The 115,343-nt window shown below is 71.0% G+C and carries 90 protein-coding genes, 1 pseudogene and 1 riboswitch (2 of these 92 only partly in view); of the genes and pseudogenes, 64 read left to right on the top strand and 27 right to left on the bottom strand.

What is annotated here, in order from left to right:
* Positions 1-869: the 3' portion of an ATP-binding protein gene (locus tag ACWD68_RS01175; RefSeq protein WP_451804341.1), read on the top strand. Its footprint begins 538 nt before the window's first position; 869 of the gene's 1,407 nt are visible here — the last part of the coding sequence; its start codon lies beyond the left edge, outside the window; it ends in the stop codon at positions 867-869.
* A 99-nt stretch (positions 870-968) separates the two neighbouring features.
* Here ACWD68_RS01175 and ACWD68_RS01170 read toward each other — a convergent pair whose 3' ends face one another.
* Positions 969-1,967, bottom strand: coding sequence for a TAXI family TRAP transporter solute-binding subunit (locus ACWD68_RS01170; RefSeq protein ID WP_451804339.1), 999 nt, complete (start codon positions 1,965-1,967; stop codon positions 969-971).
* 83 nt (positions 1,968-2,050) lie between these two features.
* Here ACWD68_RS01170 and ACWD68_RS01165 point away from each other — a divergent pair, with 83 nt between their 5' ends.
* The 4 genes from ACWD68_RS01165 (at position 2,051) to ACWD68_RS01150 (ending at position 6,102) form a co-directional block, all read left to right on the top strand.
* Entirely contained in the window at positions 2,051-2,530 is a 480-nt protein-coding gene (locus ACWD68_RS01165) for a pyrophosphohydrolase domain-containing protein (protein WP_451804337.1), read from the top strand.
* Positions 2,531-2,729: 199 nt separating this feature from the next.
* Positions 2,730-3,608 (top strand): alpha/beta hydrolase, encoded by an 879-nt coding sequence (locus ACWD68_RS01160; RefSeq protein ID WP_451804335.1) that lies wholly within the window; start codon positions 2,730-2,732, stop codon positions 3,606-3,608.
* 111 nt (positions 3,609-3,719) lie between these two features.
* On the top strand, positions 3,720-5,246 hold the full coding sequence (gene miaB / locus ACWD68_RS01155) for a tRNA (N6-isopentenyl adenosine(37)-C2)-methylthiotransferase MiaB (protein WP_451804333.1): 1,527 nt from the start codon (positions 3,720-3,722) through the stop codon (positions 5,244-5,246).
* Positions 5,247-5,373: 127 nt separating this feature from the next.
* Entirely contained in the window at positions 5,374-6,102 is a 729-nt protein-coding gene (locus ACWD68_RS01150; RefSeq protein ID WP_451804331.1) for a class III extradiol dioxygenase subunit B-like domain-containing protein, read from the top strand.
* 186 nt (positions 6,103-6,288) lie between these two features.
* On the opposite strand, the gene ACWD68_RS01145 is transcribed toward ACWD68_RS01150, so the two are convergent.
* Both ACWD68_RS01145 and ACWD68_RS01140 read right to left on the bottom strand, forming a co-directional pair.
* Positions 6,289-6,552, bottom strand: coding sequence for an antitoxin (locus ACWD68_RS01145; protein ID WP_451804329.1), 264 nt, complete (start codon positions 6,550-6,552; stop codon positions 6,289-6,291).
* Between the two features lie 24 nt (positions 6,553-6,576).
* Positions 6,577-6,729, bottom strand: coding sequence for a gliding motility protein (locus ACWD68_RS01140; protein WP_451804327.1), 153 nt, complete (start codon positions 6,727-6,729; stop codon positions 6,577-6,579).
* Positions 6,730-7,013: 284 nt separating this feature from the next.
* Here ACWD68_RS01140 and miaA point away from each other — a divergent pair, with 284 nt between their 5' ends.
* The 6 genes from miaA to hflX all read left to right on the top strand — a co-directional run bounded on the left by miaA (position 7,014) and on the right by hflX (position 15,447).
* On the top strand, positions 7,014-7,952 hold the full coding sequence (miaA, locus tag ACWD68_RS01135; RefSeq protein ID WP_451804325.1) for a tRNA (adenosine(37)-N6)-dimethylallyltransferase MiaA: 939 nt from the start codon (positions 7,014-7,016) through the stop codon (positions 7,950-7,952).
* A gap of 107 nt (positions 7,953-8,059) precedes the next feature.
* Entirely contained in the window at positions 8,060-8,599 is a 540-nt protein-coding gene (locus tag ACWD68_RS01130; protein WP_451804408.1) for a hypothetical protein, read from the top strand.
* A gap of 126 nt (positions 8,600-8,725) precedes the next feature.
* Positions 8,726-9,595 (top strand): diaminopimelate epimerase, encoded by an 870-nt coding sequence (gene dapF, locus ACWD68_RS01125; protein ID WP_451804323.1) that lies wholly within the window; start codon positions 8,726-8,728, stop codon positions 9,593-9,595.
* 267 nt (positions 9,596-9,862) lie between these two features.
* Positions 9,863-12,058: a RelA/SpoT family protein gene (locus ACWD68_RS01120; protein WP_451804321.1), complete on the top strand. Its 2,196-nt coding sequence runs from the start codon at positions 9,863-9,865 to the stop codon at positions 12,056-12,058.
* Between the two features lie 129 nt (positions 12,059-12,187).
* Entirely contained in the window at positions 12,188-13,684 is a 1,497-nt protein-coding gene (locus ACWD68_RS01115) for a M1 family metallopeptidase (RefSeq protein ID WP_451804319.1), read from the top strand.
* 266 nt (positions 13,685-13,950) lie between these two features.
* Positions 13,951-15,447, top strand: a complete 1,497-nt coding sequence (hflX, locus tag ACWD68_RS01110; RefSeq protein ID WP_451804317.1) for a GTPase HflX — start codon at positions 13,951-13,953, stop codon at positions 15,445-15,447.
* 174 nt (positions 15,448-15,621) lie between these two features.
* On the opposite strand, the gene ACWD68_RS01105 is transcribed toward hflX, so the two are convergent.
* Complete coding sequence (locus ACWD68_RS01105; protein WP_451804315.1) at positions 15,622-16,806, bottom strand: trypsin-like serine peptidase; 1,185 nt, start codon at positions 16,804-16,806, stop codon at positions 15,622-15,624.
* Between the two features lie 186 nt (positions 16,807-16,992).
* Entirely contained in the window at positions 16,993-18,222 is a 1,230-nt protein-coding gene (locus tag ACWD68_RS01100; protein ID WP_451804313.1) for a trypsin-like serine peptidase, read from the bottom strand.
* Positions 18,223-18,547: 325 nt separating this feature from the next.
* Between ACWD68_RS01100 and ACWD68_RS01095 the strand changes: the two genes are divergently transcribed.
* Positions 18,548-21,451: an AfsR/SARP family transcriptional regulator gene (locus ACWD68_RS01095; protein WP_451804311.1), complete on the top strand. Its 2,904-nt coding sequence runs from the start codon at positions 18,548-18,550 to the stop codon at positions 21,449-21,451.
* A 114-nt stretch (positions 21,452-21,565) separates the two neighbouring features.
* On the opposite strand, the gene ACWD68_RS01090 is transcribed toward ACWD68_RS01095, so the two are convergent.
* The 3 genes from ACWD68_RS01090 to ACWD68_RS01080 all read right to left on the bottom strand — a co-directional run bounded on the left by ACWD68_RS01090 (position 21,566) and on the right by ACWD68_RS01080 (position 24,318).
* The gene (locus ACWD68_RS01090; protein WP_451804309.1) at positions 21,566-22,132 is read right to left on the bottom strand and encodes a sigma-70 family RNA polymerase sigma factor; all 567 of its coding nucleotides are present in this window, start codon (positions 22,130-22,132) and stop codon (positions 21,566-21,568) included.
* A 246-nt stretch (positions 22,133-22,378) separates the two neighbouring features.
* Complete coding sequence (locus ACWD68_RS01085; RefSeq protein WP_451804307.1) at positions 22,379-23,455, bottom strand: hypothetical protein; 1,077 nt, start codon at positions 23,453-23,455, stop codon at positions 22,379-22,381.
* 11 nt (positions 23,456-23,466) lie between these two features.
* Positions 23,467-24,318 (bottom strand): lytic transglycosylase domain-containing protein, encoded by an 852-nt coding sequence (locus ACWD68_RS01080; protein WP_451804305.1) that lies wholly within the window; start codon positions 24,316-24,318, stop codon positions 23,467-23,469.
* Positions 24,319-24,600: 282 nt separating this feature from the next.
* Here ACWD68_RS01080 and ACWD68_RS01075 point away from each other — a divergent pair, with 282 nt between their 5' ends.
* The 8 genes from ACWD68_RS01075 to ACWD68_RS01040 all read left to right on the top strand — a co-directional run bounded on the left by ACWD68_RS01075 (position 24,601) and on the right by ACWD68_RS01040 (position 33,176).
* Complete coding sequence (locus tag ACWD68_RS01075; protein ID WP_451804303.1) at positions 24,601-25,146, top strand: DUF6668 family protein; 546 nt, start codon at positions 24,601-24,603, stop codon at positions 25,144-25,146.
* Complete coding sequence (locus tag ACWD68_RS01070) at positions 25,143-25,430, top strand: hypothetical protein (RefSeq protein WP_451804301.1); 288 nt, start codon at positions 25,143-25,145, stop codon at positions 25,428-25,430. Before ACWD68_RS01075 ends, ACWD68_RS01070 begins: the two co-directional genes overlap by 4 nt.
* Positions 25,431-25,507: 77 nt before the next feature.
* Complete coding sequence (locus tag ACWD68_RS01065; protein WP_451804299.1) at positions 25,508-25,795, top strand: hypothetical protein; 288 nt, start codon at positions 25,508-25,510, stop codon at positions 25,793-25,795.
* Positions 25,792-26,565 (top strand): hypothetical protein, encoded by a 774-nt coding sequence (locus tag ACWD68_RS01060; protein WP_451804297.1) that lies wholly within the window; start codon positions 25,792-25,794, stop codon positions 26,563-26,565. Before ACWD68_RS01065 ends, ACWD68_RS01060 begins: the two co-directional genes overlap by 4 nt.
* Position 26,566: 1 nt before the next feature.
* The gene (locus tag ACWD68_RS01055) at positions 26,567-27,796 is read left to right on the top strand and encodes a hypothetical protein (RefSeq protein ID WP_451804295.1); all 1,230 of its coding nucleotides are present in this window, start codon (positions 26,567-26,569) and stop codon (positions 27,794-27,796) included.
* A 156-nt stretch (positions 27,797-27,952) separates the two neighbouring features.
* On the top strand, positions 27,953-29,446 hold the full coding sequence (locus tag ACWD68_RS01050) for an SCO6880 family protein (protein ID WP_451804293.1): 1,494 nt from the start codon (positions 27,953-27,955) through the stop codon (positions 29,444-29,446).
* Between the two features lie 338 nt (positions 29,447-29,784).
* Positions 29,785-31,374, top strand: coding sequence for an ATP/GTP-binding protein (locus ACWD68_RS01045; RefSeq protein WP_451804407.1), 1,590 nt, complete (start codon positions 29,785-29,787; stop codon positions 31,372-31,374).
* Positions 31,371-33,176 carry a type IV secretory system conjugative DNA transfer family protein gene (locus ACWD68_RS01040; protein WP_451804291.1) on the top strand — a complete coding sequence of 602 codons (1,806 nt, stop codon included), beginning with the start codon at positions 31,371-31,373 and terminating at the stop codon, positions 33,174-33,176. The genes ACWD68_RS01045 and ACWD68_RS01040 overlap by 4 nt, the downstream gene beginning before the upstream one ends.
* On the opposite strand, the gene ACWD68_RS01035 is transcribed toward ACWD68_RS01040, so the two are convergent.
* Both ACWD68_RS01035 and ACWD68_RS01030 read right to left on the bottom strand, forming a co-directional pair.
* Positions 33,085-34,284, bottom strand: a complete 1,200-nt coding sequence (locus tag ACWD68_RS01035; protein WP_451804289.1) for a DUF418 domain-containing protein — start codon at positions 34,282-34,284, stop codon at positions 33,085-33,087. The genes ACWD68_RS01040 and ACWD68_RS01035 overlap by 92 nt on opposite strands.
* Before the next feature lie 35 nt (positions 34,285-34,319).
* Positions 34,320-34,712, bottom strand: a complete 393-nt coding sequence (locus tag ACWD68_RS01030; RefSeq protein WP_451804287.1) for a hypothetical protein — start codon at positions 34,710-34,712, stop codon at positions 34,320-34,322.
* 160 nt (positions 34,713-34,872) lie between these two features.
* Between ACWD68_RS01030 and ACWD68_RS01025 the strand changes: the two genes are divergently transcribed.
* The 3 genes from ACWD68_RS01025 to ACWD68_RS01015 all read left to right on the top strand — a co-directional run bounded on the left by ACWD68_RS01025 (position 34,873) and on the right by ACWD68_RS01015 (position 37,610).
* Positions 34,873-35,910: an NlpC/P60 family protein gene (locus ACWD68_RS01025; protein WP_451804285.1), complete on the top strand. Its 1,038-nt coding sequence runs from the start codon at positions 34,873-34,875 to the stop codon at positions 35,908-35,910.
* 124 nt (positions 35,911-36,034) lie between these two features.
* On the top strand, positions 36,035-36,529 hold the full coding sequence (locus ACWD68_RS01020) for a DUF4913 domain-containing protein (protein WP_451804283.1): 495 nt from the start codon (positions 36,035-36,037) through the stop codon (positions 36,527-36,529).
* Positions 36,530-36,698: 169 nt separating this feature from the next.
* Positions 36,699-37,610: a hypothetical protein gene (locus ACWD68_RS01015; protein WP_451804281.1), complete on the top strand. Its 912-nt coding sequence runs from the start codon at positions 36,699-36,701 to the stop codon at positions 37,608-37,610.
* A 503-nt stretch (positions 37,611-38,113) separates the two neighbouring features.
* Here ACWD68_RS01015 and ACWD68_RS01010 read toward each other — a convergent pair.
* Positions 38,114-40,996 carry an AfsR/SARP family transcriptional regulator gene (locus ACWD68_RS01010; RefSeq protein WP_451804279.1) on the bottom strand — a complete coding sequence of 961 codons (2,883 nt, stop codon included), beginning with the start codon at positions 40,994-40,996 and terminating at the stop codon, positions 38,114-38,116.
* Positions 40,997-41,251: 255 nt separating this feature from the next.
* Here ACWD68_RS01010 and ACWD68_RS01005 point away from each other — a divergent pair, with 255 nt between their 5' ends.
* From ACWD68_RS01005 to ACWD68_RS00980, 6 genes are all read left to right on the top strand, one after another.
* Positions 41,252-43,069: a hypothetical protein gene (locus tag ACWD68_RS01005; protein ID WP_451804277.1), complete on the top strand. Its 1,818-nt coding sequence runs from the start codon at positions 41,252-41,254 to the stop codon at positions 43,067-43,069.
* 326 nt (positions 43,070-43,395) lie between these two features.
* Entirely contained in the window at positions 43,396-44,823 is a 1,428-nt protein-coding gene (locus tag ACWD68_RS01000; protein WP_451804406.1) for a diaminobutyrate--2-oxoglutarate transaminase family protein, read from the top strand.
* 258 nt (positions 44,824-45,081) lie between these two features.
* Positions 45,082-47,085, top strand: coding sequence for an IucA/IucC family protein (locus tag ACWD68_RS00995; protein WP_451804275.1), 2,004 nt, complete (start codon positions 45,082-45,084; stop codon positions 47,083-47,085).
* 39 nt (positions 47,086-47,124) lie between these two features.
* Entirely contained in the window at positions 47,125-47,919 is a 795-nt protein-coding gene (locus ACWD68_RS00990; RefSeq protein WP_451804274.1) for a GNAT family N-acetyltransferase, read from the top strand.
* A gap of 57 nt (positions 47,920-47,976) precedes the next feature.
* Positions 47,977-50,025 (top strand): IucA/IucC family protein, encoded by a 2,049-nt coding sequence (locus ACWD68_RS00985; protein WP_451804272.1) that lies wholly within the window; start codon positions 47,977-47,979, stop codon positions 50,023-50,025.
* 88 nt (positions 50,026-50,113) lie between these two features.
* Entirely contained in the window at positions 50,114-52,132 is a 2,019-nt protein-coding gene (locus tag ACWD68_RS00980) for an ATP-dependent DNA helicase (RefSeq protein WP_451804270.1), read from the top strand.
* A gap of 237 nt (positions 52,133-52,369) precedes the next feature.
* Here the strand turns inward: ACWD68_RS00980 and lexA are convergent, their stop codons facing one another.
* Complete coding sequence (gene lexA / locus ACWD68_RS00975) at positions 52,370-53,146, bottom strand: transcriptional repressor LexA (protein ID WP_366696481.1); 777 nt, start codon at positions 53,144-53,146, stop codon at positions 52,370-52,372.
* A gap of 518 nt (positions 53,147-53,664) precedes the next feature.
* Here lexA and nrdR point away from each other — a divergent pair.
* From nrdR to ACWD68_RS00955, 4 genes and pseudogenes are all read left to right on the top strand, one after another.
* Positions 53,665-54,216 (top strand): transcriptional regulator NrdR, encoded by a 552-nt coding sequence (nrdR, locus tag ACWD68_RS00970; RefSeq protein WP_451804268.1) that lies wholly within the window; start codon positions 53,665-53,667, stop codon positions 54,214-54,216.
* Positions 54,217-54,379: 163 nt separating this feature from the next.
* Positions 54,380-57,277, top strand: coding sequence for a vitamin B12-dependent ribonucleotide reductase (locus ACWD68_RS00965; protein WP_451804266.1), 2,898 nt, complete (start codon positions 54,380-54,382; stop codon positions 57,275-57,277).
* A 40-nt stretch (positions 57,278-57,317) separates the two neighbouring features.
* A pseudogene (locus ACWD68_RS00960) lies at positions 57,318-57,506 on the top strand (hypothetical protein); the annotation flags it as partial.
* Complete coding sequence (locus ACWD68_RS00955) at positions 57,507-57,758, top strand: hypothetical protein (protein WP_451804412.1); 252 nt, start codon at positions 57,507-57,509, stop codon at positions 57,756-57,758.
* Between the two features lie 349 nt (positions 57,759-58,107).
* On the opposite strand, the gene ACWD68_RS00950 is transcribed toward ACWD68_RS00955, so the two are convergent.
* Entirely contained in the window at positions 58,108-58,641 is a 534-nt protein-coding gene (locus ACWD68_RS00950; protein WP_451804264.1) for a TerD family protein, read from the bottom strand.
* A gap of 154 nt (positions 58,642-58,795) precedes the next feature.
* On the opposite strand from ACWD68_RS00950, the gene ACWD68_RS00945 reads away from it, so the two are divergent.
* The 4 genes from ACWD68_RS00945 to ACWD68_RS00930 all read left to right on the top strand — a co-directional run bounded on the left by ACWD68_RS00945 (position 58,796) and on the right by ACWD68_RS00930 (position 63,406).
* On the top strand, positions 58,796-59,401 hold the full coding sequence (locus ACWD68_RS00945; protein ID WP_451804262.1) for a YdbC family protein: 606 nt from the start codon (positions 58,796-58,798) through the stop codon (positions 59,399-59,401).
* 108 nt (positions 59,402-59,509) lie between these two features.
* Positions 59,510-60,169: a histidine phosphatase family protein gene (locus ACWD68_RS00940; RefSeq protein WP_451804260.1), complete on the top strand. Its 660-nt coding sequence runs from the start codon at positions 59,510-59,512 to the stop codon at positions 60,167-60,169.
* Between the two features lie 12 nt (positions 60,170-60,181).
* The gene (locus tag ACWD68_RS00935; RefSeq protein ID WP_451804258.1) at positions 60,182-61,111 is read left to right on the top strand and encodes an ADP-ribosylglycohydrolase family protein; all 930 of its coding nucleotides are present in this window, start codon (positions 60,182-60,184) and stop codon (positions 61,109-61,111) included.
* Between the two features lie 318 nt (positions 61,112-61,429).
* Positions 61,430-63,406 carry a DUF4153 domain-containing protein gene (locus tag ACWD68_RS00930; protein ID WP_451804256.1) on the top strand — a complete coding sequence of 659 codons (1,977 nt, stop codon included), beginning with the start codon at positions 61,430-61,432 and terminating at the stop codon, positions 63,404-63,406.
* Positions 63,407-63,594: 188 nt separating this feature from the next.
* On the opposite strand, the gene ACWD68_RS00925 is transcribed toward ACWD68_RS00930, so the two are convergent.
* Complete coding sequence (locus ACWD68_RS00925; protein WP_451804254.1) at positions 63,595-65,142, bottom strand: MFS transporter; 1,548 nt, start codon at positions 65,140-65,142, stop codon at positions 63,595-63,597.
* 186 nt (positions 65,143-65,328) lie between these two features.
* Here ACWD68_RS00925 and ACWD68_RS00920 point away from each other — a divergent pair, with 186 nt between their 5' ends.
* From ACWD68_RS00920 to ACWD68_RS00910, 3 genes are all read left to right on the top strand, one after another.
* On the top strand, positions 65,329-65,952 hold the full coding sequence (locus tag ACWD68_RS00920) for a TetR/AcrR family transcriptional regulator (RefSeq protein WP_451804252.1): 624 nt from the start codon (positions 65,329-65,331) through the stop codon (positions 65,950-65,952).
* Positions 65,953-66,033: 81 nt separating this feature from the next.
* On the top strand, positions 66,034-66,735 hold the full coding sequence (locus tag ACWD68_RS00915; RefSeq protein ID WP_451804250.1) for a ribonuclease HII: 702 nt from the start codon (positions 66,034-66,036) through the stop codon (positions 66,733-66,735).
* 68 nt (positions 66,736-66,803) lie between these two features.
* Positions 66,804-67,430 (top strand): hypothetical protein, encoded by a 627-nt coding sequence (locus ACWD68_RS00910; RefSeq protein WP_451804248.1) that lies wholly within the window; start codon positions 66,804-66,806, stop codon positions 67,428-67,430.
* 485 nt (positions 67,431-67,915) lie between these two features.
* On the opposite strand, the gene ACWD68_RS00905 is transcribed toward ACWD68_RS00910, so the two are convergent.
* Positions 67,916-68,548, bottom strand: coding sequence for a hypothetical protein (locus tag ACWD68_RS00905; protein WP_451804246.1), 633 nt, complete (start codon positions 68,546-68,548; stop codon positions 67,916-67,918).
* 224 nt (positions 68,549-68,772) lie between these two features.
* Complete coding sequence (locus tag ACWD68_RS00900; protein ID WP_451804244.1) at positions 68,773-70,977, bottom strand: RecQ family ATP-dependent DNA helicase; 2,205 nt, start codon at positions 70,975-70,977, stop codon at positions 68,773-68,775.
* Positions 70,978-71,110: 133 nt separating this feature from the next.
* On the opposite strand from ACWD68_RS00900, the gene ACWD68_RS00895 reads away from it, so the two are divergent.
* The 7 genes from ACWD68_RS00895 (at position 71,111) to ACWD68_RS00865 (ending at position 82,178) form a co-directional block, all read left to right on the top strand.
* Positions 71,111-72,832, top strand: coding sequence for a DUF4192 domain-containing protein (locus tag ACWD68_RS00895; protein WP_451804242.1), 1,722 nt, complete (start codon positions 71,111-71,113; stop codon positions 72,830-72,832).
* Between the two features lie 499 nt (positions 72,833-73,331).
* Positions 73,332-75,464 (top strand): glycogen debranching N-terminal domain-containing protein, encoded by a 2,133-nt coding sequence (locus ACWD68_RS00890; RefSeq protein ID WP_451804240.1) that lies wholly within the window; start codon positions 73,332-73,334, stop codon positions 75,462-75,464.
* A 128-nt stretch (positions 75,465-75,592) separates the two neighbouring features.
* On the top strand, positions 75,593-76,351 hold the full coding sequence (locus ACWD68_RS00885) for an NUDIX hydrolase (protein WP_266763418.1): 759 nt from the start codon (positions 75,593-75,595) through the stop codon (positions 76,349-76,351).
* A gap of 124 nt (positions 76,352-76,475) precedes the next feature.
* Positions 76,476-78,233, top strand: a complete 1,758-nt coding sequence (locus ACWD68_RS00880) for an ABC transporter ATP-binding protein (RefSeq protein ID WP_451804237.1) — start codon at positions 76,476-76,478, stop codon at positions 78,231-78,233.
* 162 nt (positions 78,234-78,395) lie between these two features.
* Entirely contained in the window at positions 78,396-79,283 is an 888-nt protein-coding gene (locus tag ACWD68_RS00875) for a FadR/GntR family transcriptional regulator (protein WP_451804235.1), read from the top strand.
* Between the two features lie 408 nt (positions 79,284-79,691).
* Complete coding sequence (locus ACWD68_RS00870) at positions 79,692-81,227, top strand: RNA polymerase sigma factor (RefSeq protein WP_451804233.1); 1,536 nt, start codon at positions 79,692-79,694, stop codon at positions 81,225-81,227.
* A gap of 132 nt (positions 81,228-81,359) precedes the next feature.
* A complete protein-coding gene (locus ACWD68_RS00865; protein WP_451804231.1) occupies positions 81,360-82,178 on the top strand; it encodes a serine protease in 819 nt (272 codons plus the stop codon).
* A gap of 108 nt (positions 82,179-82,286) precedes the next feature.
* On the opposite strand, the gene ACWD68_RS00860 is transcribed toward ACWD68_RS00865, so the two are convergent.
* Complete coding sequence (locus tag ACWD68_RS00860) at positions 82,287-82,517, bottom strand: DUF7455 domain-containing protein (protein ID WP_266763423.1); 231 nt, start codon at positions 82,515-82,517, stop codon at positions 82,287-82,289.
* Positions 82,518-82,958: 441 nt separating this feature from the next.
* Here ACWD68_RS00860 and ACWD68_RS00855 point away from each other — a divergent pair, with 441 nt between their 5' ends.
* The 6 genes from ACWD68_RS00855 to ACWD68_RS00830 all read left to right on the top strand — a co-directional run bounded on the left by ACWD68_RS00855 (position 82,959) and on the right by ACWD68_RS00830 (position 90,108).
* Positions 82,959-85,082, top strand: coding sequence for a DNA gyrase/topoisomerase IV subunit B (locus tag ACWD68_RS00855; protein WP_451804228.1), 2,124 nt, complete (start codon positions 82,959-82,961; stop codon positions 85,080-85,082).
* Positions 85,083-85,569: 487 nt separating this feature from the next.
* A complete protein-coding gene (locus tag ACWD68_RS00850) occupies positions 85,570-86,097 on the top strand; it encodes a DUF1453 domain-containing protein (RefSeq protein WP_451804226.1) in 528 nt (175 codons plus the stop codon).
* On the top strand, positions 86,094-87,242 hold the full coding sequence (locus ACWD68_RS00845) for a sensor histidine kinase (RefSeq protein ID WP_451804224.1): 1,149 nt from the start codon (positions 86,094-86,096) through the stop codon (positions 87,240-87,242). The genes ACWD68_RS00850 and ACWD68_RS00845 overlap by 4 nt, the downstream gene beginning before the upstream one ends.
* The gene (locus ACWD68_RS00840; RefSeq protein WP_451804222.1) at positions 87,239-87,925 is read left to right on the top strand and encodes a response regulator transcription factor; all 687 of its coding nucleotides are present in this window, start codon (positions 87,239-87,241) and stop codon (positions 87,923-87,925) included. The genes ACWD68_RS00845 and ACWD68_RS00840 overlap by 4 nt, the downstream gene beginning before the upstream one ends.
* A gap of 105 nt (positions 87,926-88,030) precedes the next feature.
* A complete protein-coding gene (locus ACWD68_RS00835; RefSeq protein WP_451804220.1) occupies positions 88,031-88,519 on the top strand; it encodes a DUF485 domain-containing protein in 489 nt (162 codons plus the stop codon).
* Positions 88,516-90,108, top strand: a complete 1,593-nt coding sequence (locus ACWD68_RS00830) for a solute symporter family protein (protein ID WP_451804218.1) — start codon at positions 88,516-88,518, stop codon at positions 90,106-90,108. The genes ACWD68_RS00835 and ACWD68_RS00830 overlap by 4 nt, the downstream gene beginning before the upstream one ends.
* A gap of 251 nt (positions 90,109-90,359) precedes the next feature.
* Here the strand turns inward: ACWD68_RS00830 and ACWD68_RS00825 are convergent, their stop codons facing one another.
* Entirely contained in the window at positions 90,360-91,052 is a 693-nt protein-coding gene (locus ACWD68_RS00825) for a response regulator (protein WP_451804216.1), read from the bottom strand.
* Between the two features lie 162 nt (positions 91,053-91,214).
* Between ACWD68_RS00825 and ACWD68_RS00820 the strand changes: the two genes are divergently transcribed.
* The 3 genes from ACWD68_RS00820 to ACWD68_RS00810 all read left to right on the top strand — a co-directional run bounded on the left by ACWD68_RS00820 (position 91,215) and on the right by ACWD68_RS00810 (position 94,099).
* Entirely contained in the window at positions 91,215-92,030 is an 816-nt protein-coding gene (locus ACWD68_RS00820) for an ABC transporter ATP-binding protein (RefSeq protein ID WP_451804214.1), read from the top strand.
* A complete protein-coding gene (locus tag ACWD68_RS00815; protein WP_451804212.1) occupies positions 92,020-92,883 on the top strand; it encodes an ABC transporter permease in 864 nt (287 codons plus the stop codon). The genes ACWD68_RS00820 and ACWD68_RS00815 overlap by 11 nt, the downstream gene beginning before the upstream one ends.
* A 160-nt stretch (positions 92,884-93,043) precedes the next feature.
* Positions 93,044-94,099, top strand: coding sequence for an ABC transporter substrate-binding protein (locus ACWD68_RS00810; RefSeq protein ID WP_451804210.1), 1,056 nt, complete (start codon positions 93,044-93,046; stop codon positions 94,097-94,099).
* A gap of 138 nt (positions 94,100-94,237) precedes the next feature.
* On the opposite strand, the gene ACWD68_RS00805 is transcribed toward ACWD68_RS00810, so the two are convergent.
* The 4 genes from ACWD68_RS00805 to ACWD68_RS00790 form a co-directional block, all read right to left on the bottom strand.
* Positions 94,238-94,918, bottom strand: a complete 681-nt coding sequence (locus tag ACWD68_RS00805) for a response regulator (RefSeq protein ID WP_451804208.1) — start codon at positions 94,916-94,918, stop codon at positions 94,238-94,240.
* Positions 94,915-96,765 carry an ATP-binding protein gene (locus ACWD68_RS00800; RefSeq protein WP_451804206.1) on the bottom strand — a complete coding sequence of 617 codons (1,851 nt, stop codon included), beginning with the start codon at positions 96,763-96,765 and terminating at the stop codon, positions 94,915-94,917. The genes ACWD68_RS00805 and ACWD68_RS00800 overlap by 4 nt, the downstream gene beginning before the upstream one ends.
* 323 nt (positions 96,766-97,088) lie before the next feature.
* On the bottom strand, positions 97,089-98,033 hold the full coding sequence (locus ACWD68_RS00795; protein WP_451804204.1) for a sucrase ferredoxin: 945 nt from the start codon (positions 98,031-98,033) through the stop codon (positions 97,089-97,091).
* A gap of 196 nt (positions 98,034-98,229) precedes the next feature.
* Positions 98,230-99,489, bottom strand: coding sequence for a citrate synthase (locus tag ACWD68_RS00790; RefSeq protein WP_451804202.1), 1,260 nt, complete (start codon positions 99,487-99,489; stop codon positions 98,230-98,232).
* A gap of 97 nt (positions 99,490-99,586) precedes the next feature.
* Between ACWD68_RS00790 and ACWD68_RS00785 the strand changes: the two genes are divergently transcribed.
* Positions 99,587-100,753, top strand: coding sequence for a citrate synthase/methylcitrate synthase (locus tag ACWD68_RS00785; RefSeq protein WP_451804405.1), 1,167 nt, complete (start codon positions 99,587-99,589; stop codon positions 100,751-100,753).
* A gap of 76 nt (positions 100,754-100,829) precedes the next feature.
* On the opposite strand, the gene ACWD68_RS00780 is transcribed toward ACWD68_RS00785, so the two are convergent.
* From ACWD68_RS00780 to ACWD68_RS00770, 3 genes are all read right to left on the bottom strand, one after another.
* Positions 100,830-101,069 (bottom strand): hypothetical protein, encoded by a 240-nt coding sequence (locus tag ACWD68_RS00780; RefSeq protein WP_451804200.1) that lies wholly within the window; start codon positions 101,067-101,069, stop codon positions 100,830-100,832.
* 162 nt (positions 101,070-101,231) lie between these two features.
* On the bottom strand, positions 101,232-101,471 hold the full coding sequence (locus ACWD68_RS00775; RefSeq protein WP_451804198.1) for a hypothetical protein: 240 nt from the start codon (positions 101,469-101,471) through the stop codon (positions 101,232-101,234).
* Between the two features lie 273 nt (positions 101,472-101,744).
* Positions 101,745-102,302 carry a DUF6082 family protein gene (locus tag ACWD68_RS00770; RefSeq protein WP_451804196.1) on the bottom strand — a complete coding sequence of 186 codons (558 nt, stop codon included), beginning with the start codon at positions 102,300-102,302 and terminating at the stop codon, positions 101,745-101,747.
* Between the two features lie 319 nt (positions 102,303-102,621).
* Between ACWD68_RS00770 and ACWD68_RS00765 the strand changes: the two genes are divergently transcribed.
* On the top strand, positions 102,622-103,695 hold the full coding sequence (locus tag ACWD68_RS00765) for a CobW family GTP-binding protein (protein ID WP_451804194.1): 1,074 nt from the start codon (positions 102,622-102,624) through the stop codon (positions 103,693-103,695).
* 7 nt (positions 103,696-103,702) lie between these two features.
* Here the strand turns inward: ACWD68_RS00765 and ACWD68_RS00760 are convergent, their stop codons facing one another.
* On the bottom strand, positions 103,703-106,162 hold the full coding sequence (locus tag ACWD68_RS00760) for a DNA gyrase/topoisomerase IV subunit A (protein WP_451804192.1): 2,460 nt from the start codon (positions 106,160-106,162) through the stop codon (positions 103,703-103,705).
* 354 nt (positions 106,163-106,516) lie between these two features.
* Between ACWD68_RS00760 and ACWD68_RS00755 the strand changes: the two genes are divergently transcribed.
* The 4 genes from ACWD68_RS00755 to ACWD68_RS00740 all read left to right on the top strand — a co-directional run bounded on the left by ACWD68_RS00755 (position 106,517) and on the right by ACWD68_RS00740 (position 111,293).
* A complete protein-coding gene (locus ACWD68_RS00755; protein ID WP_451804404.1) occupies positions 106,517-107,863 on the top strand; it encodes a M16 family metallopeptidase in 1,347 nt (448 codons plus the stop codon).
* Positions 107,860-109,248, top strand: a complete 1,389-nt coding sequence (locus tag ACWD68_RS00750; RefSeq protein ID WP_451804190.1) for a M16 family metallopeptidase — start codon at positions 107,860-107,862, stop codon at positions 109,246-109,248. The genes ACWD68_RS00755 and ACWD68_RS00750 overlap by 4 nt, the downstream gene beginning before the upstream one ends.
* A gap of 214 nt (positions 109,249-109,462) precedes the next feature.
* A riboswitch (cyclic di-AMP (ydaO/yuaA leader) is annotated at positions 109,463-109,623 on the top strand.
* Positions 109,624-109,635: 12 nt separating this feature from the next.
* Positions 109,636-110,400 (top strand): M23 family metallopeptidase, encoded by a 765-nt coding sequence (locus ACWD68_RS00745; RefSeq protein ID WP_451804188.1) that lies wholly within the window; start codon positions 109,636-109,638, stop codon positions 110,398-110,400.
* Positions 110,401-110,597: 197 nt separating this feature from the next.
* Entirely contained in the window at positions 110,598-111,293 is a 696-nt protein-coding gene (locus ACWD68_RS00740; protein ID WP_451804186.1) for a GntR family transcriptional regulator, read from the top strand.
* A gap of 224 nt (positions 111,294-111,517) precedes the next feature.
* Here ACWD68_RS00740 and ACWD68_RS00735 read toward each other — a convergent pair whose 3' ends face one another.
* On the bottom strand, positions 111,518-111,799 hold the full coding sequence (locus tag ACWD68_RS00735) for an HPr family phosphocarrier protein (RefSeq protein ID WP_451804184.1): 282 nt from the start codon (positions 111,797-111,799) through the stop codon (positions 111,518-111,520).
* Positions 111,800-111,973: 174 nt separating this feature from the next.
* Between ACWD68_RS00735 and ACWD68_RS00730 the strand changes: the two genes are divergently transcribed.
* Positions 111,974-114,802: a bifunctional acetate--CoA ligase family protein/GNAT family N-acetyltransferase gene (locus tag ACWD68_RS00730; RefSeq protein ID WP_451804182.1), complete on the top strand. Its 2,829-nt coding sequence runs from the start codon at positions 111,974-111,976 to the stop codon at positions 114,800-114,802.
* A 343-nt stretch (positions 114,803-115,145) separates the two neighbouring features.
* Positions 115,146-115,343, top strand: partial view of a DUF5998 family protein gene (locus ACWD68_RS00725; RefSeq protein ID WP_451804180.1) — the 5' portion only. Its footprint extends 390 nt past the window's final position; only the first 198 of its 588 coding nucleotides appear in the window; the start codon lies at positions 115,146-115,148; the stop codon falls past the right edge of the window.

Genomic DNA, 115,343 nt, shown 5'->3' with positions numbered 1-115,343 from the left:
AGATCGCCGCGATGCTGCTCGCGCTCGGTGCCGCGCTGCGCCTCACCGGCTGGGTGCTCAGACCCGTGCGTGTCCTCGACGCCACCACCCACGACATCGCGACCGGACGCCTGAAGTCCCGGGTCGCGGTAGCCGGCGGCCCGCCGGAACTCCGGCGACTGGCCCGGTCGTTCAACGAGATGGCGGACAACGTCGAGGACGTGCTGGAGCAGCAGCGCGCCTTCGTCGCCGACGCCTCGCACCAGCTGCGCAACCCGCTCTCGGCGCTGCTGCTGCGCATCGAGCTGCTCGCCCTCGAACTCCCCGAGGGCAACGAGGAGATCGCCTCGGTGCGCACCGAGGGCAAGCGCCTCACCCAGGTGCTCGACGACCTGCTCGACCTGGCGCTCGCCGAGCACGCCGAGGCCGATGTGCGCCTCACCGACATCGGCGCGCTGGCCGCCGAGCGCGTGGCGTCCTGGCAGCCGGTCGCCGAGAGCAGGGGCGTACGGCTGGCGGGGAACTGCCCGCCGACCACCGCGTGGGCCGACCCCGTCACGCTGTCCAGCGCCCTGGACGCGGTGATCGACAACGCGGTCAAGTTCACACCCGAGGGGGAGAGCGTCGAGGTGACCGTCGCGTCGAACGGCGAGTCCTCGACCATCGTGGTCACCGACGGCGGCCCCGGCCTCGGCGACGAGGACCTGGCCCGCATCGGCGACCGCTTCTGGCGCAGCGCGGTCCACCAGAACGTCAAGGGCTCGGGCCTCGGCCTCTCCATCTCGCGGGCCCTGCTAGCCGCGGGCGGTGGCTCCATCGCGTACGACCACCACGAGCCGCACGGCCTGCGGGTGACGGTGACGGTGCCGAGGTCGGGGCCGGTGTGCTGAGGGATCTCGCGGGGCGCCGCTCCGCGGGACGGCCCGCGCCGGAACGGGGCGGCTCCGCGGATTCGGCAGGAGGTGGCGCCGGGCTCCCGGCGCCGCGGGTCAGGGCTTGATCGACCGGTAGTAGCGGCTCGCGCCGTCGTGCAGGGGCAGCGGGTCCGTGTAGATCGCCGTGCGCAGGTCCACCAGCTGGGCCGCGTGCACCACGCCGCCGATCCGGTCGCGGCTGGCGATCACCGTGCGGGTGAGCTCCTCGGTGAGCTTCGCGTCCGCGTCCTCACGGGTGATCAGGTAGTTGGCCACGGCCAGGGTCTGCACGGGGGAGCCGCGCTGCGCCTCGGGGTAGGCGTCGGCGGGCATCTGGGCGGACCGGTAGTAGCGGGAGGCGCCGCCCTGCTCATGCAGCTTCTTGACGAGGTCGTCGCCGATCGGCACCAGCCTGATGTCGTCGGCCTTGGATAGGTTCACGACGGCACTCGTCGGCAGGCCGCCCGACCAGAAGAAGGCGTCGATCTTGTGTTCCTTGAGCAGGTCGGGCATGGTCGCGATGCCGTCGTCGAGGGGCTCGATGTCCGTGCCGGGGTCCAGCCCGGCCGCCTGGAGCACATGGTTCGCGATCAGCCGCACCCCGGAACCGCTCGGTCCGAGGGCGACCCTCCGGCCCTTCAGGTCCGCCACGGACCGTACGGACGACGAGCGCGGGACCACCAGGTGCACATAGTCGTCGTAGAGCCGCGAGCAGCCCCGCAGCCGACCCGATCCCGGCTTGTTCTCGAGTATGTACGTCTCCACGGCGTCGGCCGCCGCGATGGTGAAGTCGACCTCGCCCGTGGCCAAGCGCCGGACGTTCTCCTGTGATCCGTCGCTCTTCTTCAGCTGTACGTCCAGGCCTGGCAGGTCCTTGGCGATGGCGCCCTGGAGGAGCTTGCCGTACATCTGGTAGACCCCGGTCGGGGTGCCCGTGCTGAAGGTGATCGTCCCGCTCGGGGACTCCTCGCCCAGCGGCAGCAGCCACCACAGCAGCAGCCCGACGACCGTGAAAGCTGTCGCCGAGCCGAACAGCGCGCCGCGCCGGCCGATACGGGGGAGTGCCTGGAACATGCGCGCGATCCTGCCAGTCCGGGGGCGGTCCTGACCAGGGCGGGACTCACAAGGTGGATCCGGCGGATCGATAGGCTCGCCGGATGCAGCCGTCTTCCCCGTCGCAGGTCGCGCCTTCCGTCACTCCGGCACCTTCCCCGGCCGCCGCCGAGCCCGGCGCCGCCCCTTCGCCCTCCTCCCTGGTCCGCGCGTTCCATCTCGCCTTCGGCCTCGACGTCCGTGGCACCCCGACCGAGGTCTCCCCGAAGCTCGCCGCACACCGCGGCGAACTGCTGGCCGAGGAGGCGGCCGAGGTCGCCGAGGTCGCGGTCGGTGGGCCGCTCGACCGGCTGGCGCACGAGCTCGCCGACGTCGTGTACGTGGCGTACGGCACGGCTCTGGTCCACGGGATCGACCTCGACGCGGTGATCGCCGAGATCCACCGGTCCAACATGACGAAGCTGGGCCCCGACGGCCATGTCGCCCGCAGGGCCGACGGCAAAGTACTCAAGGGCGAGCACTACCGGGCACCGGACGTGTCGGAGGTACTGCGGCGGCAGGGGTGGAGCGCGCCGGACGCGTAGGGCGTGTCCGCGGCACCCGGGGGCGAGGCGCTGCCGCTCTCCCGCCCGTCGGCCGGCCGTCTCGGGCGGCCCGGCCGACCCGCACCCTTCCCCACCGCGGGTCGGCTTGCCGGCTTGCGGCCCGCTTCGGGCCCGGCCACCAGGAACCGCGAGGCCGCCGGTACCCCGGGGCGCCCACCAGCGACGATCAGGAGAGCGCATGAACGAGCCGGCCGAACTCGATCTGCCCGTCGAGGGCGGAACCCTCCGTGTCCTGCGGTTCGGCCGGGGGCCGCGGATCGCCCTCGCGGCGCACGGCATCACCGCGTCCGGGATGGCCTTCCGCGCCATGGCCCGTCGGCTCCCCGACGCGTGGACCCTGTTCGCGCCCGACCTGCGGGGGCGCGGCGGCAGCGCCGGCACTCCCGGCCCGTACGGCCTCGACCGGCACGCCACGGATCTGTGCCGCCTGGCGGAGGTCCTGGGCGGGGGCCGGCCCGTCGCCCTGACCGGGCACTCGATGGGCGCGTACATCGCGCTGCGCGCGGCGGCGCGACGGCCCGAGCTGTTCGACCGGCTGCTGCTCGTCGACGGCGGCCTGCCCCTGCCCGTGCCGCCCGGGGCCGACCCCGACGGAATCCTGGACGTCACCCTCGGCCCCGCGCTGGCGCGCCTCGGCCGGACCTACGAGACCGACCAGGCCTACGTCGACTTCTTCCGCGCGCATCCCGCGCTCGGACCCGACTGGAACGCGGACGTCGAGGCGTATGTGCGCTACGACCTCACCGGGCCCCGGGGCGCTCGGCGTTCCAAGGCGCGCGAGGAGGCCGTACGGCACGACGGGCGGGATCTGCTGGCCTCCGCCGACCTGTTCGGGGCCGACCTCACGCGGCTGTCCGTCCCGGCTCGGCTGCTGCACGCGCCGCTCGGGCTGCTCGGCCAGGAGCCGCCGATGCTGCGGGCGGCCGTCGTCGAGCACTGGACCGGGAGGTCCCCGGGCCTGTCCGCCGAGCTGATCGCGGGCACCAACCACTACACGATCCTGCTGGGAGCCGCCGCGGAGACGGTGGCGGAGCGGCTGGTCGCACCGGGCGAGTGATCACGACTCCGCGAGCCCGGAGGGGCCGGGCGGACCGTGGATCCCCGGCCCGCGCACCGGCCGGCGGCTCCGGCGTCCGGACGTACTCCGGCTACCGCCTACCCTTGTCACATGAGCAGCGGCGACCGGAGTCAGGCAGTGGACGTTCAGGAATCCAAGACGTACGAAGTGCGCACCTACGGGTGTCAGATGAACGTCCATGACTCCGAACGGCTCTCCGGGCTCCTCGAGGACGCCGGATATGTGAAGGCGCCCAAGGGCTCGGACGGCGACGCGGACGTCGTCGTCTTCAACACCTGCGCCGTCCGGGAGAACGCCGACAACAAGCTCTACGGCAACCTCGGCCGCCTCGCCCCCATGAAGACGAAGCGCCCCGGCATGCAGATCGCCGTCGGCGGCTGCCTCGCCCAGAAGGACCGCGACACCATCGTGAAGCGGGCGCCCTGGGTGGACGTCGTCTTCGGAACGCACAACATCGGCAAGCTGCCCGTCCTCCTGGAGCGGGCCCGCGTCCAGGAAGAGGCGCAGGTCGAGATCGCCGAGTCCCTGGAGGCCTTCCCCTCCACCCTGCCGACCCGCCGCGAGAGCGCGTACGCGGCCTGGGTGTCGATCTCCGTCGGCTGCAACAACACCTGCACCTTCTGCATCGTCCCGGCGCTGCGCGGCAAGGAGAAGGACCGCAGGACCGGCGACATCCTGGCCGAGATCGAGGCCCTGGTCGGCGAGGGTGTCTCCGAGATCACCCTGCTCGGCCAGAACGTCAACGCGTACGGCAGCGACATCGGCGACCGTGAGGCCTTCAGCAAGCTGCTGCGCGCCTGCGGGCAGATAGAGGGTCTGGAGCGCGTCCGCTTCACCTCGCCGCACCCGCGCGACTTCACCGACGACGTGATCGCCGCCATGGCCGAGACGCCGAACGTGATGCCGCAGCTGCACATGCCGATGCAGTCCGGATCGGACACCGTCCTGAAGGCGATGCGCCGCTCGTACCGCCAGGACCGCTTCCTGGGGATCATCGAGAAGGTCCGGGCCACCATCCCGGACGCGGCGATCACCACCGACATCATCGTGGGCTTCCCCGGTGAGACGGAGGAGGACTTCGAGCAGACCCTGCACGCGGTCCGCGAGGCCCGCTTCTCGGCGGCCTTCACCTTCCAGTACTCCAAGCGCCCCGGCACCCCGGCGGCCACCATGGAGGGGCAGATCCCCAAGGAGGTCGTCCAGGCGCGCTACGAGCGTCTCGTCGCCCTCCAGGAGGAGATCTCCTGGGACGAGAACAAGAAGCAGGTCGGCCGCACCCTGGAGCTGATGGTCGCCGAGGGCGAGGGCCGCAAGGACGGCGCCACCCACCGACTGTCCGGCCGCGCCCCCGACAACCGCCTGGTCCACTTCACCAAGCCCGACGAAGAGGTCCGCCCCGGCGACGTGGTCACGGTCGAGATCACCTACGCCGCCCCGCACCACCTGCTCGCCGAGGGTGCCGTCCTGGACGTGCGCCGCACGCGCGCGGGGGACGCCTGGGAGAAGCGCAACGCCGCCGAGGCCGCCAAGCCTGCGGGCGTCATGCTCGGCCTGCCGAGGATCGGCGCGCCGGAGCCGCTGCCGGTCGCCGCGGGCAGCGGCTGCGGCTGCGACTGACCAACTGGTCGGGCAGGCTCGGCCGGGAGGGCATTCCGACGGACCCGGGGCGGGCCCGGACGGCAGGCCGGCGGAACCGGAGTGGGCCCGGGGCGGATCGTCGGCCGGCACCGTTACGCTGCGGATCATGCTTGTAGCCGCCGCAGTCTGCCCCTGCCCTCCGCTGCTCGTCCCCGGCGTCGCCGCCGGCGCGGCGTCCGAGCTGGACGCCGCCCGCGCGGCGTGCACGGACGCGCTGGGCCTGCTCGCCGCGTCCCGTCCCGACCTGCTGGTCGTCGTCGGCCCCGCCGAACAGAGCGGTCGCGGACCGCATCCGGAGGGCACTCGCGGATCCTTCGGCGGATTCGGGGTCGATCTCGACGTGTGCCTCGGTCGCCCGGACGCGGCCGCCGCCGGCCCCGAAGCCCCGGAACGCGAACTGCCGCCCTCCCTCGCCGTCGCGGCCTGGCTGCTGGAGCGCACCGGCTGGTCCGACGCCCCGGTGGAGGGGCTCGGAGTGGGGGAACCTCTGGAGGCCGAGCGGTGTATCCGGGCGGGGGAGCAGATCGGCGGGCGGGCCGGGCGGGTGGCACTGCTGGTGATGGGTGACGCCAGCGCGTGCAGGACGCTCAAGGCGCCGGGCTATCTCGACGAGCGCGCGGCGGGCTTCGACGCGGAGGTCGCGCGTGCGCTGGGGACCGCGGACGTCGCGGCCCTCAAGGCGCTGGACACCGCTCTGGCGCAGGAGCTGAAGGCCGCGGGGCGCGCCCCCTGGCAGGTCCTCGCCGGTGCGGCCGAGGGCGCGGGGCTCGGCGGCGCCCTGCTCTACGACGACGCCCCGTACGGGGTGGGATATCTGGTCGCGGCCTGGTCCTAGGCGCCACCCCGGGAGAGCCGTGGCGCCCTGGGCCGTAGGGGCGCGAGAGCGGCCGGGGCACGAACGCGCAGCCCGGGGCTGCCCGCGGCCGCCGTCGCTCATTTTCGTCGTGCCCGCTCCGGGCCGGACACGGCGGACGGCCGGAAGCCTGAGCGCTTCGCGGCCGTCCGCCGATGTGTGGGTCGTTCAGGATGTCTGAGGCGGCGTCGGCACGTCCGGTGGGGGCGTGGCCCCGTCACCGTCCTTGTGCGCGAGGCGGTCCATGGCGTCCTTGGCCTTGCCCGTACCCGTCTGGATCTTGCCGCTGTACTTGTGCTTGGTCTTCTCGTCGACCACCTTCGCGGCCTTGTCGAGGCCGTGCGTGACCTTGTGCCCGTGCTGCTGCGCGAGCCCGGATACCTTGTCCTTGGCGGGCTCCAGCTTGGCTTTCAGATTGTCCATCAGACCCATGGTTCGCCTTCCCTCGCGGGACAGTTATGTGCGGGCGCCCTCGCCGGCGTCGTTGTCGGCGGCCTGTTCGGCGGTCTGCTGCTTGGGGATGTCGACGTCCTCCGCGGTGTCGGTCCCGGCGGTCCCCGCCGTCGCCTCGCCCTCGTTCTCGGACGAACCCTCAGCCTTCGCCGCCACCTCCGCCTCGGTGCAGGCCGGCTGTGAAGCGGCCTCCACCTCGGCGGTCGACGCCTCCTCCGTAGCCTTTGACCTCCGGAGAAGTCGTGCAAAAACGCCCATATCCGCTCCATACGTTACTCGTGAGGGCGAAATTCCGCGTCGCCCGGTGCGTCCCATTGCGTCGCCCGGGTCACCGGTTCTCGAAACCGGCGGCTGGAACCTCGCATCAGGCAACGAACCCGGACCCATGGCGTCACGTAGCTCGTTGGAGGAGAGGGGCAGGGGTTTGCGAGACTGGGACCGTGAGTAGCGCACCCCCCGCCCCCCGGGTCATCGCCGTCGTCGGACCGACCGCCGCAGGAAAGTCCGATCTGGGCGTTTTCCTCGCCAGGCGTCTCGGAGGCGAGGTCGTCAACGCCGACTCGATGCAGTTGTACCGAGGGATGGACATCGGTACCGCCAAGCTGACGCCCGATGAGCGCGGCGGCGTCCCGCACCACCTCCTGGACATCTGGGACGTGACGGTCACCGCCAGCGTCGCCGAGTACCAGCGGCTCGCCCGCGCCCGCATCGACGCGCTGCTCGCCGAGGGGCGCTGGCCGATCCTGGTGGGCGGCTCCGGGCTGTACGTCCGAGGGGCCGTCGACAACCTGGAGTTCCCCGGTACCGACCCCGAGGTGCGCGCCCGGCTGGAGGAGGAGCTCACCCTGCGCGGCTCCGGAGCGCTGCACGCGCGGCTCGCCATGGCCGACCCCGAGGCCGCGCACGCGATCCTGCCCAGCAACGGCCGCCGTATCGTCCGCGCCCTCGAGGTAATCGAGATCACAGGCAAGCCCTTCACCGCCAATCTGCCCGGCCACGACTCCGTGTACGACACCCTCCAGATCGGTGTCGACGTGGCGCGTCCCGAGCTCGACGAGCGCATCGCGCGCCGGGTGGACCGGATGTGGGAGGCCGGGCTCGTGGACGAGGTGCGCACCCTGGAGGCGCACGGCCTGCGCGCGGGGCGCACGGCGTCACGCGCGCTCGGATACCAGCAGGTCCTCGCGGCGCTCGCCGGGGAGCGCACCGATGCCGAGGCCCGCGCCGAGACCGTTCGCGCCACCAAGCGCTTCGCGCGCCGTCAGGATTCGTGGTTCCGGCGCGACCCGCGGGTGCATTGGCTCAGTGGGGCTGCGGCGGATCTCACAGAACTCCCGGAACTCGCACTGGCGTTGGTCGAACGACCGGTCACAGCCTGATCACGTCATGGCATCGGGACGCTCCGGCCGTCATCCGGGCCTCCGGCGCCGTGCCATCATCGAGCTTCGATCGACCAGTGAAGTCCGAGTTGGGAGGGCGCGTGGCGATGGAGGCCGGCCCTCGCGACACTGCACGAGGCACTGAGTACGGTGCTGATCCGGACGGAGTTCGTCTGAGCATCGATCCGGACGCCGATCACGGCGTCGAACCGGAGCTGGGCGGAGAACGCCTGAGCTCCGACGGCCCCGAGGAGACCCCCGGCGGGGTGATCGCCGACGGCCCCGGCCTCGGCGAGATGTCCCCGGAACCGGAGGTCGAGGTCGAGCTGCGCCCGCAGCGCCGGCTGCGCATCTGGCAGCTCGCGCCCATCGTGGCGCTCGCCGCGACCGGTTCGCTGATGTTCGCCTTCCCGCTGGCCTTCGAGTTCGGTGACGGCGGTGCCGTGGTCGCCATGCTCGGCCTGCTCATCTGCTCGTGCGCCGCCGGCTGGGGCATGATGGCGGCCCGCCGGGTCGGCTACGCCCTGCCCGGCTTCCCGCCGCGCGGCTCCGGCCGTCGCCCGGACTGGCGTGTGGTGATCGCGTACGTCGTGGTCGTCGCCGCGGTGGCGGTGCTCGCCGTGTGGCGCGTGGCCCGACTGCGCTGACTCCACGGGCCCGGTCCGCCGGGTCACGGACCCGATCCCGTTCACCCGGCGCCGCGGACACGAGTGGCGTACCGACCCCCGCCCCGTGCCGACCGGACTGCCGTGCCGACCCCGTACGATCGGGGAATGAGCACGCGGATCGCCTTCCTCAAGGGCCACGGGACCGAGAACGACTTCGTGATCATCCCGGACCCGGAGAACGTCATCGACCTGCCCGCGGCCGCTGTCGCCGCGCTGTGCGACCGCCGCGCCGGCATCGGTGGCGACGGTCTGCTGCACGTCGTGCGGTCCGCCGCGCACCCCGAGGCCAGGCAGATGGCGGCCGAGGCGGAGTGGTTCATGGACTACCGCAACGGCGACGGCTCGGTCGCCGAGATGTGCGGCAACGGAGTGCGTGTGTTCGCCCGCTACCTCCAGCGCGCCGGGTATGTGGTCGAAGGTGATACGGCCGTCGCCACGCGCGGGGGTGTGAAGACCGTGCACGTCGCCAAGAACGGAGACGTCACCGTCGGCATGGGCAAGGCCCTCCTCCCCGAGGGAGAAGTGACGGTGAGCGTCGGCGAGCGCCGCTGGCCCGCGCGCAACGTGAACATGGGCAACCCGCACGCCGTCGCCTTCGTGGACGATCTCGCGCACGCCGGCGATCTGTTCACGCCGCCGCCGTTCACCCCGGCGTCGGCGTACCCGGACGGGGTCAATGTCGAGTTCGTGGCCGACCGGGGGCCCGGTCATGTCGCCCTGCGGGTCCACGAGCGCGGCTCCGGAGAGACCCGCTCCTGCGGCACGGGCGCGTGCGCCGTGGCCGTCGCCGCGGCCCGCCGCGACAACGCCGACCCCGCCGTGACCGGCACCCCGGCGACGTACACCGTCGACGTGCCCGGCGGACGACTGGTGATCACCGAGCGCGCGGACGGCGAGATCGAGATGACGGGCCCCGCGGTGATCGTCGCCGAGGGCGAGATCGACGCGGAGTGGCTGGACGGCGCGCGACGCTGAACCGCGCGGCCGGGGGACGGTTGCGATCTGTCCCCCATCGGTTCGACGCCGTACGTCCGTGCCGTCCCTTCCGAAAGTCCGAAACCGTAAACCCCAAAACCTTCGCTCGAAGGGGTGATCCGTTTCACGGTCGGCGAGAGGCGGTCAACCGGGCGTGGTGGGCTCGGTAGCATCAAGCACCGGCCCGGACGGGGGACCGACACGATCCCCTGAGCCGAGTACGCCATGGGGCACCCGTCCGCCGGTCTTACGCAGTCGGAGGTGCCCATGAGTGCGGAGGCGACGAATCCCGCGACGCCAGGCCCTGCAATGCCCGCCCCCGAGCGTTCGCCCTTGCTGGAGCCGGGGGTGACCCCGGCGCACCGCAGGAAGGGGCGTCCCCGGATCGACCTGCGCCGTCTGGGGCGGGCCGCACTGCTGGGGCCCGCGACCAGGGACCGGCTGCCGGACGCCATCGGGCATGTGGCCGAGGCGCACCGCGCCCATCACCCCGACGCCAAACTGGAGCCTCTGCGCCGGGCGTACGTGCTCGCGGAATCCTCGCACCGCGGCCAGATGCGCAAGAGCGGGGAGCCGTACATCACGCACCCGCTCGCCGTGACGCTGATCCTCGCCGAACTCGGCGCCGAGACAACGACGTTGACCGCCTCCCTGCTCCACGACACCGTCGAGGACACGGAAGTGACGCTGGATCAGGTGCGGGAGGAATTCGGCGACGAGGTCTGCTATCTCGTCGACGGCGTCACCAAGTTGGAGAAGGTCGACTACGGCGCCGCCGCCGAACCGGAGACGTTCCGGAAGATGCTGGTCGCGACGGGCAACGACGTCCGGGTGATGTCGATCAAACTCGCGGACCGGCTGCACAACATGCGCACCCTCGGCGTCATGCGCCCCGAGAAACAGGCGCGGATCGCCAAAGTGACCCGGGACGTGCTGATCCCGCTGGCCGAGCGCCTCGGTGTCCAGGCGCTCAAGACCGAACTCGAAGACCTCGTCTTCGCGATCCTGCACCCCGAGGAGTACGAGCACACGCGGGAGCTCATCGCCCAGAACGCCAGTCGTGACGACAACCCCCTCGCGGATATCGCGGAGGAGGTGCGCGTGGTCCTGCGCGACGCCGGCATCCCGGCCGAAGTCCTCATAAGGCCACGGCACTTCGTCTCCGTCCACCGCGTGTCGCGCAAGCGCGGCCCGATGCGCGGCGCCGACTTCGGACGCCTCCTGGTGCTCGTGAACGAGGACGCCGACTGCTACGGCGTCCTCGGCGAACTGCACACCTGCCTCACCCCCGTGGTCTCGGAGTTCAAGGACTTCATCGCCGTCCCCAAGTTCAACCTGTACCAGTCACTGCACACGGCAGTCACCCGTGGCGACGGCCAGGTCGCCGAAGTCCTCATCCGCACGCACCAGATGCACAAGGTGGCCGAGGCCGGAGTCATCGCGCTCGGCAATCCCTACGCTCCGCCGTCGGAGGAGCAGCCGGACGGCGGCGGGGACCGCCCCTTCGACGGCGAGCGCGCCGACCCCACCCGTCCCGGCTGGCTCTCCCGGCTGCTCGACTGGCAGCAGGGGGCCCCGGACCCGGACACCTTCTGGTCGACACTGCGTGAAGACCTCGCCCAGGACCGCGAGATCACCGTGTTCCGCGCCGACGGAGGCTCGCTGGGCCTTCCGGAGGGCGCCAGTTGCGTCGACGCGGCCTACGGGGCGTACGGCGAGGACGCGCACGCCTGCATCGGAGCCCGCGTCAACGGCCGCCTGGCGACGCTGAGTACGGTCCTGACGGACGGTGACACCGTTCAGCTCCTGATGGGCCAGGACCCCGCCTCCGAGCCGTCCAGGGAGTGGCTGGAGCACGCGCACACGGCAGCGGCGCGGATCGCCATCCAGCGGTGGATGGCCACGCATCCCGCACCCGGCGGCGAGGAGGTGTCCGGGACCTCCGCCACGAGCACCAGACCGCCCGTCGAGGCCCCGGCCCGCCCCATCGAGGCGCAGGTCGCCCGCCCCGCGAGTGCCGTCGCCGACCCGCCCGGCGCGTCCGTACGCATGGCCGGCTGTTGTACGCCCGTACCGCCCGACGAGGTGACCGGCTTCACCGTCCGCGGGGGAGTGGTCACCGTGCACCGCGTGGAGTGCGCCGGAGCGGCGCGCATGAAGAGCGCGGGACGCGCGGAGGTCGGTGTGCGCTGGGGGGACACCACCGAGTGCCGCGTCACCCTGGTCGCCGAATCCTTCGGGCGCCCGCATCTGCTCGCCGACCTCACCGAAGCCATCGCGGCGGAGGGGGTCGCCGTCGTCTCGGCGACCGTCGAACCGCCCACCCAGCAGCGGGTGCGCCACACCTACACGCTCCAACTCCCGGACGCGGCGCGCCTCCAGGCCCTGATGCGCGCGATGCGCAATGTGCCCGGCGTCTACGACGTGAGCCGGGCCCAGCATCCGGCGACGGCGGCGCAGTAGGCGCCGGGTGCCGGGTGCCGCACGTCGGCCACCGGACAGCGGCCCCGATGGGCCTCCTTGCGGACCCGTTCGGGTGGGCCGGGCGCGAGTCGCCACCGCGGGACCCACGCGCGCTGGTAGCGGTGGTCCATGCCGCTCAGTCCCGCCCCCACGCCCGTACGCCCGAGGAGCCGCCGTGTCACGTCGGCCCTGCTCGCCTCGGCCGTCTCCGTCTGCCTGATCGCCGCGAGCGCCCCGGACCCGGCCTCGCCCCTGGGGGTGGGTGACCGGCTCTTCCCCACCCTCGGCAACCCCGGCTACGACGTCGAGTCGTACGACCTCGACTTCACCTACCCCGGAACCAACGACAAGCCGCTCAAGGCCGTCACCACGATCGACGCCCTGGCCACCGCTTCGCTCGACCGCGTCAATCTCGACTTCGCGCACGGAACGGTGCGATCGGTCGAGGTCAACGGGGCGCCCGCCGATTTCGTGAGCGCCGGCGACGACCTGGTCGTGACGCCCGCCGAACCGCTGTCCGCCGGAAGCCCGCTGCGGATCACCGTGCGTCACACCAGCGATCCGGTCGGTGCCAAGGGCCAGGACGGCGGCTGGGTGCGGACCGAGGACGGGCTCGCGATGGCCAACCAGGCCGACGCCGCGCACCTGGTCTTCCCGTGCAACGACCACCCCTCCGACAAGGCGATGTTCACCATCCACGTCACGGCGCCCGAGGGATATACGGCCGTGGCCAACGGTCTGCCCGAGGGCACCGACCGGGCCCGCGGGGCCACGACCTGGACGTATCGCACCCAGCACCCCATGGCCACCGAGCTGACGCAGGTGTCCATCGGCCGCTCCCGCGTGTTGCACCGCGCGGGGCCGCACGGCCTGCCCGTACGCGATGTCGTCCCCACCGCCGAGCGCGCGGCGCTCGAACCGTGGCTCCGGAAGACCCCCGGCCAGATCGCCTGGATGGAGAGGAAGGTCGGGCGCTACCCCTTCGAGACCTACGGGCTGCTGATGGCCCAGGCGCAGACCGGCTTCGAGTTGGAGACGCAGACGCTCTCGCTCTTCGAGAAGGACATCTTCACCAAGCCCGTGTATCCGAAGTGGTACGTCGAGTCGATCATGGTGCATGAGCTGTCCCACCAGTGGTTCGGCGACAGCGTCAGCCCCCGCACCTGGTCCGATCTGTGGCTCAACGAAGGACACGCCACCTGGTACGAAGCCCTGTACGCCGAGGAGAAGGCGGACAAGCCGATGAAGGCGCGGATGAAGGCGGCCTACCGGATGTCCGACTCCTGGCGCGCCACCGGCGGGCCGCCCGCGGCGCCCAAGGGACCCGAGCCCGGCCACAAGATCAGCATCTTCCGGCCGAACGTCTACGACGGCGCGGCCCTGGCCCTGTACGCGCTGAGGCAGGAGATCGGGCGCCCGGCCTTCGAGCGCCTGGAGCGGACCTGGGTGAGCGTCAACCGCGACGGCGTGGCCTCGACGGCCGACTTCGTGGACCTCGCCTCCGCCGTCGCGGCACGCGATCTGAGCGGGTTCTTCAAGGCGTGGCTCTACGCGGAGAGGACACCGCCGATGCCGGGGCACCCGGACTGGAAGAGCGACGCCCCCAAGGCGCGCAAGCACGCGTGAGGCGGCGGGGCCCGCGGGCGCGCGCATCGAGGGGACCGGCGCACACCGGCACCCCGCGAGCGCGAGGCCCGCGGGTTCGCGGCGGGGCCCGATAAGTCACGTGACGAGACGGGCCGTACCGTGCGACCATCTTCGAGCCGGCGGCACGGCCCCCTTCGGAGGGTTGGCCCGGCCGGAACCGGGAATCTCCCGGTGGCCTCGGGCGTTGTTCCCTGTGACGGACGGCATTCGTCGGCCCGCGGCTCTCCCAGCTACGTAAGGATCCAATGACCTCCTCTTCTTCCCCTTCCCAGGACGCGCAGAATCCCGCGCAGAACTACCCCGAAGGTCTTCGGGCCGATGCCCTGATGGAAGAGGACGTCGCCTGGAGCCACGAGATCGACGGAGACCGGGACGGCGAGCAGTTCGACCGCTCCGAGCGCGCGGCGCTACGGCGTGTGGCGGGCCTCTCCACCGAACTCGAGGACGTCACCGAGGTCGAGTACCGACAGCTCCGCCTGGAGCGCGTCGTCCTCGTCGGTGTCTGGACCTCGGGGACCATTCAGGACGCGGACAATTCGCTGGCCGAGCTGGCCGCCCTCGCGGAGACCGCGGGAGCGCTCGTGCTCGACGGCGTCGTCCAGCGCCGCGACAAGCCCGACGCGGCCACGTACATCGGTTCCGGCAAGGCCAATGAGCTCCGGGACATCGTGATCGAGACCGGCGCCGACACCGTGATCTGTGACGGTGAGCTGAGCCCCGGCCAGCTGATCCACCTCGAAGACGTCGTCAAGGTCAAGGTCATCGACCGTACGGCCCTGATCCTCGACATCTTCGCCCAGCACGCCAAGTCCCGAGAGGGCAAGGCGCAGGTCGCGCTCGCGCAGATGCAGTACATGCTGCCGAGGCTGCGCGGCTGGGGTCAGTCGCTGTCCCGTCAGATGGGCGGCGGCAAGGGCGGCGGCCTCGCCACCCGTGGTCCCGGTGAGACCAAGATCGAGACGGACCGGCGCCGTATCCGCGAGAAGATGGCGAAGATGCGCCGGGAGATCGCGGACATGAAGACGGGCCGCGAGATCAAGCGCCAGGAGCGCCGCCGCAACAAGGTGCCCTCGGTCGCCATCGCCGGTTACACCAACGCCGGCAAGTCGTCCCTGCTCAACCGCCTCACGGGCGCGGGCGTTCTCGTCGAGAACTCCCTGTTCGCGACCCTCGACCCGACCGTGCGCCGGGCCGAGACCCCGAGCGGGCGGCTGTACACGCTGGTCGACACGGTCGGATTCGTCCGCCACCTGCCGCACCACCTGGTCGAGGCGTTCCGCTCCACGATGGAGGAGGTCGGCGACTCCGACCTGATCCTGCACGTGGTGGACGGTTCGCACCCGGCTCCGGAGGAGCAGCTGGCCGCGGTGCGCGAGGTCATCCGTGACGTCGGCGCGACCAAGGTGCCCGAGATCGTCGTGATCAACAAGGCGGACGCGGCGGACCCGCTCGTGCTCCAGCGGCTGATGCGGAACGAGAAGCGTTCCATCGCGGTCTCGGCCCGTACCGGCCAGGGCATGGACGAGTTGCTCGCACTGATCGACAACGAGCTGCCGCGTCCCAAGGTCGAGATCGAGGCGCTCGTTCCGTACACGCACGGCCAGCTGGTCGCCCGCGCCCACACCGAGGGCGAGGTGATCTCCGAGGAGCACACCCCGGAGGGCACGCTGCTCAAGCTGCGGGTCCACGAGGAGCTGGCGGCGGACCTCGCCCCGTACGTCGCGGCGCCCGCGCTCCGGTAGGAGCATCCGCTCGGCACCTGCATCCGCTCCGGATGTCCGAAGGCCCGCCCCCTGTCGAGGGGGCGGGCCTTCGCCGTGACCGCGCGCCCGTGACCGCGCGCCCCGTGTCCGTGGGCGCGTGTCCGTGGACGGGGCGCCCGTGACATGGGCGCCTGTCCGTGCGGGTGCGGGTGCCTACCGGCCGCCGTACTCCTTGCTCATCCGCTCGTAGAGCGCCTGGGCGCCCTTGCCCAGCTGCGGTCCCGCCAGCCAGGTGTTGCCGGCCGGGCCGATCGAGGTGTTCGAGACGAGCTCGGTCCTGCCGTCGGCGACCCGGAACCAGCCTCCGCCGGACGAACCGCCGGTCATGGTGCAGCCGATGCGGTACATCGTGGGCAGGGCCGGGTCCAGCGAGAGGCGGCCGGGCCTGTCGACACACTTGAACATGGCGAGGCCGTTGTACGGCGGCGCGGCCGGGTAGCCCCAGGCGCCCATCGCGGTGACGTCCTGGGCGGACGGCGCGGAGAAGTCCACGTCCAGCGCGTTGCCGACGGTCTCCTCGAGGGACTTGGTGCCCTGCTCCGGCTTCACGTGCAGCACGGCGTAGTCGTACGGGGCGCCCGCCCCGCCCGTCTCGTCGCCGCCCGAGATCCACTCGTCGGAGGTCGAGGCCCAGTCCGCCCACCACTGGCCGTACGGTGCGATCTCCGAGGCCGTGGCGCTGCCGAGCTGCGCCTCGGACCTGCCCCGGTCGTTGTAGGACGGCACGAAGGCGATGTTGCGGTACCAGCCGCCACCGCCACCGGCGTGCACGCAGTGGCCCGCGGTCCACACGAGGTTGGACTTGCCGGGGTGGTTCACGTCCTTGACGACCGTGCCCGAGCAGACCATCGAGCCCTCGGGGGAGTCGAAGAAGACCTTGCCGACCGGCGCGGCGTGCTCGTGGTACGGGGTCTTCTCGGCCTTGGCGTCGACGGGCTCCGGCTCCGGATCACTGACGCCCTGGTCGGCCGCCGCGTCCTTGGCGGAGATCGTCTTGCCCGGGTCCTCGGCGGACTTCATCCGCTCGGGTTTCCACAGCCCGTCGATCACCGGGTTGACGAAGTCCTCGGCCTCGCTGAGCCACTTGTCCTTGTCCCAGTTCTTCCAGGCGCCGTTCTTCCACTTGTCGACGTCGATGCCGTGCTCTTTGAGCTTGTCCTTGATGCCGTCCGGGATCTCGATCTTGTCGTCGCCGCTCCCGGATCCCCGCGACGCGGAGGCCGTGGACCCGCCGCCCGCCTTGTCGTCACCGGAGTCGCAGGCGGTCGCGGTGAGTGCCAGGGCGGCCACGAGGCCGGTGGCGGCGAGGACCGCGGGACGCCGTCTTGAGGAACGCATGGTGGTGTAACCCCCGTTGAAGCTCAGTGGCTGTGCTTGTCGGGTGTGGGGCGGCTCTGCGGGGATCCCGCCCGGACGCGGCACCCCACTCTGCCCGCCCGGCCGAGGACGAACGGCGGTGGACCGGTGACGCTGTGCGCGAACCGTCCCACCGCCGTCCGTCCGAACCCTGTTACGTCGTCGGCGTCACCGCTTGGCGAACTTCCCGCTCACCGAGTCGTACACGCCCTTGGCCACATCGCCCAGCCGCGGACCCGCCAGCCAGCCGAACTTGACCGGGCCGATCGAGGTGTTGGACACCAGCGCCGGCTTGCCGTCCGAACCCGCGGCCACCCAGCCGCCGCCCGAGGAACCGCCGGTCATGGTGCAGCCGATGCGGTACATCGTCGGGTCGGCCTGCGCGACCGACAGCCGTCCCGGCTTGTCCGTGCACTGGTACAGCTTCTGGCCGTCGAACGGCGCCGCGGCCGGGTAGCCGGTCGCCGTGATGCTCGAGACCTTGGGCACGGCCGGGGCGTTGAAGTTCACCGGCAGCGCCGAACCCACCGTCTCCTCGAGCGACTTGCCGTCGCTGCCCTTCTCCGGCGTCACATGCAGCACGGCGAAGTCGTACGAGGCACCCTGGCCGCCCGTGGTGCCGCCCTGCTCGATCCACTGGTCCGAGGTCTGCGCCCAGTCGCTCCACCAGACGCCGTACGGAGCGACCTCCTGCCGCGGGGCGCTCTCCATCTGCGCCGCCGTCTTGCCGGAGTCGTTGTACGAGGGCACGAAGGCGATGTTGCGGAACCAGCCGCCCTTCTTGCCGGCGTGCACGCAGTGGCCCGCGGTCCACACCAGGTTGGACTTGCCCGGGTGCGCCGGGTCCTCGACCACCGTCGCCGAGCAGACCATCGTGCCCTCGGGGGAGTCGAAGAACACCTTGCCCGCCTCGGGCACGTTGGCGTGGTAGGCCGTCTTCACGGCCTGCGCCGTCACCGGGGCCGGCTCCGGGTCGGTGACGCCCTGGTCACCGGTGAGGTCGGCGTCGTCGACACCCTTGTTCTTGTCCGGGTCGTCGGCGCCGCGCATCCGGTCCGGGTCCCAGAGGTCCTTGATGATCGGGTTGATGAAGTCGTCGGCCTCGCGCAGCCAGTCGTCCTTGTCCCAGTTCTTCCAGGCGCCGTTCTTCCACTTGTCGACGTCGATGCCGTGCTCTTTGAGCTTGTTCTTGATGTCGTCCGGGATCTGGATCTTTCCGTCGCCGCCCTGGGACGCGGAGGCGCTCGCCTGTCCGCTCGCCTTGTCCTCGCCCGAGTTGCAGGCGGTGGCGGTCAGCGTCAGGGCCACGGTCAGGCCGACGGCGGTCAGGACGGGGGACGTTCTGCGGCGCGCGCTCCTGCCTCGACGAGCGGCGAAGGGCGGGCGTATGGATCGCATGGTGTAACTCCCCCTGAGCGTATGGGAACTGTGTGGCGCGTATGCGGGTGCCGAGCGGTTCGTTCGGTAGGACCGAACGGCACCAAAGACTATGCGGTCGCTGTGGGGGACGTCCGACGGAACGGCAACGGTTCAGCTACGGGGGGCCGCTCGGGCAACCCGCCGGGACCTCCCTCCTGCGATGGCGGATCCGGCACGCGCCCGGTGTTCGGGGGCCGGATTTCCGGAGCGTAACGACCTCGAGAACTCCTGGCCGGAAGCGGATGTTCGAGCAGGCGTTCGCCCAAGGTGGCCGTTACTGTCCGAGCCCGTGGAGGAAAGTGGAATGGATTCCGTCCGGTTCATGGTGCTCGGCCCCCTGCGTGCCCGGCGGGGCACCGTGGAACTGGCGCTCGGCTCCCCCCAGCAGCGTGCCGTGCTCGCGATGCTGCTGCTGCGCCGGGGACAGACGGTCGGCACGGCCGATCTCGTCGACGGGATCTGGGGCACGCGGCCACCGGCGGGCGCCGTCGCGGTGGTCCGCACGTACATCTCCCGCCTGCGCAGACTGCTCGAACCCGAGCGGGCGCCGGGGCAGCCGCCCGGGCTCCTGGTGTCCGTCGGGGACGGATACACCCTGCGGACCGACACGGTCACCAGCGACCTGGCCGACTTGGAGGAGGCCGTCGCGCAGGCCGACAGCCGCCGGACCGCGGACGACCGGCACGCGGCCGTCCGCCGGCTGCGCACCGTACTGGCTGCCGGCGGCGGCACGGCACTCGCGGGGGTACCCGGCCCCTTCGCCGAAGCCGCGCGGGTGAGCCTGACCGAACGGCTCCTGAGCGCCTCGGAGTCGGCGCTGCGCATGGAGCTGGAGCTGGGACGGCACGAGGCGGCGGTACCCGAGTTGCTGGCGCTGCGCGACGCCCATCCACTGCGCGAGGCCGTGAGCGAGCTGCTACTGATCGCTCTGTTCCGGTGCGGGCGACAGGCCGAGGCGCTGGAGGTCTACGCGAGGACACGCCGCACTCTCGTCGACGAACTGGGCATCGAACCGGGCCCGTCCCTGCGTGCCGTACACGCACGGCTGATGGCCGGCGACCCCGCGCTCGCTCAGCCGACACCACCCGCGCGGACAGGCGGCGCCCCTGCCCCGGACAGTTCCGGCGCCGCGCCCCGCCCGGAACCGGACGAGCCCGCCCCACACCGCCCCCCAGGCACCGTGCGCCCCTCGCAACTCCCCGCCGACCTGGCCCTTTTCACCGGACGCCGTGCCGAACTCGACCACACCGCCGCCCTGCTGCCGGACGGCGACGGCCCGCCCGGGGCCCCTGTCATCGGCGTCGTCGACGGCATGGCCGGAACCGGCAAGACGACCCTCGCCGTGCACTGGGCCCACCGGATCGCCCACCGCTTCCCCGACGGCAGCCTCTACGTCAACCTGCGCGGCTACGACCCGGGCGGCTCCCGTATGGATCCCGCCGACGCGATCGAGATGTTCCTCGTGGCCCTCGGCGTCGCCCCGCAGACGGTGCCCGAGGGGCTCGACGCACAGGCAGCCCTCTACCGCAGCGTCCTCGCCGGCCGGCGCGTCCTGATCGTGCTGGACAACGCCCGTGACACCGAGCAGGTACGGCCGCTGCTTCCCGGAACGCCCGGCAGTCTCGTCATCGTCACCAGCCGCCGCCGGCTCAGCGGCCTGGTCGCCGGACACGGCGCGCATCCGCTCACCTTGGGCCTGCTGACCGCGGAAGAGTCCCTGGAACTGCTGACCCGGCGGCTGGGCGGCGCCCGCGTCGGCGCCGAACCGGAGGCCGCGGGCGCCATCGTGGACCTCTGCGCCCGGCTGCCGCTGGCGCTGGCCATCGTGGCCGCGCGCGCCGCCCACCATCCCGGCTTCCGGCTCGCCGACATCGCCGAGGAACTCCGGGACGACCGCGGCGGCCTCGACGCGTTCGTCGTCGGCGGCGACGCGGGCACCGACGCCCGCGCCGTCTTCTCCTGGTCCTACCACGCCCTGTCGCCCGACGCGGCCGGACTCTTCCGCTTCCTCGCCCTGCACCCCGGCCCCGACATCAGCACCGCCGTGGCCACCGCGCTGGCGGGCGAACCCCCGCGCCGGGTGCGCGCCCTGCTGACCGAACTCACCGGAGCCAGTCTGCTCATCGAACGCCTCCCCGGCCGGTTCGTCTTCCACGACCTGCTGCGCGCCTACGCCAGTGAACTCGGCACGACGCAGGACAGCGCCGGAGACCGTGACGCGGCACTGCTGAGGATGCACGACCACTACCTCCACACCGCCCACCACGCCTCCGCCGTCCTCGGCCCGTTCCGGGAGACCATTCCCCTGGCACCGAGCACAACGGGCAGCGGACCGCTGCGGTTCAACGACAACAAGCAGGCGACCGCCTGGCTGCGCACCGAACGCCACGTCCTGCGCTCGATCGTCGAGCACGCGGCCGATCACGGCCGCCACGACCACGCCTGGCGCACCGCCTACGCCCTGGACCTGTACTTCGACCGCCTCGGCTTCGGACACGACCTCATGGAGATCAACAAGGCCGCGCTGCGTGCCGCACAGGCCCTCGGCAACCCCGCCGGCCAGGCGCACGCCCTGCGCGGTCTGGGCTTCGGCCACACCCGCTCAGGGCACGAGGACGAGGCGTTACGACTCCTCGGCAGCGCCCTGGAACTGTTCCGAGAGGCCGGCGACGCCTTCGGCCAGGCCCGCACCCACCGTTGCCTCGCCTTCCAGGCCAACAGGTCGGGCCGCCACGACGACGCGCTCGACCACTACGCGCAGGCCACCGCGTCGTACCGGTCCCTCGACCACGGCAGCGGCGAGGCCAGCGTCCTGAACGAGGTCGGCTGGACGTACATCCTGATCGGCGACGCCGCGAGCGCGCTGGTGCACTGCGAGAAGGCCGTCGCGCTCCAGCAGAAGGTCGGCGACCCGAACGGCGAGGCGTCGGCGCAGGACAGCGTGGGCTGCGCACACCACCAGCTCGGCCAGTACGCCGCGGCCGTCGAGCGGTTCGAGCGGGCGGTGGAGCTGTACCGGGAGATCGGCAACGGCTACCTGGAGGCCGACACGCTGCGCCACCTCGGGGACGCACACCGCGCCGCCCACGACGACGCGTCGGCCCGCGCGGCCTGGGCCGCGGCGCTCGCCCTGCTGGAAGAGGGCGGCCACGCGGAGGCTGACGAGGTGCGAAGGGCGCTGCGCGAGCTGAACTCCCCCGCGCCATAAGTCGGTTCGGACGAACGGGAGGCGCGATCGGAACAGGCGCGATCGGAACAGGCGCGATCGGAACAGGCGTGAACGGAACCGGCGTGAACGGAACCGGCGTGACACGGAACGGGATCAGTGGTCCGCCGGGTGCTCCGTCACGCCGCCCCTCTCCTGCAAGGCCAGTTTCAGGCTGCGCAGGGCATAGTACACGCGGGACTTGACGGTGCCGCGCGGGATCCCCAGGTCGTCCGCCGCCTGCTGGGTGGTGCGGTCCGCGAAGAACGTCGCCCGAAGCACCTCACGGTGCGCGGGTGTCAGCGCCTGGAGGGCGTCGTGCAACACCATGGAGGACAGCATCCGTTCGATGTCGTCCACCTCGGCGCACATGTCGCTCAGCCAGCCGGTGCCGCTGAACTCCAGCGGGCGCGCCTTCCGCGTCCGGTGCGTGTCGATGACGAGATTGCGGGCGACGCGGAACATCCAGGGGCGTACGGCCATCCCCTCGTCGTCGGTCAGGTTCTGCTTGTTCCAGCAGCGCAGCAGCGTCTCCTGGATGACGTCCTCCGCGCGGTGCGTGTCCCCGTCCAGCATGCGCAGCACGTACGAGTAGAGGGCCGGACCGTGTTCCAGGTAGAGGTCGCGCAGCGCCCGTTCCTCGGGGGAGACCGCGATCGCCGATTCGATGGCTGTCACGTTCATGGATGTCGCTCCTGATCCTCGGGTCGGCAGGCCCGGCCGGTCACGGACCGGAACCGGGCCTTCAGAGGAACGGAGTGTTCCGAGGCGGGGTCCACGTTCGTTTGACGCCGGTTGTACGAGGCGATGGACGCGCTGGTCAGGGGCGGTGCGCGGGGGATGCGCGGGGTGATGTGCGGACCGGTTCGCGGACGCTGCGAGGTGGCTGCGAGGTGGTGCGCCGAGGCTGCGCGGCTGTGCGCGCGGGGTTCAGACGTAGGCCCCTTCCAGCTCCTCAACCTGCCTGCTGACCTGCCGGGCGAGTGTCGCGTGGCCGGGCGGCAGGGGACCGCGACGGGCCAGCATGGCCCACATGTGCAGCAGTTCGCGTCCGTGGGCGAGGAGGGCCTGGTCGTCGTCGAGCTGCCGCCAGGCCGCCGCCGCCCGCGCCACCTCCGCCGGTCCCCGTCCGTCCTCGGTCCTGCACCGGATCCGGGCCACGGCCAGGGCCAGCACGATGGCCTCGCGATGATCGCCGCACAGATGCGCGAGGTACGCCTCCACCGCCCGCGCCTCCACGGCGTGCGGATGCTCGGCGCCCAGCGAGCCGGTCAGGCTCTCGCGCAGGGCGGTCGCGTCCGCGTACGCCTCGTCGAGTCGGCCGACGGCCGCCAACGCGTTGATACGGAGGATCTGTTGGGCAACTTCGGCGGGGAGGTCGATGGTGGCCACCGGGGCCGGGGCCGGGGCCGGGACTGGAGCTGGGGGCGAAGTCGGCGCCGAGGCCGGGGCAGTGGCCCGGTCAGCGCCTGTGGCCCGCGCGCGGGCACGGGCGACCGCAGTGGCGACGGCGGACGCGGTGCCGGAGGCGGGAGCGGAGTCGATGACGTAGGTGGCGGAGGCGGAAACGGGGGCAGTGGCTGGGGGAGCGGCAGCCGGGGTGACGGCATCCGCTGGGGAAGCGGAGGAGCGAGTGGTGGGTGAGGCGGAGGCAGGGGGAGCGGCTGGGGGAGTGGCGGAGGGGGCCGTCCGTCGTTCCGGGGCCGGTGCTTCCGGTGCTTCCGGTGCTTCCGGTGCTTCCGGTGCTTCCGGTGCTTCCGGTGCTTCCGGTGCTTCCGGGGGTGCGAGGACGCGGCTGGAACCGTCCGGCGACACCTGAAGGACGAAGTGGGTGGCACCGGGGCCGTCGTTCACGGTCGCCTCGACAGCGGCGTCGCGTTCCTGCGCGTACCGCTGCAGCCGGTCGAGCACGGCCTCGTGCACGGACTGGCCCGGCGCGGCGACAAGGGGGTGGCCGTCGATCTCGGCGAATCCTTCGCCGGAGACGCGCACCTCGAAGTGGTCCATGGCTGTTCTCCTCATGCTGCGGGCGTGGCGGAGCCGGCGGCTCCGGCGGCGACCGGATCCGTGGGGTCGGGGGTGACGCCGGGGGTGGCGCCCGAGGGCGGGGCGCCGATGCCCTGGTACTTGGCGAACTGGGCGCGGACGGCGAGGACATAGCCCTGGGCCTCGTTGGTCCGCGGCACCCCCTTGGCCGCGCGGACGGCGTCCATGCCGACGTCGTAGCCGGCCAGGGCGAGGTCCAGAACGCTGTTGGTGGTCCCGTCGTCGCTCGTCTCCGGGATCTCGCCGTTGTCGATCATCGTCTGGGCCTGACCGGCCAGATCACACATGTAGCGGCCCTGCGCCATGATCGAGTCCGCCGCGTCCAGGGCGGAGACCTTGTCGTTGTCGTCGTCGTCCTTGCCGTACTGCTTGAAGATCTCGGGCGGCAGCTGTGAGACGCCCTGCTCGCCGTTCGGGCCGACCAGGGACGCGTTGAAGCCGGACTCCTTCTCGACCTGGGACGCGAGGACGATCGGACCGACGGCGTCACAGAGGGCGCCGGCCTTCTGGAGGGGGTCCACCAGGTCTTCGGGGACCGTGGAGGTGTCGAGCTCGCCCTTGCCGTCCCCCTGGAGGATGGCCAGCATCCGGTCCGCGGTGTCCTGGTTCGAGCCGTCGTCCCCTCCCCCTCCGTGAAAGAGCAGGATCAGCGCGATGAGGGGGGCCAGCAGGACCCCGAACCCGCCGACGACGATCACGACGACCACCGTGCCGACCAGGGCGAGCGGTGACAGCAGACAGCCGCAGCCGGTGCCCGCGACGATGGTGTTCCTGACGGCGTTCGACGAGCCGTCCGCTCCGCTCTCTCCCGTACCTGGGCCCATGGGCGTTCGCCTTCTTCCCCTCACCTTGAACCGCTCTGGCCACACGGCCCGTTGTGCTGTCCGACGGGCTCGACAGATCCAAACGGGCCCTGGAGCAAATAAGTTCAAACCAGTGGAAACCAGATGAACCACAGCAGCGGAAGCGCGAGTGAAGAGGGGGGCGGGGCACACATGGGCACTCCTTCGGCAATGCCGTCGGGTCCGCAGTCATGGGTACGGGGACCCAAGGAGCCACAGCCGACTCCCGCGGAAACGCGGCCCGTCGCACCGCAGCAGGCCCCGGTGCGCCGCGCCGGCTCCTCCGCGGCTCCCGCGCGCCGCGCCGCCCCGGCTTCCGCCGCCGAAGCGCCGTGGAACCGGTCGAAGGGGCCGGGTGCCGCGCGGGGGAGGTCGCGCGACGAGGTCGGGTGGGTCAAGGCGCACGGCGGGTCCGGTGCGACCTCGCTGGCCGAGACCCTCGGCGGCGTCGACGTGGGCGCCCGCTGGCCCGAGCCCGCCCGGGGAGAGCCGCGCCGGATCGTGCTGGTCGGCAGGACCAGCGCGGCCGGACTGCGTTCCGTCTCCCAGGCGTTGGGCGCGCTCGACGAGGGGAACGCCCCGCAGGGGCTCGAGCTGCTGGCCGTGGTGCTCGTCGCCGACGCCCCCGGACGGCTGCCGCTCAGCCTGCTGCGGCGCATCCGGATACTGCGCTCCGTCGCCCGTGTGCACCGCGTGCCGTGGATACCGGCCTGGCGTACGGGCGGCCGCCCGAAGTCCCTGCCCAGGCAACTCGTCACGCTCGCCGGGCTGGTGGGGAGCGAGCTCCACGACGAGGGGGCCGCGACATGACCCAACTCCTGTCCGGCGCCCGGTTCCTGGCCGCCGACGCCTATTCCCCGCCCGTGGGTGCCGACACGATCCTCGGCATCCTCGCCTGGTGTGCCTCGGCCGCGGGCGTCGCCGGACTGATCGTCGTCGGCATCCAGATGGCGCTCCAGTTGCGCCGTGGCGACCCGGGCGAGGGCGGCGAGCACTTCCGCGGCGTCTTCTTCGTCACCCTCGGCTGCCTGGTCGCCACGACGGCCGGTCCGCTCGTCGCGGCCCTCGGCGCACTGTCGCTCCTCGGCCCGTAGTCCAACTCGCCTTCCAGCACAGCCAGACACCCTCTCGCCCACCGCTCGCGCCGGGCGCCGATTCCTCGGAGATCCCCATGTCCTCACTGCTGTACGAAGCCTCCACCGTGCTCGCCGCCGGCGTTCCCCAGCCGGTGAGCAACGCCCCCGGCGAGCTCACCTCCAAGGTCAACACGGTCCTCGGCATAGCCGCCTGGGCCGGTACCGCCGCCGGTGTCGCCGGGGTGCTGATCACCGGCGCGATGATGGCCGTCTCCGTCAAGCGGGGCGAGAGTTCGGAGCACATGAGCCGTCTCGGCATGGTGCTCGGCGGCTGTGTCCTGGTGGCCACCGCGGGCCCGCTGATCAGCTTCGTCTTCGCGTGAGCCGACGGGCGGCCGAGATGTTGAAGCGCAGGGAGCGACGGGCCGAGGAGTCCGGGCCGTACTGGAGGCAGCGCAGCTGGCAGCTGTCGGCGGGGTTCCTCGGCATCGTGCTCGTCCTGGGCGGGATCGTCGCGCTGACGTCCGACCCCGACACCAACGGGGATCGCGTGAACGCCGCGGCGTCCGACGGCCCGCTGTCCGGAGACCCGGTCATGAAGGACGGCCGGCCCGAGGGGTGCCGTACGGACGACAGCGCGGTCGAAAGGCCGGTCAAGACCGCGCCCAAGGACGTCAGTTGGCGCACTCTCGGCGTGGCGCGCGTGCCCGTCTCCGAGGCGGCCGGACCCACCCGGATGGAGGGCGGCCTGTGGTGGTGCTTCGCGCACACGCCCGACGGCGCCGCGCTGGCCGCCCACATCATCCCCTCCCAGATGAGCGGATCCCACTGGCGCGCCATCACCAAGCAGCAGGTCGTCGCGGGGAGGGGACGCGAGATGTTCGTGTTCCAGCGGTCCACCGTCCAGGACACCGACAGCCGCAGCGGTGGCACGTCCGTCGCCTCGTACGCCGGTTTCTCCGTGCCCTCCTACACGAGCCGCGAGGCGACGGTGCGGCTGCTCATCAAGAGCGACCAGGGCTACGCGTCGACCGCCATCGTCCTGCGCTGGAGCGGCGGCGACTGGAAGGTGCTGCCCGACGACAACGGTTCCCTGCACTCGCCGGTGTCGGTCGTCCAGAGCACCGACAGTTTCACTCTTTGGGGGGTGTGACATGGACTGCCCGTCCGGCAATCCGGTCATCGACCTGGTGAAGGGGTTCTTCAGCTTTCTCGGCGACCCCATCGGCACCATCATCGGCCTGGTCGCGAAGACCATCCTCGCGGGCGCGGTCGCGGTGTTCGCGGCGCTGACCACGAGTGTCCCGACCCTGACGGGGACGGACACGTCGAAGGAGATCGGCGGCCAGACGCAGTGGATCGTGGTCTACCTCGCGGTCGGCTCGCTGCTCTTCGCCTCCGCCCGGATGGCCATCGAGCGGAAGGGCGACGCGGGCCGCACCGCACTGAAGGGCATCCTCCGCGTCGTCCTCGTCTCGGGCGCGGCCACCACCGTCGTCACGGCGGCCGCCGCCGTCTCGGACGACTACTCCAACCACCTGTTCAACGCGGGCGTGCAGCAACAGCTGAACAATGTCGGCGCCTGCTCGAACGGCGACGGGATCCAGAACTTCCTGCTGCTGGTCCTCGCCTTCCTGCTGCTGATCGCCGGGATCATCCACACGATCCTGATGTACATCCGGCTCGGCGTCATGATCCTGCTGCTGGGCACCCTGCCGATGGCCGCCGCCGCCTCCATGACCGACTGGGGCGCCGGCTGGTGGCGCAAGCACATCGGCTGGATGATCGCCTGGCTGCTCTACAAACCCGCGGTCGGTCTCGTGCTCTACGCGGGCTCGGTGATGATCACCTCGGGCTCGGACGGCGAGTACGGCGGCAACTCCGTCAACGAACGCATCGCCGGTATCGGCGTGATGCTGCTGTCCGCCGTCGCGCTGCCCGCGCTCCTGAAGCTCATCGTGCCCGCCACCGCAGCCCTCGGCACGGGCAACGGCATGGCCGCCGCGGGGCAGGCGACGAGCAGTCTGGCGACCGGCGCGGTCCAGCTCGGCGGACGCGGCGGCAGTTCCGGCGGACAGCTGGGTCCGAGCGGCGCCTCCGGAGCCTCGGGAGCCACCGGTTCCGGCGGTTCCGGCGGCTCGTCCGGTTCGGGCGGGGAAGCGGGCGCCACCGGTTCGGGCGGCGCGAACGGCGCGGCCGCGAACGCGGGACGTGCCGGCGCCGCGGGTGCCGGAGCGGGCGGTGGCGCGTCGGGAGCGGCGGCCGCGGCCGGAGGCCCGGCCGGTGTCGCCGTCCTCGCGGCGGTGTCCGCGGCCCAGGCCGCCCAGCAGACCGTCTCCGGCGCCGTCGACGGCGCCGACGGCGAGCTGGGCCACAACAAGTGATCCCAGCGGAAGCGGCGACACCAGGGCCGTACGCCCGTACGACCCGTCCTCGCCCTCCCCGATGAACGGCCGCCGGGCTCCCGCCCCCCGGGAGCCCGGCGGTCTTCGCACCGCCCCGCCGCACCCCCACTCACTTCACGAAGGGAATCCGGACTCATGTCCACGGAAGCCGTCACCCATCCGACCTACGGGAACTGGCGCAGGCCGAGGCGGCCGGGGCTCGGACCGCTCGGGCTCCTCGGCACCTTCGGGGCCTTCGGCGGACTCATCGTCACCCTGCTGGCGTCGCTGATCTCGCTGTACGCCGCGCTGGTCGTGTTCGTCCCGGTCGTCGTGTTCCTGGTGCCGCTCGCCGTCCGCACCCAGGACGGACGCAACGTCTACCAGCTGATCACCCTGCGGATCGGGTGGTGGCGCCGGAAGGCGAAGGGCGCGCACCTCTACGTCTCCGGTCCGCTGTCGGCCAGGCCCGGAGGCCGCTTCCGGCCGCCGGGCCTGCTCAACAAGGTCACCGCGACCGAGGGCCGGGACGCCTACGAACGCCCCTTCGGCGTCCTGCACCACCCGGCCCGCAACCTGTACACGATCGTCCTCGGCTGCGACCCCGACGGCGGCTCGCTCATCGACCCGGACCAGGTCGACGTCTGGGTCGCGCTGTGGGGCGAGTGGCTGGCCCGGCTTTCGCACGAACCCGGGCTGCGCGGCGCCTCGGTGATCGTGGAGACCGCCCCCGACCCCGGCACCCGGCTCGCCCACGAGGTGCTGCCCCGCATCCACCCCGACGCGCCGCCCGCCGCCCGTGCCGTCATGGAGGAGGTCGTCGAGCGCTACCCGAGCGCCTCCTCCGAGATGCACACCTACGTCACCCTCACCTATGGCGTCCCGCCGGGCCAGCGACGCAAGAAGGACGACGTGATCACCGACCTCGCCATCCGCATCCCGGGCCTGCTCAGCGGGCTCGTCGCGGCCGGCGGCGGTGCGGCGTATCCGCTGTCGGCCGAGCGGATCGCCGAGGTCGTCCGCGTCGCCTACGACCCCGCCGTCGCCGCCGATGTCCTCAACGCCCGGGCCCAGCAGGGCGGAACGGGCCTGGAGTGGGACGACGCCGGCCCCGCCGCGGCCGTCGAGACGGTGAACAGCTACCAGCACGACTCCGGGGTGTCCCGGACCTGGCTGCTGACCCTGGCGCCGCGCGGCACCATTCGGTCCTCGGTGCTCCGGGGCATGCTGGAGGCGGCCCCCGGCACCCGGCGCAAGCGGGTCGCCCTGGTCTACCGGCCCATCGACCCGGCCACCTCGGCCCGGATCGTCGAGGCGGACCGGCGCAGCGCCCAGTTCATGGCGACGTCCGGCAAGGGCATGGTGCAGGCCCGAGCGGCCTCCGAGGTGAGGGCGGCGGAGCAGACCGCGGCGGAGGAGGCGTCCGGAGCCGGGCTCGTGGAGTTCTCGCTGATGCTGACGGTGACCGTCGACAGCATGGAGGAACTGGCCGACGCGAGCGTCACCGTACGGAACCTGACCGCGGCCTCCCGGGTGCTGATGCGGCCCGCGGACCGGATGCAGGCGGCCGCGTTCAGCTGCACCCTGCCCGCCGGAATCCTCCCGTGGGAGCAGACCCTCGTCCCGCACGAGCTTCAGGAGGCCTTGTGAGCCGGCGGCGCGAAGAGAAGCAGGCCGAGCGGGCCGACCGCCTGGCCGAGGAGCTGGCGTTCAACGCGCCCACTGTGCCGCGGTCCGGGCGTCGAAACTCCGGACAGCCCATGCGGACCGGAGAGTCCATGCCGACCGGGACCTCCGCGCAGTCCATGGAGACCGTGCGGTCCGGGAAGGAGGAGCTCCGGACCGGGACCTCCGCACGGAAGGAGCCCGCCGGGGAGAGCTCGGGCGCGCAGCGGAACGGCAAGCGGAAGACCGGCCCGGCCAGGCCCAGGGAGCTGTATGTCCCGCCCCGCGGCTGGAGCGGTGTGGGTGGTGGACGCGTCGGCTATATGGACCCACCCACCATGTGGCGGGCCACCACCGTGCAGGCCTGCGGCATGTGGCCGTTCGCGGCCGGCTCCGGCTCACCCATGACCGGAGTACCGCTCGGGCAGCACCTGTTCACCGGCGCCACGGTGTGCGGCGACCCTCTGAACTGGTTCACCCGGGCCCGTTACATCTCCAACCCGTCCCTGTTCATGCTCGGCATGCCGGGCCTGGGCAAGTCCACCCTCGTCAACCGGATGCTGATCGGGCTCGCCGCGACCGGCGTCGTCCCGCTGGTCCTCGGCGACCTCAAGCCCGACTACGCCGACACCGTCCGCGCGCTCGGCGGCCAGGTCATCTCGATCGGCCGCGGCCGGGGCGGCATCAACGTCCTCGACCCCGGCGCCATGGGCGCGGCCGCCGCGAAGATCGGCGGCGAGGCGGGCGAGGTCCTGAAGGCCGAGGCCCACGGCCGGGTACTGAACATGGTCGCCGCCCTCGTCACCATCGTGCGCGGCCGTCCCATGGACGACCACGAGCAGTCCGTGCTCTCCGCCGTCCTCCACCACCTGCGCGAACGCACCCCCACCGGCCGCGCCGTGCTGCTCCCCGACGTGCTGCGGGTACTCACCGAGGGCCCCTCCCGGGTACGCGCCGTCACGCTCGACCGGGGAGACGACACCCGCTACCGGGACGCCGTCGACCCACTGCACCGCTCCCTGCTCGGCATCCTCGACGGCCCGCTCGGCGACACCTTCGCGTCCGAGACGTCCACCCGGATCGACCCCGACGCGCCCGCCGTGTGCATCGACATCTCCGGCATCGGCGAGGCGGACACCCAGCTGACCGCCGCCGCGATGCTCGCCGCCTGGTCCGACGGGCTCGGCACGGTGGCCGCCTCGCACGCCCTCGCGGACGCCGGGCTCGCCCCCCGGCGGTGGTTCTTCACCGTGCTCGACGAGCTGTGGCGCCCGCTGCGCGCCGCCTCCGGGATCGTCGACCGCATCGACGCGCTCACCCGCCTCAACCGCTCGCTCGGCCTCGGCGACGCCAAGATCACCCACACCCTCAAGGACGCCGAGGCGCTGGGCACCGACGCCGACCGCGCCAAGGCCCGCGGATTCGTCGAACGGGCCGGGATGGTGGTGTGCGCCGGACTGCCGAAGACGGAGATGGAGGATCTCGGCAAGGTGGTCGGGCTGTCGCGGCGCGAGATCGAACTCGTGTCGTCCTGGTCCTCGCCGCCCGGCTGGGGCGTCAGCGGCGAGAACGAGGAGCCGCCCGGCCGCGGGCGCTTCCTCATCAAGGTCGGCGGCCGACCCGGCATCCCGATCAAGGTCGCCATCACCGACGCGGAGCGCCGTCTGCACAACACCAACACGCGGTGGACGCCCAACGATGAGGCCGTCGAACAGGCCGTGGCCCGCGCCGCCGAGCGGGTCGCACGGGTCGCCCAGGAAGGGCCTCTCGGATTCCCTGGTGCTCCAGGAGCCGCCGGCACCCCAGGAGTCCTTGGCGCGCCCGGAGTCCCTGGCGTTCCCGGAGCCCTTGGCGTTCCCGGAGTCCCTGGCGGTTCCGGCGCGGAGGCGGCGGCCGGGCGGTGGACGGCATGAGCGGCCCCCGCAGCGGCGGCGACCTGCACGACGCGCTGCCGTGGGCGGTCTTCGCCGTCGCCGCCACCGGCCTCCTGATGTTCACCGTCGCCTGGTCGGGCGGCACCCTCGGTGCCGGACTCTCCGGTCACGGCTGGGACGCCCCGCCCTTCGCCCTGTCCACCCTCACCCACCTGGCCACCGACGGCCCGGCCGCGCTGTGGCCCACCACTCCGGCCGCGGCCGTCTACGTGGGCATGCTCGGCCTGCTGGCGCTCATCACGCTCCCCGTCGCGGTCGCCGCGCGCCTCCTCATGGACCGCGCCGCCCGCCCCAAGGGCCTCGCCGGTCAGCGGGAACTCGCCGCCATGTGTCCCAAGGGCATCGAGGCCCGCGCCCGCGAACTGCGCCCGTCCCTGAGCGGCCGCGACCATTTGCACCCGGACGAGACCGGCAACCTTCTGGGCGATCTCGAACCCAAAGGCCCCGAACTGCGCAGCAGTTACGAGGACGTGGAACTCGACCTGATGGCGCCGCGCGCCGGAAAGTCGACCGGCATCGCCGTTCCCCGGGTGCTGCGGGCCCAGGGCGCCGTGCTGCTGACCTCCAACAAGTCCGACGTGTACGCCGTCACCCGCGCCGCCCGTGAAAGAGCGGGCACGGTCTGGACGTTCGACCCGCAGGGCATCGCCCACGCGCCGCGCGCCATGTGGTGGAACATCCTCGGCGAGTGCCACACCATCGAGGGGGCCCGCCGGATGGCCGGCCACTTCGTCGCGTCCGTCAACGACGACACCGCGAAGAAGGACTTCTGGATCTCGGCCGCGCAGAACACCCTCACCGCACTGTTCCTGGCCGCCGCCCGCGGCAGGGTCGCGCTGCACGAACTCCTCGGCTGGCTCGCCGATCCCGCCGACCGCACGCCGATCGACCTGCTCCGCGAGGTCGGACTCGTCGCGATGGCCGAGCAGTTGCAGGGCACGGTCCGGGGCGCGGTGGAGACACGCGACGGCATCTACGAGACCGCCCGGCAGACCGTCTCCTGCCTCCTCGACCCCGAGATCCTTGCCTGGGTCACGCCCGACCCCGAACTCCCCGAGTTCCGCCCCGACCTGCACGTCCTCGGCACCGACACCCTCTACCTCCTCTCCAAGGACGGCGGCGGCTCGGCGGCCGGCGTCATCGCGGGACTCGCCGACGCGACGATGCGGGCGGGCGTCGTCGCCGCCGAGCGCATGGGCGGCCGGCTCGACCCGCCCCTGACAGCGGTGCTCGACGAGGCCGCCAACGTGTGCCGCATCTCCGATCTCCCCGATCTCTACTCGCACTTCGGCTCTCGCGGCATCAACGTCGTGACCCTTCTCCAGAGTTACCGCCAGGGAGCCCGGGTGTGGGGCGAGGTCGGCATGGACGCGCTGTGGAGCGCGGCGACCGTCAAACTCCTCGGCGCGGGCCTGGACGACGCCGACTTCGTGCAGAAGATCTCCACCCTGGTCGGTCAGCACGACGTGCGCACGCCCAGCGTCTCGCGCGGCAGGGAGGGCACATCGCGCTCCTACTCCTACCGCCAGGAGGCCGTCCTGCCCCCCGACCGGATCCGCGCCCTCCCGAAGGGAACCGCTCTCCTCCTGGCGACCGGAGTCAGGCCCGCGCTGATCCGGCTGCGCCCCTGGTACAAGGAGCCCGGCGCGGGCGCCATCTCGGCGGCGGCGAAGGCGGAGACGGCGGCCATCACCGAACGGGCCGCACGGCGTCCGCTGCCCGGCGTGACCCTGCACAAGGCGAACTCGGTGGACGGGCACCGGGACACCGCCCCAGCGTGACCGCGCGCAGCAGCGACTCGACCGGGCCGTACCGGACACGCCTCATCAGCCAGGCGCCGAGGACGAGTTGGCCGGCGTACAGCGGCACGCACCCCGCCAGGACGACGATCGTGCCGGCCCGGTCGTAGAACCCGAATCCATACCCGGTGAACACGCAGGCGAGGACCAGCGACTGGGTGAGGTAGTGGCTGAGCGCCATGCGCCCGGCGGCGGCGAGCAGGTCGGCCGTCGCCGGGCGCACGACGTCGAGCAGCAGGAGCAGTCCGCAGGCGTACGACGCCGTGAGCGCGGGTGCGGTCAGCACCGCCACCGCGTGGCCGACCAGGAACCACCGGCTGTCCAGCGGCCAGTTCGCACAGCACGCGGTGACCACACCGCCGGCGAGCCCCACCGGGAGCCACCGTCCGAAGGTCCGCCGCAGCCACGGCCGGTCCCGCCCGCGCCGCTCCACCAGCCCGACCCGGGCCGCCGCGAGCCCCGCCAGGAACGCGGCCAGCATGTCGGGCGCGTACAGGAGATCCGTGCCGAGCGCGGACGGCAGGTCCCGCAGATGAGCCCCCAGCACCGACAGGGCTCCGCCGCGGTAGGCGGCGACGGTGTCGGCGACGTGGGGCGCGTACCCGGCGGGGGTGAGCGGTTCGGCGAGAGCGGCGGTCAGCAGCCCGTATCCGAACAGCAGAGCCGCCAACGCGAGGACCAGCCCGGCCGCGAGGCGCAGGGCGGTCCGCGGAGCGAGCCCGCGCAGGCCGTAGAGCACCAGGGCCAGGGCGGCGTACGTCATCAGGACGTCGCCGGGAAAGAGCAGCAGGGCATGCGCCGCGCCGATCCCGAACAGCCCTGCCGTACGCCGCAGATGGCGCGGAGCGAAGGCGGCACCCGCCCGCCGGGCGGAACGCTCCTGGAGCACGAAGCTGTAGCCGAACAGGAAGGAGAACAGCAGATAGAACTTGGTGGTGACCAGCGCCGTCACCGCCCAGGCCGCCGCCCGGTCGCCCGCCGAGGCATCCGGACCACCGCCGAACGCCGCGTAAGGCCCCGCCATCAACAGGCAGTTGACCAGCAGGATGCCGAACAGGGCGAACCCGCGCAGCACATCGAGTTCGCGCACGCGCCGGGGGCCCTCGAGCGTGCCCCCTCCCGGCCTCACGAGGTGATCACGACCCCGGTGCCGAAGGCCAGGGTCGACGACAGGAACCACCCGAACGCCGGCGCGAGCAGATGCCGCACCGTCCATACCCGGGCCGCGGCGGGCCGGTCGCGCACGAACACCACCGGCACGCTCCCGCCGACCGGCGGCAGCCCGTACAGCCGCCCGCACCTCCCCGGATCGAGGACGAGTCTGCGCCCGAGGTGGTCGGAGAACAGCACGAGCCCGCCGCCGCGCCGGTCGGCCGCCGCACGGGCCGTCACGACCCCCACCACGCGCAGTCCACGCACCCACAGCCGGACGGCGGCCGTCGTCGACCGTGCGGCGAGCAGCAGAAAGCCGAGGCCGAACCCCGTGCACAGCGCCAGCAACATCAACTCCGCGTCCATGCGAACCCCTTCACCGGCCCTACGCCCTTGGCACGCACAACGGTCCGAGGCCCACGCCGGTTCACACCCTCCTTGAACCACCGGACACCGCAGCCCCGTTGTGCGGACGACCCCCGTATTCCATCCCGACACGGCGCCCATGAAGGGAACTTCGGTCCAGATGAGACGGATTGCGCACACACCCCGCCGGCGCACGGCGGCAGCGGCTGTCGGCCTGGCCCTCGTTCTGACGGCGTCGGCCCAGCAGCCGGCCCGGGCCGAGCCCACCACGCTCACCGAGGTGCGCGCCGAACTCGAGCGCCTGTACCACGACGCAGAGGTCGCCACCGGCAAGTACAACGCCGCCGACGAAAAGGTGACCGGACAGGAGAAGCGCCTCCGCGCCCTCACCGCCCGGGCCGACGTGGCCGAGGCGAAGCTCGGCCGCCTCACCGCCCTGGCCGGGGCGGCGGCCCGCGCCCAGTACCGGGGCGAGGGGCTCCCCGCCGAGATGCAGTTCGCGCTCGCCGACAACCCCGAACACGCCCTGGACAACGCCTCGTCGGCACGCCAGGCGCAGCGGGCCACACAAGGTGTGCTGACGGCCCTGGCAGCGACCCGCAAGACCCTGCGGGCCCGCACCGACGACGCCTCCGGCGAACTGAAGCGTCTTCGGTCGAGCCGCCGCGACAGGAACACCGAGCGCCACACGATCGAGAAGCACATCGCCACGGCGAGGAAGCTGGAGCGGCGGCTCGCGAAGGAGGAGATCGAGCGGATCGCCGCACTCGAGAAGCAGGAGGCCGACGACGCCCAGGCGAAGTGGGTGGACACGGGCATCCTCAAGAGGGTCGGCACCGACGCGACCGCCGCGGGCAGGAAGGCCATCGCCTTCGCCACCCGGCAACTCGGCAAGCCGTACGTGTGGGGTGCCGAGGGCCCCGACTCCTTCGACTGCTCCGGGCTCACCTCCCAGGCCTGGCTGGCGGCGGGCCACTCCGTCCCCCGTACCTCGGAGGAACAGTGGCGGCGGCTGAAGCACGTCCCGATCGAGGAGATGCGGCCCGGCGACCTCATCATCTACTTCGCCGACGCCAGCCATGTCGGGCTCTACATCGGCGACGGCGAGATCATCCAGGCTCCCCGCCCCGGGCGATGGGTGTACGTGTCGCCGGCCGCGTCGATGGAGATCCTCGGGGTGGTCCGGCCGGACGCCTGAACCCCTCTTCGTACAAAACCCGTTGTGCTCCGCACAGCACCCGTCGTGCTCCATGACCGAGCGACACGGAGCACCGACCGAACCGCCCAGGACATACCGAACCGCCCAGGACATCAGGAGGGCCATGACAGCCATGCCGACGGAGAAGCCCGAGGTCTCCGAAGCCGAGCGGGTCACCGCTCCGGTGGAGAAGACCGGCACCGGGACGAAGGACACGGCCACAGAGGAGAAGCAGCCCTCACCACCGCTGTTCATCCTCTACCTGCAAGGGTCCGCCTACGCGCACACGCTGCGTCAACTGACCTTGTGGACCCACCATGTGCTGCTGCCGGTCTACGGCAGGGAGGTCACGTCAGCGGCCCCTTGGTGCCCCCGCTGGTGGGAGCACCCCGAAGCGGTGGCCCAGCTCCACGGCCTGTGGCTCGCCTGGGGCGAACTGACCGGCCCCGGCTCCGGAATGACCGGACCCGCCAGTTGGCACCGCGACCACCTGTCATCGGTCATGGAGACCCTGCGGGACCCCCAGGGCCCCTTCGCCGGATGCAAGCCCGGCATCCACCGCCCGAAGGAGACGCCCACCATCGACGCCGTCGACCCGTTCGCGCCCCCGCCCGCCTGACGCCGCATCGGCCACGCGCCGGGACCGGCGCCGGGGCGGAAGACGGTGAACCGCCCTCCCGGCGGGCGCGTTGTGCTTGCCGAGCGGAGCACGTATCCGGTCGGCGGGGCCAGATCCGCCGCCGCAGGCTCCGCACGGAGCGATCCTCCACCCCAGAAGGAAGGGTGAAATGCCGAAATCAACGCATTCAGACGACAGCGGCAACTCCAATTCCAGCTCCTATTCGGCCGTCCGGGTCAACGACGACGGCAACGGCGGGCTGAGCGTACGCGGCTCGAGTCAGCCGGTCCCGGACGACGCGCCTCAGCTCCTCGAGGGAGCCGGAGCGGGCGTGTATGACCAGAACTCCGGAGACTTCTACGCGGTCAACTCCGACAACTCACGGGTCGCCCATTGGGACAAGGCCAAGCAGACGTGGGCGTGGCTCTCGGAGAACCGGGGGCGTATCGGCAAGGCCCTGCTCGATGTCGCTCCCACCCTCATTCAAGGTGCCTCGGCCTTCGTGCCCGGCAAGGCCGGCACGATCGTGAACGCGACCGGAGTCGCCGCTCAGGCCGGCGTGGGTCTCAACGAGCTTCGGGGCCAGTTCAACCAGTGGCGCGAGGGTGGCCGACTCGACGGGGTCCAACTGGCCACGAGCGCCGCCCGAATAGGGTCCGCGGCGATGAACACGTACGCCGCCGCCTCGGACCCGGAGGCCACGTCCACCAAGATGGTCGGTGGAGCGGGGAACTGGGTGGCCGGAGGAGCGACCATGACCGACGTGGTGCACCACGCCCACACGGATCCGGGCCGCCAGCCGCATCAGGACGCCGAGAACCAGATGTACGCGCTGCACACCAATCCGCAGCTCGGAATGCAGCCCGGTCAGTACCCGCCCGGGTTCGTTCCGCCCACACAGCCCGAGTCCTCGAACTCGTCGTCGTATTCGGCGCGGTCGCCCGTCATCGTGCCGGCCGGGTCCTTCAACCCGCCGAGGAACAGCACGGGTTCCATGCCGACGACCTCGACCGAACCGCCCACGGGCGGCGTGTCGAAGCGGAAGCAGGGCAAGAAGCCCGTCGTCCGCGGCGGTAGTTGACCACATCCGCCGGTCCGACTCACACGGCCGCGCCCTCGGGGCGCGGCCGTTGTGCCGAACCCGGGGGCGTACGCGGTCCGTTGTGCTTCACGAACCGGCGCCGGCCGACGGCCGGCGGATCCCCGCCGACAGATCGGAGAGGTACGGACATGTCCGTCAGCCATGTGTGGCGGCTCGCGTCGCAGGGCCTGCTGGAACGGCGCGGATCCGTGCCGCGGGGGACGGCTGGTATCCGCGCCAGGTCCCGCCGCGGCCCGTCGGCGACGTCCCGCGGCTTCCCGAGTCCCCGCTGCCCGCGGGCCTCCTCCCGCTGCCGGCCGGGTTCGCGTTGCACGGCGCGGAACCCAGCTCGGAGCCCCCGTACGGTCCCGTGCGCGCCGCGGGTTGAACCGCGCACCCCCGGAGGTCCGTTGTCGCTCGTGCTGACACCTCCGCCATGAAAGAGGGGCACCGTGGCGCATGGCACCCCGGCTTCGCCGGGCCGGAATTCCCTGGGCCCGCGCCTAGGGCGTGTCCTCCTCCAGACGGCCGAGCCTCTCGCGGACCTTCTCGGCGTCCGGGTGGTCGAACTCCGCGAAGATGGCCAGTGCTTGCTGCCAGCTGAAGCGAGCGGCCTCAGGTTCGTCGGCGTCCAGATGGACGTCGCCGAGGTTGCCCAGGGTGTGGCCCTCTCCCCAGCGGTTGCCGATGTCCTGGTGCGTCTTCAGCGCCTGGTGGTAGTACTCGACCGCGTCCGCGTAATGGTGGAGTCGGCGGTGGACCGTGCCGAGGATGTCGAGGGTGACGCCTTCGACCCAGCGGTTGCCGCCTGCCCGCAGGACGGTCAGCGCCTGATCCAGGCAGTCGACCGCCTCGTCGAACCGGCCGAGCCGCTGGTAGGCGTCGCCCAGGTTGCTCAGCGCGATTCCCTCGCCCCAGGCTCCGCCGACGGCCCGTTCGACGGCCAGCGTCCGGCGGCTGTACTCGACGGCCTTGCCGAGCCGACCGGTCTGCAGGTAGGCGTCGCCCAGGTTGGCCACGGCCGACACCCTGCCGTCGGTGTCCCCGAGCTCCCGGTAGGCGACCATCGACCGGTGCAGGTGGTCGATGGTCTCGTCGAGCCTGCCCGCACCGCGCAGCGCGGCGGCGGTGTCCGCGAGTGCCTGGGCCTCGCCCCAGAAGTCGTCGGCGGCGCGGGCGGCGGCCAGGCCGGTTCGGGCGGTGTCGAGCCAGTCGTGCGTATGGCTCCGGAGATAGAAGAACCCCCACAGGACGGCGGGCAGTCGCCAGGCGATGACGGGCTGCCCGGACCGTGCGGCCTGGTGCACCGCGGTGACCAGGTTGGCTCGCTCGGTCTCGCACCAGTCCAGGGCCTGGTCGTGCGTGGTGAACTCCAGCGGCCGGCACGAGGCGGGTGGCGGTTCGAGAGGGATCCGGCGGCGCTGCGGCGTGATGTGCGGATAGGCGGCGTCGGCGGTGTGCAGATACCAGGCGAGCAGCCGCTCGACGGCCCGCTCCCGCTCCTGCCGTGTCTCCTCGGCCCGGACGCGTTCCGCGGCGTAGACACGCAGCAGGTCGTGCAGGGTGTAGCGGCCCGGGAAGTGCTCGGTGAGCAGACGGGCGGCGGTGAGCTCGACGAGCAGGCCGCGGGTCTCACGCGGGAGGAGTCCGGCGAGGCCGGCCGCGGCGGGCGCGGAGATGTCGGGCCCCGAGTGCAGACCCAGCAGGCGGAACAGCCGTGCGGCCGGGGCGGACAGCGCCTTGTACGACCAGGAGAAGACGGCCCGTACGTCGACGGTGATGTCGTCGCCCCCGGCGAAGGCGTCGAGGCTGCCGTGACTGTCGCGCAGCTCCTCGGCGATGGCGCTGAGCGGGAAACCGGGGTGAGCGGCGGCATGGGCGGCGACGATGGCCAGTGCCAGCGGCAGCCGCGCGCACCGCGTGATGATCTCGTCGGCCGCGAGCGGTTCCGCCACCAGTCGGCCGATGCCGAGGCGGCGCGCCAGGAGGTCGTGCGCCTCGGCGGGCGTCAGCTGGTCCAGCGTCAGCGGATGGGCGCCCTCACCGGCGACCAGGCCGGTGAGCTGATTGCGGCTCGTGACGATGACCACGCAGCCGGGGGAACCCGGCAGCAGCGGGCGGACCTGCTCGGTGTCGCGGGCGTTGTCGAGGAGGACCAGCACCCGCCGCTGGGCCAGCATGCTGCGGTACAGCGCCGCCTGGGCGTCCAGGCCGGCGGGTATCCGCATCGGAGGGACGCCGAGCGCGTCCAGAAACGTACGGATGGCCTCGTCCGGCGTGACGACCGACCCTGTCGGATCGAAACCGCGCAGATTGATGGCGAGCTGTCCGTCGGGGAATCGGCCGGCGATCTCGTGGGCCCAGTGCACGGCCAGGGTGGTCTTGCCGGTACCGGCCATGCCGCCGATCGCGCTGATCACCACGGTGGACGGGGGGCTCCCGTCCTCGGGCAACAGGGCCCGGGCCCGGTCGAGTTCGCTGCGCCGGCCAGCGAAGGTGGGCAAGTCGGCGGGCAGTTGGGCCGGACGGGTCGCATGCGTGCCGGTCGGGAAGGCCGACTCCGGTGGCGGGTCCGCGGGCGGGTCGGACCGCCGGGGCGGGCCCAGATCCAGGGACTCGTCGGCCGCCAGGATGCGGTCGTGCAGGTCCTGGAGCGGCGCGGCGGGTTCGATGCCCAACTCGGCCACCAGGGTGCTCCGCGTTCCGCGGTAGGCGGCCAGCGCCTCGGCCTGCCGCCCGGACCGGTACAGGGCCAGCATGAGCAGGCGGCTCAGCTGCTCCCGCAGCGGGTGGGTGCCGGTCAGCGAGATCAGTTCGGCGATCACTTCGCCGTGGCGTCCGAGCTCGACGTCGAGGTCCAGCCGGAGCTCCAGCGCGGCCAGCCGCTCCTCGTTCAGCCGGGAACCCTCGGACTCGGCCAAGGGGCCGGGCAGTCCGGCCAGCGCCGATCCCTGCCACCCGCCGAGCGCGGTGTGCAGCGACTCCGAGGCGGCGGCCGGGTCCCCGGCACCCCGCAGCCTCTTCGCCTTGGTGACACGCTGCTCGAATACGGCGAGATCCAGGGCGTCCTCCCGGAAGCGGACCAGATATCCGTCCCCGACCGACACGACGACCCGCGGGGCGTCGGCCGTGTCCCGCTCGGGCTCGAGAACCTTGCGCAGGCGCGACACATAGGTCCGCAGGACGGACACGGCGGCCGCCGGCGTCTCGTCTCCCCAGACCGCGTCGAGGAGTTCGTCGAGCGTGACCGGGCGCCCCCGCCGTAACAGCAGCGCCGCCAGCACCGCGCGCTGCTGCGGCGAACCGAGGTCCAGTTCCTGTGCGCCACGCCACGCGCGGACCGGCCCCAGCACGACGAACCGCAGGGACTCTTCGTAGTCATTCACCCTCGGACTGTACTCAACGCCCCTTCTCGACAGCCGACTTGGTGGCGCGATACCGCCGGAGGGCCGTGCTGCCCCCACGGCGGTCCTGGTGCGCGGGCCGAGGCATTGAACCGTTCCCGGGCGGCGCCCGTTGCGCTACGCGGGAACCGTCGCGACGGACCCGACCCGAAGCCGGATGGCCGGGAACGTCCGGGTCAGGACCTCAGGGCCAGGGCCTCAGGGACTCAGGGCCGGGAACGTCAGGAAGGAAGCGTCATGAGCCGGGGCGAAGAGGCGGACGAGCCGAACACAGGGGGAGAGGACGTCGTGTCCGGTGAATCGCCGGACATCAGCGAGCCGGACCACGCCGGGCGGCCGTCCGAGCCGTCCGCGTCGTCCGAGCCATCCGCGTCGGCCTCGCGCTTCACGGTGGTCATTTCCGGCGACGGCTCGGCCGCCATCGACGGCGTCCCCGTGCCGACGCCGGAAGGCATGACGGTCGACGCGGCGATCCTGGACGCGCTGCACGGATACGCCCGCGACCGGAGCGCCACCGTGACGGCGGCCATCTCCGATCCCTTCGCGGGATATGTGGCGTTCGTCGAGGTCGCCCCCGATGGTTCGAGCAGCCTTCTGGAGCAGCGGGAGCAGGAGCGGGAGCAGTCGCCCGAGCCCGCCGAGCCGACGTCACCGGGACCGGGACCGGGACCGGCCGAGCGGCAGCCGACGCGGGCCGAGGACGCGATCGGTCGGTCCGCACAGGCGAGACCGGTTGACGGACCCGCACCGGAAGTCGCGCCCACGGATCAGGACGCCCACTCCGGGGAGGACCCTGATGAGGGCCTCGACGGGGATCTCGGTTCCGACGACGGTGCCGGCGCCTTCGGCGAAGACGGTGCCCCATACGGCGGCTCCGACATGGACCGCGGTGCCGAAGCCCGCGACGGCCACCTCCGTCACGACGGCGACCTCAGCCGTGACGACGTCCTCATCCGTGGCGACGTCCTCAGTCGCGACACCGACCGCGACGACGAGGGACCCGAGGGCGCGGGCTCCGACGGTGAAGGACCCGACGGCGAGGCGCACACGCCCGAGGGCCCGCGTCGGCACCACGACCAGGGGCACCCGCGGTCCGCAGGGCCACCGCCGCTGTCCGCCGTCGTCCGCCCGAGCCCGGAGATCGTCCGCAGGCGCGGCTCGCGCCAGTCGGACGAGGAGTACGAATCCCCGGGACTGCTCAACAGGCCCTTGGTCGTCGGGTCGGTGGCTCTCGGTGTGGCCGCCCTCGTCGTCGTCCCGCTGGTGGCCATGGGCAGCGGCGGATCGGACGACGGCGGGCGCCGGCAGCAGGCCGCCCGTGCGAGCAGCGGGACGAGCAGGGCGCCGCAGGCCCAGGAACCGGTACCGACCGCCTCCTCCCCCGCGGGCACGCTGTCGCCGACGCCCGGCGCGACCGCCACAGGATCGTCGGCCAGGCCGAAGGACACCAAGGGGGCGAAGAATCGCAAGGGTTCGCAGAGTTCGGAGGGTGCCGAGCACGGTGGAGGGGTCAGCGTCACGGTGACCGCGAGGCCGCCGCAGGCCACCGTGACCAGGAAGCCACCGCAGGACACCGCCGCCACCGCTGTGAACCGTCTGGCCGGGAACGACCCGTCCGGGCGGCACGTCTGCTACCGCGCGTACGTCTCCGGACAGGGCTGGCAGAAGCCCGTGTGCGACGGCACGATGGCCGGGACGTCGGGCCGGAACCGGCCGATCAAGGCCCTCAACATCGCGGTGTCCGGCACTGGCGGCTCGGCCGCCAACGCCTTTGTCGAAGACCCCGGGTCGGCCGACGGCCGGGGCAGGTGGAAGCCGCGGTGGACGGCCGTCATCGGCGACGGCAGGAACAACTACGTCGGCAGTACGAAGAAGGGCGCCCCGAACATGTCGGGCTTCGCCATCAACATCGGCAGCGGCCAGGTGTGCCAGACCACCAAGGTGCACGGATCCGACTGGGGAGGGCAGGACTGCGCCGACGCGCGCCCCGACTACGTCTTCGGCGGCGCCCTGGAGAACGCCCGCTGGCTCGAGGCCGTCAAGTTCACGGTGTGAACGGTTCGAACAGCCGTGAATCGGCTCGGTGACCCGGCGTCCTGAACCTCCCGCCCCTCGTCCTGAACTTCCCGCCCCCGCAGGTGCATACAACGCCCGATGGCGTCGGGCGGACCGGAGACGGACCGCCGGTCCCGGGGGTCGGGCTGGTACGGCAGCGGTTTCGGCACGGCAAGGAACTTCGAATTCACCCGCTTCCCAACGCGAGCAGCGTCGTTGGTACGTACGGGGGGTCTGACGCCTGCGTTCCGAACCCCCTGCCAACTCGCCTCTGGACAGCGGGAGGACCTGAAGTCGTGGCCGTGACCGATTCAGTGGTGGTGCCGGTGGGGGCGCCCGGGGAATCCCGGGGGGCGCGGGGTGATGGTGCAGCGGCGGCCGAGGGGGCGCGCGCGGCACACGAGGGGATCCTGCGGCGCCAGTCGGCGCGCGAATCGGCGGCACGGACCTACGCGCGTGCCCTGCCGATCGTTCCCGTGCGGGCACGCGGGCTGACGATCGAGGGCGCCGACGGACGCCGCTACCTCGACTGCCTCTCCGGCGCGGGGACCCTGGCCCTCGGACACAACCATCCGGTCGTCCTGGAGGCGATCAGAAAGGTCCTCGACTCGGGGGCACCTCTGCAGGTCCTGGACCTCGCGACACCGGTCAAGGACGCCTTCACCACCGAGCTCTTCCGGACGCTTCCCCCGCGATTCGCCGAGCGCGCCCGGGTCCAGTTCTGCGGACCGGCCGGGACGGACGCAGTGGAGGCCGCGTTCAAACTGGTGCGAGCGGCCACCGGCCGTACCGGCATGCTCGCGTTCACCGGCGCCTACCACGGGATGACCGCGGGCGCGCTCGAAGCCTCCGGCGGCGCGACCGACGTACGCGTCACGCGCCTGCCCTATCCGCAGGACTACCGCTGCCCGTTCGGCATCGGTGGCGACCGCGGCGCCGAACTCGCCGCGAGCTGGACGGAATCCCTCCTCGACGACCCCAAGTCGGGCGTAGCGCTGCCCGCGGGGATGATCCTCGAACCCGTCCAGGGCGAGGGCGGGGTCATTCCCGCACCGGACGTCTGGATGCGGCGGATGCGCGAGATCACGGAGGCCCGGTCCGTCCCGCTGATCGTGGACGAGGTCCAGACGGGAGTGGGCCGGACCGGCACCTTCTGGGCAATGGAACACAGCGGGATCACCCCGGACGTGATGGTCCTGTCCAAGGCCATCGGCGGCAGCATGCCGCTGGCCGTCGTCGTCTACCGCGACGACCTCGACGTCTGGCAACCCGGCGCCCACGCCGGCACGTTCCGCGGCAACCAGCTGGCCATGGCCGCCGGCACGGCGACCCTCGCCCACGTCCGCGAGAACGGCCTCGCCGAACGCGCCGCGACCGTCGGGGCCCGCATGCTGACCCAACTCCGGGGCCTCGCACGAGAGTTCTCCTGCATCGGCGACGTACGCGGCCGCGGCCTCATGATCGGTCTCGAACTCGTGGACCCCGAAGGGCCACCAAGCCCCACCCCCGACGGCCCGCGCCCCGCCGCCCCCGAACTCGCCGCGGCCGTCCAACGCGAGTGCCTGCGCCGAGGACTCATCGTCGAACTCGGAGGCCGCCGTTCCAGCGTCGTGCGTCTCCTTCCTCCTCTGACGATCAGCGACGAACAGACGTCCGCCGTGCTCGACCGGCTCGCGGACGCGGTGAAGGCGGTGGCACAGGGAGACCGACGGCTCGGCAGGGACGGCGCACGGGCCACCGGCGGTTCGCCGTGACGGTCTGACCGGCACGGCATCGGCCGTACGACGTCGGGCGGAACGTGCTGGAACCCCGTGGGCAGAGGGCGCGGCCTCGGCGAACGCTCGTCGGCGACGGACCACAACCCCGGCCAACGACCGTCACCGGCGCCCCACCCCCCACCGGCACCCCGCCAGCCCCCACAGCAACCGACCAGGAATGCCACGAGCCCAACGCGACCCAGTGCCGCCCAGGTTCGTCGCCGCACGAGCCCGAACGACCTCCAAGGAACTCTCGTGAACGCCACCCCCGCCCCCGACAGCCCTCCCCCCGCGTACGAGCGAGCGGCCCGCGGCACATCGACCCCGCACCTGTCCGGAGCGGAGTCGGTGCCCCGGCAGAAGGAGGGGGATCAGGCGCCGGAGCGGCGGCGAGAGCCCGGCCTCGACCTGCTGGATCACCCCGACACCCGGACGGCGGCGCAGGCCGCGGCGGTCGAGAACCTGCTGCGCTGCTGGGTACGGGAGAACAATCTCCCCGCCCCCGACGACGACACCCTTCACATCGCCCTGCCGGCCAGCGGCGCGGCCCTGCTCGTTCCCGTCCGGCACTGGTCCGCCTCCGGCTGGCACCGCTTCGGCCTTCCCCGCCTCGCCGACGCTCCCGACGACGCACCGGCCGCCGACGCGGTGACGGTCGCGGCACTCTTCGCACGGCAGACGGCCGCCGGAGCACCGACCGCGGGCGCGACCGTCCCGGCGCCCACCGCCGAGCGGGCGGGAGCCGCGCCGAGCCATCGCGAAGCCCGGCACTCGGACAACCCGGCCGGTGAAGGCGCCGACCTCGTCGGCCGCGTCGCGGACTCGGTCCGCCGCACCGCCGTGTTCATCAGGGACCGCAGGGAACACCCCGCCGACACACCCGACCTGTTCCTCGCCGCTGAGCAGGCCCTCCTCCTCGGCCATCCGCTGCACCCGACACCGAAGGGACGCGACGGCCTCTCCGAGGCCGAAGGACGGCTCTACTCACCCGAGTTGCGCGGCTCCTTCCCCCTGCACTGGATGGCGGTCGCCCCCTCGGTGCTCGCGGCCGACTCGGCGTGGACGGAGCGAGGCCGCCCCGTATCGGCGGAGCAGCTCACGATGCGACTGGCCGGTACCGACCTGGCGCTCCCCGACGGCTACGCCGCCGCACTGCCGCTGCACCCCTGGCAGATGCGCGAGATCCAGCACCGCCGTGAGACCGCGGTCCTGCTGGACGCGGGGCTGCTCCAGGACCTCGGTCCGCAGGGCACCGCTTGGCACCCCACCTCCTCCGTCCGTACCGTCTACCGCACCGGCGCCCCCGCGATGCTGAAGCTGTCGCTGGGCCTGCGCATCACCAACTCCCGTCGTGAGAACCTCCGCAAGGAACTCCACCGGGGCGTCGAGGTCCACCGCCTTTTGCGCGGCGGCCTGTTCAAGCAGTGGCAGGCCGTCCACCCCGGCTTCGACATCGTCCGCGACCCGGCCTGGCTCGCCGTCGACGGCCCGGACGGCAACCCGCTTGCCGGGCTCGACGTGATGATCCGCCACAACCCGTTCGGCCCGTCGGACGACGTCGGCTGCGTCGCGGGACTGGTCTCACCGCGTCCACACGCCCGACCCGGCACGCTCGACCCGGCAGAGCGCGGCCCCCTCATGCGGTCCCGGCTCAGTGAGATCGTCGCAGGGCTCGCCGGCCGCACCGGCCGCCCGCGCGGCGCCGTCGCCACCGAGTGGTTCCTGCGCTACCTCGAACACGTCGTACGCCCCGTGCTCTGGCTGGACAGCGAGGCGGGCATCGCGTTGGAGGCGCACCAGCAGAACACCCTGCTCCTGCTGGACGCGCAAGGCTGGCCGACGGGCGGCCGCTACCGGGACAACCAGGGCTACTACTTCCGTGAGTCCCGGCGCGCGGAACTCGATACCCGGCTGCCCGGCATCGGGGCGCACAGCGACACCTTCGTCTCCGACGAGGTCACCGACGAACGCTTCGCCTACTACCTCGCCATCAACAACGTGCTCGGCCTCATCGGCGCGTTCGGCTCCCAACAGCTCGCCGACGAGAAGCTGTTGCTCGCCGCGTTCCGGCGCTTCCTCACCGACGTCGTCACAGGCCCGTCCCGGCTGCGGACGCCGCTGCCCGCCCTCCTGCTCGACTCACCCGTCCTGCGCTGCAAGGCCAACCTGCTGACCCGGCTGCACGGCCTCGACGAACTCGTCGGTCCCGTCGACACCCAGTCCGTCTACGTCACCATCTCCAACCCCCTTCATTCCTGAGGAACACGACCCACCCCGCCTTCTGAGAGGAGCGTCGTCGTGCCTCCCACCGACGCGAGCACCGACGCCGGCACCGCCCGCGCCACCCGACCCGACCCCGGAGCCGCCCCCGGTCCCGGATCCCGCGCGGGCACCGGTTCGGACCCCGGCGCCGGCACGGACAGCGAGGACACGCTCGACCTGCGCCTCCCCGATGAGCTGATCGCTCTGCTCGCCGGAGACGCCGCGGACGCCGAGGCTCGTGACGGGACGGCGGACGGGGACGATCTTCTCGACCGTGTCGGCGGCTGGGGGCCGACCGCGACACCCGTCGGAGTCCTTCATCTCCTCCCCGCGCGTACCGAGCGCGATCTCCCGCTCATCACCCGCTGGATGAACGACCCCGCCGTGGCGGCGTTCTGGGAACTGGCGGGATCCGAGTCCGTCGTCGAGGAACATCTGCGCCGGCAGCTCGACGGCGACGGACGCAGCGTTCCGTGCCTCGGGACGCTGGACGGCACCCCGATGAGCTACTGGGAGATCTACCGCGCGGATCTCGATCCCCTGGCGCGCCACTACCCCGCCCGACCCCACGACACCGGAATCCACCTCCTCATCGGTGGTGTCGCCAACCGCGGGCGCGGACTCGGCTCCACCCTGCTCAGAGCCGTCGCCGACCACGTACTGGACAAGCGCCCTTCGTGCGCTCGTGTTGTCGCGGAACCCGACCTTCGCAACACCCCCTCCGTATCCGCGTTCCTGAGCGCCGGCTTCCGGTTCTCCGCCGAGGTCGACCTGCCCGGCAAGCGCGCAGCCCTCATGATCCGAGACCGGGCCCTCCGCGATCTGTCGTAGAGCCGTCACTCTTGGTACACCGCTCGTCCCGGATCGGTTCCCTGTCGAGGAGTTCCCGTGTCGAATCCATCCGCCACCCCGGCCGCCGGAGAGACGCCCGCCCTCTACGACCCACCCGAGCTGCGCGCGGACCGCTGGGAGCAGGCCGGCCGCCGCCTGCTCGCGAAGATGATCGGCGAGTTCGCGTACGAGGGGATCATCGAGCCGGAGCCGGAGCCGGAGCCGGAGCCGGAGCCGGACCTGGCCTCGATTCCGGCCTCGACCTCGACCTCGACCTCGGACCAGCCCTCCCCGTCGTCCTCGGTCCCGGTCCCGCCCTCGGTCCCGATCTCCGCCCCGGCTCCGTCCTCGTCCTCGACCGGGCCCCAAGCCGCCCCACCGCACCCGTCCTCCGCCCCGTTCTCCGACCCGCCCTCCATCCCGCGCGCGGCTCCCACCCGCACCCGCAGCGCCCCGTACGCCCTCCGCCTCGACGCGGGCGGCAGTCTGTCCTTCCGCGCCCGCCGTACCGCGTACGGCAGCTGGCGGGTGGACCCCGACACCCTCACCCTCACGGACGGGGACGCGGAACGCCGGCCGTTCGGCGACCCCGTCGGCTTCCTCACGCGCGCCCGCGGCACGCTGAGGCTCGACGGGGCGACGCTCGGGCACGGCATCCGTGAGCTGAGTACGACGCTCGCCGCGGATGCGCGCCTCGACCACGAAGCCCTCACGGCCGCCGAGCTGGCCGACCTGGGATACGCGGAACTGGAGGGCCACCAGACCGGCCACCCGTGGATCGTCCTCAACAAGGGCCGCCTCGGCTTCTCCGCACGGGACGCCGGGCACTGGGCACCGGAGGCCCGCAGGGCGACACCCCTTCCGTGGATCGCTGTGCACACCGGGCTCGCCACCTACCGCGGTGTCGGCGGGCTCGACACGGCGGACCGCCTGTACGCGCGCGAACTGGCCCCCGCCACCCGGGAGTCCTTCGACGGGGTGCTCCGCGCGCGCGGGCTCGCCCCGGAGTCGTACCTCTATCTGCCCGTGCACCCCTGGCAGTGGGACGACGTCGTCCTGCCCCTCTTCGCTCCGCACATCGCCACGGACGCGATCGTGCCGCTGCACTCGGACGGCGATCTGCGACTGGCCCAGCAGTCCGTCCGTACGTTCGTCAACGTGTCGCGCCCGGACCGGCACACCGTGAAACTGCCGCTGTCCGTCCTCAACACCCTGGTGTGGCGCGGCCTTCCGACCCAGCGAACGCTCGCCGCGCCCGCCGTCACCACCTGGATGCACTCCCTGCGCGAGGCCGACCCTTTTCTGCGCGACACCTGCGGGGTGATCCTGCTCGGCGAGGTCGCCTCCGTGGCCGTGGGACATCCGGTGTACGACGCGCTCCCCGAGGTGCCCTATCAGTACAGGGAACTGCTCGGGGCGATCTGGCGCGAGCCCGTCTCCCACCACCTGGCACCCGGCGAACGCGCCCGCACCCTGGCAGCCCTGCTGCACACCGACCTGGCGGGCCGTTCGTTCACCGCCCAGCTGGTGGCCCGCTCCGGACTCGCCCCGAGGGCCTGGCTGCGCCGTCTCTTCGCGGTGCTCCTGCCGCCACTGCTGCACTTCCTGTACCGGTACGGCACCGTCTTCAGCCCACATGGCGAGAACGCGATCGTTGTCTTCGACGGCCATGACGTCCCCGTGCGGCTCGCGGTGAAGGACTTCGTGGACGACATCAACGTGAGTGCGGAACCCCTGCCCGAGCACGCCTCCATGCCGGACGAGGTACGGCGAGTGCTGCTCACCGAGCCGCCGGCCTTCCTGATCCAGTTCATCCACTCCGCGCTCTTCGTAGGAGTGTTCCGCTACCTCGCACCGCTATGCGAGGAGCAACTGGGTGTTCCCGAGGAGGAATTCTGGTCTCTCGTACGAGCGGAGATCGTCCGCCACCAGACGCGTTTCCCCGAGCTCAAGGACCGTCACGAGATGTTCGATCTGCTCACCCCGCGTATCGAGCGGCTGTGCCTGAACCGTAACCGGCTGCATCTGGACGGTTACCGCGATCGCCCGGCACGCCCGCACGCCGCCGTCCACGGCACCGTCCCGAACCCCCTTCACCAGCCGTGACGCCCCGGCCCGCACCCGGCTTGATCACGCCTTCGGTTCCGGCCTTGATCGCTCGGTTGTCAGTGGCGCCCCGTAGGCTGGCAGCGCTATGACGAAGCCCTCACTCCCCGAACTCCTGCATGCTGCCGTCACTGCCGTAGGCGGTACGGAGCGCCCTGGCCAGGTGACCATGGCCGAAGCCGTCGCCGGTGCCATCGACAACAGTTCCCACCTGTTGGTCCAGGCGGGCACCGGTACCGGAAAGTCGCTCGGCTACCTGGTTCCCGCGCTCGCGCACGGGGAGCGGGTGGTCGTGGCGACCGCCACCCTGGCGCTCCAGCGGCAGCTCGTGGAGCGGGACCTGCCGCGCACCGTCGACGCGCTGCACCCCTTGCTGCGCCGCCGCCCCGAGTTCGCGATGCTGAAGGGCCGGTCGAATTACCTGTGCCTGCACCGCCTGCACGAGGGCGTGCCGCAGGACGAGGAGGAGGGCCTCTTCGACCAGTTCGAGGCCGCCGCGCCCACCAGCAAGCTGGGCCAGGACCTGCTGCGGCTGCGCGAATGGTCGGACGAGACCGAGACCGGTGACCGCGACAACCTCACACCCGGTGTCTCCGACCGGGCCTGGGGCCAGGTGTCGGTGTCGTCCCGGGAGTGCCTCGGCGCCACCAAGTGCGCCTATGGAGCCGAGTGCTTCGCCGAGATGGCCCGCGAGCGGGCCAAGCTCGCGGAGGTCGTCGTCACCAATCACGCGCTGCTCGCGATCGACGCCATCGAGGGCGCGCCGGTCCTCCCGCAGCACGAGGTGCTGATCGTCGACGAGGCCCATGAGCTGGTCTCCAGGGTCACCGGCGTCGCCACCGGCGAGCTCACGCCCGGACAGGTCAACCGCGCCGTGCGCCGTGCGGCGAAGCTCGCCAACGAGAAGGCCGCCGACCAGCTCCAGACCGCCGCCGAGGGCTTCGAGCGTGTGATGGAGCTGGCTCTGCCGGGACGCCTGGAGGAGATCCCGGAGGACCTGGGGTACGCCCTGATGGCACTGCGCGACGCCGCCCGCACGGTGATCACGGCCATCGGCTCCACCCGCGACAAGTCCGTCCAGGACGAGGACGCGGTACGCAAGCAGGCCCTGGCCTCCGTGGAGTCCGTGCACGCCGTGGCGGAGCGCATCAGCAACGGCTCCGAATGGGACGTCGTCTGGTACGAGCGGCACGACCGCTTCGGAGCCTCGCTCCGGGTCGCTCCGATGAACGTGTCCGGGCTCCTCAGGGAGAAGCTGTTCGCCGACCGCTCCGTCGTCCTGACGTCCGCGACCCTCAAGCTCGGCGGCGACTTCAACGGCGTGGGAGCGTCGATGGGGCTCGCCCCGGAGGGTACGGAAGGAGAGGACCTTCCCCAGTGGAAGGGCGTCGACGTCGGCTCGCCCTTCGACTACCCCAAGCAGGGCATCCTCTACGTCGCCAAGCATCTCTCGCGCCCCGCCCGGGACGCCGACCGCGGCGACATGCTCGACGAGCTCACCGAGCTGATCCAGGCCGCCGGCGGTCGTACGCTCGGTCTGTTCTCCTCGATGCGCGCGGCTCAGCTCGCGGCCGAGGAGCTGCGGACCCGCCTCCCCGAGTACCCGATCCTGCTCCAGGGCGAGGAGACGCTCGGCGAGCTGATCAAGAACTTCGCGGCCGACCCGAAGACCTGCCTGTTCGGCACGCTCTCGCTCTGGCAGGGCGTGGACGTGCCGGGGACCAGCTGTCAGCTGGTCGTCATGGACAAGATCCCCTTCCCCCGCCCCGACGACCCGCTCATGAGCGCCCGCCAGAAGGCGGTCGAGGAAAACGGGGGCAATGGCTTCATGGCCGTCGCCGCCACCCACGCCGCGCTCCTCATGGCCCAGGGCGCCGGCCGCCTCGTACGGGCTTCCGGGGACCGGGGCGTGGTCGCCGTACTGGACCAGCGTCTGGCCACGGCTCGCTACGGCAGCTATCTGAAGGCCTCACTCCCCGACTTCTGGTACACCACGGACCGCAATCAGGTCCGTAGATCCCTCGCCGCGATCGACGAGAAGGCGAGGACGATCGAGGAGACGGCAGCGAAGGCGGACGAGCCGGCGTCCGAGGCGGAGGACGCGTAGCGCCCTGGGCCCGGTCGGGTGCCGGCGCATGGCGAGAGGGCCTCAGAGGTGCACGTGACCTCTGGGTCCTTCGTCCATGAGGTCCGTTGCGAGGTCCATGGGAACGCTGGGCCACGCGCCCAAGGGGTTCGTGTCCCGGCCGGGCCACCGGCCGGGAAAAGCACAGGACCCCGGAACCGGCGCAGTTGGTTCCGGGGCCCGGTCAGGGGCGGGGGCGGGGGTCCGCCCGTCGCGTTGTCACACCCGACGCAGCACGGCCACGACCTTGCCGAGGATGGTTGCCTCGTCACCGGGGATCGGCTGGTACGCGGAGTTGTGCGGCAGCAGCCACACGTGCCCGTCCTCGCGCTTGAACCGCTTCACCGTGGCTTCGCCGTCGAGCATGGCGGCGACGATGTCGCCGTTCTCGGCGACCGGCTGGCGGCGGACCGTCACCCAGTCCCCGTCACAGATGGCGGCCTCGATCATCGAGTCACCGACGACCTTCAGGACGAACAGCTCTCCGTCGCCGACCAGCTGGCGGGGGAGAGGGAAAACGTCCTCGACCGATTCCTCGGCGAGGATCGGGCCACCGGCGGCGATACGGCCGACGAGCGGCACATAGGACGCGGCCGGCTTGCCCGCCGTGTCCGTGGGCTGCACCGACGACTGGTCGGAGCCCCGCACCTCGTACGCGCGCGGGCGGTGCGGGTCTCGGCGCAGGAACCCCTTGCGCTCCAGTGCCATGAGCTGATGCGCGACCGAGGAGGTGCTGGACAGGCCGACGGCCTGACCGATCTCCCGCATCGACGGCGGGTAGCCGCGCCGCTGCACGGAGTCCCGGATCACCTCGATCACCCGGCGCTGCCGGTCCGTGAGTCCCGAGCTGTCGGCCCGGATGCCTGGAGGTCGGCCAGGCAGGGAGCGCTTGGGCCCCTCATGATTCGCGGATTCGTTCATCGCATGCACCGGCTCGAGTCGGCCCTGGGAGCGCTCCTGGGCAGTGATGGTGGCGCTGTCTGCGGTGGTGGTCACGTCGGCCCCTCTCGATGGTCTCCCTGCTGGACAACGGTAGTTGCTTTCGAAAGGTTGCGCCAAACACACGTTCGAGTGAAAAAACGTGGATTATCTGCCGCGATCATGTGTCTGGGTGTATGGCTGGCCACGCGCCTCGCGGACAAAAGGGCTCATTGCTGTACCCTTCACCGCCGGAGGCGGCCGCCGTGCCGACCGACCTGGGCCGCCGTCCAGTCTGCCATTCGATGGCCGACCGGCCGGGAACCGCCCCCCTTCCGTGCGTCGCCCACGCTATCCCCGCGTGTCCGGGATGGGTATGCCTGTGCGGCACGTGCCCTTACGTGCACGACACGCGGGTCGTGGGCGAATTCACGGGTCAAGCCCCACATCTAGTGGTTGGATTGCGGCGGCGTCCCAGAAGTTGTGGTCCCCCGGGTCTTTGGACCCTCGGCTATCGCCTATGCTTGAGGCTGCTTCGAGGGGCCCGGGAGGTCCCGAGAGGTCTCTGAGTCGTGCTGTGAAGGAGGGTTGGAGCCATGCACTGCCCCTTCTGCAGGCACCCCGACAGCCGCGTCGTCGACAGTCGTACGACCGACGACGGCACGTCGATCCGCAGGCGCCGCCAGTGCCCCGACTGCTCCCGTCGTTTCACGACCGTGGAGACGTGCTCGCTGATGGTGGTGAAGCGCTCCGGTGTGACCGAGCCCTTCAGCCGGATCAAGGTCATCAACGGCGTGCGCAAGGCCTGCCAGGGGCGGCCGGTCACCGAGGACGCGCTCGCCCAGCTCGGCCAGCGGGTCGAAGAGGCCGTGCGAGCCACCGGAAGCGCCGAACTGACCACCCACGACGTGGGGCTGGCCATACTCGGACCCTTGCAGGAACTCGACCTCGTGGCCTACATGAGGTTCGCGTCCGTGTACCGGGCCTTCGACTCGCTCGACGACTTCGAAGCCGCCATCGCGGAACTCAGGCAGGTGAATCAGCGCCCCGCCGCGGACGACGACGACCCGGACGTGGTGCGCAAGGAGACCGATCACGGGCCCGCGGGAACCGCGGAGGTTCCCGTGCCCGCCACCGCCGCCGACTGACCGCGGGCCGGACCCTTCCAGGCGTCCGGCCCCGCCCACGGGCGGCGACCACAGACTTGCTGCGAAAAGGCCGTACCAGCGCCACACGCAGCATCAGACACAGACCGTGCCACGGGAAGTTCGCGGCACTTCAGCGCGTTTTAGCCTGTTACAGGGAGGCGGCATGACAGAGACGGCGAGCGGTCCGGCACGAGGTTCCCGCGCAAAGAGCGGAGCCAAGGCCAGCAAGGGACTGCGCATCGAGCGCATTCACACCACCCCCGGCGTGCACCCGTACGACGAGGTGGAGTGGGAGCGCCGTGACGTCGTCATGACCAACTGGCGCGACGGCTCGGTCAACTTCGAGCAGCGTGGCGTCGAGTTCCCCGGCTTCTGGCCGGTGAACGCGGTCAACATCGTCACCAGCAAGTACTTCCGCGGTGCGGTCGGCACCCCGCAGCGCGAAGTGAGCCTCAAGCAGCTCATCGACCGCATCGTGAAGACGTACCGGAAGGCCGGTGAGGACTACAAGTACTTCGCCTCGCCCGCCGACGCCGAGATCTTCGAGCACGAGCTGGCGTACGCCCTCCTGCACCAGATCTTCAGCTTCAACAGCCCCGTCTGGTTCAACGTCGGGACGCCGCAGCCCCAGCAGGTCTCCGCCTGCTTCATCCTGGCCGTCGACGACTCCATGGAGTCGATCCTCGACTGGTACAAGGAAGAGGGCATGATCTTCAAGGGCGGCTCCGGTGCCGGCCTGAACCTCTCCCGCATCCGCTCCTCCAAGGAGCTCCTCTCCTCGGGCGGCAACGCCTCGGGTCCCGTCTCCTTCATGCGCGGTGCCGACGCCTCCGCAGGAACGATCAAGTCGGGCGGCGCCACCCGCCGCGCGGCCAAGATGGTCATCCTCGACGTCGACCACCCCGACATCGAGGACTTCATCGAGACCAAGGTCAAGGAGGAGGAGAAGATCCGCGCCCTCCGTGACGCGGGCTTCGACATGGACCTGGGCGGCGACGACATCACGTCCGTCCAGTACCAGAACGCCAACAACTCGGTCCGCGTGAACGACACGTTCATGAAGGCGGTCGAGGAGGACGGCAAGTTCGGCCTCACCTCGCGCATGACCGGCGAGGTCATCGAGGAGGTCGACGCCAAGTCGCTCTTCCGCAAGATGGCCGAGGCCGCCTGGGCCTGCGCCGACCCGGGCATCCAGTACGACGACACGATCAACCGCTGGCACACGTGCCCGGAGTCCGGACGTATCAACGGTTCGAACCCGTGCAGCGAGTACATGCACCTGGACAACACGTCCTGCAACCTCGCCTCGCTGAACCTGATGAAGTTCCTCAAGGACGACGGCAAGGGCCGCCAGTCCTTCGAGATCGAGCGCTTCGCCAAGGTCGTCGAGCTGGTCATCACCGCGATGGACATCTCGATCTGCTTCGCCGACTTCCCGACGGAGAAGATCGGCGAGAACACCCGCGCCTTCCGCCAGCTCGGCATCGGCTACGCCAACCTCGGCGCCCTGCTGATGGCGACCGGCCACGCGTACGACTCCGACGGCGGCCGCGCGCTCGCCGGCGCCATCACCTCCCTGATGACGAGTACGTCGTACAGGCGTTCCGCCGAGCTCGCCGCGGTCGTCGGCCCGTACGACGGCTACGCCCGCAACGCGCAGCCCCACCAGCGCGTCATGAAGCAGCACGCCGACGCCAACACCACGGCCGTCCGCGTGGACGACCTGGACACTCCCATCTGGGCCGCCGCCACGGAGGCCTGGCAGGACGTCGTCCGCCTCGGCGAGAAGAACGGCTTCCGCAACGCGCAGGCGTCCGTCATCGCCCCGACCGGCACCATCGGTCTCGCGATGTCCTGCGACACCACCGGTCTTGAGCCCGACCTCGCGCTGGTCAAGTTCAAGAAGCTGGTCGGCGGCGGCTCGATGCAGATCGTCAACGGCACCGTGCCGCAGGCCCTGCGCCGCCTGGGTTACCAGGAGGAGCAGATCGAGGCGGTCGTCGCCCACATCGCCGAGAACGGCAATGTCGTCGACGCCCCGGGCCTCAAGCACGAGCACTACGAGGTCTTCGACTGCGCCATGGGCGAGCGCTCCATCTCCGCGATGGGCCACGTGCGCATGATGGCCGCGATCCAGCCGTGGATCTCCGGCGCGCTCTCCAAGACGGTCAACCTGCCGGAGACGGCGACCGTCGAGGACGTCGAAGAGGTCTACTTCGAGGCGTGGAAGATGGGCGTCAAGGCGCTCGCGATCTACCGCGACAACTGCAAGGTCGGCCAGCCCCTCTCCGCGAAGACCAAGGAGAAGGAGAAGACCGAGGTCACGGCGAAGGCCGAGGAGGCCATCCGTACCGCGGTCGAGAAGGTCGTCGAGTACCGTCCGGTCCGCAAGCGCCTCCCCAAGGGCCGTCCCGGCATCACCACCTCCTTCACGGTGGGTGGCGCCGAGGGCTACATGACCGCCAACTCCTACCCGGACGACGGTCTCGGCGAGGTCTTCCTGAAGATGTCGAAGCAGGGTTCCACCCTCGCGGGCATGATGGACGCCTTCTCGATCGCCGTCTCGGTCGGTCTGCAGTACGGCGTTCCCCTGGAGACGTACGTCTCGAAGTTCACCAACATGCGCTTCGAGCCGGCCGGCATGACGGACGACCCGGACGTGCGGATGGCGCAGTCGATCGTCGACTACATCTTCCGCCGCCTGGCGCTGGACTTCCTGCCCTTCGAGACCCGCTCCGCGCTCGGCATCCACTCCGCCGAGGAGCGCCAGCGTCACCTGGAGACGGGCTCCTACGAGCCCGCCGACGACGAGGTCGACGTCGAGGGTCTGGCCCAGTCCGCGCCCCGCGCGCAGGAGCTGAAGGCTGTCGCCCTTCCCAAGGTCGAGGCCGTGGCGGCCGAGCCCGCCCCGAAGCAGGTCCACACCAGCGCCGAGCTGGTGGAGATGCAGCTGGGCATCCAGGCCGACGCCCCGCTGTGCTTCTCCTGCGGTACGAAGATGCAGCGGGCCGGTTCCTGCTACATCTGCGAGGGTTGCGGTTCGACCAGCGGTTGCAGCTGACACCGAGCGCCTGCCGGGCGTGAAATAGCTGTTCAGGGCGGTGCGGCCGATCATCGGCCGCACCGCCCTCGGCGTTGGCCGACCGGAGGCGTCCGCACCGGGAGGCGGGCCCTTCGTGCGGAGCGGCGCCGGGAGCCGTGCGCGCCGCGGTGCGGCGCGCCGGGCATCCCTCGCCGGTGGCAGCAAGACCGCCGCCCCGGAAGCGAACATCACGCTGAGGACCTACTCCGTGAGGCTCTCGGCTTCCCACGACCGGCTTCCGGTCTCCCGGACGGCCGATCTGCTGGGCGGGTCGGCGGAGCCGAGGGAGATCCTGGGCCACCCGGCGGTCCTCCACTCGGACCGGACCATCGCCCTCACCTCCGGCTCCGGCAAGGCCCACGCCGGCCCCGGAGGCATCGCGCGCAGCCTGCTGGTCGCCAGGGACGTGAAGGACGGGGGAGGCTCGTTCGAGGTCGTCATCTGGTGTCAGGACACGTGACGCCCGATGACACGGCACTGCTCCGCGTCGCCGAGACGGTGCTGCCGACGGTCCTCGGCTGGACCAACGGCTGAGAGGCCGCTGAAGGAGGACGTGACGAAGCGGGGCCGAAGACGGGCGCCTGCCGGGAACGAACGCGCTCCGTCGGGCCCCGCCGGTGTGCGGGGGGCCGGGAAGGGCGGCACAGCCGATGGCCGTGCCGCCCTTCGGCCTTTTCATGGTCCTAGGGAGAGCGCTGTTTCGAAAAGGCGGTACTACGGGGGGCCTGTTTCGCGGAGGTCGTCACAGCGGGGGCCCTGCGAAAGGGCGGTCGCGCGAGGAGCGCGACATGGGCTCCGGGGAGTGCCCTTCACGCCTCCTGCGGGCTGCCCATGATCCTGGCGAAGGTCGCCGGGTCCGTGTCGTATCCGTGGATGCCGGCATGGAACGTCCACTCCCCGGAGTGGTCGCGTACGAACTCCCCGATGGTCGCCGCCGTCGCGCCCAGGACGTCGCCGAAGTCGCCCTCGGTCAGGACGGTGTAGCCCTCACGCAGGCGGAAGCCGGGATTGAGGACGCCGACGAACGTCTTCGACCCGGTGCGCTGCTGGATGAGCACGCCGACCACCACGCGCCCGTAGCGGCTGTCCAGGCGGTCGAGCTCCAGGGTCATGACCTCGTCCCAGCCGAAGCCCTTGCCGTCCTTGCTGTCGCGGTTCAGATAGATGGTGCCGTCCGGCGAGCGGCTGCCGAAATACACCACGTAGTCCGGGTCTCCCTCGGGCGCGGACGCCAGATAGGTCGCCGCGATGATGTCGAGGTCGGTCGCGGGCTCGCCTACGGGACTCGGATCCCACTTCACTGCCAACTCGGCCTTGCGGATGCCCTTGTTGAGACCGTTCACCGGATTTTCCCTCCCCGTTCCTCAGCAATCACCGGCCCAACTGCCCTGCGGGCATGGCCGGTTGTCCATCGTGCCACGCGCGCCTGAGGGCTCGCGCGGATCCACTGTGCCGGAGCGTGACCGGCGCCACGTTCCGTGGCCTTACGATGGCGCGGTGCTGGTCAAGTGGATTCGCTGCACCGTGGTCGATCGCCGCGGTTTCGAACGGGGGCAGCGAAAGTGGGCGGGGCTTCTGGGGGAGCCGGGATTCCGGGGACAGGGCGGAGGATGGAGTGTGGGGCGGTCCGGCGTCGCGCACATCTTCGCCTTCTGGGAGAGTCGTGCCTTCTACGACTCCTTCATGGCCCGGTCCCATGACCGGCTCGCCGCCGCGCAGTCGGGCACCTTCAAGGACTCCCAGGTCAAACTGTTCGACTACCGCTTCGACGTGAAGACCGGCTTCGAGCCGCGCTTCACGGACGCCGACGTGGTGCGGATCGCGCACTGCCGCGTCCACGAGGACCGCGCCGAGCACTTCGCCCTGATGCAGGAGAAGGTCTGGAACCCCGCGATGGCCGGTTCGCCCGGCATGGTGCGAGGCCTGTTCGGCGAGGCGCCCGGCAGCGAGTTCCTGGTCCTGTCCATGTGGAAGTCGGCCGCCGAACACGGCAAGTACCGTGCCGAGCGGGTGGAGAGGCTGGCGCTGCGCGCTCAGATCGAGGCCGACATAGCCGCCCTCGCGGGTGACATCGTGCAGCTGGAATCCGGCTGGATCGTCTGACGGGACGCACGCGCCGAGTCGGCCCTGATGTGCAGGAACGGTGTGACATGCGCCGTATAGGGCCGGTACGACTGCTCGATCCGTGCCGATACGATCTAGGGTCTTGGCATGGCACGACCACGGCGCATCGTCCTTGTCCGGCACGGCGAGTCGGTGGGCAATGCCGATGACACCGTGTACGAACGCGAGCCCGACCACGCTCTGGCGCTCACCGAGACAGGGTGGCAACAGGCGGAGGACACCGGCAAACGGCTGCGCGAAGTCTTCGGCCAGGAGCGCGTAAGCGTTTACGTCTCCCCGTACCGTCGCACCCACGAGACCTTCCGCGCGTTCCACCTCGACCCCGGGCAGGTCCGGGTGCGCGAGGAGCCGCGACTGCGGGAGCAGGACTGGGGCAACTGGCAGGACCGTGACGACGTACGTCTGCAGAAGGCCTATCGCGATGCGTACGGGCACTTCTTCTACCGGTTCGCGCAGGGCGAGTCCGGTGCCGACGTGTACGACCGGGTCGGTGGCTTCCTGGAGAGCCTGTACCGGAGCTTCGAGGCCCCCGACCACCCGCCGAACGTGCTCCTGGTGACCCATGGCCTGGCCATGCGGCTGTTCTGCATGCGCTGGTTCCACTGGACGGTCGCCGAGTTCGAATCGCTCTCGAACCCGGGGAACGGCGAGGTGCGGATGCTCGTTCTGGGGGAGAACGGCCGATACACCCTTGATCGTCCCTTCGAGCAATGGCGTGATCCGGAATCGTACGGAGTCACCGGATAGAGTGGCAGGGCGATGATCGCTGACTCCTCTCCCGACGGGCGCCTCGACCGCGCCCTGGCCAGCCTGCGCGGACTCGCGGTGGGGGACGCGCTGGGCTCGCAGTTCTTCGTGCCCGCGAACTACCCGCTGCTGAAGCGCCGAGAGCTGCCGCCCCGCCCTTGGCAGTGGACCGACGACACCGAGATGACGTGCTCGGTGGTCGCGGTCCTGGCCGCACACCACCGCATCGACCAGGACGAACTGGCTCGCTCCTTCGCCGACCACCACGACTTCGACCGGGGCTACGGTCCCGCGGTCAATCTGCTGCTGCGGCAGATCCGGGAAGGCGGCGACTGGCGCGAGCTGGCGTCCGCCCTCTTCAAGGGCCAGGGCTCCTGGGGCAACGGCGCGGCGATGCGGATCGCCCCCTTGGGGGCCTGGTACGCCGACGACCCGGAGCAGGCGACCCACCAGGCGGAGATCTCCGCCTATCCCACGCACCAGCACCGTGAGGCCGTGGTCGGTGCCATGGCCGTCGCCGCGGCCTCCGCGCTGGCCGCCGACCCGGCGGGCCCGCCGAGCGCCGAGGCCCTGCTCGACGGCGTGATCGCGCTCGTACCGCGCAGCGCCGTGGGCGCCGGGCTGCGGCGCGCCCGGGACATGCTCGACTACGGGGACGCCGCGACGGTCGCCGCGGTACTGGGCTGCGGACGGCGGACGTCGGCCCACGACACCGTTCCCTTCGCCCTCTGGTCGGCCGCCCGCACCCTGGGCGACTACGAAGAGGCCTTCTGGGCCACTGCCCAGGTCGGCGGCGACGTGGACACGACCTGCTCCATCGTGGGCGGCGTGGTCGCCTCCGGTAAGGCGGGAGCGCCACCCGTGGCGTGGCTGGAAGCCACCGAGGCGCTGCCGGAATGGGTGCCGGGGCCCGCGCACGGGCGTACGGCCGGCGACGCGTAGGGCGTACGACTGGGGGGCTCCCCGGGCCATTGAGCTGTGGCCCGTCGCGCTGTGGCGCAGGGACGGTGCCGCGGGCGACCTTCGGGGTGCACTCGGAACGCCGCCACGCCGGCCGCCTCGGGAAGGCCGGCAGCTGGGCTGTGTCACAGGCTTGCTACAGCCCCGCAGCCCCATCGTGAGCCCCCTAGCCCGTGGATACCCTGTGCGCCACGCCGCCCGTTGATCATGGCGGGCGAGTGCCGACGAGACACCGGTCGGCAGCCTCCCTGTCGCGATGGCGTGCTGCGGGCTGCCCGAGACCGGCTGGGAGGGGATCCCGTGCCCGACATACCGTCCACGCCCGAGCCGAGAGACGAGGCGCAGGCGCAGCCGAAGAACCCGGAGGCGAGCAAGGAGCTTCCGGAGGCCGGGAAGAGGCCCCCGGAGGCAGCGGATCCGGAGGATTCCACGGATCCGACCGGACCCGGATCGACGGGTCGGCCCGGACACGAATCCGGCGCCACGGGGAATACGACCGAACCGGGCGCCGGGGAGGAGCCCGCGGACACGGAGGAGCCCGGGGACGAGGAAGAACGCGAGGGCCGTGCCGGCGACGAGACCGACGATGGCGTCGCCGAGGAGCCCGCGGGACGGGTCGCCCGAGAGACCGGCGGGGACGAAGAGTCCGAGGAGCGGGCCCCCCGAGCGGCCGGCGCGGACGTGACGCCCCAGGCGCGGGCGGCCCGAAAGGCCGACGGAGACGTGACGCCCCGGGTGCAGGCCGATCGACGGAGCACCGCAACAACCGACTGGGCGCCCCTGTCGCCCACCCACGGTTCTTGGTCGGCCGATCTTCAGGTCACGCCGCCCGCCCCGGTGCGTACGCCCACGCTATGGGCCGTGCTCGCGACCGGAGTGCTGAGCATGCTGCTCCTCGACGACGGTCTGGCGATCAACCTTCTGCTGGTCGCGATACCCGCCTCGCTCGCCGCGTACTTCGCCGACCGGGCCGTGGGACGCCGCACGCGCGCGTGGACCCTCGTCTGGGGCATCGGCGGCATCGGCCTGCTGATCGTGCCCGCTCTGCGGGACGCGGACTGGCCGTCGTTCCTCGCCGTCGTGACGGCGATCGCGCTCGGTTCGCTCGCGCTGCACGGCGGACGCACCTGGCCCGCCGTGCTGCTGGGTCCCATCGGCGTCTTCAACTCCTTGGTCACCGGCCCCGTCTGGGGCTGGCGCGGGCTGCGGGAACGATTCGGCGGTGCCCGTCGCAGCGTGGGTGTCGGGCTGCGCTCGCTCGTGGTGACCGCGGTCCTGCTGCTGGTCTTCGGAGCGCTGTTCGCCGGGGCCGACGCGGCCTTCGCGAACCTGCTCGGCGACCTGGTGCCGGACACCTCCGTCTCCGGCGGCCCCTGGCGCTTGGTGCTGCTGGTGTTCGGTCTGGTCGGAGCGCTGGCCGCGGCCCACACGGCAGCCGCGCCGACGCAGTGGGACCGGGTCGTGGTGCCCGCCGGGCGTCCTCGCAACCGCGTCGAGTGGGCCCTGCCGCTGATCGTGCTCGTCGTGCTCTTCGCGGCCTTCAACGCCGTCCAGCTCGCCGTGCTCTTCGGCGGTTATGACGCCGTACTGGAGAAGACCGGGCAGACGTACGCCCAGTACGCGCGGCAGGGCTTCTGGCAACTGCTGCTCGTCACGTTGCTGACCCTGCTCGTCGTGGTGTTCGCGCTGCGCTGGGCGCCGCGGGACGACGCGAGCGACAAGAAGCTGGTGCGGGGTGTGCTGGGAACTCTCTGCGGCCTGGCGCTCGTTGTCGTGGCATCCGCTGTGCGACGTATGGACATGTATGTGGAGGCCTATGGGCTGACGCGGTTGCGGTTGTCGGTGGTGGCCGGGGAGCTGTGGCTGGGTCTGGTCATCGCGCTGATCATGGCGGCCGGTGTGTGGGGCGCCCGCTGGCTGCCCCGTGTGGTCGCTGCCAGTGCGGCGGCCGGCGTGCTCGCGTTCGGGTTGCTGTCGCCGGACGGTCTGATCGCCGAGCGCAATGTCCAGCGGTACGAGGACACGGGCAAATTCGACCTCGAGTACGCGCGAGAGCTGTCGGCCGACGCCGTACCCGCGCTCGACAAGCTCAAGGAGCCGATGCGCTCCTGCGCGCTGAGCTCCATCGCCGATGACCTGGGGGAGAACGACACGCCCTGGTACGCGACCAGTTGGGGTGCGGCCCGAGCCCGGGACATCCTCCGCGACCGCCCACCGGCCGCGTCCGCCGACTGGAGTGTCTGCAGCGACCTGGCGAGCGACCTCATGTACCGCTGAGCCGCTTCCGGGGGACTTGTGCCCTGAGCGAGGGGCGGGTTCGTGTGCGCGCCTCGCCGTGCACCCGGTGGGTCGCGGGTGCCTCCGCTTCGGCAGAGGCACCCGCCCTCGGGCTCGTACCGCGGACGGCCGAACCGTGGTCACCCTCGGTCTCCCCGTCCGCGGCGCGGCCGTCCGCGGCTCCGTCCTCAGCCCGCGGCGGGCTCCGCCGTGCCGGCCAAGGCGTCGAGGTCGCTCTTGCGGACCCTGATCACCAGTGCCGCGGTGACCAGGGCGAGCAGGGCCATCGCCACCGCGGGTACGAAGGCGGTCGAGATGCCTTGAGCGAGCACCTCGTGGCCCCAAGGGGCAGGCAGCTGGTGCGTCTTGGCGAACTCCGCCTTCTGCTCGGCCGAGCCGTCCGCCAGGAACTTCGGCATCTGCTTCGCCGCCTCGTCGCGGCCGGCGGAACCGAAGACCGTGGTGAGGATGGCGAGGCCGAGCGAACCGCCCACCTGCTGCGTGACATTGAGCAGACCCGAGGCCGCGCCCGCCTCGTGCTGGGCGACACCGGAGACCGCGGTCACCGTCAGCGTCACGAAGTTCAGGCCCATGCCGAAGCCGAACAGCAGCATCGGACCGAGGACTCCACCGGCGTACGAGCTGTCAGGGCTGATGAAGGTCAGCCAGCCGAGACCGAGGGCGACGAGTGTGGAACCGCTGATCATGAACGGCTTGGGACCCAGCACCGGCAGGAACCGCTGCGAAAGACCCGCGCCGACCGCGATCGCGACTGTCACAGGAAGGAAGGCCACGCCGGCCGAGATCGGGCTGTACCCCAGCACGTTCTGCACGAAGAGCACGATGTAGAAGAACATGCCGAACATCGCGGCCGCGAGGCTCAGCATGATCAGATACGTGCCCGAGCGGTTGCGGTCGGCGAACATCCTCAGCGGGGTGATGGGTTCCTTGGCCCGCGTCTCGATGGCGGTGAAGGCCAGCAACAGGGCGACGGCCGCGACGAACGACCCGATCGTGAGGCTGTCCCGCCAGCCCGCCTCTGCGGCGCGGATGAAGCCGTACACCAGCGACGCCATGCCGGCCGTCGAAGTGAGCGCGCCCGCGATGTCGAAACGTCCTGGGTGGCGTTCGGACTCGTTGATGTACAGCGGCGCGAGGACGGCGATCAGGATGCCGATGGGCACGTTGACGAAGAGGACCCACCGCCAGTCGAGCCACTCCGTGAGCATGCCGCCGGCGAGCAGACCGATGGCGCCGCCACCTGCGGAGACCGTTGCGAAGACCGCGAACGCCCGGTTCCTCTCCGGGCCCTCGGGGAACGTGGTGGTGATCAGTGCCAGCGAAGTCGGTGACGCGATCGCGCCACCGACACCCTGCAGGGCACGCGCCGCCAGCAACTGCCAGGGTTCCTGGGCGAGTCCGCCGAGGAGCGAGGCGAAGGTGAACAGCAGGATGCCGGCCATGAAGACCCGGCGCCGACCCAGGATGTCACCGGCCCGCGCGCCGAGGAGCAGCAGGCCACCGAAGGTGAGGGTGTACGAACTGATCACCCATGTCAGGTCGGTCGTAGTGAAGTCGAGGGCGTCTTGAATGTGCGGGAGTGCGATGTTCACAATCGTCGCGTCGAGTACCACCATGAGTTGGCAGGCCGCGATGACGGTGAGCGCGATGCCGGGATGCCCCTCCCGGCGGGCCGCACCCGGTTTGGTGTCCTGAGTCAACTGAGAGGTCGTCACTATGCTTCCCCCACAAGTGCGTTAGTGAACGCTCGCGTTCACTGTCGCGTCAACGGTAGTGAGTCCCCGACAGTGAACGCAAGCGTTCACTGAAGTCGCTGTCCGAAGACGTCACTTCGATCGCTCCTCCCCTCGACAGCCCGAACCTCCCCGAATTCCGCTCCCTTGTACGACGGAGACACTCTGATGGTTACTTCGCGTTGGACGGCCGCCCCCGCTCAGGCGGCCTCCTCGCGCCGGCGCGGTGCCGTGCTCGAGCGCGCGATCCTGGAAGCCGCGCTGGAACAGCTCGGCACGGTCGGCTGGAACGGCCTCACCATGGAAGGTGTGGCCGCGCGCGCCCAGACCGGCAAGGCCGCGGTCTACCGCCGCTGGCCGTCCAAGGAGGATCTGGTCGCGGACGCGCTCCAGTCCGGACTGCCGAACCAGGCGGAGGCTCCCGACCTCGGCAGCGTCCGGGAGGACCTGCTGGAACTGTGCCGACGTGTGCGCGCGGCGATGTTCTCGCAGACGGGACTCGCGCTTCGCTCGGTTCTTCACGAATGCGATGTGAACCAGGCCGAACGTTTCAACCGGGTGATCCTCGGCGGGGTCGTCGAACCCACCATGGGCCTGCTCCGTGAGGTCATCCACCGAGGTATCGACCGCGGTGAGGTGCGTCCCGACGCCGCGAACCCGTACGTCTTCGACGCCATCCCGGCGATGATGATGTACCGCTCCAAGGTGTGCGCGAGTGAATGGAGCGATCAGGATCTCCAGGAGATGATCGACCAGCTGATGGTCCCGCTGCTGCGCCGGAGGGACGTCTGACCGGCTTCGGCGCGGGCTCCCCGGCCGCTCGGGGAACCTGGGTGTCGCGAGGGGCTCCGGGCGGCGTAGTCTGATGGCGCCATGCCGTACGAACCACCCACCCACACCGTCGAGCGCTCCCTCCGCGCCACGACCGGAGCGAAGGTCATTGCCGGTGTCGACGAGGTGGGGCGCGGTGCCTGGGCCGGTCCCGTCACCGTCTGCGCCGCCGTCACCGGACTGCGCCGCCCGCCCGAAGGCCTCACCGACTCCAAGCTCCTGACCGTCAAGCGCCGGACCGCGCTCGCCGTGGAGTTGGAGAAATGGGTGACGTCGTACGCCCTCGGGCACGCCTCCCCGGAGGAGATCGATCAGCTGGGGATGACGGCCGCCCTGCGCCTCGCGGCCGGACGCGCGCTGGAGGCTTTGCCGGTCCGCCCCGACGCGGTCATCCTCGACGGGAAGCACGACTATCTCGGAGCTCCCTGGCAGGTCCGCACGGTGATCAAGGGCGACCAGTCCTGCATCGCCGTCGCGGCGGCCTCGGTGATCGCCAAGGTCCAGCGCGACAAAATGATGGCCGAACTGGGTGTCGACCATGCAGACTTCGGCTTTGCGGCCAACGCCGGGTACCCGTCGCCGGTCCACAAAGCCGCGCTGGAGGAGCGGGGCCCCACCCCGTACCACCGGTTGTCGTGGGCGTATCTTGATGCGCTGCCCCAGTGGCGGCATCTCAAGAAGGTCCGCAGCTGGGCGGACGGAAGCGTTCCAAAGATCGAGGGCCAGCTCGGCTTCGATTTCTGACGATTCCGTTCGCACTCATGTGCCACCCGCCGAGGCGAGTCGCACCGGCGTTTGATAGATATCAGCTCATGCCTCTCATTCCCGAGGAGCCTCAGATTCACGAGAGTGCCCAGGGTCCCCGCGTCACTCCGGCCAGTGGCCGCACCGCGCAGACCCCCCGCCCCGTACCCGGTCCCCGTCCCGCGGCTCCGCCGCGTCCCGGCCGTCCGGGTCCTGTCCGGCCGACGCCGGCCCAACGCACCCCGCGCGAGCCGCTCGTGGCCACGCCGGGACCGTCCGCCAAGGCGGCCGCACCCGCTGCCGTCACCCCACAGATCCAGCTCATCCCGGCCTCGGCCGAGGGTGCGCTGGACGCCGCTGAAGAAGCCGTCGACCTGCTGCTGGAGTCGGGCCGAGCCCCCGGTGAGGTGCTGGTGATCACCACCGGCGATCCGCACCCGTGGGCCGCGCACGAACTCTCCTTCGGTGAGCCCGCGTACTGGGCGCAGCACGACGCCGGCGACGACGTCTTCTACGCCGGCGCCTCCGCCGCGGGCCGGGCCGTGTCCCGTCCCGTCGTCGTGGTCGCGGCCAACGGCGGCTCCGGCGAGACCCTCGCCACCGCCCTGCCTCTGGCCCGCGGCCTGGCCGGCGCCCTGCTGATCGTCTGCGGCGACCCGCAGCAGATCAACTCGGTTCTGGGCGCGGGCGTCTGAGCGCGTTCCGGACCTGGTCCGGAACGCGTTCGGCGGGACGGTGAGGGTGCCGCCGCGGCGGCACCTGCACGGTGGTCACTTTCGCGTACCCGCAACGCGTCCACGCGCGCGGAGGGGGGCGTCCTGTCCATCGTTGTCAGTGGGGTGCGAGGCGGCCTGGTGCCGAGTTCGGCGCCTGGCTGCGGTACTCCCCGCTCCTGGCGGACGTCACTGGGACAGAGACCGATCTCGTTCCACGTTCATCGCCGGACCGATCTCGTGCCACGTTCATCGCCGGATATGGCATCCGTATGCCAGTCGGCGTGGGCTCCCGTTGCCCGGTGGTTCCGTCGCGCGATCGACGGACCGCGTGCGCCCGACATCCGAGCCGCGCGTCCGTGGCGTACGCACGAGTGAGTGATACGACCCTGGAGCGGGCTCATCGGACGTGTACGGCCCGCCTTCCCCCGAGGGCGGGCCGTTGTCTCCTGCGACTCGCCCGTGTCTCAGCGGGCGGCCGCCCGGCGCATGATCTCCGACGCGACGCCTCCCGTGCGGGGCAGGGGCGGCAGCACCTCGCCCGCGAAGAACTCCGGTGTCGAGTCGGAGTTGGGACGGCGTCCGCCGCGGCCCTCGCCGAGAACCTGCCAGCCGTCACGCGTAAGGGTGATGTACGCCCCGCACCGCAGTCCATGGAGCGTGCAGGCGTCCCGCAGTCCCCACATCCAGGCCCCGTCCTCCTCCGTCCAGCGCGCGTCGCCGTCCCGGCAGTACAGCAGCACGGCCGTACGCACGGGGGAACGGCGCCGCAGGTCGTGCGGGATGACCCGGCGCAGCTGCGCGAGCAGCGAGTTGCGGAACATCCAGCCATCGGCCGGTGCCGAACGCCGGGTGAAGGACGCGCTCGCCAGGAGCCGTTCCTCCGGATCGAGGACTGCCACGATCGCGGTCGACGGTCTGGGCCGGTGCCGGGCGTGCAGTCCGCTGACAACCTCACGGGGATCGCGCAGAAGCGGAATTCCGGCCGAGGCCCATTCGGCGGGTTCGAGCATGCGGGCCAGTGGGTTGGCGGAAGCGGCGGACAGGTCGGGAGACGTCGACATGGATGCCGCCGAGGACGGAGCGAATCCGAAGGTCACGGTCCTCCCTTCGGCTACGTGCCCATACAGCGGGCGGGGTCGGACTTGGGGGAATGGCACGCCGCAGCAGAGCCCTACCGGACCACGGGCGAACCGTGCGGGGAGCGGAGCTCAATTCTTCCTGTCGAACTGGGTTGCGGCAACGAGCAATTGGGGCCACAGACCGTTTTCGGGCGATTAGCGTCCTATATACCTGCCCAGTGTTTCGAATCGCGACACGCGACTCACGCTTGTACGGCGAGGACCAGCGGCAACACCGCCTGAGCGCCCGCTCTGCGAAGCATCCGCGACGCCACCGCCAGCGTCCAGCCCGTCTCCGTGGCATCGTCCACCAGCAGAATCGGACCCCCTGCCTCTGCCAAGGCGTCGGCCAGCTGCGGCGCCACGGACAACGCCCCGTCCAGCGCCTTCAGCCGCTGAGCGCTGTTGCTCCGGGAGATCTGCGAGACCTCGCCGACATACTCCACGGATCCCAGCAGCGGCAGTCGGCCGATTTCCGCGATCCGCGCACCGAGCGACTGGATCAGCTGAGGCCGCGAGCGCGAGGCGATGGTCACCACGCCGACCGGGCGCGGCTGCGCGTCGGACTGTCCGGAAGCCCAGCCGCCCGGGCCCTTCGCCCAGTCGGTCAGGACGCCGACCACGGCCTTGGCGACGTCGTCCGGGACGGGCCCGTCCGGTGCCTGCGGGGCGAGCATCGGCCGCAGCCGGTTGCCCCACCCGATGTCCGAGAGCCGTCCCAGGGCACGTCCCGGAGCGGCCTGTTCGCCGACCGGGATACGCCCCTTCAGGTCGACGCCGACCGCCGGCAGCCCGGTCGGCCACATCTTCCGGGGCTCGACGTCGACGCCCGCCCGGTCGAGCTCGCCGTTCGCCGCGTCCAGCGCGGCGGAGGACACTGACGCCTGGAAACGGCCACCCGCGCAGTTGTCGCAGCGCCCGCACGGTACGGCTTCCTCGTCGTCCAGCTGTCGGCGCAGGAACTCCATTCGGCAGCCGGTCGTCGACACGTAGTCCCGCATCGCCTGCTGCTCCGTCGCCCGCTGCTTGGCGACCCAGGCGTAGCGCTCGGTGTCGTACGTCCAGGGCGAGCCCGTGGAGATCCAGCCGCCCTTGACCCGGTGCACGGCTCCATCCACGTCGAGCACCTTGAGCATGGTCTCCAGACGGGACCTGCGCAGCTCCACGAGCGGTTCGAGCGCGGGCAGCGAGAGCGGCCGCTCGGACCGGGCCAGCACGTCCAGGGTGCGCCGCACCTGCTCCTCCGGAGGGAAGGCGATCGAGGCGAAGTACTCCCAGATCGCCTGGTCCTCCTTGCCCGGCAGGAGCAGCACCTCCGCGTGTTCCACACCGCGTCCCGCGCGTCCCACCTGCTGGTAGTAGGCGATGGGAGAGGAGGGGGAGCCCAGGTGCACCACGAATCCCAGGTCGGGCTTGTCGAAGCCCATACCCAGGGCCGATGTGGCGATCAGTGCCTTGACGCGATTGGCGAGCAGGTCCTCCTCGGCCTGCTGGCGGTCCGCGTTCTCGGTCTTCCCGGTGTACGACGCCACGGTGTACCCGCTCTGCCGCAGGAACGCGGTGACCTCCTCGGCCGCGGCCACGGTGAGTGTGTAGATGATGCCGGAGCCCGGCAGGTCGTTCAGATGCTCGGCGAGCCAGGCCATCCGGTGCGCGGCGTCCGGCAGGCGCAGCACGCCGAGGCTCAGACTCTCCCGGTCCAGCGGCCCGCGCAGGACCAGGGCGTCGGTGCTGGCTCCGGTGCCCAGCTGTTCGGCGACATCGGCCGTCACGCGCGCGTTGGCCGTCGCGGTGGTGGCCAGCACCGGGACGCCGGGCGGGAGGTCGGCGAGCATGGTGCGCAGGCGTCGGTAATCCGGTCGGAAGTCGTGGCCCCAGTCGGAGATGCAATGCGCCTCGTCGACCACCAGGAGGCCGGTGGCCGCGGCCAGCTTGGGCAGCACCTGGTCGCGGAAGTCGGGATTGTTGAGCCGCTCCGGACTCACCAGGAGGACGTCGACCTCGCTCGCCGCCACTTCGGCCTGGATCGTCTCCCAGTCCTCCGTATTCGAGGAGTTGATCGTTCGCGCGCGGATTCCGGCGCGGGCCGCCGCCTCCACCTGGTTGCGCATCAGCGCGAGAAGCGGGGAGACGATCACCGTGGGTCCGGCGCCCCGCTCACGCAGCAGTGCCGTCGCGACGAAATACACCGCGGACTTGCCCCAGCCGGTGCGCTGTACGACCAGCGCCCGGCGCTTGTCGGCCACCAGCGCCTCGATGGCGCGCCACTGGTCCTCGCGCAGCCGGGCCTCGCCCGCCCCGGCCCCGACGAGGCGGGCCAGGACGGCATCGGCCGCGGCCCGCAGGTCTTCGCGGGCTGCGTCGTGTGCGTTGTCGGTGGCTTCGGGTCGCGGGTCTTCGTTGGTCATGGCTCCATGCAACCCGATGGGTCGGACAAAGCGCGAACGAGCCCGTCGAGCTGTGGACAACTTCTGGCGTGATCATGGTGATGGTTATCCACAGGTCGAACCGGAATCTTGTGATCCGCGGGATGGTCACCGCATGACGAATCACGACGAAGCGGCCGGCAGGTCCGGCGAAGAGAACATCGGCGCGGTCGGTGGACGCGACGGGAACCGCGGGCGCGATCGATCCGGTGGCCAAGGCGATCACGGCGGCCCGAGCGGAGCCGGCGGCCACACCGGCGACGGGTGGAACGGCCCGGGCGGCCGATCGGGACCCGAGCGCATGGACCGACCGAGCCGCCAGGTCGGGCCACAGGTCCCTGGCGCTACGGTCCCCGGCGGACTGCGCCACGGGGGTGGGGCGGGCGTGGGCGGCGATGCCCGGCACGCGGGCGTCCCCGGGGCGGAACATCAGGTGACTCTGCGTACCCCGGCAGAGCTGGCCGACGCGCTGCCCTATCTCCTCGGGTACCGCCCTGAGGACAGCATCGTGCTGGTCGCCCTGCACGACCGGGAGCGCCGGGGGCGGTTCGGCGGCCGGGCCCGCCTCGGCATCCCCGCCCACGCGGAGGACTGGCCGTCCGTCTCGGAGCAGCTGGCGCAGGGTCTGGTGAAGGGCAGCGAGCGGCGGAGCTCCCGCCCCGAGAGCATGGTCGCGTACCTCTGCCAGGAACCGGGGAGCGGTGAATCAGGGCGGGACGTCATGGAACGCCTGCGCCCACTCGCGCAGCTGCTGCGGACGGCCTGCGGACGCCTCGACGTTCCGGTGATCGAGGCTCTCTGCATCTCGGACGGCCGCTTCTGGTCGTACACCTGCCCGGGGCAGGGATGCTGTCCGGCCGAAGGCACGCCGATGGGGTTGCCGGGTACGTCTGTCCTCGCCGCCGCCGCGACGTACGCGGGCCTGCAGGTGCGCGGATCCCTGAAGGATCTGACGGCCAGGCTCCTTCCCTGGGAGGGCGGCGCCGCCCTGGGCCAAGAGGTGGCGCTCGACACGGCCAGCATGGCCCTCGTGCCGAGGATCCTGGAGGACGACAGCCGCGCCGAGGTGGCCGAGGAGGCTCTCGCACTGGCCCGGCGGATCAGGGACCGGCTGGCGGACTCTTCCCCCGTGTCCGGAACGCGCCCGGCGGACCTCCGCGACGACGGACTCCTGGAGAACGACGAGGCCGCCACCTTGATCCTCGGCCTCCAGGACCGCACGACCCGTGACCGTGCCGCGCAGTGGATGGAGGGCGACGAGGCAGGCCCGGCGCTGCGGCTGTGGCGGGCGCTGGCCCGCCGCTGTGTCGGCCCCTACCGCGAGCACGCCGCCGCGCCCCTCACCCTCGCGGGATGGGTCGCCTGGTCCATGGGAGACGAGCTCGAGGCACGAGAAGCGCTCGCCATGGCGCTCGGCGCCGATCCCGACTATCTGTTCGCCCGTCTCCTCCACCAGGCGTGCAATGAGGGCTTGGATCCGGAATCCGTCCGACGCTGCCTGCGCGGGGAGCGTACGAGCCGTGGCTCGACGCAAGCGGGGCAGTCGACCGATTCCGGCGCCCCGCTCCGAGCGGGTGACTCGACGTGCGCTTCCCTCTCGCCGGACACACGTCCCTCGACGCCCGCCGCTCGGCGTCGCCGCCGGACCCGCCCGAACGCGAACGGCGGAAGCCGCCCGAGTCGGCGCGGCCCCGGGACGGTGAGCGCCCAAGGACGTCGCCCGGCCCACGATGCCTCGCAGGCAGGCGACGGACAGGGGCGAGAGGCGAAGAGGGCGGACGGTCCGCCGCGCGCGCGGGGCGAGAGTGGTCGGCGTGGTGCGGGGGAGGGCGGGTGAGTGGCTGGGGGCACAGCAAAGGGGGCGGGTCCGGGTGAGGCGAGGCCGGGGTGGACGTGCCCGCCCACTCGGTCGAGGCGGGGTTGGAGATATGCCTCCCACTCGGCCGAGGCCGGGACAGAGGCGGCCTGCCCACTCGGTCGAGGCCGGGACAGGGGCAGGCCTAACCACTCGGCCGAGGCAGGACGTGACGCACGTCGTCCCGAGGCAAGGCGGTGTTCCGGTCCAGCCGCGGCCGGCCGGCGCGTTGCCCGGCGACGGCATCACCCTCGGTGCGGCCGACGTCCGCTCGACGGGTGGTTGTCAGGCCCCGTCGGCCGTCCCACCGCCATTCGGTCGGCTTCCCGGGGCAAGGCGTGACCCCGGACAGGGCTGCCCCGTTCACCTGAGTGGCGGATTCCGTGGCCGGGGTGCGCCGCCGCAACGCGCCCCCGCTCTGCGGGGCCCGCACCAGAAGCCGAACGCGCTCCAGGCGCACCGAGCGCGGAGGAAGCCACCCATGCCCATGCCCCATCCGTCCTCGGCCCCCGACGGCGGCCGTCCGCCCGGGCGCGAGTCCGCCCAGCCCGTCAGGCAGAGGGGCGCCCCGGAGACCCCACGAGCGGGCTGGGACACCGGTGCGCCCTTCATCCCGGCAGGGCGCGGCACCGGCGTTGCCGCATCCCTTTCCGTCCCGGGACCAACGGCGGAACTGCCGCCCGCCCACACCTCCCTGATCTGTGTCGCTCTTCCAGGACTGGTGATCTCCACGGAGGAGGGTCAACTGACCGGCCGCGGGCTGGAGGGCTTCTACCGGGCGGGTCGGCGTGTGCTGTCCCGCTGCCAGGTGCGGGTCGCCGGACGGGAACCGCTCGCCATGCAGGCCCGCATGCTCGCGGCCGACCGGGCCCGCTTCGTGGGTACGCTGCGCGCGTCCCGGGATGTCGGCCCGGATCCGGACGTGGTCGTCGAAAGAACCCGCCATGCGGACGGCATCGAGCGGATCACCCTGCGGAGCTCGGCCCCTCGCACCCTGCGCCTGCCCGTCGAGGTCGCCCTCGGGACGGATCTCGCGGAACTGGGCGCGGTCGCCTCGGGCCGAGCCGGGCCCGAGCTGCCGGCCAGCGTCCATGCCTCCGGCCTGCGGTGGTCCTGCGCCACGGGGCACGCGACCGTCACCGCCGACCCGCCGCCCACCGACGCCCTGGCTTCGGCCGGACTGCTGCGCTGGGAACTCGAGCTGCCGCCGGGCGGCACCCTCAGCGTGGAACTGCGTGTCCGGCCGGACGGCCAGGGACCGATCAGGGCGGTGGGTCGCGGCGCCGCGAGCCCGTTCGCCCAGGCCCGGGCAGCGAGCGACGGGCCCGGGGTCGAGGCGCTCCTGCGGACCTGCGTCGAGGACCTCGGGGCCCTGCTGCTGCGCGACTCCCTGCATCCGGCCGACACGCACCTGGCGGCGGGAGCCCCATGGCGCTGCGGGCTGGCGCCGGCCGAGGCCCTGGCCGCGGCCCGGATGACGTTGCCGCTCGGTACGCGTCTCGCCGCGGGCACTCTGCGGACCCTCGCCCGCACCCAGCTCGCCGGCCCGGGACCGCGCTCCGGACTGATTCCGGGACCGCTCCGGGACGGTGGGCCACACCTGCCGCCGGGCTGCACGGCGACCGAGGCGACGCTGCTCTTCCCCGTACTCCTCGCGGAGGCCCGGCGCTGGGGACTGGCCGAGCAAGAGGTGGAGGAACTGCTGCCCGCGGCCGAGCGGTGTCTGGACTGGTTGCGGATCACGGTCGGCGACGGCACGTATCTGCCCGACCCGCAGCCGGGCGGACCGTTTCGCTGCGAGACGCAGGCACACGCGCACCGTGCGGCGCTGCTTGGCGCCGATCTGCTCGACGCGCACGGCCGGACCGGTGGCACGGGGCTGCGCGTGTGGGCTCAGGCGTTGCGGACGGCGTTCCGTGCCGACTTCTGGGTCGAGGACCGGGGTGGTGGCAGTCCGGCAGCCGCCCGCACCTCGGACGGGCGTCTCGTGCCCCAGCTCGGTTCGAGCACCTCCCATCTCCTCGACACCGGACTGCTGGGCTCCGGAGAGCTGGCCCCCGGTCTGCTCGACAAGGTGCGGATCGAACAGCTCGCGCGGCTGCTCGGCGGCCCGGCCATGGACTCTGGCTGGGGGTTGCGCAGCCTGGGAGCGAAGGAGGCGGGGTACAACCCGTTCGGCCATCGCAGCGGGGCCGTGCGCGTTCATGAGACGGCCGTCGCCGTCACGGGGCTCGCCGCCGCGGGCCACGAGAAGGAGGCCACCTCGCTCCTGCGCGGCGTACTGGCGGCGGCGGAGTCCTTCGGCAACCGGCTGCCCGAGATGTACGCGGGGGAGCAGCGTGCACAGGGGAGCGCCCCGCTTCCCCATCCGGCGGCCTCGCGGCCCGCGGCCATCTCCGCGGCGGCCGGCGTGCTGCTGCTCAGCTCACTGGCCGGGATCCGCCCCGATGCGCCCGCACGGACCGTGATCCTGCGCCCGTTCCGCGATGCGCCACTGGGCGAGATCGCTCTCACGGGCCTGCGGATCTCGGGCGCGCCCTTCTCCGTACGCGTCAGCAGACTCGGTGCCGCCATGGTCGAGGAGGCGGGCGACGGACTGCAGTTGGGGATGTGACGTCGCGGGACGCGTCTCGGAGCGAGTGTTCCCGGTCGTGGAGTGCCGTACCGGACGCGAGTCGATCAACCATGGACCGAGCTGCCGAAGGAGGTGTTTATCGTCAGGCAGACGACTATGATCGCGGCATGCCCTACGACCCGTCAGCCTTTCCGCCCTTCGCCGTGACCGTGGACCTGGTCGTGCTGACCGTACGCCGCCATGCCCTCTGCGCGTTGGCGGTTCGGCGGGGCGAGCAGCCGTTCCAGGGGCGATGGGCACTGCCCGGCGGCTTCGTACGGACCGACGAGGATCTCGCCCAGGCCGCGGCACGTGAGCTGGCCGAGGAGACGGGCCTGCGCGCCCACGACCCCTCCGTGCCCGCACAGGACAACGGCGCGCACCTCGAGCAGCTCGCTACCTACGGCGACCCCAAGCGTGACCCCCGGATGCGGGTGGTCAGCGTCGCGCATCTCGCGCTGGCCCCCGACCTTCCCGCGCCCCGGGCGGGCGGCGACGCGAACAGTGCGCGCTGGGCACCGGTCGAGGAGCTGCTGCAGCAGGGCGGATACGGCCGCGACGGGGAGCAGGCCGCACCCCTCGCCTTCGACCACGCCCAGATCCTCTCGGACGGCGTGGAGCGCGCCCGGTCCAAGATCGAGTACTCGTCCCTGGCGACCGCCTTCTGCCCGACCGAGTTCACGGTGGGCGAGCTGCGCCGTGTCTACGAAGCCGTCTGGGGCGTGGCGCTCGACCCGCGCAACTTCCACCGCAAGGTGACGGGCACACCGGGCTTCCTGGTGCCCACAGGGGGGACGACCACGCGCCAGGGCGGCCGCCCCGCCCAGTTGTTCCGCGCTGGCGGCGCCACACTGCTCAACCCGCCGATGCTGCGCCCCGAGGTCTGACGAGGGCGGCGAACACACTTCTTCGGCCCCGGGGCCTCCGCATGTTCGCGAGAGCCGCGAGGCCCGCCGGAGACGAGTCGCAAGGTGCCCGGAAAATCGGAAATGTCGCGCTATCTTGCTTCGAGTGATCCAGGCCATCGGACTGACCAGCAACACCCGCAAGACGCGTCCGCCCGCCGTCGACGACGTGTCCTTCGAGGCGCGCGCGGGCCACGTCACGGTGCTCCTCGGAGCACCGGGCACGGGCAAGACGACGGCGCTGAGGCTCATGCTCGAACTCCAGCAGGGCCGAGGGGTCACCTACTTCCGCGGTCGGCCGCTGCACCGGATCGCCCACCCCTCACGCGAAGTCGGTGTGCTCCTGGGTGAGGTGCCGGGCCATCCCGCGCGCACGGTCCGCGGTCAACTCCGGATGCTGTGCGCCGCCGCCGGCGTGCCCGCGCGTCGCGCCGACGAAGTGCTCGAGGTGGTCGGGCTCGTCAGCCTCCGCGACGAGCGCCTGGGCACGCTCTCCCGCGGCATGGACCGCCGGCTCGGGCTGGCCTGCGCGCTCCTGTCCGACCCGCACACCCTCGTGCTCGACGACCCGGCCGACGGACTGTGCGCCAGAGAGAGCCGCTGGCTGCACGGGATTCTGCGCGCACACGCGACACAGGGCGGCACGGTGCTGTTCACCACGGACGATCCGAAGGAGGCCGCGCGAACCGCCGACAGGGTCGTCACGCTGGAGCAGGGCCGCCTCGTCGCCGACCAGGAGGCAGCGGACTTCGCCCGCACCCGGCTCCGGCCCCGGGTCGCCGTCCGCAGCCCGCACGCCGCCCGGCTCGGCTCCCTGCTGACCAAGGAGGCCCGCACGGCGCAGCGCTCCGTCGAAGTCGTGCGCGAGGAGGGCAACCGGCTCTCGGTGTACGGCAGCACCTGCGCCGACATCGGAGAGATCGCCTTCCGGCACGGCATCCTCGTACACCAACTCGCCGACGAGACGGGCGACATGGGGCTCGCGCCGACCCCATCCGCCGAGCGGGGCGAGCCTCGGACCGAGGAGCCGCCCTCCGAGACGGCGGCCGAGAACGACCTCACCCCGCTCCCGCCACCCATCTCCGTACGCCAGGCCCCGAGCCCGCTGCGTCCTCTGCGCTACGAACTGCGCAGAGCGGCCGGTGTCGGCACCGGCTACCTCACGGCGGCCGCCGTTCTCGTCACCTCGGCCCTCCTGTCCGTCCTCCTGGCCAGAATCGGTCACACGCCTCAGCCCCGCCTGCTGGCCGCGTGGCCGCGGGAACTCCCGCTGCCGCCCGCCGCGCTCGGCGCCGGACTGCTGGGCGCCGTCGCCTTCGGCGAGGAGTTCCGCCACCCCGCCCTGGCCACGGACCGCGGCACCGTCCCTCGCCGCCTGGGACTGCTGACCGCCAAGCTCCTCGTCGCCTCGGGCACCGCGCTGATGCTGGCGTTCCTCACGGTGGGATGCGACCTCGAAATGCTCTACCTCGTCTACGGACGGGAGCTCACCGGAGTTCCGTCGGACTGGCTTTCGCTGAGCGCGAGTTGGCTCGGCCTCGTGGTGGGCTGTGCGTGGGCGGGCGTGCTGGCGGCGGGCATCTTCCGGTCCACCGCCGCAGGGCTCGCGGCGGTGATCGCCGTACCGATCGTCGTCGTGCCCCTCGTACAAAAGGTCTTGCAGGGGCCGTCTGTGCGGACGGCGGCCGGGTTCCCGGAGCGGCTTCGGGAGCTCGTTCTCATGCAGTGGCCGTTCGGTGGGGAGCGCTACCTGGCGGCCGGTGTGCGGGTGCTCGCCCAACCTGTGGGCGGAGCGCTGATGTTGTCGCTGGCCGCTCTGCTCTGCGCCTATCTGCTCACGACCCTGCGGAGCCGGGTCCGATGACGACTGTCCGCGCCCTTCCGTTCCCCCTGTGCGCACAACTCCCCGAAGAACGCCCATTTCTTTCCGATAAGGCGTCAATTGCGACGGGGTGAGCGATCACCCTTTCGTGTGCTTTTCACCAAAGACCTCAAGGGAGTTGGAGTCGGCGCCGACAAAAGACCCGTGAGTACCCTTGCGCAGACCATGATGACCGCCGCCCGTTCCTCAGACTCCGGCCTGGCCGGACCGGGCGACCTCGACCGTTACCCCTATGTCGACGCCCCCGGTGTCGACCGCGTGGGCGCCCCTGTGTGGGAGAGCGCCGAGCCGGAGCTCGGCCGCGTCGGCCGACGCGCCGCAGGCAGCCGCGGACGCGGGCTGCACGGCCAACTCGTCCAGCAGCTCGGCCAGATGATCGTCTCCGGAGACCTCGGCGCGGACCGTCCGCTCGTTCCCGAGGAGATCGGCCAGCGGTTCGAGGTCTCCCGGACCGTCGTCCGTGAGTCGCTCCGCGTCCTGGAGGCCAAGGGGCTGGTCAGCGCCCGCCCGAACGTCGGCACGCGCGTGCGTCCCGTCAGCGACTGGAACCTTCTCGACCCGGACATCATCGAGTGGCGGGCTTTCGGGCCGCAGCGGGACGACCAGCGGCGTGAGCTGGGCGAGCTCCGCTGGACCATCGAGCCGCTCGCCGCGCGCCTTGCGGCCGGACACGGGCGCGAGGAGATCCAGCAGCGGCTCGGTGACATGGTCGAGATCATGGGCCATGCCATGGCACAGGGTGACTCCCTCACGTTCTCCCGGGCCGACGCCGAGTTCCACTCGCTGCTCATCCAGCTCGCGGGCAACCGGATGCTGGAGCACCTCTCCGGGATCGTCTCGGCGGCCCTCCACGTTTCCGGCAGCCCGGTCACCGGCTGTGACCGGCCGAACGACGCCTCGCTGGGACACCACGCCCGCATCGTCGACGCCCTCGCGGCCGCCGACGGTGCCGCGGCCGAGACGGCCATGCGGCAGCTGCTCACCGCCCACCCCGAGGTGGAGCGTGTCGTGCCCGCGCCGCGCGAGCACTGATCGCGCACCGAGGGTGACGCGGTCCGGAGTGTGTGCGCGTCCGTGGCATCGCCAGGCCGGCGAACCGTCACCCGTCGGGACCCCATCGAATCCTTGGCGGATTCGGCGGGGTCCCGATGGTGCGACCGGGGCGTGGATCATGACCTGACCTGGTCTGACAGGATCTGTCATCTTTTGAATGCTTACGGGGTGTGACTCGGGCCACGCAGATTGGGCGTAACGCTCTTCCGGGCAGCGCGATGACCTAAGAGGTGATAGCCGAGGAGGGAATACAGACGCCGTGTCCGGCGCTGTGCATCTTCCCGGCCCCCGCCCGCGCCGTCGGCCCATCCCCAGTCGGCGGTCGTCGGTTCCTGTCCGTAACGGACGGGGCCGGAAGCCGTTTTCCTACGTTCCGAGAGGTTGTTCGTGTCGGCCAGCACATCCCGTACGCTCCCGCCCGAGATCGCCGAGTCCGTCTCTGTCATGGCGCTCATCGAGCGGGGAAAGGCTGAGGGGCAGATCGCCGGCGATGACGTACGTCGGGCCTTCGAAGCTGACCAGATTCCGGCCACTCAGTGGAAGAACGTACTGCGCAGCCTCAACCAGATCCTCGAGGAAGAGGGTGTGACGCTGATGGTCAGTGCCGCGGAGCCCAAGCGCACCCGAAAGAGCGTCGCAGCGAAGAGTCCGGCCAAGCGCACCGCCACCAAGACCGTGGCGGCCAAGACGGTGACCGCCAAGAAGGCCACCGCCGCCGCGGCCCCGGCTGCCCTCACCGACGATTCGGCCGAGGACGCGTCCGCCGGCAAGGCCGCTGTCGCCAAGAAGACGGTCGCCAAGAAGGCCGTCGCCAAGAAGACGGTCGCCAAGAAGACGGCGGCCAAGAAGACGAGCGCCAAGAAGGACGACGCCGAGGTCGTCGATGACGAGGCGACCGAGGAGACCCCGGGCAAGGCCGGTGCCGAGGAGACCACCGAGGACGGCGCCCAGGGCTTCGTCCTGTCCGACGAGGACGAGGACGACGCGCCCGCGCAGCAGGTCGCCGCGGCCGGTGCCACCGCCGACCCGGTCAAGGACTACCTCAAGCAGATCGGCAAGGTCCCGCTGCTCAACGCCGAGCAGGAGGTCGAGCTCGCCAAGCGCATCGAGGCCGGTCTGTTCGCCGAGGACAAGCTGGCCAACGCCGACAAGCTCGCTCCCAAGCTCAAGCGTGAGCTGGAGATCATCGCCGAGGACGGCCGCCGCGCCAAGAACCACCTCCTGGAGGCCAACCTCCGTCTGGTGGTCTCCCTGGCCAAGCGCTACACCGGTCGCGGCATGCTCTTCCTGGACCTCATCCAGGAGGGCAACCTCGGTCTGATCCGCGCGGTCGAGAAATTCGACTACACCAAGGGCTACAAGTTCTCCACGTACGCCACCTGGTGGATTCGTCAGGCGATCACCCGCGCCATGGCCGACCAGGCCCGCACCATCCGTATCCCGGTGCACATGGTCGAGGTCATCAACAAGCTCGCGCGCGTGCAGCGTCAGATGCTCCAGGACCTGGGCCGTGAGCCCACCCCGGAGGAGCTGGCCAAGGAGCTCGACATGACCCCTGAGAAGGTCATCGAGGTCCAGAAGTACGGCCGCGAGCCCATTTCGCTGCACACCCCGCTGGGCGAGGACGGTGACAGCGAGTTCGGTGACCTCATCGAGGACTCCGAGGCCGTCGTCCCGGCCGACGCGGTCAGCTTCACGCTCCTGCAGGAGCAGCTGCACTCCGTTCTCGACACCCTGTCCGAGCGCGAGGCGGGCGTCGTCTCGATGCGCTTCGGTCTCACCGACGGTCAGCCGAAGACCCTCGACGAGATCGGCAAGGTGTACGGCGTGACCCGTGAGCGGATCCGCCAGATCGAGTCCAAGACGATGTCGAAGCTGCGTCACCCGTCGCGCTCCCAGGTGCTGCGCGACTACCTCGACTAGGCCTCGGCCGCATGTCATTCGAGGGCCCGACTCCCGCTGGGGGGTCGGGCCCTCGACGTATGCGCGGAATGCGTGTTCGCACGCGCTGGATCACTCTGGGTTTCCACGACCGTCCCAGAGTGAGGAGCGCGCATGCGCCGTCCCTACGTTCCGGTGCTGACCCTCGCGGCCGCCGCAGCGGTGATACCGCTGACGCCCCCCGTACCGGCGGCCGCCGACAGCGTTGTCATCGGAAGTCGCCCGGTCGAGATCTCCCAGAGTCCGTGGACGGTGGTGCTGTCCAGCCGTGACCGGTTCGGGGGTACGCGAGGGGGCCAGTTCTGCGGAGGAGTGGTCGTCGGTCCGACCACGGTCCTGACCGCGGCCCACTGCCTGGGTGACGACGTCCTGGGAGCGCCACCGCGCCAGGCGCGCGACCTGAAGGTCATCTCCGGGCGCGGAGACCTAATGTCCAGTGACGGCAAGGAGATCCCTGTCCACGACATCTGGGTCAATCCGCACTACGACGGTGATACGAACGCCGGGGATTTCGGTGTGCTGACGCTCGCCGAGCCGTTGCCCGCCGCCTCCGTGATCCGCATGGCGCCCTCCGGGGACCCGGCGTACGAGCCGGGGACCGCCGCCGTGGTCTACGGCTGGGGTGACATGACGGGCGGCGGCGACTACGCGCGCAGCCTGCGGGCCGCGGACGTCCACGTGCTTCCCGACGCCTCGTGCGAAAGGGCCTATCCCGGCAGTGCGAGCGGGACCTACGACGCGGTGTCGATGGTGTGCGCCGGAGAGCCGACGGGCGGCCGTGACGCCTGCCAGGGGGACAGCGGCGGGCCGCTGGTCGCCCAGGGGCGCCTCATCGGTCTGGTGTCCTGGGGGAGCGGCTGTGGGCGCGCCGACAGCCCGGGTGTCTACACGCGGGTCTCGGAGGTCGTCCAAGCGCTCGATGAGGGCCGCTGACCGCTTCCGAGGATGCGGTACGAGTGTGGGCGGTCACTCCCTGTGCCCAGGGTGTGACCGCCCACTCACCGGCCTGTCGCCGGCACCCGCTCGTCGTTGATGCGAAGGTCAGTGTTCTTCGTCGTTGACGCTTTCCGGAACGGACGTCAGCCGCTCCGTCTCGTCCTGTATCTCAGCGGCGATCTTCTTGAGTTCCGGCTCGAACTTGCGACCGTGGTGGGCGCAGAAGAGCAGTTCTCCGCCGCTCAGGAGGACGACGCGCAGATATGCCTGGGCGCCGCAACGGTCGCAGCGGTCAGCGGCCGTCAGCGGGCTCGCGGGGGTCAGAACAGTAGTCACGTCGCCTCTTCTCTAGCTCGACGAGCTGTCGTACCAGGGTCAACATCCAACCAGGCCGAAAACGTTCCCGCTCGCGGCTTTTCCTCGAAATTTTCTTTCGAGCCGGTTGCTGCTGCCGGTTGGCGGCGAATGAGCCGTATTGCGTGTCTTCGTGTCTGTACGGGTTCGCGCTGTCTGTCGGGTGTCGGTCCTCCCGGCTGGATTGCCGGTTGTTGATGAGGACGTGCCCGGAGCCTAAATGGTTCATGCCTGGAAGGGAACGTGATATGTACTTCACTCAATCGAGGGATCGAACACCCATGCGATCCTGGACTAGTGTGGGTTTAGTGCGAGGGTGGCGTTACAACGGCTCTACCAGGCCTCGGTACCCTCTGAGCGGCGACCGAAGCCGGGCCCTTACCCAAAAGGGTCCCCCCTGAAATTCAGCGAGGAGCGAACCGCGTGACCGCCGAGACGTCCGTGCCGTCCACAGCGCTGCTGACCGGAGCAGACCGGGACGGTTCCAACTACACCGCGCGGCACCTGCTCGTCCTTGAGGGGCTCGAGGCAGTGCGGAAGCGCCCGGGCATGTACATCGGGTCGACCGACAGTCGTGGCCTGATGCACTGCCTCTGGGAGATCATCGACAACTCCGTGGACGAGGCCCTCGGGGGCTACTGCGACCACATCGACGTGACCCTGCACGACGACGGCTCCGTCGAGGTGCGGGACAACGGCCGTGGCATCCCCGTCGACGTGGAGCCCAAGACCGGCCTCTCCGGCGTCGAGGTCGTCATGACCAAGCTGCACGCCGGCGGAAAGTTCGGCGGCGGCTCGTACGCGGCCTCCGGTGGTCTGCACGGCGTGGGCGCCTCCGTGGTGAACGCGCTCTCCGCCCGCCTGGACGTCGAGGTGGACCGCAGTGGGCACACCCACGCCGTGAGTTTCCGCCGAGGCACCCCGGGAGCGTTCAAGGCCGACGGTCCCGATGCCGCCTTCGACGCGGCGAGCGGGCTGCGCAAGCTCAAGCGGATCCCGAAGACCCGTACCGGCACGCGCGTGCGCTACTGGGCCGACCGCCAGATCTTCCTCAAGGACGCCAAGCTCTCCCTGGAGCACCTCCACCAGCGCGCCCGCCAGACGGCCTTCCTGGTGCCGGGCCTCACCATCGTCGTCCGTGACGAATTCGGGCTGGGCGAGGGCGGCAGCAAGGGTGAGGAGTCGTTCCGCTTCGACGGCGGAATCAGCGAGTTCTGCGAGTATCTGGCCGCCGACAAGCCGGTCTGCGACGTCCTCCGCTTCTCCGGGCAGGGGATCTTCAAGGAGACCGTCCCGGTCCTCGACGAGCACGGGCAGATGACTCCGACCGAGGTCACCCGTGAGCTCGGCGTCGATGTCGCGATGCGCTGGGGCACCGGTTACGACACGAACCTGAAGTCATTCGTGAACATCATCGCCACGCCCAAGGGCGGTACCCATGTCGCCGGCTTCGAGCAGGCCGTCGCCAAGACGATGAACGAGGTCCTGCGCGCGAAGAAGCTGCTGCGGGTCGCCGAGGACGACATCGTCAAGGACGACGCGCTGGAGGGCCTCACGGCCGTCGTCACCGTGCGTCTCGCCGAACCGCAGTTCGAGGGGCAGACCAAGGAGGTCCTCGGTACCTCGGCTGCCCGCCGCATCGTGACGAACGTGGTGACCAAGGAGCTCAAGGCGTTTCTGACCTCCACGAAGCGGGACGCCGCCGCGCAGGCGCGTGTCGTCATGGAGAAGGCCGTCGCCGCCGCTCGTACGAGGATCGCGGCCCGTCAGCACAAGGACGCGCAGCGTCGGAAGACGGCTCTGGAGTCCTCCTCGCTGCCCGCCAAGCTCGCCGACTGCCGCAGCGACGACGTCGAGCGCAGCGAGCTCTTCATCGTCGAGGGGGACTCCGCGCTGGGTACGGCGAAGCTGGCCCGGAACTCCGAGTTCCAGGCGCTGCTGCCGATTCGGGGCAAGATCCTCAACGTTCAGAAGGCGTCCGTGACGGACATGCTGAAGAACGCCGAGTGCGGTGCGATCATCCAGGTCATAGGGGCGGGCTCCGGGCGGACCTTCGATATCGACGCGGCGCGCTACGGAAAGATCATTCTTCTCGTCGACGCCGATGTCGACGGCGCGCACATCCGGATTCTGCTGCTGACCCTGTTCCAGCGCTACATGCGGCCCATGGTCGAGGCCGGGCGGGTGTTCGCGGCGGTGCCGCCGCTGCACCGGATCGAGCTCAGTCAGCCCAAGAAGGGGCAGGACAAGTACGTGTACACGTACTCGGACCGTGAGCTGCGGGAGACGGTGCTGGAGCTACAGCGCAAGGGTGTGCGCTACAAGGACTCGATCCAGCGGTACAAGGGCCTCGGCGAGATGGATGCCGATCAGCTGGCCGAGACGACGATGGATCCGCGGTTCCGGACACTGCGCCGGATCAACATCTCCGACCTGGATGCATCCGAGCAGGTGTTTGATCTGCTGATGGGGAACGACGTGGCTCCGCGCAAGGAGTTCATTTCGAGCTCGGCCGCGACATTGGATCGGTCGCGGATCGACGCGTAGCCCTCTGGGCATTTGTGCTTCGGGTGCCGGTGCCGGTGCCGGTGCCGGTGTGGGTCGGGGCCGTGCCGGTACATCCCAGTCCGTCGCCGCTGGATCAGATGTGAGTCTTGACGCGAGCGGCTGCTCGATCCGGACGTAAGCGACGGACATTCGGGATGTACCGGCGCGGCCCCTTCCGTACGCTGCCGACTGCGGTTGCGCTGTGGTGGGTTTCAGCCGCTCCGGCGTTTGAGGAGCGGGGGCTGGGGCGGAGCCCAGGGGCGGGAAGGGTAGGGCGGAGGGGGCGAAAGACGTTTGGCGTGGCCCGCTCGGGGCTCGTGTTTGTCTGCGGGCCGGGGGCTCCACCCCTGGGTGGAGTGGTCGGGTCGTGGGAGATCCACCCACGATCCACCCGGGCTCCGATCTGCAGAGGGCGCGATTTCCGTAGCGTCGTGGGTGTCGGCAGCGCTCGCTGCGGACACCCGCTCCCCGCTGACGGAGGCCGTGCATGTCCGGGCTCATCAATACCGTGGCGATCTGCGCCGTTGTCGTTCTGGTGATCGCGCGCCAGTTCAGGGCGCGCCGGATCGAAACGGACAGGCGCTGGTGGATCGTGCCCGCCGTTCTCGCCTTCATCGCACTGCGCGGTCCCGGAGTGATCGACCCGCTCCACGAGGTCGAGGCGTCGCTCCTGCTGGGCAGCGAGCTGCTGATAGGTCTCGCCGTCGGAGCCGGCTGGGGGTGGACGACCCGGATATGGACGGAGCCGGACGGCGCCGTTTGGAGCAGGAGCACCAAAGCCGCCGGCTCCATCTGGATCGCGGGCATCTGTCTGCGCCTCGGCCTGTTCGGCATCGGTGTTCTTCTCGGCGTGCACCAGGACTCCTCCGCCCTGTTGCTCGGCCTGTCGGCCACCCTGCTGGTCCGTTCCGGGCTGGTGGCCTGGCGGGCGCAGTCCCTGCTGCCGTCGGCGAACGGGCGGGGTCCGGCGTACGGTGACGGCGTGGCTCGGGCCTGGCGGAAGGAGCGCGTGTGACGGACACCGCGTGGACTCGCTGGCCCTCCCGCGAGGCCCTCTCCCGAGTGGGCGTGCACAAGGCCCGCCGCCTGCTCACCCGGGTGTCGCGCGCCATCGCCCTCGCCGTGATCGTCGCGACGACGCTCACGAACACGGAGCTGCATGGTTGGGCCCTCGCCGGAGGAATCGCAGGAATTGTGGTGTGCGGGTTCCTCGCTTGGGGGTTCTGGCGGACCACGCTGGAGCATCGCCTGCTGCCGTCCCTGGGGCTGCTCGCTCTGCTGCTGACGATCGCGGCGGTGGGGCAGGGTGTGGGCTTCCGGATTCCGGCACTCGTCCTGTGGTGCGGGTGTGCCGTCAGCGCCATCGAACGGCTGCCTCTCGCGGCGGCGCTGCCCGCAACTGCAGTGGCGCTGAGCGCGTACGCGGCCGTCAACGACGACGTCTGGCTGACCACCGCGGCCACCACCGTGGGGCTGGCTCTCGCGGGGTATGTGCTGCGTCTCGACGCGGAGGCGCGGGGGAGCGCGCAGCGGCTGCTGGCGCAGGAGCGCGCGGCCAGAGCGGCCGAGGCGGAGTCGGCGGCGCTCGCGGAGCGCACGAGGATCGCGCGGGAGATCCACGATGTGCTGGCGCACAGTCTCTCGGCGCAGCTCGTGCATCTGGAGGCGGCGCGGCTGCTCATCGAGCGGGGAGCGGACCGGGCGACGATCCTCGAACGGGTCGTGGCGGCACGGGGAATGGCCCGTGACGGGCTCGCGGAGACCCGGCAGGCACTCTCCGCGCTCCGGGGCGAGATGTCTCCGCTGGAGGACTTCCTCGGCGAACTCGTCACCACCGACGGCGCCGACGTCACCGTGACGGGTGAGCGTCAGCCGCTTCCGGCGGAGACCTCCCAGGCGGTGCGCAGAGTGGCGCAGGAGGCGCTGACGAACGTACGCAAGCACGCCCCGGGCGCCGACATCCGCATCCGGCTGGACTATGGCCGGCACGAAGTGACGCTGGACGTGCGGGACTCGGGGGGAAAGCCGGGCGAACTCAGCGGCTCGGGTGCCGGGTACGGTCTGCTGGGCATGAGGGAACGTGCCGAGCTGCTGGGCGGCTCACTGGATGCCGGGCCGGGCGAGGAGGGGTTCGTGGTGACGTTGAAGGTGCCGGTATGACCGAGCGGGAGGAAGGCAGGAAGCCGGCGCGCGTTGTGGTCGCGGACGATCAGACGGTCGTGCGCGAGGGCATCGTGATGCTGCTGGGACTGCTGCCGGGGATCGAGGTTGTCGGAGCGGCCGGTGACGGAAACGAGGCGGTGGAGCGGGTGGCCGAGCTCGCCCCGGACGTCGTGTTGATGGACCTTCGCATGCCCCGCTGCGACGGGGTCGAGGCGACCCGGCGCATCCGTGCCGAGTACCCCGGGACGCAGGTCGTCGTGCTCACGACGTTCGCGGACGATGAGTCGCTGTTTCCCGCGCTACGAGCCGGGGCCCGCGGCTATCTGACCAAGGACGCGGGAGGCGATGAGATCGTCCGGGCGGTGGAAAGCGTGCTCTCCGGGGACGCGGGGCTCTCGCCGAGCATCCAGCGGCGGCTGCTGGAGCGGCTGTCGGAACCCGGACCCGAGCCTGGCCGGCCCGCGGAGGCGCCGGACGGCCTCACTTCGCGCGAGACCGAGGTGCTTCTGCTGATCGCCGAGGGCCTCAGTAATCAGGAGATCGCCCGCAGGCTGCATGTGTCCACGGCAACGGTGAAGACCCACATCAACAATCTCTTCGCCAAGACCGGTCTCAAGGACCGTGCTCAGGCAGTCCGCTACGCCTATGGGAAGGGTCTCGTGCGGCCGCCGGCGGGATGAAGTCACCTGATGGGGTGAAGAGCGCGGAGAGAAGAGTCCGGGATCTTCCCGATCTGTCCATCCTTGGGCACGCGGCCGAAACGGGTCGCGGACAAGGAGAGTTCGGTGGACAAGCACGACGGCGGCGGCAATGGGGAGGTCCGGTTCGACGACCCCTGGTACGACGCGCTCGCTTCCGGCTGGGGTGAGTTGGACGGCACGGGTGCGCTCGCTCCCGCCGTACCGGCTGCCCGCTCGGAGCACGACGGACGGACGGGCGGGGCGGCCGACGTCTATCTGGAGGTGCAGCGCAGTGCCGCCTTCCAGGAAGTGCGCGGCCGGTACCGCAGGTTCGTGATTCCGGCCGTCGCCGTCTTCTTCACTTGGTACGTGGGATATGTGGTGACCGCGACGACGGCGCCGGGGTTGATGGCGAGGCCCGTCTTCGGCGTGGTGAACGTGGCGCTGCTCGCGGGGCTCGGGCAGTTCCTCACGACGTTCCTGCTCACGTGGGCGTACGCACGGCACGCGCGGCTGCGCAGGGACCGGGCCGCACTGGATCTGCGCTGGGACACCCAGGAGCTGACGCGGAACGCCAGAGGTGGTGAGCGGTGAGCGGCAACCATCAGACGCTGGCGCTGCTGCTGTTCAGCGCGTTTGTCGCGGTGACGCTGGCGATCACGACGTGGGTGAGTCGCAACCGGCATGGTTCGGCCGAGGAGTTCTACGTCGGCGGGCGGTTGTTCTCGCCGATGGAGAATGGTTTTGCCATTTCCGGGGACTACATGTCGGCAGCTTCCTTCCTCGGTGTGACGGGACTCATCTCGCTGTATGGCTACGACGGGTTGCTGTACGTCGTGGGATTTCTGGTGGCCTGGCTCGTCGTTCTGTTCCTGGTCGCCGAACTGGTGCGCAACTGCGGACGGTTCACGCTCGCCGACGTCGTCGCGGCTCGTATGGACGAGCGGCCGGTGCGGATCGCGGCCGGAACTTCTTCGGTGATGGTGTCCGTTCTCTATCTGGTGGCACAGATGGTGGGTGCGGGCAGCCTGGTCTCGCTGCTGCTGGGCGGCACGAGCGAGGCGGCGCGCAACTGGACGGTGATCGGTGTCGGCGCGCTCATGGTGATCTATGTGTCGATGGGAGGGATGCGGGCGACCACCTGGATCCAGATCGTCAAGGCCGTTCTGCTGCTGAGCGGGGCCGTCGTGCTCACCGTGATGGTCCTGATGCGGTTCCACGGGGATGTCAACGAGCTGCTGCGTTCGGCTGCGGGGCGCAGCGGCCACGGCAAGGCGTTCCTCGCACCGGGGTTGAGGTACGGCGGTGACTGGACGTCGCGCTTCGACTTCATGAGCCTCGGGCTCGCGCTGGTGCTCGGTACCGCCGGACTGCCGCACATCCTGTCGCGCTTCTACACCGTGCCGACGGCGCGCGCCGCGCGGCGGTCGGTGGTGTGGTCGATCGGGCTCATCGGCGGCTTCTACCTGATGACGATCGTGCTGGGCTTCGGAGCGGCCGCCATCGTCGGTCCGGAGGCGGTGCGCGGATCGAACGCCGCGGGGAACACCGCGGTTCCGTTGCTCGCCCTCGACCTGGGCGGCGGCGTCAACTCCACGGGGGGAACGGTGCTGTTCGCGGTCGTCGCCGCCATCGCCTTCGCCACCATCCTCGCGGTCGTCGCCGGAATCACTCTCGCGTCCTCGGCCGCCGTGGCCCACGACCTGTACGCCTCGATGCGCCGCCGCCACGCGAAGCCGCACAGCGAGGTCACGGTGGCGCGCACGGCGTCCGTCGGCATCGGCGTGGTCGCCATCGCTCTGGGCCTCCTCGCCCGCGATCTCAACGTGGCCTTTCTGGTGGGCCTCGCCTTCGCGGTCGCCGCGTCCGCGAACCTGCCGGTGCTGCTGTACTCCCTGTTCTGGAGATCCTTCACGACGCGCGGTGCCGTATGGGCCGTATACGGCGGCCTGGGCCCGGCGCTGTTGCTGGTGCTGCTGTCGCCGGTGGTGTCGGGGAGCCCCGAATCACTGTTCCCGGGCGTGGACTTCCAGTACTTCCCGCTCCAGAACCCGGGCCTCGTCTCGATCCCCCTGGGCTTCATCGCGGGCTGGCTCGGCACCATGACCTCGGCGGAGCCGCCGGACGAGGCCAAGCACGCCGAGATCGAGGTCCGCGCGCTCACGGGCGCCGGGGCCGTCTGAGGGCGTCCTGAGCGGTGTAGGAGGCCACCCTGGACCGTTGCGGGGGTGAGCACCTGGCGCCGTACGCCGCTGTCCAGGACACGGGCCTCGACGGGCCCGTGTCGGCGAGCAACGCAGCGGACGCGCACGCCACGGACGTACGAGCAATGGACGCGTGAGCAAGGGGCGTACGAGCCATGGGTGCGCGAGCAAGGGGCGTACGAGTCATGGACGCGCGAGCACTGCACGTGCGAGCCGTTGGGGGTACCGGCTCAAGGGGCCACCCACGCGTAGCGGTGTTCCGGACGTCCTGTGTCGCCGTACTTGAGAGACAGGCGCAATCGTCCCGCCTGTTCCAGGTGGCGCAGATAGCGCTGGGCGGTGGATCGGCTGAGGCCGGTCTCGGCGGCCACCTCGTGGGCCGACAGCGGGTGACTCGCGTGGTGCAGCACGTCGCAGATCAGGTCCGTCGTCGGCTCGGAGTGGCCGCTGGGCAGGCCGGGGGAGGACGGCGCGGGCCCGGTGCGCAGGGCGCCGAAGATCCGGTCGACCTGCTCCTGGCCCGCCGCGCCGCGGCCGCCGACCCGGTCGACGGTGCGGCGCAGGGCGGCGTAGGAGTCGAGGCGTGTGCGCAGGGCGGTGAAGGTGAAGGGTTTGACCAGGTAGTGCAGGGCACCCAGGCGCATCGCGGCCTGCACGGTGGCCACATCACTGGCCGCGGTGATCATGATGACGTCTGTGCCGTGACCGTGTTCGCGCATCCGGTGGACGAGTTCGAGGCCGGTCCGGTCCGGCAGATAGTGGTCGAGCAGCACCAGGTCGATGGGTGCTCGTTCGACGGCGGCCAGGGCCTGGGCGGCACTGTGCGCGCGGGCGGCCACCCGGAATCCGGGAACCTTCCCCACGTACTTCGCGTTGATCTCGGCGACGCGGAAGTCGTCGTCCACGACCAGGACGTCAATCATCGGGCCTCTTTCCCTCAAGGCCTGGGCGAACGTTGCGCCCGTGTTTCGGCTCCGCTGTTGTAGCGCGAGCAAAACGAGCACAACAGACTCTTGCGAGCAGAAGAATGCCTTGCGCCCAGAAGACTGATGCTGTGGCCCGCGCCACATCTACGGTCCCGGGCCATGAGCACAGACACCAGCCCCGCCATCGAGCTGCGGGGCGCGAGCAAGATCTTCAAGACCCCGTCGGGGGGTTTGCACACGGCTGTCAGGGAGCTTGACCTGACCATCGGCCGGGGTGAGTTCGTGGCCGTCGTCGGACCCACCGGCTGCGGGAAGTCCACCACGCTGACCCTGGTCAGCGGTCTCGAGGAGCCCACCGAGGGTGAGGTCCTGATCGCCGGGGAGCCGGTCGCCGGCGTCGGTGACAAGGTCGGCTTCGTCTTCCAGCAGGACGCCACCTTCCCCTGGCGTACGGTCCTGTCCAATGTGATGGCCGGGCCCCGCTTCCGCGGCGTGCCCAAGGCGGAGGCGAAGCTTCGGGCCCGGGAATGGCTCGCCCGGGTCGGGCTCACGGCCTTCGAGGACCGCTATCCGCACCAGCTCTCCGGTGGCCAGCGCAAGCGCGTCGCCCTCGCCGCGACCTTCGTCAACGACCCCGAGATCCTGCTGATGGACGAGCCCTTCTCGGCGCTCGACGTGCAGACGCGGGCGCTGATGTCCGACGAACTGCTCGAACTGTGGGAAGGCACGGGCGCCTCGGTCGTGTTCGTCACCCACGACCTGGAGGAGTCCATCGCGCTCGCCGACAAGGTCGTCGTGATGACCGCGGGCCCCGCCACCGTGAAGCAGGTCTTCGACATCGATCTGCCGCGCCCTCGCAAGGTCGAGTCGGTGCGCCTGGAGCCGCGGTTCATCGAGATCTACCGCGAGATCTGGGAGTCCCTCGGCGAAGAGGTCCGCATCACCCGCGAGAGGGGTGCCGCTCATGTCGCCTGAGGTTCTCAGCACCCCGGTCGTCGACACGGCCAAGATCCCGGGCCGCGCGCACTCCCGCGCCCGTGCCGCCCGCAAGCGCAAGATCGTGGTGGGCGCCGCCCGGGTGCTGCTCCTGGTCGCCGTGCTCGGTCTGTGGGAGGTGCTCTCGCGGACCAAGGTCATCGACCCGTTCAACTTCTCGATGCCCTCGAAGATCTGGGAACAGATCCACACCTGGGTGATGCACGGGACCGCACTCGGCTCTCTCGGCGAGCAGATCTGGTACACGCTTCACGAAGCGCTGCTCGGCTGGGTCATTGGTGTGGTCGCCGGCGTGATCTTCGGTATCGCGCTGGGGCGGATCGCCTTGCTCGCCGACGTCCTTGGTCCATACATCAAGGTGCTCAACTCCATACCGAGGATCGTCCTCGCACCCATCTTCGTGATCTGGTTCGGGCTCGGACCGGCATCCAAGGTCGCCTCGGCCGTGGTGCTCGTCTTCTTCCCGGTGTTCTTCAACGCCTTCCAGGGCGCCCGGGAGGTCGACCGCAACCTGGTGGCCAACGCCCGGATCCTCGGCGCGAGCGACCGCCGGGTGACCCTTCAGGTCGTCGTCCCCTCCGCCACCTCGTGGATCTTCACCAGCCTCCACGTCAGCTTCGGCTTCGCGCTCATCGGCGCGATCGTCGGCGAGTACATCGGCGCCACCAAGGGCATCGGCCTGCTCGTCGCGCAGTCGCAGGGCACCTTCAACGCGGCCGGTGTGTACGCCGCGATGGTCATCCTCGCCGTCGTCGCCCTGCTCGCCGAAGGACTGCTGACCTTCGCCGAACGACGCATCTTCCGCTGGAAGCCGTCGGAATCCGACCGCTGAGCCCTCCCGTACGCAGGCACGAACCCCTCCGTACGCAGGCGTGAGGCCGCAAGCGCCCACGCACGAACCCGCCCGTACGGGCTCATGGCTCCTGCGCGCTCACGGCCCCGGCGTACGTACGCACTTGCTTCTTCCTCCACTCACAAGGACGTGAACCACCATGCGCAAGACCGCCAGATACTCCGCGCTGGCAGCCGCCGGTCTGCTCGCTCTCACCTCGCTCACCGCCTGCGCCAATGACGCGGCGAGTACGACGGCCGACTCCGGCAGCGGCGGGGGCAAGGGAGAGCACGTCAAGATCATGGTCGGCGGCCTGGACAAGGTCATCTACCTGCCGGCGATGCTCACGCAGCGGCTCGGCTACTTCCAGGACGAGGGCCTGGATGTAGAACTCCTCAGCGAGCCCGCGGGTGTTCAGGCCGAGACGGCCCTCGTGTCGGGACAGGTGCAGGGCGCCGTCGGCTTCTACGACCACACGCTCGACCTGCAGACCAAGGGCAAGGCCGTCGAATCCGTCGTGCAGTTCTCGCACGCCCCGGGTGAGGTCGAGATCGTCTCGAACAAGCGGGCGGGCGACATCACTTCACCCAAGGACTTCAAGGGCAGGAAGCTCGGCGTCACCGGCCTCGGATCGTCGACCGACTTCCTCACGAAGTACCTCGCGGTCAAGAACGGTGTGCGGGTCAGCGAGTTCACGCCGGTCGCCGTCGGTGCCGGACCGACCTTCATCTCGGCCCTCCAGAAGGGGGCCATCGACGGCGGCATGACGACGGACCCCACCGTCGCCACAGTCATGGAGAAGAAGCTCGGCAAGGTGCTCATCGACATGCGGACGCCCAAGGGCTCCCAGGAGGCGCTCGGCGGTCCGTACCCCTCGTCCAGCCTCTACATGCAGACGGACTGGGTCAACGGTCACAAGGAGACGGTCCAGAAGCTGGCGAACGCCTTCGTGAAGACCCTTCAGTGGATGTCCACCCACAGCGCCTCCGACATCGCCGCCAAGATGCCCGCCGACTACTCCCAGGGCAACAAGACGCTGTACGCCGGGGCGATCAAGAGCACGCTGCCGATGTTCACCGACGACGGCGTGATGCCGGAGAACGGTCCCGAGACCGTCGAGAGGGTCCTCAAGGCGTTCAACCCCAACATCAAGAACGCCGATGTGGACCTGAGCAAGACGTACACCACGGAGTTCGTCAGGAAGGCCACCGGCTGACGCTGACCAGCGACAACACGCTGAGCCGTCCCGGCGCGTGTACGGCTGTTCCGTTGTTCCGTCGCGCGTACGACTGTCTTCCCAAGGCAGTCGTACGCGCGACGGGTGCGACCGCCGCCCCGCCCGGTCGGTCTGTCCTCAGGCGCGGGTCGCCCAGACGTAGCGATGCTCCGGGCGGCCCGCGTCGCCGTATTTGAGGGTCAGCCTGGCCCTCCCGGTGCGCTCCAGGAGCTTCAGATAGCGCTGCGCGGTCTGCCGGCTCAGTCCGGTCTCCTCCGCGATCTCCTGGGCCGACAGCGGGCCCTCCGCGCCGAGCAGGGCGCGCCTGACGAGCTCGGCGGTCGGCGGGGAGTGGCCCTTGGGCAGATTGGGCTCGGCACTCGCCGAGAGGGCCCCGAAGATCCGGTCCACCTCGGACTGTTCGGCCTCCCCACCGCCGTCGAGGGTGCGTCGAAGATCCGCGTACGCCTCCAGCTTGGCGCGCAGCCCGGCGAACGCGAACGGCTTGACCAGGTACTGGAGCGCGCCCTGCCGCAGCGCCGCCTGGACGGTCGAGACGTCACGGGCCGCGGTCACCATGATCACATCGGTCTGGTGGCCCCGCCGGCGCATCTCCTGGACGACCGCGAGGCCCGTCTCGTCCGGCAGGTAGTGGTCCATGAGGACCAGGTCCAGGTGCGGCAGGGCCTCCATCAGGCGCAGCGCCTCGGCGGCGCTGTGCGCCTCGCCCGCGGCGTGGAAGCCCGGCACCTTCTCCACGTAGGCGGCGTTGACGCGAGCGACCCGTGCGTCGTCGTCCACGACCAGGACCTCGATCATCGCGCCTCCTCCTTGGTGTGCCCGGCGTGCCTGGCGTCCTCGGCGTTCCTGGTATCTCTGGTGGCGGCGGGGCCGGCATCGGGGGTCTCCGGAGACGGGAGCCGTCGTACGACTCCTCGTTCCTGACCGGGGACGGCGGCGAGCCCGTCCACCGACGCGAGCCCGTCCCGCGCCGCGCCCCCGTCCACCGACGCGAGCCCGTCCCGCGCCGCGCCCCCGTCCTCCGGCGCGAGCGCCGGGTCCGTCAGTGCCTCCGGCAGGACGACGGTGAACTCCGCGCCTCCGCCGTCCGCGTCGGCCACCTCCGCGCTGCCGCCCTGCCGCTCGGCGAGTCGCCGCACCAAGGAGAGACCGATTCCGCGCTTGCCGTGTGCCGGGGGCTTCTTGGTGCTCCAGCCGTCCGTGAAGACCAACTGCCGCCGCTCCTCCGGAATGCCGGGCCCGGTGTCCCGTACCCGCAGGACGGCGGTGCGCCCCTCGGAGCGCAATTCGACCTCCACACGCGCGTGAGGCGTGCCCGCGACGGCGTCCAGTGCGTTGTCGACGAGGTTCCCGACGACCGTGACGAGCCCTCGCGGGTCGATCAACCGATCCGGCAGCAGCGTCCCGTCCGAGATCCACAGCGCCACGCCGCGCTCGGCCGCCACGGTCGCCTTGCCGACCAGCAGGGCGGCGAGCAGCGGATCGTGGATCTTCTCGGTGACCTGTTCCGCGGTGACCCTGTGGTCGCCGACCACCTCTCCGACGAATTCCACGGCATCGTCGTACATCTCCAGTTCGAGAAGTCCCAGGAGCGTGTGCATGCGATTGGCGTGCTCATGGTCCTGCGCGCGCAGGGCGTCGATCAGGCCCCGCGTGGAGTCGAGCTCGCGGCCGAGCTGCTCCAGTTCGGTCCGGTCGCGCAGCGTGGCGACGGCGCCGCCGTCCTCGGTGGGCATCCGGTTGGCGACCAGAACGCGCTGGCCGCGGACGGTGAGCAGGTCCGTACCGGTGACACGTCCGGCCAGTACATCGGTCGTCCGGCCGGGACCCAGCGCGCTGTCGAGGGGCTGTCCGATGGCCTCGGCGCCGACGCCCAGCAGCCGCTGCGCCTCGTCGTTCAGAAGGCGTACGCGACCGTCGCGGTCCAGGGCGACCACGCCCTCCCGGATGCCGTGCAGCATCGCCTCCCGCTCCTCCAGCAGCGCCGAGATGTCGGAGAAGGCCAGGTCACGGGTCTGCCTCTGGACCCTGCGGGAGATCAGGTAGGCGGCCAGCGCGCCCACGGCCATGGCTCCGCCCGCGTACGCGAACAGCCCCGGGATCGCGTCGATCAACCGGGCTCGAACACTGTCGTACTCGATACCCACCGAGACCGCGCCGATGATCCTGCGGTCGGCGTCCCGCAGCGGCACCTTGCCCCGTGCGGAGCGGCCCAGCGTTCCGGTGTCGATCTCCATGACGTCCCTGCCGGCCAGGGCCAGGCGAGGGCTCGTAGAGACCTCTTTGCCGATCTCCGCAGGATCTCTGTGCGACCAGCGGATGCCCCGCATGTCCATCACGACGACGTAGTCGGCCCCGCTCGCCTTCCGAATCCGCTCGGCCTCGACCTGCACGGGGCCGGTCGTGGAGGGGACGGTCCTGCGGAGGTCCACGGCGATCTGCGGCTGCGCGGCCGTGGTCTGCGCGATCGCGAGGGCACGCCGCATGGCCTGGTCGTCCAGCTGCGCGCTCAGCGGTGCCAGGAACAGCCCGGTGGCGAGTACGGCGACTCCCGCCGCGATCGCGATCTGCATCAGCAGCACTTGCGAGAACACCCGCCGCGGCAGACCGAGGCGCAGTCGTCGTGCGGGGGGAGTGGGGCTCATGCCCAAGACGGTACGGGGGCGTGAGCGCGCCCCCGAAGGGAGTGTGGCGTGGATCTCCTGATCAATGGATTGATCAGGAGGCGAGATGCTCGTGGGGCCCAGGGGCAGCGGAGAGGGGATCCATGATCCGGGATACGAGATCTGGGGGATTGCTGTCGGGTCTGTGAGTGTGCGAGGGCCCGTGCGGGGGCGCCGGTGGAAGACGGGTACGGCATGGCGGCACTCATCGGCGGTAGCGGGCGGGCAAGGGCCCCGGACGGGCGCGGGCGGGACTCCGGCGGGCGGCCGCCGGTGATGGTCCGACTTGTGCGAGTGCGGAGCGGTCAGCAGGCCACGGCGACGGCCGTCTTCTCCAGCTGCCGTACGGCCACCACATCCATCCGAGCGGGTGAACCCAGTGCCGAGCCGCAGCTCTCCGGGCGGGGCGGCAGCGAGGCGCCCTGCGCGACGATGACACGCCACAGGCGGCCGTCGGCGTGGGCGACGGTCACCTCCCAGCGCGGCGCGGTGCCGTCCGTGCGGACCACTGTCAGGACGCCGGCGGCGTGTTCTCCCGAGGCCGTCCGTACGGCCAGCTCGGCCGCTTGGCCGGGGCGTTCCCAGGCGGAGTTCCCTCGGCACCCCTCGGTGACGACACGGCCCTCCCGGACGCCCTGGAGGATCTCCTTGACGGCGTGGGCCTCGGCGCGGCCGTACGCGTACCCGTACGGCAGGACGAGCACCGTTGGCGAGAAGCGATGACCGCCCAGATGGGTGACCTCCCAAGCGCCGTTCACGCCGGAGGCGGCCAGTTCAGCCGCCAGGGGGCGTCCGAGCAGCGCGCAGCAGCGGTCGCGCTTGCCGTTGGTGCAGACGAGGGCCAGCGGATCAGCCGTGTGGGGCCGCCCATGGAGAACCTTGTCGAAGGAACGTGGATCACCCGTGCCGAGTGCGGTGAAGTCGAGGTCGAGCACCTGCTCGGGATCACGTGTCATGGCGGCGTGCAGCCATACGTTTCCCGGAGTGGTGTGGGCCGCGTACACGTGCCTCTCGGCGGGCGTACCGCAGTCGGCATGGCGCCCGGGACGGCGGATGAGCGCGACCCGTACCCCTGTGCCCTGGGCGGCCGCTTCGAGGGCGCGGCCGACCGTGGGATCCAGGTGGCTCGAAGTGAGCGCCTGGGCACCCCAGGGTCCCGGCTGCTCGATCAGCAGCCATGTCCTCGCGGTGGCCGCGGTCCCCGCGAGGGGCTCGTCGAGGTGCCGCGACGCGGTCGTGCACGTACTCACAGAGGTGAGCCTAACCTGACTTCGCCCAGGGCGACTTCCTGCCGTGTACCCGGAGGCACCTCAGGGGTGGTCCGGGTGCGCGGCGGAACGTGGAGAAGTGGGGGTCACGACAGGGCGTGGGGGACCGTGCGTGGGGAGTGCGCGCCGGGCGCTCTCCCCACGCACGCCCCTCGTGCTGTCTGCGTGCGGCGTCCACCTAGTGGGGGAGCGGCCGCGGCGGACGCTCGCCCACGTAGTGGCCGCTCGGCCGCATGCGCAAGGGGCGCTCCGCGTACTCCTCCAGGGTGTGGGCGATCCAGCCCGCTGTCCGGGCGACGGCGAAGATCGTCTCTCCCGCGGAGGCCGGCATGCCGGAGGAGACGGTGAAGACGGCCAGAGCGAGGTCGACATTGGCGTGCAGGGGTGCGTGGCGGGCCGTGGTCGTCACCACGTCCTGGGCCGCTGCCAGAGCGGGCGCGGCACTGGGCACCTCCTCCAGGAGGGCGAACAGGGCACGCGCGCGTGGATCTTCGCCGGGGTAGAGCCGATGGCCGAGTCCGGGAACACGACGCCCTGCGCGCAGCTCGTCGGCGACCACCGGAGCGGCGGTTCCCTGGTCCAGTACGTCGAGCAGCAGGCGGTGCGCGAGCCCGCTGGCGGCCCCGTGCAGGGGTCCTTCGAGGACGCCGAGGCCCGCCGATACGGCCGCGTACGCGTGGGCGCGGGCCGACGCCGCGACCCGGACCGCCAGCGTCGAGGCGGCCAGGTCATGGTCCACGAGCAGCCCGAGTGCCGTGTCCAGCACGCGCAGTGACGCGTCGTCGGCCGGGCGTCCGGTGAGCCGTGCCCACAGGCGATGAGCCAGCGGGCCCTCGTCGCGGTGGTCGTGGCGTACGGGGGGAAGCGCGGCGACGAGGGTGGGGATCAGGGTGCGTCCGGTGCCGAGCACGGTGCTCTCGGAGAGGTCGAAGCGCAGGGGGTCGGCCGCCGCGGCGGCGATCGCCGCGACACGCAGCCTGTCGGTCGGGCCACTGTGCTCGGGCAGCGCGTCGACGCTGCGCCGGGCGACGGCCACGGACGCCTCCGGAGCCGTGAACGTGACACCGGGGCGCAGCTCGCCGGTCCACAGCCATTCGGCGATCTCTTCGTAGGAGTACCGCGCGGCCAGTTCCGTCGCGTCGACGCCCCGGAAGTAGTACCGATCCTTGTCGATCAGGGTGATGCGGGTACGGACGGACAGCTCGCCGCCACCGCTCGAACTGCCGCCGCCCTCGCGCCTGTTGCGCCGCGAGAGCGCCTCCACCTCCTTGGTGTCGAACGTGCTCCCGCGCCCTCCCGGTTCCCGCCGGCTGCTGAGCTGGCCGCGGCTCACATACGCGTACACGGTCTCCGGCTTCACGCCGAGCAGTTCGGCGGTCTCCTTGGTGCTGAGCCGTCGGCCCTCGTGCGCTGGCGTTGCCGCCTCTCGATCCCTCATGAGCGCCACCGTATCCGTGGATCAGTATGTTGATTTAATCAATATTGACAGCTATAGAGTCAAGCATGGACAGTCGAATCAAGTCCAGGGAGGAAACATGCCGATCAACCGGGCCGCGTCCACCTCTGTCGACGTACCGCGAGGACTCGCGGGCGTCGTCGTCACCGATACCGAACTGGGTGACGTCAGGGGACTGGAGGGCTTTTACCACTACCGCCAGTACTCGGCCGTCGACCTCGCGCGGACCCGCGACTTCGAGGACGTATGGCATCTGCTGGCACACGGTGAGCTGCCCGATGAGGCTCGCCGGGCCGCCTTCGCCGCGCGGACGGCGGGGCTGCGCCGACTGCCGGACGATGTGCGTGCCGCTCTGCCCGCTGTCGCGGCGGCGGCCGGACTGTCGGGACCGCTCGCCGGGCTGCGCACCGCGTTGTCGCTGCTCGGAGCCTCGCTGGGGTTTCGCCCGGTGTACGACATCGACGCCGAGCGGCGTCGCGACGACGGCCTCGCGGCGACGGCGGCCGTGCCGACGCTGCTCACCGCGCTGTACCGGCTCGGACAGGGGTTGGAGCCGGTGGAGCCTCGCGAGGACCTGGGATACGCCGCCAACTACCTGTACATGTTGACGGGTTCGGAGCCTGACGCGGCCCGTGCCCGTGCGGTTGAGCAATACCTCATCTCAACCATTGACCATGGATTCAATGCATCAACATTCACGGCGCGGGTGATCGCGTCGACCGGCGCCGATGTGGCGGCCTGTCTCGTGGGCGCGGTCGGGGCCCTCTCCGGCCCTCTCCACGGTGGTGCTCCGAGTCGCGCCCTGGACACCCTCGACGCGATCGGGACCTCCGACCGTATCGACCCCTGGATCCGCGAACGTGTCCTCGCCGGCGATCGCATCATGGGCTTCGGACACCCCGTCTACCGGACGGAGGACCCGCGTTCGCGCATGCTCCGCGGTATAGCTCAGGGGTTCGGCGGCCCGCTCGTCGACTTCGCCGTCGAAGTGGAACGGCAGGTGGAGGCGATCCTGGCCGAACTCAAGCCGGGCCGCGAACTGCACACCAACGTGGAGTTCTACGCCGGTGTGGTCATGGAACTCTGCGGGCTGCCCCGCGAGATGTTCACGCCCACGTTCGCTGCCGCCCGGGTGGTCGGCTGGAGCGCCAACATCCTGGAACAGGCGGAGGACTCGAAAATCATCCGCCCGGCGGCCCGGTACGTGGGACCGGTCCCACCGGTGGCGGTGCCCGCTCTCGGCTGACCGGGCAAAAAACTGGCTCGGCACCAGATTGGTGCCGAGCCCGGGGTGTGACGTCAGTTGCTCCGAAACCCTGCCGCTACGCGCGGGGAATGTCTCTCCTGGCCTGGACGAGTGTCTCGCGCGTGATGACCACGATCCGCTCGTGGTCGGCTCGTGCGGCGTCGGGCGGGAGCTCTGGCTCGAGCTCTTCGGTGGCCTCGCGCCCGATGACAGCGAAGTTGCCGTCGCTGAGTTCGAAGATGTCGGGACAGGACTGGCCAGTGGCGCTGCCTCGTGCACGGGGAGAGGCACCGATCCGACGGACGACAGTCGTCATTGTCTCGGCCTTTCGTGCGGTGACCCTGGGGTCACGGTGTGGGTCGTCCCGTGGCTACCCGCCGGACAGGGACGGCGGGCAGATCGGGGCTACCGAGGTCAAAGCGAACGCATAGCGATGTGATGGTGTGCCGTACTCGCGTGAGAGTGCGGCGCTCGGTCCCTATACGTCGGGAATATCCGCCTTCGCGTGGATAAGGGTTTCACGGGACACCACGACGATTCTTTCGTAGTCTGCCCGGGATGCGTCGGGGGGGAGATCGGCGTCGAGCGTCTCGGTGACATCTGTTCCGATCACAGCGAACCTGCCGTCGGACAGTTCGAAAATGTCTGGGCAATTGGCACCGGACGTACTTCCTCGCAAGCTCGGAGGAGTGCCAATCCGACGGATGATCTGGCTCACTGTTCTTGATTCCCTTTGATCTCGAGGTGGGATTGGCTACGCGCTGTTGCTGCGCGGTGCGACGCCGCCCTGTGGGGCCGCGCCCTCGGACCGGGCGGCGTGGAGCGACGGTTCGGTGGGGATCGACCCAAACGTAATAGCGCAGTAGTCAACCCTGATGGCATCTGGAGAAACGCGGCGGTTTACTGGTTCGTTATCGCCCGAAGGTGTGATCCGCCTGCCAGGGTGGCGCGGGTGACCGTGTTTGCGCCGGAGCGTGGCGAGCGAAGGGCGCTACTCGCTCGGCGGTTCACCCACGACCCACCACTCGTCCGTGTCTGTTTCCTCCAGTTGCGCGAGGAGATCTTCGACCATAAGTCCGATTTGGGCCTCTTCTGATGTGCTGATGAGGCTTGCTCGATGAGGGCGTGTTGCATACCAGTACTCGCGGAAGATCGGGTGTTGGAGCCAACCGCGGGCAAAGCCGAAGAATTCCTCGCGGGTCATGTTGCCCATGCGGTAGTAGCAGAGCGCGTTTGTGTACAAGGCGTTGGTGAAGAGGAACTGGCGCTGCTTCCTCGGGGAGACGGTCCCCTCGTACGCGTCCAGCACCTCGGCCAGTTCGGGATCGTCCATGGCCTTGCTCAACAGTTCCCAGTGAAGCCGCTGTTGGTGGGCGAGGTTGGCCTGCCGCTGGGTCTGGGCGGCCTGTTCGAGCAGTTCGATCCGCGAGTGCAACGCGTCGAGCGTCGTTCGCTGCGCGACGAGGGTGACGGCGGCCCCTGTCAGCAGGCCGACCGCTGCCGCGGCAGCGGAACTCAACCCACGTACTTTCAATTTCCGTGTGGTCATGTCAACCCCCGAATCAGGCGACCGTCCGCCGGTCGTCGGTTGTGGGCGACAGGGAGCGGACCGGCGAGCGGTGGGCGGCGCGCTTGCCGCCCCCCAGTGTTGCCGAGCGGCTCTGATCGGCAGGGAGGCGGAGAGGAGGCGCACGGAGGGATGTGCGGGTCGCGTTCACCGGCGCCATGTCCAACGTGTGCCCCGCGAGCGCCGCTAACAATCGTTCACTTCGGGGCGTTTCCTCCCGCTCGTATGCTTGGTCGGCATTCATTCCCCGCATGAGCGCCGGTCCCGTGAGCCGGTGCGCGCACAGGTTCAGAGAGGGCGCATGGTGAGTCAGTCGAGTCTCCGGCAGATCCCGGTCATCGTTCTCGCCGGCTTCCTGGGCTCCGGCAAGACCACGTTGCTCAACCATCTCCTGCACCGCAGTGGCGGCAGCCGCATCGGAGCCGTCGTCAACGACTTCGGGGCGATCGAGATCGACGCGATGGCGGTGGCCGGAGCGCTCGGTGACTCCACCGTGTCGCTCGGCAACGGGTGTCTGTGCTGTGCGGTCGATGTCGGCGAGCTTGATCAATATCTGGATCGACTCGCTCAACCATCCGCCCGAATCGACGTCATCGTCATTGAGGCGAGCGGGCTCGCCGAGCCCCAGGAACTCGTGCGTATGGTCCTCGCCAGCGAGCATCCGGGCATCGTGTACGGAGGGCTCGTCGAGGTCGTCGACGCCGCCGAGTTCGTCGGCACACGGGAGAAGCATCCCGAGATCGACCGCCACCTCGCCCTGGCCGACCTCGTCGTCCTCAACAAGATCGACCGGGCCGACGACGGCGAGGGCGTGCTGCGCGTCGTCCGGGAGCTCGCCAACCGCGCCGCGGTCGTCCCCGCGACCTACGGCCGAGTCGATCCGGAGTTCCTCTTCGACTGCAGGCCGAGCGAGGAGCGCGTCGGACAGCTGTCCTTCGACGATCTCCACGATCACGAGGAGGACGGCCCGGAGGCGAGCGGTCACGGGGAGCGTGGCCACTCCGGTCATCTGCACTCCGCCTACGAATCCCTCTCCTTCACCTCCGAAGTGCCGCTGGGACCGAGGCGGTTGATGGCCTTCCTCGACAGCAGGCCCGAAGGGCTCTACCGGATCAAGGGGTACGTCGACTTCGGCGTCCAGGACTCCCGCAACCGCTACGCCGTGCACGCCGTCGGACGGTTCCTGCGCTTCTATCCCGAGCCATGGGCCGGTACGGACGGGCGGCTCACCCAGCTCGTCCTCATCGGCTCCGGAATCGACACGGTGGCGCTGACCAAAGAGCTCGAGGCATGCGAAGAGGACGCCCCGCACGCCGATGAACACAGCATGTGGGGCGTCCTCCGCTACGTACAGGAGCCGAGCCCGGAGGGCTGACCGCGGACTAGACCGGGCCCGCGACCACCGACACCGGCTTCCCCAGCGACACACCCGAGCCGTCACGGCGCGGGTCGATCTCCGGCAGGTCGACGGGCATGCCGGTCTTCTGCGCCGCGCGTCCCGGCGTCGGACCTGCCCAGGCCAGCGACAGGCAGTCCTCGCCCTTCAGGAAACGCTGGCAGCGCACACCGCCCGTGGCGCGACCCTTGCGCGGGTACTGGTCGAAGGGAGTCAGCTTGGCCGTGGTCTGGACGGAGTCGTCCAGCGTCCCGCGCGAACCCGCCACCGTGAACACCACCGCGTCGACCGCCGGGTCGACGGCCGTGAAGGAGATCACCTTCGCGCCGTCGGTCAGCTTGATGCCGGCCATGCCACCGGCGGCGCGGCCCTGCGGGCGCACCTGCGAGGCCTGGTAGCGCAGCAACTGGGCGTCGTCCGTGATGAAGACCAGGTCCTCCTCACCGGTGCGCAGCTCGACCGCGCCGACGATCCGGTCGCCGTCCTTGAGGGTGATGACCTCCAACTCCTCCTTGTTCGAGGGGTAGTCGGGCACCACACGCTTGACGACACCCTGCTCCGTGCCGATGGCCAGGCCCGGCGATGTCTCGTCGAGCGTCGCCAGACAGATCACCGTCTCGTCCGGCTCCAGGGCGGACAGGAACTCCGAGACCGGAGCACCGCCGGAGAGATTGGGCGCCGACGCCGTCTCGGGGAGCCGCGGGAGGTCGATCACGTTCAGGCGGAGGAGGCGGCCGAGTGACGTGACGGCACCGATCTCGCCGCGTGCCGTCGCGGGCACCGCGGAGACGATCACGTCGTGCTTGGTGCGCTTGCCGTCGGAGTCCTCCCCGAAGGGATCACCGGTGGCCGTACGCGCCAGAAGTCCCGTCGAGGACAGCAGCACCCGGCACGGGTCGTCGGCGACCTGGAGCGAGACCGTCGCCGCGGGGGAGCCGGCGGACTCCAGGAGGACCGTACGCCGGTCGGTGCCGAACTTCTTGGCCACCGCGGCCAGTTCGCCGGAGACCAGCTTGCGCAGCTCCGCGTCCGAGTCCAGGATGCCGGTCAGCTCGTCGATCTCGCCGTTGAGCCGGTCGCGCTCCGACTCCAGCTCGATGCGGTCGAACCGGGTGAGGCGGCGCAGCGGCGTGTCCAGGATGTACTGCGTCTGGATCTCGGAGAGCGAGAAGTGCTCGATCAGGCGTTCCTTGGCCTGCGCCGAGTTGTCGCTGGAGCGGATCAGGCGGATGACCTCGTCGATGTCCAGGAGGGCGACGAGGAGCCCCTCGACCAGGTGCAGCCGGTCGCGCTTCTTGCTGCGGCGGAACTCGCTGCGGCGGCGCACGACCTCGAAGCGGTGGTCGAGGTAGACCTCCAGCAGCTCCTTGAGGCCCAGGGTGAGCGGCTGACCGTCCACCAGCGCCACGTTATTGATGCCGAAGGACTCCTCCATCGGCGTCAGCTTGTAGAGCTGTTCGAGGACCGCCTCCGGCACGAAGCCGTTCTTGATCTCGATGACCAGACGCAGTCCGTGCGCGCGGTCGGTGAGGTCCTTGACGTCGGCGATGCCCTGGAGCCTCTTCGCGCCGACCAGGTCCTTGATCTTGGCGATCACCTTCTCCGGGCCGACGGTGAACGGCAGTTCGGTGACGACGATGCCCTTGCGGCGCGCCGTGACGTCCTCCACCGAAACCGTGGCGCGGATCTTGAAAGTGCCGCGCCCCGTCTCGTACGCGTCCCTGATCCCGGAGAGGCCGACGATCCGGCCGCCGGTGGGCAGGTCGGGGCCCGGGACGTGCTTCATCAGCGTCTCGAGGTCGGCGCCCGGGTACCGGATGAGGTGACGGGCGGCGGCGATGACCTCGCCGAGGTTGTGCGGCGGCATGTTGGTCGCCATGCCGACCGCGATGCCCGACGAGCCGTTGACCAGGAGGTTCGGGAAGGCGGCGGGCAGGGCTACCGGCTCCCGCTCCTGGCCGTCGTAGTTGGGCGAGAAGTCGACCGTGTCCTCGTCGATGGACTCCGTCATCAACGACGTCGCGTCGGCCATCCGGCACTCGGTGTAACGCATCGCGGCCGGCGGGTCGTCGTTGCCGAGCGAGCCGAAGTTGCCGTGGCCGTCGACCAGGGGCAGACGCATGGAGAAGGGCTGCGCCAGACGCACCAGGGCGTCGTAGATGGACGCGTCGCCGTGCGGGTGGAGCTTACCCATGACCTCGCCGACGACGCGGGCACACTTCACATAGCCGCGGTCGGGGCGCAGGCCCATCTCGTTCATCTGGTACACGATGCGGCGGTGCACCGGCTTGAGGCCGTCTCGGGCGTCCGGCAGGGCTCGCGAGTAGATGACCGAGTACGCGTATTCGAGGAAGGAGCCCTGCATCTCGTCCACGACGTCGATGTCGAGGATCTTCTCCTCGTACGAGTCGTCGGGCGGCGGGGTCTTCGTGCTGCGGCGGGCCATCGCTGCTGCGGCTCCTTCACAGTCTCTGCCGGGGCATGAACGGGTTCTGACGCGCACCATTGTGGACCGCCCCACTGACAACCCGGACCGCGACCCGTCCATAGCGCCCCCGCGGGGCCCTCCCCGGACGCCGCCGAGACCGCTTCCGAGCAGCCCCCGGGCCCGGTACCCGGCGGGCCCCAGGCCCCTTCGCGGTGGTTCTCGGGGGATTCTCCGGGGTGTGTCAGGGACACGCGTAAGTCTCGCTCTCGGCGTACGAGGTGCGGGAACTTCGCCAGCCGTCCGCGCGCTTGCATACAGTGGCAGGACCGACAGGAATGACGCAGTTCCGCGATCGAAGGGACGTACATGCCCATGGGTCACACGGCCACAGCTGAGGCAGGCTCCGGCGGCCTGACAGCGACCGAGCACCGCCTGGCCAACGGCCTGCGCGTGGTGCTCTCCGAGGACCATCTGACCCCGGTCGCGGCGGTGTGCCTCTGGTACGACGTCGGCTCGCGCCACGAGGTCAAGGGCCGGACCGGACTCGCCCACCTCTTCGAGCACCTGATGTTCCAGGGCTCCAAGCAGGTCCACGGCAACGGTCACTTCGAACTCGTGCAGGGCGCCGGCGGCTCGCTCAACGGCACGACGAGTTTCGAACGCACCAACTACTTCGAGACCATGCCCACCCACCAGCTGGAGCTCGCCCTCTGGCTGGAGGCCGACCGCATGGGTTCGCTGCTCGCGGCCCTGGACGACGAGTCCATGGAGAACCAGCGCGACGTCGTCAAGAACGAACGCCGGCAGCGCTACGACAACGTTCCGTACGGCACCGCGTTCGAGAAGCTCACCGCGCTCTCGTACCCCGCGGGCCACCCGTACCACCACACCCCGATCGGGTCGATGACGGACCTGGACGCGGCCACCCTGGAGGACGCCCGCGCGTTCTTCCGCACCTACTACGCGCCCAACAACGCGGTTCTGTCGGTCGTCGGGGACATCGACCCGGAGCAGGCGCTCGCCTGGGTCGAGAAGTACTTCGGTTCCATCCCCGGCCACGACGGCAAGGCCGCCCCGCGTGACGGCTCGCTGCCCGACACCATCGGCGAGCAGCTGCGCGAGGTCGTCGAGGAAGAGGTCCCTGCGCGCGCCCTGATGGCCGCCTACCGGCTCCCGGAGGACGGCACGCGCGCGTGCGACGCGGCCGACCTCGCGCTCACCGTTCTCGGCGGCGGCGAGTCCTCCCGGCTCTACAACCGGCTCGTACGCCGTGACCGCACCGCCGTCGCGGCCGGGTTCGGCCTGCTGCGCCTCGCCGGAGCGCCCTCCCTGGGGTGGCTGGACGTGAAGACGTCCGGCGACGTCGAGGTCCCGGTCATCGAGGCCGCCGTCGACGAGGAGCTCGCCCGGTTCGCCGCGGAGGGCCCCACGGCCGAGGAAATGGAGCGCGCGCAGGCCCAGTTGGAGCGCGAGTGGCTGGACCGGCTCGGCACCGTCGCGGGCCGCGCCGACGAACTGTGCCGGTACGCCGTCCTGTTCGGCGACCCGCAGCTCGCCCTGACCGCCGTGCGGCGCGTTCTCGACGTCACCGCGGAGGAGGTCCAGGAGATCGCCAAGGCCCGCCTGCGCCCCGACAACCGCGCGGTGCTCGTCTACGAGCCGACCGCACCCGAAACGACCGACGCCGCTGACGAGACCGACGAGGAGGCGGCGAAGTGACCGAGCTCGCCACCATGGACTTCCATCCGCAGCCCCAGGCCGGCAGCCCCAGGCCGTGGGCCTTTCCCGCCCCCGAGCGCGGCACCCTGGACAACGGCCTGACCGTGCTGCGCTGCCATCGCCCCGGCCAGCAGGTCGTCGCCGTCGAGATCATCCTCGCCGCGCCCCTGGAGGCCGAGCCCGCGGGCCTGGACGGCATCGCCACGATCATGGCGCGCGCCTTCTCCGAGGGCACCGACAAGCACTCGGCCGAGGACTTCGCCGCCGAGCTGGAGCGCTGCGGCGCCACGCTCGACGCGCACGCCGACCACCCCGGCGTACGCCTGTCCCTCGAAGTGCCCGTCTCGCGCCTGGCCAAGGCACTCGGCCTGCTCAGTGACGCCCTGCGGGCACCCGCGTTCGCGGACAGCGAGGTCGAGCGGTTGGTGCGCAACCGGCTGGACGAGATCCCGCACGAGACGGCCAACCCGGCCCGTCGTGCCGCCAAGGAGCTCTCCAAGGAGCTGTTCCCGGCGAGCGCGCGCATGTCGCGCCCGCGCCAGGGCACCGAGGAGACCGTCCAGACGATCGACTCCGCGGCCGTACGCGCCTTCTACGAGAAGCACGTTCGCCCCGCGACGGCCACCGCCGTCGTCGTCGGCGACCTGACCGGCGTCGACCTCGACGAACTGCTCGGCGACACAGTCGGCTCCTGGACCGGTTCGTCGGCCGAGCCGCGTCCCGTGCCGCCGGTGAACGCCGACGACACCGGGCGCGTGATCATCGTCGACCGCCCCGGCGCCGTCCAGACGCAGCTGCTCATCGGCCGTGTCGGCGCCGACCGGCACGACCGTGTGTGGCCGGCCCAGGTGCTCGGCACGTACTGCCTCGGCGGCACCCTCACCTCGCGCCTCGACCGCGTCCTGCGCGAGGAGAAGGGCTACACCTACGGCGTACGGGCGTTCGGTCAGGTCCTGCGCGCCGCGCCGGACGGCACGGGCGTCGCGATGCTCGCCATCAGCGGCTCGGTGGACACCCCGAACACGGGTCCGGCGCTCGACGACCTGTGGAAGGTGCTGCGCACCCTCGCGGCCGAGGGGCTGACCGACGCCGAGCGGGACATCGCCGTGCAGAACCTGGTGGGCGTGGCGCCCCTCAAGTTCGAGACGGCGGCGGCCGTCGCGAGCACGCTCGCCGACCAGGTCGAGCAGTACCTGCCGGACGACTACCAGTCGACGCTCTATCAGCAACTGGCCGCCACCGGCACCGTGGAGGCCACCGCGGCCGCCGTGAGCGCTTTTCCGACGGACCGTCTGGTGACCGTACTGGTGGGCGACGCCGCGCAGATCGAGGAGCCCGTCAAGGCGCTCGGAATCGGTGAAGTCAGCGTGGTGACCGCCGAGTAGAGCCCGCGCGACCGAGGGGGCCCTGGTGACCGAAGAGTCACCAGGGCCCCCTTTTACCCGGAAGCCGTCCCCAAGATGTCCGTATTGGTATGGAGGTTGCCCTTCTGGTCTGTGGGATGCGCTACAAAAACCGTGATCTGTTTGTTGTTCGAATGACACCCCGTTTAGCGTCGGTCCGGCTGTTCGTCAGGCAGTGCGCCGCGCCCGCGGCACCGGACAGTCATCGCCGAGTCCCCGCATGGCGCGAGCCAGGGGAGCCGGGGACCCACACGTAGTCCCTGGGGTGAATCGGACGCCCTCCCAGGAGGGAGTCCGTAGGAGACCTTCCTGCTCCGAACCCGTCAGCTAACCCGGTAGGCGAGAGGGAAGGAAAGGATCAGCCCCTACATGGCGTTCACCTGTGGCACCGGGAAGCATCGTCGTCCGAACCGGGTGCACAGCACGACCACGAGCGCCGTCGGCGTCGCGGCCCTGACCACCACCGGTGTCATCGGAACCCTGGCCGCCCCCGCCTTCGCCGCGGAATCCTCCGTCGAGCAGACCGGGCTGACCCAGGCCGTCATCATCGGCGACTCGGTCGCCGACCAGATCGACGCCCAGGCCTTCGCGCAGCAGCGCGCCGCCGACGAGGCCGCCGCGCGGAAGAAGGCCGAGCAGACCGCCCGCAGGCACGCGGCCGAGCAGGCCGCGAAGGCCCGCGAGGACAAGGAGCGCGCCGCCCGCGAGGCCGAGCGCAAGCGCCTGAACACCTTCGTCATGCCGATCACCGGTTCGTACGTCTCCACCGGCTACCAGGCCAGCAGCAGCCTCTGGTCCTCCGGCAGCCACACCGGCGTCGACTTCCACGCCGCGTCCGGCACCTCGGTTCACGCCGTCGGCTCCGGCACGGTCGTCACGGCCGGCTGGGGCGGTGCCTACGGCAATCAAGTCGTGATCAAGATGCACGACGGCACGTACACCATGTACGGCCACCTCTCGTCCATCGGTGTGTCCGTGGGCCAGACGGTCACTCCGGGGCAGCAGATCGCTCTCTCCGGGGACACCGGCAACACCACCGGTCCGCACCTGCACTTCGAGGCCCGTACGACCGCCGAGTACGGCTCGGACATGAACCCGGTCGCGTACCTGCGTACGCACGGCGTCAACGTCTGACGACCGCTTCGCCGCTTCTCCACCGCTTTCGATGCCCCGGCTCACCGAGCCGGGGCATCATCGTTTCCCGAGGCCGTCTGTCCAAAAAATATCCATGGATTCAGGCCTGCCATCGGAAATTCCGGCTTCCTGCAATAGAGTCACTGAACAAGCGTCAATCGATGGCGTTTCGCGGGGATTAAAGCGGAGGTCCGGTCATGCGTATTCCGGCGCACTCGGTATGCACGGCGATCCGTGACGACATCGTCGCGGGTGTCTACGAGCGTGGCGGCCGGCTGACCGAGGAACTGCTCGCGCGGCGCTACGGCGTCTCGCGCGTCCCCGTGCGCGAGGCCCTGCGCACGCTGGAGGCCGAGGGCTTCGTGGTCACCCGCCGGCACGCGGGCGCGTGCGTCGCGGAACCCACCGAACAGGAGGCGGCGGACCTCCTGGAGATGCGGATGCTGCTGGAGCCGCTGGGTGCCGCGCGGGCCGCCCAGCGGCGCACGGAGGCCCACCTCAAGGTGCTCCGGGGCCTGGTCAGGCTGGGGCAGGAACGTTCCAGGAGAGGCCACAGCGAGGATCTGCGCTCCCTGGGCGGCTGGTTCCACGAGACGCTCGCACAGGCGTCCGGCAGCCCGGCGCTGACCTCCACACTCGCCCAGCTGCGACACAAGATCGCCTGGATGTACTCGGTGGAGGCGCCGGCCAATCCCGCGGAGTCCTGGGCGGAGCACGGCGGCATCGTGGACGCGGTCGCCCGCGGCGACAGCGAGCGGGCCCGCGCGATCACGGCCCTGCACGCCGAGCGTGCGACGACCGCGCACCGGCTCCGCTTTCCCGGCGGCGGAGATCGGCCGGAACGTGTGAGAACTTCGCAACATCCCGTAAACATGACGGGCCCGCGTCATTAACACGGGCGCCGTATACAAAGAGGGATATTCGGCAGGGGCCTATTTCTGATGCCCTTTTGTTCGCGCGCCAGGAATTTCGGCGAGCGCTATTCTCGTGACCGTGCGGCGCGGGTCGCGCGTTCCGCCGGGGAATTCCTGAACGGGGTACGGAAAACGGCTGAGCCGCGCCGCCCGGAGAAGGGGTGGCGCGGCTCAGCCGTAGGTGTCCCGGGTGCCTTGTGGGCTCAGACGGTCTCGGGGAGTTCGTCGAGCCCCTCGGCGACGAGCCTCGCCAGACGGTCGAGAGCGACGTCCGCGCCCTCGGCGTCCGACGCGAGGACGATCTCTTCGCCGCCCTGGGCGCCCAGGCCGAGGACCGCGAGCATGGAGGCCGCGTTGACGGGGTTGCCGTCGGCCTTGGCGATCGTCACGGGGATGCCGGAGGCCGTGGTGGCCCGGACGAAGATGGAGGCGGGGCGGGCGTGGAGGCCCTCGTTCCAGCCGACGTTGACGCGGCGCTCAGCCATGTGATGCTGCCCTTCGGGTGTTCCGGGTTGTCTAGACCAGTGTCCCATATCGTGAGGCGTGCCCGGGCGGTCCTTCGTCCGTCCGCGGTGATGGCGGACCGCGGTCTCGCTCCGGCGTCCGTCTCCACAGACTGCCTCGCGCCGTTGTCCTACGCGAGCCGTACTCTGGGGCCCATGCAGACCTCGTCGGACCGGCACGAGTACCCCGCTCACTGGGAGGCCGACGTGGTGCTGCGCGACGGCGGCACCGCGCGCATCAGGCCCATCACCGTGGACGACGCCGAACGCCTGGTCAGCTTCTACGAGCAGGTGTCCGACGAGTCGAAGTACTACCGCTTCTTCGCGCCGTATCCGCGCCTGTCCGCCAAGGACGTCCACCGGTTCACCCACCACGACTTCGTGGACCGGGTGGGTCTCGCGGCCACGGTGGGCGGCGAGTTCATCGCCACCGTGCGCTACGACCGGATCGACGCCGACGGCCTGCCCGCGTCCTCGCCCGCCGACGAGGCCGAGGTCGCCTTCCTCGTGCAGGACGCCCATCAGGGCCGCGGCGTCGCCTCGGCCCTGCTCGAGCACATCGGGGCCGTGGCCCGTGAACGCGACATCCGCCGCTTCGCCGCCGAGGTGCTGCCCGCCAACAACAAGATGATCAAGGTGTTCACGGACGCCGGGTACACCCAGAAGCGCAGCTTCGAGGACGGCGTCGTACGCCTGGAGTTCGACCTCGAACCCACCGACCGGTCGCTCGCCGTGCAGCGTGCGCGGGAACAGCGCGCCGAGGCCCGGTCCGTGCAGCGGCTGCTCGCCCCCGGCTCGGTCGCCGTCATCGGCGCCGGGCGCACACCCGGTGGTGTCGGCCGCAGCGTCCTCGACAACCTGCGCGAGGCCGGGTTCACCGGACGCCTGTACGCCGTGAACACGGCGCTCCAGGAGAAGGAACTCGACGGAGTCCCGGCCCACCGCTCCGTCCGGGACATCGCCGAGCCCGTCGACCTGGCCGTCGTCGCCGTGCCCGCCGAGCAGGTCCCCGAGGTCGTCACGGAATGCGGCGAACACGGCGTGCAGGGACTCGTGGTGGTCTCCGCCGGGTACGCCGAGAGCGGCGCCGAAGGACGTGAGCGCCAGCGCGAACTCGTACGGCAGGCGCGCACGTACGGGATGCGCATCATCGGGCCCAACGCCTTCGGAGTCATCAACACCTCCCCCGAAGTGCGTCTGAACGCCTCGCTCGCTCCCCAGATGCCCCGCCCGGGCCGGATCGGCCTGTTCGCGCAGTCCGGTGCCATCGGCATCGCCCTGTTGTCCCGGCTGCACCGGCGAGGCGGTGGCGTCACGGGCGTGACCGGCGTGTCGACCTTCATCTCGTCGGGGAACCGGGCGGACGTGTCCGGCAACGACGTCCTTCAGTACTGGTACGACGACCCGGACACCGACGTCGCCCTGATGTACCTCGAATCCATCGGCAACCCGCGCAAGTTCACCCGCCTCGCGCGACGGACGGCGGCGGCGAAACCTCTGGTCGTGGTCCAGGGGGCGCGGCACGGCGGAGCCGCACCCCAGGGGCACGCCGTACGGGCCACCCGGTTGCCGCACACCACCGTGTCCGCGCTCCTGCGCCAGGCCGGAGTGATCCGGGTGGACACGATCACCGAACTCGTCGACGCGGGCCTCCTGCTGGCGCGCCAGCCGCTCCCCAGGGGACCCCGCGTGGCGATCCTCGGGAACTCCGAGTCGCTGGGGCTTCTGACGTACGACGCGTGTCTCGCCGAAGGGCTCAGGCCCCTGCCGCCGCGTGACCTGACCACGGCGGCCTCGGCGGAGGACTTCCACCGGGCGCTGTCCGAGGCCCTCGCCGACGACGGCTGTGACGCCGTGGTCGTGACGGCCATACCGGCGGTGGGGGAGACCCCGGCCGCCGACGCGGCGCTGGCCGAGGCCCTCCGGTCCTCCGCCGCGGCGGCTCCGGCGAAACCCGTGCTCGTGGTGCACGTCGAACTGGGCGGGCTCGCCGAGGCACTGTCCGCCGCCGCGAGCACCGCTCCCCAGCCCGCCGAGACGGCACCCGGTGCGGCGCCCGGCGCCCGGTTCCACCCCGCGGACCGCTCGCCCACCGCGGTGAGCGCCGACGCCGCGTCGGACTCCCGGCTCATCCCCGCCTACCCCGCCGCCGAGCGAGCCGTCCGCGCCCTCGCCGAAGCCGTCAAGTACGCCCAGTGGCGCATGGACGCCGGCGAGCCCGGCAAGGTGCCGGAGTACGAGGACATCGACGAAAAGGGAGCGGCGCAGCTGATCGACGACCTCCTCGCGCGCGGGGAGGGGCTGACGCTCGGAGGCGAGGAGACGGGGGCGCTGCTCGGGCGGTACGGCATCGACGTCCACCGTGCCCTGCCCGCCCCCACACCGGACGACGCCGTGGCGGCCGCGCGCTCCCTCGGTTACCCCGTGGCCCTCAAGACCACCGCCCCGCACCTGCGGCACCGCGCCGACCTGGGCGGCGTACGGCTGGACCTGGCGGACGAGGAACAACTGCGCCGGGCGTACACGGAGTTGACCGAGCTGTTCGGGACACCGACGGTGCTGCGCCCGGTCGTGCAGGGGATGGCGCCGCGCGGCGTCGACACGGTCGTCCGCGCGGTGATCGACCCGGCGGCCGGGGCGGTGCTCTCCTTCGGGCTCGCCGGAGCCGCCTCCGAGTTGCTCGGGGACACGGCGCACCGGCTGATTCCGGTCACCGACCGGGACGCGACCTCACTGGTCCGGTCGATCCGGACGGCACCGCTGCTGTTCGGCTGGCGGGGCTCCGCGCCGGTCGACACGGCGGCCCTCGAAGAACTCATGCTGCGGGTGTCCCGGCTGGTCGACGACCACCCCGAGGTCGTCGCGGTCTCGCTGGAGCCGGTGGTGGTCGCCCCGACCGGTCTGAGCGTGCTGGGGGCCACGGTACGACTGGCCCGCGCCCCGCTCCGGGACGACCTCGGCCCCCGGACACTGCCTGTCGTCTGAGTCGCCTGAGTCGTCTGAGCTGTCCGGGCAACCCGGGGCGTCCGACGGGCACTGCCCCCAGCCGGTGCGCGGCCTGACCTGGTCAGGCCCTGCCCGCCGGCCGTCGCCCGCGCGGTGCCGCCGGGGAAGTCCTCGTCCCGGACGTCTGTCCGTGGTCCCAGGTGCTGCCCCGCTCGTCCGCCACCCGTCCGGTGCGCCGCAGCGCTCCCCGGTCCCGGCCGCGTCGCCGCTGCCGCCGTACGCACGTCCTCCCGGTCGCCGTCGCTCGTTGGATCTGTTCCGTCCACGACAGACCGCCGCGAGCGGTGCCTCGCAGTCAGTGGGCCCCCGTAGGATGGACGACATGGCCAAGACCAGTACGACGACCCAGGGGCTGCGAGCGGCGATCGAGCGCAGCGGCTACTACCCGGCCCTCGTGGCCGAGGCGGTGGAGGCCGCGATCGGCGGCGAGACCATCCGGTCGTACCTGGTCCACCAGGAGACGACGTTCGACGCGAACGAGGTGCGCCGGCACGTCACTGTGCTCGTCCTCACCGGCAAC

The organism is Streptomyces sp. NPDC005141, from assembly GCF_053599975.1.
Note: the sequence above shows the minus strand (reverse complement) of the source record. Positions and strands in the feature narration are given on the sequence as shown.

Bases quoted from the DNA above. Each gene is read 5' to 3' on its own strand.
- ACWD68_RS00755 (WP_451804404.1), top strand. From the start codon at position 106,517: ATGGGTCACACGGCCACAGCTGAGGCAGGCTCCGGCGGCCTGACAGCG.
- ACWD68_RS00735 (WP_451804184.1), bottom strand. From the start codon at position 111,799: ATGGCTGAGCGCCGCGTCAACGTCGGCTGGAACGAGGGCCTCCACGCC.
- nrdR (WP_451804268.1), top strand. From the start codon at position 53,665: ATGCACTGCCCCTTCTGCAGGCACCCCGACAGCCGCGTCGTCGACAGT.
- ACWD68_RS01145 (WP_451804329.1), bottom strand. From the start codon at position 6,552: ATGGGTCTGATGGACAATCTGAAAGCCAAGCTGGAGCCCGCCAAGGAC.
- ACWD68_RS01025 (WP_451804285.1), top strand. From the start codon at position 34,873: ATGAGACGGATTGCGCACACACCCCGCCGGCGCACGGCGGCAGCGGCT.
- ACWD68_RS00850 (WP_451804226.1), top strand. From the start codon at position 85,570: ATGTCCGGGCTCATCAATACCGTGGCGATCTGCGCCGTTGTCGTTCTG.
- ACWD68_RS01100 (WP_451804313.1), bottom strand. From the start codon at position 18,222: ATGCGATCCATACGCCCGCCCTTCGCCGCTCGTCGAGGCAGGAGCGCG.
- ACWD68_RS00780 (WP_451804200.1), bottom strand. From the start codon at position 101,069: ATGACGACTGTCGTCCGTCGGATCGGTGCCTCTCCCCGTGCACGAGGC.
- ACWD68_RS00940 (WP_451804260.1), top strand. From the start codon at position 59,510: ATGGCACGACCACGGCGCATCGTCCTTGTCCGGCACGGCGAGTCGGTG.
- ACWD68_RS00895 (WP_451804242.1), top strand. From the start codon at position 71,111: ATGACGAATCACGACGAAGCGGCCGGCAGGTCCGGCGAAGAGAACATC.
- ACWD68_RS00770 (WP_451804196.1), bottom strand. From the start codon at position 102,302: ATGACCACACGGAAATTGAAAGTACGTGGGTTGAGTTCCGCTGCCGCG.
- ACWD68_RS01085 (WP_451804307.1), bottom strand. From the start codon at position 23,455: ATGGACCACTTCGAGGTGCGCGTCTCCGGCGAAGGATTCGCCGAGATC.
- ACWD68_RS01015 (WP_451804281.1), top strand. From the start codon at position 36,699: ATGCCGAAATCAACGCATTCAGACGACAGCGGCAACTCCAATTCCAGC.
- ACWD68_RS00965 (WP_451804266.1), top strand. From the start codon at position 54,380: ATGACAGAGACGGCGAGCGGTCCGGCACGAGGTTCCCGCGCAAAGAGC.
- ACWD68_RS00765 (WP_451804194.1), top strand. From the start codon at position 102,622: ATGGTGAGTCAGTCGAGTCTCCGGCAGATCCCGGTCATCGTTCTCGCC.
- ACWD68_RS01080 (WP_451804305.1), bottom strand. From the start codon at position 24,318: ATGGGCCCAGGTACGGGAGAGAGCGGAGCGGACGGCTCGTCGAACGCC.
- ACWD68_RS00890 (WP_451804240.1), top strand. From the start codon at position 73,332: ATGCCCATGCCCCATCCGTCCTCGGCCCCCGACGGCGGCCGTCCGCCC.
- ACWD68_RS01050 (WP_451804293.1), top strand. From the start codon at position 27,953: ATGTCCACGGAAGCCGTCACCCATCCGACCTACGGGAACTGGCGCAGG.
- ACWD68_RS01070 (WP_451804301.1), top strand. From the start codon at position 25,143: ATGACCCAACTCCTGTCCGGCGCCCGGTTCCTGGCCGCCGACGCCTAT.
- ACWD68_RS00805 (WP_451804208.1), bottom strand. From the start codon at position 94,918: ATGATCGAGGTCCTGGTCGTGGACGACGACGCACGGGTCGCTCGCGTC.
- ACWD68_RS00785 (WP_451804405.1), top strand. From the start codon at position 99,587: ATGCCGATCAACCGGGCCGCGTCCACCTCTGTCGACGTACCGCGAGGA.
- ACWD68_RS00910 (WP_451804248.1), top strand. From the start codon at position 66,804: ATGCCTCTCATTCCCGAGGAGCCTCAGATTCACGAGAGTGCCCAGGGT.
- ACWD68_RS00900 (WP_451804244.1), bottom strand. From the start codon at position 70,977: ATGACCAACGAAGACCCGCGACCCGAAGCCACCGACAACGCACACGAC.
- ACWD68_RS00760 (WP_451804192.1), bottom strand. From the start codon at position 106,162: ATGGCCCGCCGCAGCACGAAGACCCCGCCGCCCGACGACTCGTACGAG.
- ACWD68_RS01105 (WP_451804315.1), bottom strand. From the start codon at position 16,806: ATGCGTTCCTCAAGACGGCGTCCCGCGGTCCTCGCCGCCACCGGCCTC.
- miaB (WP_451804333.1), top strand. From the start codon at position 3,720: ATGAGCAGCGGCGACCGGAGTCAGGCAGTGGACGTTCAGGAATCCAAG.
- ACWD68_RS01040 (WP_451804291.1), top strand. From the start codon at position 31,371: ATGAGCGGCCCCCGCAGCGGCGGCGACCTGCACGACGCGCTGCCGTGG.
- ACWD68_RS01045 (WP_451804407.1), top strand. From the start codon at position 29,785: ATGGACCCACCCACCATGTGGCGGGCCACCACCGTGCAGGCCTGCGGC.
- ACWD68_RS00980 (WP_451804270.1), top strand. From the start codon at position 50,114: ATGACGAAGCCCTCACTCCCCGAACTCCTGCATGCTGCCGTCACTGCC.
- ACWD68_RS00825 (WP_451804216.1), bottom strand. From the start codon at position 91,052: ATGATTGACGTCCTGGTCGTGGACGACGACTTCCGCGTCGCCGAGATC.
- ACWD68_RS00810 (WP_451804210.1), top strand. From the start codon at position 93,044: ATGCGCAAGACCGCCAGATACTCCGCGCTGGCAGCCGCCGGTCTGCTC.
- ACWD68_RS01120 (WP_451804321.1), top strand. From the start codon at position 9,863: ATGAGTGCGGAGGCGACGAATCCCGCGACGCCAGGCCCTGCAATGCCC.
- ACWD68_RS00745 (WP_451804188.1), top strand. From the start codon at position 109,636: ATGGCGTTCACCTGTGGCACCGGGAAGCATCGTCGTCCGAACCGGGTG.
- ACWD68_RS01055 (WP_451804295.1), top strand. From the start codon at position 26,567: ATGGACTGCCCGTCCGGCAATCCGGTCATCGACCTGGTGAAGGGGTTC.
- ACWD68_RS00865 (WP_451804231.1), top strand. From the start codon at position 81,360: ATGCGCCGTCCCTACGTTCCGGTGCTGACCCTCGCGGCCGCCGCAGCG.
- hflX (WP_451804317.1), top strand. From the start codon at position 13,951: ATGACCTCCTCTTCTTCCCCTTCCCAGGACGCGCAGAATCCCGCGCAG.
- ACWD68_RS01130 (WP_451804408.1), top strand. From the start codon at position 8,060: ATGGAGGCCGGCCCTCGCGACACTGCACGAGGCACTGAGTACGGTGCT.
- ACWD68_RS01115 (WP_451804319.1), top strand. From the start codon at position 12,188: ATGCCGCTCAGTCCCGCCCCCACGCCCGTACGCCCGAGGAGCCGCCGT.
- ACWD68_RS01170 (WP_451804339.1), bottom strand. From the start codon at position 1,967: ATGTTCCAGGCACTCCCCCGTATCGGCCGGCGCGGCGCGCTGTTCGGC.
- ACWD68_RS00790 (WP_451804202.1), bottom strand. From the start codon at position 99,489: ATGAGGGATCGAGAGGCGGCAACGCCAGCGCACGAGGGCCGACGGCTC.
- ACWD68_RS00840 (WP_451804222.1), top strand. From the start codon at position 87,239: ATGACCGAGCGGGAGGAAGGCAGGAAGCCGGCGCGCGTTGTGGTCGCG.
- ACWD68_RS01095 (WP_451804311.1), top strand. From the start codon at position 18,548: ATGGATTCCGTCCGGTTCATGGTGCTCGGCCCCCTGCGTGCCCGGCGG.
- ACWD68_RS01090 (WP_451804309.1), bottom strand. From the start codon at position 22,132: ATGAACGTGACAGCCATCGAATCGGCGATCGCGGTCTCCCCCGAGGAA.
- ACWD68_RS00800 (WP_451804206.1), bottom strand. From the start codon at position 96,765: ATGAGCCCCACTCCCCCCGCACGACGACTGCGCCTCGGTCTGCCGCGG.
- ACWD68_RS01065 (WP_451804299.1), top strand. From the start codon at position 25,508: ATGTCCTCACTGCTGTACGAAGCCTCCACCGTGCTCGCCGCCGGCGTT.
- ACWD68_RS00820 (WP_451804214.1), top strand. From the start codon at position 91,215: ATGAGCACAGACACCAGCCCCGCCATCGAGCTGCGGGGCGCGAGCAAG.
- ACWD68_RS00815 (WP_451804212.1), top strand. From the start codon at position 92,020: ATGTCGCCTGAGGTTCTCAGCACCCCGGTCGTCGACACGGCCAAGATC.
- ACWD68_RS00730 (WP_451804182.1), top strand. From the start codon at position 111,974: ATGCAGACCTCGTCGGACCGGCACGAGTACCCCGCTCACTGGGAGGCC.
- ACWD68_RS01030 (WP_451804287.1), bottom strand. From the start codon at position 34,712: ATGGACGCGGAGTTGATGTTGCTGGCGCTGTGCACGGGGTTCGGCCTC.
- ACWD68_RS01150 (WP_451804331.1), top strand. From the start codon at position 5,374: ATGCTTGTAGCCGCCGCAGTCTGCCCCTGCCCTCCGCTGCTCGTCCCC.
- ACWD68_RS00740 (WP_451804186.1), top strand. From the start codon at position 110,598: ATGCGTATTCCGGCGCACTCGGTATGCACGGCGATCCGTGACGACATC.
- ACWD68_RS00920 (WP_451804252.1), top strand. From the start codon at position 65,329: ATGGTTACTTCGCGTTGGACGGCCGCCCCCGCTCAGGCGGCCTCCTCG.
- ACWD68_RS00935 (WP_451804258.1), top strand. From the start codon at position 60,182: ATGATCGCTGACTCCTCTCCCGACGGGCGCCTCGACCGCGCCCTGGCC.
- dapF (WP_451804323.1), top strand. From the start codon at position 8,726: ATGAGCACGCGGATCGCCTTCCTCAAGGGCCACGGGACCGAGAACGAC.
- ACWD68_RS01165 (WP_451804337.1), top strand. From the start codon at position 2,051: ATGCAGCCGTCTTCCCCGTCGCAGGTCGCGCCTTCCGTCACTCCGGCA.
- ACWD68_RS01020 (WP_451804283.1), top strand. From the start codon at position 36,035: ATGACAGCCATGCCGACGGAGAAGCCCGAGGTCTCCGAAGCCGAGCGG.
- ACWD68_RS01160 (WP_451804335.1), top strand. From the start codon at position 2,730: ATGAACGAGCCGGCCGAACTCGATCTGCCCGTCGAGGGCGGAACCCTC.
- ACWD68_RS00915 (WP_451804250.1), top strand. From the start codon at position 66,034: ATGCCGTACGAACCACCCACCCACACCGTCGAGCGCTCCCTCCGCGCC.
- ACWD68_RS01005 (WP_451804277.1), top strand. From the start codon at position 41,252: ATGAGCCGGGGCGAAGAGGCGGACGAGCCGAACACAGGGGGAGAGGAC.
- ACWD68_RS00885 (WP_266763418.1), top strand. From the start codon at position 75,593: ATGCCCTACGACCCGTCAGCCTTTCCGCCCTTCGCCGTGACCGTGGAC.